The organism is Spongiimicrobium sp. 3-5, assembly GCF_046557915.1.
Lineage (GTDB): Bacteria > Bacteroidota > Bacteroidia > Flavobacteriales > Flavobacteriaceae > JBHEBG01.
Genome location: NZ_JBHEBG010000002.1, coordinates 169,560 through 284,902 on the forward strand (window position 1 = coordinate 169,560; position 115,343 = coordinate 284,902).

The following is a 115,343-nucleotide window of genomic DNA, read 5'->3' on the forward strand; positions in this document are numbered from 1 at the left end:
TGCCCATTCTATAAAATTGAAAAAGCCCGATATCCTTATCGGATATCGAGCTTTGCGCTAAGCGGAGAAAGAGGGATTCGAACCCCCGGAGGTGTGACCCTCAACAGTTTTCAAGACTGCCGCATTCGACCACTCTGCCATTTCTCCTAATGCGGGTGCAAATATAGAAAGCTTTTTCTATTCTATGAAGGGTTTTGAAGATTTTTATTTTAACCATAAACGCTTAATTATTCGTTTTAAGAAGCTATTTTTGTGTGATGGAAGAATGGTACCATTATGTACTTTTGGTGGGAGTAGGTTTTGCCGTAGGGTTCATAAATACCATTGCCGGTGGCGGGTCTTTATTATCCCTTCCGGTACTTATATTTCTTGGACTGCCACCCAGTGTGGCCAATGGTACCAATAGGGTGGCCATTGTAATCCAGACCGCCTTGGCAACTGCTGGTTTTAAAAGTAAGGGCGTATCCACTTTTCCCTTTAATATTTACTTGGGTATTTCTGCCCTGCTGGGTGCCATCCTGGGTGCAACCATTGCCGTAGATATAAAAGGGGAGACCTTTAATAAGATTCTGGCGGTTATTATGATCGTGGTGGTACTCATCATTATCTTTAAACCCAAAATTGATGTTAGGGAACTCCAAGAGCGTTTAACGGGCAAATATCTGTGGATTGGGATCATCGCTTTTTTCTTTTTCGGAATTTACGGCGGGTTTATAAACGCAGGACTCGGGTTTATCATCATTCTATTTCTACATTATGTAAATCATATGACCTTGGTCCGGGTAAATGCCACCAAAGTTGCCGTTGTTTTTATCTATACCTTGGCCGCCTTGGCCGTGTTTGTTTTTAATGATAAGGTAGATTGGAAAGTAGGTCTTATATTGGCCATTGGCAATGGTAGCGGTGCATGGTTCTCCAGTAGGTTTTCCGTAAAAAAAGGAGATGGTTTTATAAAGACGTTTTTGGTGGTTATGGTAGTGGCCATGGCTATTAAGCTTTGGTTCTTTAATTGAAACTATTATAGAAATTATATAAAAAACAAAGGCGGTATACACGATATTTAAATTATAATCTTATTTTCGCCATTTGTAAACATTATCTTACAATATGCCAGGATTTGAACTTTTTGGAGCCAAGGAAAAAGCACAGGTTAACGACGTGCTAAATTCGGGAGTTTTAATGCGTTATGGCTTCAATGGAGTGCGGAAAGGACACTGGAAGGCCAAGACCTTGGAGAAGGCTTTGGAAAAGCGTATGAAGTGTGGGTATGCCCATGTGGTCAGTAGTGGTACTGCGGCCCTTACCGTGGCAATGGCCAGTGCAGGTGTCAGTACCGGAGATGAGGTAATAATGCCAACTTTTACCTTCGTGGCCACTTTTGAAGCAATTTTGGCCCTTGGAGCTGTACCCATTATGGTAGATGTGGATGATACGCTTACGTTAGACCCCACTGCGGTTGCCAAAGCCATAACCAAAAGAACCAAGGTAATAATGCCCGTGCATATGTGCGGTTCCATGGCAGATTTGGACGCCCTTAAAGTGCTTTGTAAAAAACACTCCCTATTATTGATAGAAGATGCTTGCCAAGCTATTGGAGGTAGTTACAACGGTAAACCTTTGGGTAGTTATGGAGATTTGGGATGCTTTTCGTTCGATTATGTGAAGACCATTACCTGTGGCGAAGGCGGAGCCGTTATAACCAATAACCAAGATTATTATGCGCATGCCGAACAGTATTCCGATCATGGACACGATCATATAGGTAAGGATAGGGGAGCAGAGGCACACCCCTTTTTAGGGTATAACTATAGAATTTCCGAGCTTAACGCAGCGGTAGGCGTAGCGCAACTTAAAAGGTTGGATAAATTTCTTGATATTCAGAAGTACAATTATACCGTACTTAGAAAAGCCTTGGAAAAAGTTCCTCAGATAACATTCAGACGGGTTCCAAAAGGTGGCGTAGAGAACTATTCTTTTCTTAGTTTTTACATGCCTACGGAAGATTTGGCCAAAAAGGCCACGGAAGCGCTAGCCAAAGCCGGTGTAGATGGTTGTTTCTATTGGTATGACAACAATTGGCATTATCACAGAAAATGGGAACACCTAAAAGATCTGAAATCCTTGGGTTACTTGCCCAATAAGGTTTACGATCAGTTGCCCAATTATTATAAGTCCGATTTTTCCAAATCTGATCATTGGGTAGGTAGAAATATTTCCTGTCTTATTAAATTGGGGTGGAGCAAGTCCGAAGTGCGCAAACGGGCCGAGACTATGGCCGGCGTGTTGGGAGCAATTGATCAGTAGGCTACGTAATCCACAATTTCCAAACCATATCCCACGATACCTACTCGCCTTGTCTGCAGCGTATTGGTAAGCAACCTTATTTTTGTAATATTGAGGTCGTGCAAGATTTGGGCACCCACGCCAAAATCCTTGGCATCCATGTTTATCTTCGGTGCCTTAAAAACATTATTGGCCTGTAGCTCTTTCAATTCTGCTAGCCGATTCAGCAAGTTCAGTGATTGCGACTGCTGATTGATAAAGATGATGGCACCCTTTTCTTCCTTACTGATGGCATCGAACATGGCTTCCAGTTTTTTATCCGGATTATTGGTTAGTGTCCCTAAAATATCATTGTTTACCAAAGTAGCGTTGATCCTGGTCAAGATAGGTTCACCTGCTTTCCAAGTACCTTTTACAAGGGCGATATGTATTTGGTTATTGGTGGTTTGCTTATAGGCGCGTAACCGAAACTTTCCAAACCGCGTGGTAATGTCAAAAGCTTCTTTTCTCTCGATCAGGCTGTCGTGCTCCATACGATAGGCGACCAAATCTTCTATGGAGATGACTTTTAAGTCAAACTTTTTGGCTACTTCCATAAGTTCTGGTAAGCGTGCCATAGTACCGTCTTCATTCAGTATTTCCACTAAAATTCCAGCAGGTTTTAAACCGGCAAGTCTTGCCAAATCTATAGATGCCTCTGTATGCCCTGTGCGTCTAAGTACTCCTCCGTTTCTGGCCCTCAATGGGAAAATATGTCCCGGGCGCCCCAACTCATGTGGCTTGGTATCCTCATCTACCAAAGCTAGAATGGTCTTGGATCTGTCATGCACCGAAATCCCAGTGGTACATCCATGCCCAATGAGATCCACGGACACGGTAAACTGGGTCTGATGCAATACCGTGTTGTTTTGTACCATCATCTCCAATTGAAGTTCCCTACAGCGATCTTCGGTAAGCGGTGCGCAGATAAGGCCCCTGCCATGTTTCGCCATAAAATTGATCATCTCTGGCGTAACTTTTTCCGCGGCTGCAATAAAATCGCCCTCGTTCTCCCGGTTTTCATCATCGACAACAATAATGACCTTACCATTTTTTACATCTTCAATAGCTTCTTCTATTGTATTCAATTGTATATCTTTTGTCATGCCGATCATCATGTTGTAGCAACTTCCGTTTTCTTTTTGAATAGCCCTTTTATAAAATCCACGATATTTCCAATATTGGTCAATCCACGGTCTGCCGTGGCTCTTTTCGTTAAAAATACGCTCAAAGGTAGCATTATAATGGTAGATAACCATGCCCCTAAAATAGGGTGTATGTTGCCTTCCTTGGCATAGTTGCCGGCAAAGACACCAATGAAATAATAGGTTAAAAACAAAATTATAGCGATAACCATGGGTAATCCCAACCCTCCTTTACGTATTATTGCCCCCAAGGGTGCTCCAACAAAAAACAAGATTACACAAGAAAAGGCCAGTGCAAATTTTTTATGCAAGGACAAAATATGCATATTGTAAATCTTATATCTTTTTTCTAGCTCTTCTTTTTTCCCTTTTATGGAATTTAGAATGTTTTTACTGGAGTTGGTCGCGGAATTTATGATTTGTATTTTTTGATAGTCCTTGTACAATTTTACAATATCGGTTACTTGGCCTTGGGCTTCGTTCTTGTGCTCAGTTATAATGCTGTCATTAACGGGCAGGGCAGCTAAACTATCTTTTTCTTGTGGAGGTACGGAATCTTTCGTAACAGGAAGGAACGCACCCATTCTGTTATTGATATTCTTGGAGAAAGCCTTTACTACCTTTATGTTATCTTTCTTTAGGGAGTCTATATCTTTGGTTAGGCGCGAGATGTTTTTCATCTTATCCGTATTGATATCCCTTTCTTCGTTCATATCCACATCGTTTAATCCGGAGATATCTATGTTCATGGTATAGTTCTCAAAATTGGATTTGGCAAATGGATGCTTTTTTTTGCCCTTATTGGATTTGGACCGCACATCTTCATAATAATGTCCATCATACAAAACCAATTGGATAATATCAGAGTCTTTATTGCTTTTAAGTTCTCCTGTCTTGGCCTTTATAACGGTATTATTAATGTTGGTTGCTGATTTTTTATGGATGATCACACTTTCCAAAAAACGATCGTTTTCGCCGTATTTCTTGTCTACCTTTATATTCATCCCTGTGCCTTCAAAATCGCTAAAAACCCCTTCCGCAATGGCAACCGCCGGTTTTACTTTGGCGATATTTCGTCTAAGGTTATAGATTTTCTGCTCGGATGCCGGAATAACGCTGTTAGCGAAATAAAAAGTGACGCCGCCCAAGAAAACGATAAAATAAATGAGGCTTCGCATGGATCGCTGCAAAGATATTCCCGAGGCCTTCATGGCCGCAAACTCATAATTCTCCGCAAAAGTTCCGAAAGTAAGGATCGATGACAACAACACGGTAAGCGGCAATACTTTCTCCGTAAGATTGGGCATAAGGTAAAAAAGAAACTTACCGATAATAACAATATCGAGCCCTTTGCCTGCTAAATCGTCTATAAAGAGCCAAATCGTTTGAAATATGAAAATGAACATCAATATTACAAACGAACTAACAAAATTAAAGAGGAACCTGTATAGTATATATCGGTCTAGTATTCGCAAATTCTTAGCTTCTTATGATGTAGTACCCGTCATCCTTGTACTTATTCTCATCAAAAGTAAATAAGGTTTTCGACAATGGCTGATCCGTTTTAAAAGAATTAACAGTAATGGTGGTCTTTGTACCGTTTTTACCGGTCTGGATAAGCTTATAGATATGCTTGGTCTCCACGTCTATTCCCAATAAAATTGATTTTATCTCGGAATTGGAATTAATAGGTACTAATTTTATAAACTGTATTTTCCTTCCCTGAACGTTTTGCAGTACGTCCCATTCGTAATTATGGCCCTGTCTGTAAAAGGTAAGCATTTTGGAAGGGGTAATATCATTATCGTCCTCCGTCTGGTTCTCTATGGTAACCTCTTCGTTTTCTGGCACTATGGTATATACTTTACTGCCATCGTACAATTGTTGGGAGCCCAAGTAATTAAATAGGTATTTATCGCCCTGGAGGGTAACATCGCCCCGGGTTTCCTGATTTACATTGGCTTCACTGTTGTGAAGGGCAAATTTAAAATCCACATAAATATTGTCGTAGCTCTTCACTTTGTTATATACTTCATCCAATAAGGTCTTGGCCTTTGTAGAACTTTGGCCCATGGCGGTAAATGAAGTAAACGCAATTGCTATAAGCAGTATTTTTTTCATTTTACTTTTATTTTGTCTCATTACTTAATAATTGATCTAAGGCGAACATGTCCGAAACCAATACCTGACGGGCCTTGCTTCCTTCAAAAGGACCAACGATACCAGCGGCCTCCAATTGGTCTATTATTCTACCGGCACGGTTATACCCCAGTTTTAACTTACGTTGTATCAATGAGGCAGAACCTTGTTGCGCAATTACGATAACTTCGGCGGCATCTCGGAACATGGCATCCCTTTCGGAAATATCATAATCAATACCTGTGCCAGAATCTTCCCCGGCATATTCCGGTAAAAGATGGGCATCTGGATAAGCACGCTGAGACCCTATATATTCTGCAATTTTGGCAACCTCGGGTGTGTCTACAAAAGCACATTGAATTCTCGTTACATCGTTTCCTTGTGTGAACAACATATCGCCCCTTCCTATTAATTGGTCCGCTCCCTGAGCGTCCAAAATAGTCCTGGAATCTATTTTAGAGGTTACCCTAAAGGCAATCCGAGCCGGAAAGTTGGCTTTAATAATGCCCGTTATTACATTTACCGAGGGCCTTTGTGTAGCAATGATCAAATGAATACCAATGGCACGGGCCAATTGTGCCAATCTGGCAATGGGTGTTTCTACTTCCTTGCCAGCCGTCATGATCAGATCGGCAAATTCGTCTATGACCAGCACAATATAAGGCAAGAACATATGACCATCGTTGGGGTTTAACTTACGTGTTTTAAATTTTTCATTGTACTCCTTTATATTCCTCACCATGGCCATTTTTAACAGCTCGTATCTGTTGTCCATTTCTATACACAAGGAATTAAGTGTATTGATCACCTTGGTATTGTCGGTAATAATGGCGTCCTCGGAATCGGGTAATTTGGCCAAATAATGACGCTCTATTTTATTGTAAATAGTAAGCTCTACTTTTTTAGGATCTACCAGAATAAATTTAACTTCCGCCGGATGCTTTTTGTAAAGTAAGGAGGTAAGTACCGCATTTAAACCAACAGATTTTCCCTGTCCGGTGGCACCGGCCATAAGGAGATGGGGCATCTTTGCAAGATCTACCACAAAAGTTTCATTGCTTATGGTCTTTCCGAAAGCTATGGGCAATTGCATTTCCGCTTTTTGAAATTTGCTAGATGCTATTACGGAGCGCATGGATACAATGGTTGCATTTTTGTTGGGTACTTCTATACCAATGGTACCTTTGCCCGGAATAGGGGCAATGATACGTATACCTAATGCGGCAAGGGAAAGGGCAATATCGTCTTCCAGATTCTTTATTTTGGAGATACGCACCCCAGCTTCGGGTACAATCTCATAAAGCGTTACCGTGGGGCCAATGGTAGCTTTGATCTGGGCTATACCGATCTTATAATTTTTTAGGGTATTTACAATTTTGTTCTTGTTTTCCTCTAACTCTTCCTGGTTTATGGTTATGCCCCCTGTAGTACCATGTTGATCTAGAAGTTCTATAGTAGGGAATTTATAATTGCCAAGCTCCAGGGTAGGGTCAAACTCGCCAAAGTCTGCCACAAGTTTATCGGCGGTGTTTTTGCGTTCTTCTTTTTCCTCCTTAATCTTTTCAACCTTCATTTCAATATTCTCCTTTGGCGCTTCGGGTTTGTTAACCGTCTTGAGCTCCAAAGTTTCCTTGGGATCTTTTTCCAAAACAGGAATATCTTCTTTATGGGTGTAGGTATCCAACACTATTGCGGTATCCTTCTCTTGGGACAATGAAGTTTCTGGGGTAGTATTTCCTATGTCTGCAGATTCGTAGGCAAGGGGTCTGTCTTTTTTTGCAAAATACTTAGCGAGACTTTCGGGCGTAAATTTAAACAGTCGGACCAGAATAATGACCAGTCCAAACAACAATAATAGGAACACCCCGATCTTACCGGTATAATCCTGTAAGAAATCGTTCATTTCATAGCCTATCAACCCCCCTAAAAGAGGTCTGCTAGGAGCAAAAAAGCCCAAGGCAATTGCTACCCAAATAACAAACACCAAGCCCCATATCCAGGTGCTTAGGAGGCCCTTTTTTGTTAAGCTTAGAAAGAGATATAGCCCAGAAACACAAAAAAGAAAAGGGAAAATAAGGGAGGCCAATCCAAAACCACGGTACATAAAAAAATGACTTACCGCAGCCCCAAACTTATTGAGCAAATTTTTTGCTTGTTCATTTCTATTTGCAAATTCCGTAAGCGTACTTTGGTCGTCTTGCCAGGTAAAATAAAAGGATATAAAAGAAAAGAACAGGGCCATACTGAAAAGTATGAGGAGACTTCCCAATATTATTTTGTTCTGTTTGGATAACCTAAATGAAAAACCTTTTTTGGTAGCTTTTGGCTTTGCTGTTTTTCGCTTCTTTGCCATTAAATCATCAATTATTTGGGGCTAAAATACAAATTTACTAAGGAAGCAAGCGTTAGGGATAGTTTAAAAAAGTTTTGGCAAATAGATGATCAGCCCAATAATGGAGGCCGCTATAGAGACCAGCATTACTGCGCCTGCCGAAATGTCTTTTATAAACCCAATCTTTTCATCAAACTCTGGCTGTATATAATCCGCAATTTTTTCTATTGCCGTATTTAGGCCTTCTATGCCCAATACCATGGCAATTGCGAAGATTTGTAAGATCCATTCCGTACTCGAAATTTCAAAAAAGAAGCCGGCAGCGGTCATAATCAATGCTATAACGATCTGAACTTTGATACTGCCCTCGGTACGTATAAGCAATAGTGCTCCGCGCAAGGCATAACCAACTCCTCGAATTCTATTTTTGAGAAAGGATTCCTTAGGCATCCATTAACGCTTCTAATGCGGCTTTGTAATTGGGTTCGTCCACAATTTCTGGCACCTGCTCCGCGTAGAGTACGGTACCTTCTTCGTTCAATACGATCACTGCTCTGGAATGCAACGATTGCAGGGGTCCGTCTGTAAATTCTACCTCGTAGGTCCTTCCGAAATTCCCATCCCTAAAATCAGATAGCATTTCAACGTTCGCAATACCTTCGGCACCACAAAAGCGGGCCTGGGCAAAGGGTAGGTCCTTGGAAATGCAGAGTACCTTGGTGTTATCCAATTCTGCAGCCTCCTGATTAAACTGCCGTACCGATTGTGCACAAGTACCGGTGTCAATGCTTGGGAAAATGTTCAATACTACTTTTTGTCCTTTGTAATTGGATAGGGTAGTGCCGGACAAATCTACTTTGGTAAGCGTAAAATCCTTGGCAGTACTCCCTTTTGCTGGTAGTGTGCCCAATGTATGTATGGTATTTCCTTTAAGTGTTACTGTAGCCATTTCAACGGTTTTAAGTTCGCCGTGAAATTATAAAATATCTAGGTGATATGGTAGGAAATGTCCGGAAAAATTGCCTGGGGAAATAGGAAGCAAAAAACGTTATTCCGTAGTTGTAACCAGTTGTTTTATCTTTATTTTGAATCCTGCAAAGATCAAGGTCATAATAGGGCTCAACCAGTTGAAAATGGCAAAAAACATATACTCGCCCACACCCACGCCCAAAACACTACTATGGTAAGCACCGCAGGTATTCCATGGAATCAATACGGAGGTGACGGTACCAGAATCTTCTAAAGTACGGCTTAGATTCTCCGGAGCAAGCCCTCTATCTTTATATGCTTGAGAAAACATTTTTCCTGGAACCACAATGGCCAAATACTGATCCGATGCCGTAACGTTAAGGGCCAAACAACTGCCTACTGTACTTGCAAAAAGGCCAAAAGTGGTCTTGGCCATGCCCAACAACGATTTTGTAATTCTGGCCAAGGCGCCTATACCATCCATTACCCCACCAAATACCATGGCACAAATAATAAGCCAAATGGTGCCTAACATACCTTTCATCCCTTTAGCGGAAAAGAGTTTGGTAAGTGCTTCGTTATCCGTGGCAATAGTGGTTTCCAAAGTTATGGAGTTCAAAACACCTTTGTAGGCAGATTCAAAAGTCAGGGTTTCGTTTCCTGTTATTCCGGCAACAACGCCAGGTTGGAATATCAAGGCAAACACACCTCCCAATAAGGTTCCTATCAATAGGGCAACAAGGGGAGGGGTTTTCTTAACAATCAAAAAAATCACGACCAAAGGCACTAAGAACAGCCATCCGTTGATGTTGAAGGTAGCATCGATATCATTTAAAATAGTAGCAATATCCGCGGTACCCGAGGTATCTTGGGTAAATCCGAGGATAATAAAAACAGTAAAGGTAACCAGTATGGTAGGTATTGTGGTTAGGGTCATGTATTTGATATGACCAAAAAGTTCACCTCCGGCCATGGCAGGTGCCAAATTGGTAGTATCGCTTAAAGGCGATAACTTGTCTCCAAAATAAGCTCCTGAAAGCGCGGCTCCGGCCGTCATGCCCAAAGAAACACCCAACGCATCACCAATCCCGATAAGTGCTATACCCACGGTAGCCGAAGTAGTCCAAGAACTTCCTGTGGCTATAGAAATAATGGCACAGATAACCACACAGGCTGCTAAAAATATGGTAGGGTTAAGGATTTGTAATCCATAGTAGATCATGGCGGGGATAATACCACTAATGAGCCATGTGCCAGCAAGTGCACCCACCATTAGCAGAATTATTAAAGCCCCGGTGGTAGATTTTACATTCTCTGCTACCTCGGCCAGCATTTGTTTGTAAGAAGCCTTGTTTAAAAAACCTACAACTGCGGCCACGGCACCGCCCAAAAGCAAAATAAACTGGTTGGAGCCACTAATGGCGTCCTCTCCAAAAACGTAAACATTGTAGGCAAGCATGCCTACTAGCGCAATAACGGGGATTAGGGCCTCCCAAATGCTAAGTTCCTGATTTTCAACTATATTTTCATTTTGGCGATAGGGTTTGGCTTTCTTACTTTGCATAGTTTGGTAGTTAGTTACCTTGTAATATTACGATTTTGGAAACTGTTCTGCAAGCCTGCCATTTAAATGCTTACCTCTATACTTTTAAGGATTCCTAGTGTTACCATACATTTCTTCATCATTTGATAGGTTCTGTGAATATCGTTGTCCAGCCCTACAGAGAATCGAATAAGTCCATTGGATAACCCCATTTCTTTTTGCTCTTCCAAAGGTATTTCCGAGGAGGTGGAAGTACCGGGAGCACTAAAAAGGGTTTTATAAAACCCAAGGCTCACCGCCAAATACCCAAGGTTTTTTTGTTGCATAAGTTCCATCAGGGCATTTGCATTTTCCAAAGACCCTACATCCACGGTAAGTAGGCCTCCATAACCAAAGGATGTATTCATTTGTTTTTTTATGATGGGGAATCCTGAATGTGACTTTAATCCTGGGTAAACCACACGCAAGCCATCTTTTTCGAAGTTTTCGGCTAGGTAAAGTGCATTTTCACTGTGTTTTTTTATACGGATATGTAGAGTCCTTAGATTTTTTAAGATAGAAGCCGCCCTTAAGCTGTCTAACGTACTACCCAATAACATTCCGGCGCCAGAGTTTACATCTTTTAATGCCAAACAGAAATCTTTAGGGCCGCAGACCACCCCAGCTACACAGTCGCTACTTCCGTTGATGAATTTTGTTAAGCTATGGATAACAATTTCTGCCCCCAATTTGGCAGGTGTAATGGTCAATGGAGAAAAAGTATTGTCTACTACCAAGGGTATATCATACTTCTTGGCTAGCGTTGCGAGCGACTTTATATCTGCAATTTCCAACAAAGGATTGCTAACGGCTTCGCAATAGATCATTTTGGTCTTAGGGGTTATAGCCTTTTCCACTAGGTCTATTTTCGTAGTATCCACAAAGGAGGTATCGATCTTAAACTTTTTCAAAAAGTTTTTTAGGAAGGCGTAGGTCCCTCCATAGATGGTTCTGCTACTTACAATATGATCACCGGTATCGCATAATTGCATTAGCACCGATGTAATGGCTCCCATGCCGCTAGCGTAGACATTGGCACTTTCCGTGCCTTCCAAAGCTGCTAAGGCCTCCCCTAGGTAGAGGTTGGAAGGGGAGGAGTGTCTACTATATAAATAGCATCCCTCCGTATTGCCGTCGAACGTATCGAACATGGTCTTAGCCGACAAAAAAGTATAGGTAGATGAATCCGAAATAGAGGGGTTTACACCTCCAAACTCACCAAAATATTGCAAATTCTGTATGTAATCTGAAGCTTTATAGTCCATGGATATAGTTTTTTGTACCATAAAATTATTTATAAATGGATAAAATAACAATCAAATGTTATAATTATAGAAAATAAATCTATTATAGTATTTAAACATAGAATTATATTCATTAAATTCGTAATGTTCGCTATTTTTAAAGAAAAAAAATCATGATCAATCTTGATGAAACCGATGTTGCCCTTTTAGACTTGCTACAGACCAACAGTAAAAGAACTACAAAAGAATATGCAAATCAGTTGGGGTTGTCCACCACAGCGGTGTATGAGCGAATTAAACGTTTGGAACGTACTGGAGTTGTAACAAGGTATGTAGCTCTAGTAGATCAACAAAAAGTAGACAAGGCTTTTGTGGTGCTCTGTCATATCAAGCTTTTAAAGCATAGCAAAGAATTTGTAATGCAGTTCGAAAGACAGGTAGCCAAACTTAAAGAGGTAGCGGAATGTTATCATATTAGTGGGGATTACGATTATATCCTAAAAATACACGTCGGCGGTATGCAGGCCTATCGCGATTTTATGGTGACCAAACTTACGGCCATAGACCATATTGGTAGTACACAAAGCTCTTTTGTAATCAATGAAGTAAAACATACCACGGCTATTGCCCTATAGCTGCTAAAGTGTTGTTAAACAGTGCTTAATGCTTGTGCAATATACGTACCTTATTGGTAATTGGTAATTGGTAATTGGTAATTGGTTAAAGCAGCGAGGCATGGAAGCAGGGTCTATTTTTAGAACAATTTTAGGGGTTTTATTGGGAGAACTTACACTAATAGTACTTACTACAGTTGCTCAGGAAGTAGTGGTAGATGGTGTACATGTGGCCACATCCTCAGTTTCGGAACTTGCCATAGGGGGTATTGCCACGCTTATAGCAGGTTTAATTTCTGGCTTACTGGCCACTCTTATCGGCGGAAACCATAATAAATGGCCCGTCCTGGTCATTTCACTTTTTATTGTCATAGAAACTACGTACCTCCTTTGGGCCGGATTGGCAGGTAATCCGCTGTGGTTTGCCGTACCTTCCGCTTTGGCTTTGATAGCAAGCGTTTGGGCAGGTTTTTATGGAATTGGAAAGTTAAAGACCACTACTGGCTAACACATTAATCGCCCTAACGTCCGTATTGTCTAACCACAAAACATTCGTACTTTTGTATTTCGAATTTTCGGATATTCAATACGAAACAAGCTAGCATTAACAAAACCATACTATGACTCAATACGATGTAGCCGTTATAGGCTCTGGTCCCGGAGGATACGTGGCAGCAATACGTTGCGCGCAATTAGGAATGAAAACCGCAATCATTGAAAAATATGCAACCTTGGGTGGCACCTGTCTTAATGTAGGTTGTATACCCTCCAAGGCACTTTTGGATTCGTCCCACCACTATGAAGATGCCATCAAACACTTTGAAGAACACGGTATCGAAATTCCGGGTGAGGTAAAGGTTAATCTGAAGCAAATGATTGGCCGTAAGCAGGCTGTGGTAGACCAGACTACGAAGGGGATTCAGTTTTTAATGGACAAAAACAAAATAGATGTTTACGAAGGTATTGGCAGTTTTAAAGATGCCACACATGTCAACATAAAGAAAAATGATGGCAAGACCGAGACCATTGAAGCCAAACATATTATTATAGCTACAGGCTCTAAGCCTTCTACTTTACCCTTTATAAAAATTGATAAGGAACGCATCATTACCTCTACGGAGGCACTGAAATTGACAGAAATCCCAAAACACATGATCGTAATCGGAGGCGGGGTCATAGGTTTGGAATTGGGACAGGTTTATAAGCGTTTGGGTTCTGAGGTTACCGTTATTGAATTTATGGATCGAATAATTCCTGGAATGGATGGTGCGCTTTCCAAGGAATTAATGAAGGCCATGAAAAAGCAAAAGGCAAAGTTTAACCTTTCACATAAAGTTAAATCCGTAGAGCGAAAAGGCAATGAAGTTATCGTTAAGGCAGATAACAAGAAAGGCGAAGAAGTTACCTTTACCGGTGATTACTGTCTTGTTTCTGTAGGACGAAGACCTTATACCGATGGACTGAATGCCAAGGCTGCAGGCGTAAAGATTGATGAAAGGGGCAGGGTTGAAGTCAATGGTCAGTTACAGACCACGGCTGCCAACATCTATGCTATTGGCGATGTGGTACGTGGAGCCATGTTAGCACACAAAGCGGAGGAAGAGGGTAGTATGGTTGCCGAGATATTGGCGGGTCAAAAACCACATATCGATTATAATTTAATCCCGGGCGTAGTCTACACATGGCCCGAAGTTGCTGCCGTAGGAAAAACGGAAGAAGAACTGAAAGAGGCCAAAGTAGAATATAAGGTAGGGCAGTTTCCTATGCGCGCATTGGGACGTGCCCGTGCCAGTATGGATATAGACGGTTTTGTAAAGATACTTGCTGATAAGAAAACCGATGAGGTTCTGGGTGTCCATATGATTGGAGCACGTTGTGCAGACCTCATTACAGAAGGAGTTACCGCCATGGAGTTTAGGGCTTCGGCCGAGGATATTGCAAGGATGAGCCATGCCCATCCTACCTATGCGGAAGCTGTTAAGGAAGCGGCTTTGGCAGCCACGGAAGACCGGGCGCTACATATTTAGGGCAAGGTAAATAGAATTTTAATGTTGATATCACCGCCGAAATTCTTGGAACAAGGAGTTTTGGGGTGTTAAATCTTTGTAATTTATGCAAACAAACGACAAGTCTGGTGTAAAGGAATACCGTGCCCATGAAGATAGGTACCAGTCCATGAAATATAACCGAAGCGGTAAGAGCGGTGTGCTATTGCCAGCATTATCATTGGGGTTATGGCATAATTTTGGATTTGTGGACAGCCTTCAAAATGGTAGGGATATTCTGCGAGGAGCTTTTGATCTTGGTATTACACATTTTGACCTTGCCAATAATTATGGCCCTCCATATGGTTCGGCAGAAGAGAATTTTGGTTTGTTATACAAAAAGGATTTCAAACCTTACCGCGACGAGTTGTTCATAGCTTCTAAGGCAGGATTTGATATGTGGCCCGGACCTTATGGTAATCTGGGCTCTAGAAAGTATCTCATGGCGAGTATAGATCAAAGCCTAAACAGAATGGGCTTGGATTATGTGGATATTTTTTATCATCATAGACCAGACCCCGATACTCCTCTGGAAGAAACAATGATTGCCTTATCCGATATAGTTAGACAGGGAAAGGCACTTTATGTAGGGATCTCCAATTATCAACCCAAAGAAACCGCGGAAGCCGCTGCACTTTTACGCGAGCTTAAAGTTCCGTTTATTTTGCATCAGGCACGTTATTCCATATTTGATAGGTGGGTAGAGGATGGCCTGCTAGAGACCCTCGAAGATGAAGGCCTGGGATGCATCGCCTTTTCTCCATTGGCCCAGGGTATGCTTACCAATAAATATGTAAACGGAATTCCTGACGACTCTAGGGCGGCCAAGGATTTTACGTATTTGGAAAGAGAGCAGGTGGAAAACAATTTGGTCAAAATAAAAAACTTGGCAAAAATAGCCGAGCAACGAGGACAAAAGCTATCGCAGATGGCAATTGCGTGGCTTCTTAACAGACCAGCGGTAGCATCTGTGCTAATTGGTGCAAGCTCAGTAAAACAACTGAAAGAAAACGTTGGTGCTTTAGAACAACTTCATTTTTCGGAAGAGGAGTTAAAACTGATCGACGCAAACTAGCCTTCCTTATGCTTGGGGTTCTTGTAAAAACCCCATCCGCCAAAAGACGGACGGGGGATTCCCTCTCTCATAGCATTCTTACTTAATCAGCTTGGTATTGGGGAACGCCGCTTTGTACCCAAACCAAAAAGCGTTATGAGCAGGAATACGCTTTAGTATTTTACCTTCACTAGATGTGATCTTATCTTCGGATAGGGTCCAGTTTACACCCTGTGTATCTTTTATTTCGGATAACCCATCGTACTCAACAAATTTCTGGCCTTGTGTTTCATAGACCCGGTGCGCCCCGCTGCGGTCTGTTAAAACCACAAAATGTAATCTTCCGATTTGTGCTGTATAAATTGGATTTAACGTTAAGAAACGGCTGGCAATAGCTAAGTTTTCATTGGGAGCCTTAGATGTCCTTATCGCCAATATTTCGTCTTTATTGTTAAGGCTTTTATCAATTTTAGGAATGGTGAACATAAGGTCATCCGTTGCAAAATAGGAGCGGTACGCCACTCCTTCTCCATAATCTCTTAAATGTCCGGTTTGCAAGGAAAGTACTGTTGTTTCTGGATGTCTTTTTTTCCATGCCCCCCAGGTAGTGGTAACAACACTCAAATAGTCTAGGGCAATACCTTTACCTACCAATGGTCCTATAACCGGTTGGCCTTCCAACGTGCTCCATAGGCTCTGTGTTGTCTTGTCGTACATCAGTTTATTGGATCGGTATAAGAACCCGCTGGTGCCTAGTTGATAATTTATACCTTGATGTTCGGTTTTGTATAGGATTACTGTACCACAAAGAGTGCAATACACGCCTGCTACCGGGATATCACCTACGGTATCCACAAACATTTCGTGCCATGCTAAAATACGTTTTGGGTAAGCCCTAGCATCACCGTTTACTTCAATCCCAAAAACGATATTACTGTCTTTTAGATAGGTAGCTTCTTTGGCGGAAATCATCTTTGGCTGCCGCAGGGGAGGTATGCCATCTTGCCGAACTCCACCCCAACGCACTTCATCTAATCGAATGGTACTTTGCGCTTGTCTTCCCAAAAAATAGTTCTTAAACTTGGGATCCAAGCCTTGGTGCAGTTTGGCCTTAAATTTATAATAACTATCAGAGTAGGTAGGGGTTTTGTTCCACAACCACTGAAACCACTTGTCTAGATTGTGCCCAAACCGCTTACCGCTTTTGCGTTCCAACAAACGTATAAGCCGATCGGAAATAGCTCCGTTCTGACTAAAATAGACCGTTTCTATCAGCATAATTTCATAAGCCTCTTGCCAGTGTTTATCTACATATGAAATGGCCGTATTGATAGTTTTCTTGTCCTCTCCATGCGCAAGTTTTAAAAAAAGATCTGTTGCATCATCCTGGTTGGGTATCGAAATATGCTCTGGGTGCCCACCTTTGTGCTCTATATCAGCGACATTCATAAAACCCATAAGCAATATTACGCCTATAAGCAAACTATAAAACCCTATGTATTTGTGGTTTGGCATCATCCTTATTCCTATAAAAGTAATAGTCGATGTAAGCCAGCGAAAATTTGAACTTTAACTATATTTTAGGAATGGATATGGGGTTGAGGTAAGAATCAAAACCGAAATTGTTTTCTTAATTTTTTACGGTCCCAATTAATTTTAATAGAAAGACCCTTAACCTAAACAGGGTGCTTTTCATAAGCTTTAACGTAAATATTTGCCAGGGTTCTATTTGTGACCATATTTGTTTTGCACGATTGGCTATACTCAATTTTATTGCTGCTTTGTTATTTTCGTAAAGCAGGGCAGTAGCGGTACTGGCGAACATAAACGCAATGGCCCCTATAATGGCTACCGTGGGCGTTAATGCATGGTGGAAAAAACGATAAAGTCCCAAACCGGTAAAACTACCATAAAGAATTATGAAGTGCATTACGTAAATGGACAAGGTGCTTTGTCCGATTTTTAAAACAATGGTATTGGTCATAAATTGCCTAAGCAGCATAAAAATGGCAAATACCACAAAAACGTCGCCCAAGCGTATGAAGAGATAATTATTGAAATAGATATCGGCGAATAATTGGATACCGGTATATCTTGTGGTGGCCAGAAAAAAGTCCGAAGAATAAAAAACAAGTGTTGCCCCAATGATAAGCGCAATGGAGATGGCCATGGGGTAAATATGTTTTTGATCCTTGAACCTGGCAAACAAAATAGAAAGAAACCCACCTACGGAAGCATAACCTACCCATGGTACAATAGTAAATACGGAGCCGTTGACCTTGGTAAAATAGTTTGCAAGAAACTGAGGAAGGTAGTGGTATGCAAATTGTTTGTAATACGGTTCAAAAATAAAAAGCGTTAGGGTAAGCCCTAATAGAACCATAGGGAAAACAAGTTTTCGCCTGTTGTATGTTAAAAGATAAATGCCAATAATGGCCAGAATGGAGAGCCCTATACAATGTAGTACATCAACAAGGTAAAAGGAATCGTAAATTTCACCACTTAAAAGACCAAAGAGGTTCATTCTAAGTAGATACCCGATCGCTATTAACTGCAATCCCCTTTTAATACCTTTCTTCACCCTTGGATTATCTAAGCCCTGTTGCGGGCCTTTGATCAATAAATAAGTGAAGATAAAACCCGATACAGTGAAGAAAACAGGTGCAGTTATACCTCTAAAGTATTGCCAAACCGAAAATACAAGATTACTACCATCCCTAAATGCCGTATCTAGCAAGCCATCCACAAAATGTCCTTGCAGCATCATTAGAATAGCCCATGCACGCATGGCATCTATAAAATATAATCTGTTGGTCTTGCTCTTCATCAAAATTAACTAACCTATATACTTGTACAACAGTGTATTTGGATGTTTTCGCTAGCAAAATTAGACAAAATACTCGCAAATAGATCTAAATTGGGGTATTTTCGTTGAAAGAAATCTTATTCGTGTAGTTATGGCAACAATATTGGCATTTGCAGGCAGCAATTCATCCACCTCAGTAAATTTTAAACTGGTAAAACATACTGCTTCATTAATACAAGGGCATAAGGTGCAACTATTGAATTTGGCTAATTTTCCCTTCCCTATGTACAGCGCAGATCATGAGCGCGAAAGTGGTTTTTCCAATTCCTTGGTAGAACTAAAGGACGATATTAACAAAGTGGAAGGCATTGTTCTTTCCGTAAACGAGCACAATGGCGGACCTTCTGCCTATTTTAAAAATCTTACGGATTGGCTCTCCAGGTTGGATATGAAGTTTTTGGAAGGCACTAAAGTATTCTTAATGTCTGCTTCCCCGGGCAGAGGGGGCGGCAAAAACGCTTTGGAGATTGTAGAGAAAGGATTATCCAGATTTGGTGCCGATGTAGTTGCTACCTTTTCATTACCCTCCTTTAACCATAATTTTGATCTTGAAACCGGAATTACTGATAGTGAATTGAAAGAACTTCATGCAGAAGCGATGAATCAGTTTTTGGCAAAAATATAAACATACCTTGCGAAAAAAGGCAACTTTTGAGATCTCGGACAAGGAATTGGTTAAGGATGCCCTATTGCAATGGGCGCAACCGTATTACGATGTAACATGGCTAGACAGCAACGGTCATAAAGACCAATATGGTTCTTTTGATGCGCTGATAGCAGTGGATGCACTAACTGCGATGGTTACAGATGCCGAAAACGCTTTTGAAGATCTGGCGGCCTACCAATTAGAAACCAAGGATTGGATCTTTGGCTATTTGTCCTATGACTTGAAGAATGATGTAGAAAATCTTTCATCTTCCAATTTTGACGGATTGCAACTTCCCGATCTGTACTTTTATCAACCTAAAAAAATCATACGGCTTAAGGGCAACACCTTGGAATTCTTGTACCTCAATTTGGTGGAGGAAGATATACATGGGGATTTCGTCAGCATATCCAAATTTATGACGGTCAAGGACGAAATTACAAGGAACACAAAACAGCCCATTCATATTAAATTGCGCATATTTAAGGACGATTACTTTAGCAGAGTGGATAAAATGCTTAGCCATATACACAGGGGCGATATTTATGAGGCTAATTTTTGTCAGGAGTTCTATGCTACCGACACTACCATAGATCCTTTGGCCACCTACAAGAAGTTAAATCTAATTTCACAAGCGCCCTTTGCCACTTTTCTTAAGATGGGAGATAAATATCTGTTATCTGCCTCTCCCGAGCGGTTTCTCAAAAAAAAGGGTGACTTACTAATTTCCCAACCCATTAAAGGCACAGCTAGGAGATCTGCAGACCTTATTGAGGATGAAAAACTTAAAGAAGACTTAGGAAAAGATACCAAGGAAAGGGCAGAAAATGTTATGATCGTAGATTTGGTACGCAATGATTTGTCCAAAAATGCGGTAAAAGGTTCGGTAACCGTTGAGGAGTTATGTAAAGTGTATTCTTTTAAACAGGTACATCAAATGATATCCACAATTTCGGCAAGAACTACAAAGGCCACTATGCCTGTGGAAATTATTAAACAGTGTTTTCCAATGGGAAGTATGACCGGTGCCCCCAAGGTCTCTGCTATGAAAATTATAGAAGCCTTGGAAGCTACCAAACGTGGCCTTTACAGTGGTGCCGTGGGTTATTTTACACCAGAGGGCGATTTTGATTTTAATGTGGTAATCCGAAGCATTGTGTACAATGCCACCCAAAAATATGTGTCTTTTTCGGTGGGTAGCGCTATTACCGCTTTGGCTTCACCAGAAAAAGAGTATGAGGAATGCCTGTTGAAAGCCAAGGCCATGCGAGAGGTATTGGAAAACTAACATGATGCTATCAAAATAGATCAGATCAATACCTTTAATAATGAAAAATAAAGCATTTAAAATTCAATTTGAGGGTAAACAAATCTTTGGAAAATTTATTCAACCCCAAGTAATAAAAGGGGTGGTACTATTGGTGCACGGTTTCGGTGAACATTCTGGTCGCTATGATAACAACATAGTCCCCATGCTTTTACAATCTTCCCTTGCTGTGGTGAGTTATGACAATATTGGACATGGAAAATCTGATGGCAAAAGAGGGCACTGTCCCAGTTATGAGGCCTTATTGGATATTTTGGACATCCTAATAGTGAAAACCGAAACTATTTTCCCAGATACAACCTTGTTTTTATACGGTCATAGCATGGGCGGAAATCTTGTTCTAAACCATGCCCTGCGTAGAACGGCCAATTATAAAGGGATCGTTGCTACCAGTCCTTACCTTAGGCTAGCCTTTAAACCGCCGCTCTGGAAAATGGTACTGGGTAAAGCCATGCTTAAACTAATGCCTTCCTTTACCTTGCCATCCGGATTGGATCCTACAACGATTTCCAGAATCCCAGAAGAAACCGAAAGCTATAAAACAGATCCGTTGGTACACGATAAAGTAAGCCCTATGTTTTCTTTTCCTATTATGGACGCGGGGGAGTGGGCCATAGCCAATGCGCATAATCTGCAAACAAAGACACTACTATTGCACGGTACCGGAGATAGGTTGATCGATCACCGTGCTACCGTATCGTTCCATAAGAAAGCTAGCACCACAACTTTGCAATTGTTTGAAGGAGGTTATCACGAGCTGCATAACGATCTTTGTAAAGAAGCGATGATGAAAACCGTTGAGAGTTGGTTGCAGCAACAACATTAAGTACCTTTACGCGGTGCTGAAAGATTTTGAAAATCATATTAAAAATACATTTCCCTTCCTGCAAGAAGAAGCATTTTTGTTAGCCTGTAGCGGGGGAGTAGACAGCGTTGTACTTGCCCATCTATGTAGTAGGTTAAATTTAGATTTTAGTATTGCCCATTGTAATTTTAAACTACGGGGCGCAGCAAGTGATGCCGATGGGCAATTTGTGGAAGAGTTATCGAAAGTATTGGGTAAAAAATTTCACACAACTACTTTTGATACAAATAGTTATGTCGATTTAAATAAAGTGTCAGTACAAATGGCAGCTAGGGAATTACGTTATCAGTGGTTTTCCGAATTGATGCAGAAGTACAAGTATTCCAGAGTACTTACTGCCCACCAGGCCGATGATGATCTTGAAACTTTTTTGATTAACCTATCTAGGGGCACCGGTATAGACGGACTCTCTGGAATTCCAGCCTTGACAGATTCTGTAGCGCGACCATTACTGCCTTTTTCACGAAACCAAATTGTACAATATGCCAATAAAGAAGGTTTGGCATGGCAAGAGGATAGTAGCAATACGGACACCAAATACCTGAGAAACAAAATTAGGCACGAGATTGTCCCGAAATTAAAAGAATTACACCCTACCTTCTTGGATAATTTCTTGAATACCAAAGAGTTTTTACAACAGACATCGGAAATTGCCGGAAATGATATAGCGAAGCTAAAAGCGAAAATATTTAAAGAAAACAAAGGTGTCATTAAAATAGCAATCGATTCCGTTTTAACATTAAAACCGCTTAAGGGTTATATTTATGCACTCTTTAAAGATTACGGATTTACCGAATGGGAAGACGTACAAGGTCTTCTTAAAGCTACCAGTGGTAAGGAAGTACGCTCCAAAACACATAGGTTGCTTAAAGATCGTCGGCATTTGTTGCTACAAAAGCTAATGCCTTTGGATGATTCTGAGTTTAAAATTGAGGAACATTTAGATAAGCTAAATTGGCCATTGAAGTTAACGATAAAGCCCGTTCTTAATATTACGAATACGTCCCAAAAGATACTATATGTAGATAAAGAAACGTTAAAGTATCCACTAACGGTAAGAAAATGGCGAAAAGGCGACTATTTTTATCCTTTCGGAATGCAGGGCAGAAAGAAGGTCTCTAAATTTTTTAAAGACCAGAAAATGGATACCATTGCCAAAGAAGAACAGTGGTTTTTGTGTTCTGGGGGCCAAATAGTATGGATCATCGGAAGACGATCTGACCGTCGTTATAGTATTACCGAGAAGACGAAAAGTATTTTAAAATTTACCTTGGAAGAATGAGGAATTTTATTCATTATATACTAGTGGTTTTTGCCATTACCTCTGGGTTTTCCCAAACAGAGGACGATCCGGTAGCTTGGACACATAGTGTAAAACAAGTTTCGGACACGGAATACGACCTCGTTTTTGAAGCGAAGATTCTAGACGAGTGGCACGTGTACTCCCAAAAGACTCCCGTAGGAGGATCCTTGCCCAGCGAATTCACCTTTGCCAATGCCGGCGTGGATTATGAACTTGTTGGCAAAACAAATGAAAGTGAGACAATAACCGAATACAGTGATATTTTTGAAGTCGATGAAGTTTTCTTTAGGGATAAGGCGGTTTTTACCCAAAGGATAAAATTGTTGAAGGCAGACCTATCCCAAGTAGATGTAAACTTGTTCTATCAGGTTTGTAAAGAAGTCTGTATTCCAAAGGATATCGATTTTAGTTTTTCATTGGATGGCGGTGCCATAACCGAAGAAATAAAAACCGTAGATGAGCGTAGCGCCCTGTTAGGCGAGGCTTTAAAACTAAATTTAAAGAACAAGCAAAAATTACATGAGGGAGGAAATGAAGTGGTTAATGGCACTTCAGATTTGTGGATGATATTTGCATTGGGGTTACTGGGTGGGTTGATTGCGCTACTGACACCCTGTGTTTTTCCCATGATTCCCCTTACCGTATCGTTTTTCACCAAACAATCTCAGAATAGGGCCCAAGGGGTAACCAATGCCATACTCTATGGATTTTTTATTGTGCTTATCTATTTCTTACTTAGCTTACCCTTTCATCTGTTCGATTCCGTAGATCCGCAAATACTAAATACCATAGCTACCAATATTTGGTTGAATATCGCTTTCTTCCTGATTTTTGTATTCTTTGCATTTTCCTTTTTTGGTTACTATGAATTAACCTTGCCCAATTCCTGGGCCAATAAAATGGATGTAGCCTCTTCCAAAAGCGGTGGGGTTATAGGCGTCTTTTTTATGGCTGTTACTTTGGCTATAGTATCCTTTTCGTGTACAGGTCCTATCCTAGGGGGGCTTTTGGGGAGTACTACCTTGGCAGAGGGTAGCGTAGCTACTAACCTAACTGCAGGAATGCTTGGTTTTGGGGCTGCACTGGCATTACCTTTTGCACTTTTTGCCCTGTTCCCTGCTTGGCTGAATTCCCTTCCCAAATCTGGCGGGTGGATGACCACGGTAAAAGTGGTTCTTGGCTTTTTGGAGCTTGCCCTTGCCTTTAAATTCTTGTCCAATGCAGATTTGGTAGGTCATTGGGACATCCTAAAACGTGAAGTGTTTTTAGGAATATGGATTGTACTTTTTGTATTGTTGGCACTCTACCTCTTCGGCTTTTTTAGATTTCCGCACGATGGTCCAAAGACCAGACCATCTTATACCCGAATAGGCGTAGGGCTTTTAAGTAGCCTGTTCGCCCTTTATTTGGTATTGGGGAGTTTTAAACTCGTGGATTTAAAACTTTATGGTTTCTTACCACCAGATTTTTATACCATAGCAACACAAGAGAGCGATTGCCCATTGGGTATCGATTGCTTTAAGGATTTTGAAACGGGCCTGGCCCATGCCAAAGCGGTGAATAAACCTATTTTGCTCGATTTTACGGGGTGGGCCTGTGTAAATTGCCGAAAAATGGAAGAAAACGTGTGGAGCGAACCGGATATCTTTCCTTTGCTAAAAGAGGATTATGTACTGATATCCCTATACGTGGACGATAGGAACAAACTTCCCGAAAATGAACGCTTTAATTTTGAGTACAATTCCGGAAGGATTAAGACCATAGAAACCATAGGGCAGAAATGGGGCACGTTTCAGACACTAAATTTTGGAGCGGCGTCACAACCGTATTATGTTTTGCTATCCCCAGATCTTGAAGTGCTTAATTACGCCGTTCAGTATACGGATAAAGACGCCTATAGGGCTTGGCTGTTGAAAGGATTAAAAGGTCATAACGATATTATGCTTCAATCGGCCTTATTGAAAAAATAAAAACCATTGTTTTACTTTTTTTTTAATCTCCAAAATAGAACTATCTTTAGTATCGTTCAACAGAAACCCCCACAATACCCAAAATGAAAAAAATTAAAAAAGTGCTATGGATACTCCTTGCCATATTAGGAGTTTTTGCCTTGATCCTTGGTATTTTCATTCAGACTCTTAAGCCAACATATAGCGGTGAAAAACCGATGCCCAAATTAGCCCAGGAGGTAAAGACATACTACGATACTTTTGGAATTCCCCATATATATGCAAAAAATGAACCCGATGCTTTTAGAACCCTGGGTTATGTGCATGCGCAAGACCGATTATGGCAGATGGAACTGTTACGAAGAATTGCCAAAGGAGAACTTTCCGAAGTTTTTGGCAAGGATATGGTCCGCACAGATCAATTCTTTTTATCCCTGGGAATAGATGAGGCCACAAAAGAAACGGTAGCAGATTTGGACAAGAGCAGTGTAATGGTGCAATTGTCCCAGGCCTATCTGGACGGAATCAATCAATTTATTGCAGAAGGACCCACACCGATAGAATTTTACCTTACCGGAATAGAAAAAAGACCTTTTACCCTGGATGATATTTATAATACTATGGGGTACATGGGTTTTAGTTTTGCAATGGCCTTTAAAACAGATCCCCTGCTTACGGACATTAAAGAGAATTTGGGTAGTGCATATTTAAAGGATTTGGAAATTGATGTTGACCCCAACACTACTTGGATTAAAAATTACAATCAGGAACCCGACACACTAAAGAATACAATTTCCGATTTGGTGGCCAATGCTTTGGACGAACTGCCCGTACCTTTGTTCGTTGGCAGTAATAGCTGGGTATTGGGCCCTGATAAAACTAAAAATGGACAAGTAATACTTGCCAATGATCCACATATCGAATTTGCGCAACCTGCCGTATGGTATGAAGCACATGTAAGTACCCCTAGATATGAAAAATACGGATATCATATTGCCGGGGTGCCCTTTCCTTTATTGGGCCATGATCGTAGCTTGGCATACGGGCTTACCATGTTCGAGAATGATGATATAGACTTCTATTATGAGACCCAGCATCCTATGGATAGCACCAAATATAAAACCGAAAGTGGCTGGGAATCCTATCAGATAGTCACAAAAACGATCAAGGTAAAGGATGGCGACAGCGTAAGTTTTTCCTACAAGAAGACAGATCGAGGGCCGGTTTTAAATGGTATCGCGGATCAAATAACCCAGCAAAGCCCCATTAGTATGTCATGGGTTTACACTAACGCGGAAAATAAACTCATGGAAGCCATATATGGGATGAGTCACGCACAAAACATTGACGAATTTCAACAGGCAATTGCAAATATCCATGCACCCGGACTAAACATTATGTACGGGGATGTAGAAGGTAATATTGCATGGTGGGCTACGGCAAAACTTTATCAAATACCAGATAGCGTACATACCAAATTCATTATACCTATTGATTCAAACACCATAAAGCCTCGCAGGCATCTAGATTTTTCAGAAAACCCCCAAGCCATAAATCCACCTTGGAACTATGTGTACTCTGCAAACAACCAGCCCGATTCTATTGCCGGGATGTTGTACCCCGGGTACTACTTGCCAGAAAATAGGGCAAAGCGTATCGTAGCCTTACTAGCTCCAAAAAATGATTGGGACAAAGAAGGTGTAAGCAATATGATAACAGATAATACCTCTCCCATTAACCCGGGTATTGTTACCAATCTGGCAAAATCAGTAATACTAACAGAGCTTTCGGATACGGAAATTAAGGTATTGGATGATTTAAGTGCATGGCAGGGCGATTACCCTTTGGAAAGTATGGAAGCTGTTATTTTTCATAGATGGATTTACTATTTTCTTAAGAATACCTTTTTGGATGAAATGGGGGAAGATCGTTTTAAGCAGTTTTTAAAGACCCATTTTCACAAACGATTAATAGACCCGTTGTCGGCCAAGGAGAACTCGGTGTGGTGGGACGATATCAATACCGAAGATAAGGTAGAAACACAGCAAGACATTATCCATAAAGCCTTTATACAAGCCCTGGAATCACTGAACAAGGATTTGGGTCCGGATAAGTCGCAATGGACATGGAACAAGGTGCATACGATAGAGCATGGGCACCCTATGGGACAGGTGGAGGCCCTTAGATCTTTTTTCAATGTAGGGCCCTTTCCTATAGGCGGCTCTAGGGAGGTTATCAATAATTTGGCCTTTCCCTATGATGAAAGCGGACAGTATAAAGTAAGTGGAGGTCCGTCTACCCGAAGAATAATAGATTTCTCGGATATAGAGAACGCTATCAGCATTTTACCTACAGGACAATCCGGTAACCCGTTTAGTTCCCATTATGATGATCAGGCAGAAATGTATGTTCAGGGAGAATTTCGAAAAATGATGCTCAACAAAAGGGAAATTCAAGAAAAAGCGAAAGATGTATTGGTTTTTGTACCCAATAAGGAGAGATGATTTACGGACTACATTTCCCATAAAGACGGGTCTGGCAAGTTATTGGTTTTATAAGGCCTGCCGCAACAAATGTTAATTTGGAATTATTTCGTAAAATAGTAAGAAAAGACTACATTATTCCATAACTTTAGTTCCCGATAGTTGAGATTCAATCAAAATAATCACTCCTTTGAATTCGTGGGTTTTATGGTAAATAATAGTTTAGCGGTATGCTTCTTTTTTAGCATCCTTTTTTTTCTTCCGAAGTTCTCCCAAAGTCAGTCAATAAATAATGATAAAGACCATTACCTCTGGTTCGATGAAGCCGTGGGGATGGAAAATACCGGACTGGTAAATGGTGTGGTCTATGATGAAAAATATCGGATGATCAATGAAAAGACCAAGTTTTTTCTAAGTAGGGAGTTTTTGCCCGGTAGCGTAACATATGATGGTCAGACCTATTATGATCTGGAGTTGAAGTTTGATGTGTTTGATGAAGACGTACTTCTTAAACTCCCCAATAGATTGGGAGGCATTACATTAAAATTAATAAAAGATAAAGTTGATGCGTTTGTTATTGACGGACATCGCTTTGTAAAACTTAATGCTAAGGATAGTGAAGAAAAAACACTTTCCGAATTTTACGAAGTAATGAATAACAGTAGCGCCTTTACGTTGTTTAAAAAACATCGTAAGAAGGATTTTAATCGCAAAGACCAACGAAAGATATATTTTGAATTTGTAGATATCAGAGGTGTGTTCGTCCTATTATATAACAACACCTACTACTCCATTTCCAAGAAAAAGGATGTTATTGAGATATTTCCGGAATACAAAAAGGAAATAGACGCTTTTTATGAAAGGGTAAGATCATTACGAAACTCGGATCCCGATAAGTTTACCCTCTCTTTGATGAACCGGATCGATATTCTGATTTCCGGAAAAAATAACCAAGTAACCGAATGAAGAAATTTTTAACCACAGTTTTACTATTGGGCCTTAACCTAATGGTAGCGCAAGAGAACTTACCAAAAATATCCCTTTCTTTCGACAATGCGACCACTTCCGAAGTAATAAGACAAATTGAGGAAATATCGGATTTTCGTTTTTATTTCCAAAAGGATTGGCTGGGAGACCGAAGAATATCTGGTAGTTATGATAATGCCGACATCAACGATGTGTTAGATACCTTATTTAAGGATACGGTCATTAACTTTTATGTTTTAAATGGCAGCCAAATTATTTTAACACGTAATAATGTTATTTACGACAGCCTTCCGGAAGATTTCTTTGGTAAAGAAGAGCAAGTGGTAGAACAAGAGGAGGAAATAAAAATAAACCCCCTCTTTTATAATGAACAGCAAGCCCAGGAGCGCAGAAGGGTAGAAACCTTTAGGATAGGAAAGGAGAATAAGAATAGCAGACAACGAAGGTACACGCTGAGTGGGGTGGTAAAGAATATTAAAACAGGAGAGCCCATTGCTGATCTTGCAGTTGTCGTAATAGGTTCTAGAGCAGGTACTTCAACGGACAATAATGGATTTTATAAAATTGAATTACCAGCAGGATTAAATACTCTTGAAACCAGTGCCTTAGGCATAGAGACTTCGAGATTGCGAGTAATCATTTATAATGACGGGGAGCTTAACCTTAATCTAAACGAAGATTTTGAAGCCCTGGACGAAGTGGTAGTGGAAGGCAATAAAGCACGTAATGTTGAACAGGCCATTACCGGTGTTACTCAAATAGCAGTGGAGGAAATAAAAACCATTCCTTTGGTATTGGGAGAGCGAGATATACTAAAAACGGCAATAACACTTCCCGGAATCTCAAATGCAGGGGAAGGTGCTGCCGGGTATAATGTACGCGGGGGGAGAACGGATCAGAATTTAATTTTATTGGATAATGCGGTAATTTATAATCCGTCTCATTTCTTCGGTATATTTTCTGCATTGAACCCCTTTACTTCAGGTGCCGTAAACATTTATAAAGGAAGTATCCCTTCAGAATTTGGGGGACGACTGTCCTCTGTTTTCGATATTTCTACAAAAGATGCTAATACTGAGAAATTTGGGGGCGAAGCCTCTATAGGGCCGGTAACTAGTAATATTACCTTGGAAACACCAATAATTAAGGGTAAATCTGCACTTCTCGTTGGGGGTAGGGCCACGTATTCCGATTGGATACTTAGATCCTTGGATGATGAGTCCTTAAACAACAGTAAGGCCAGTTTTTATGATGTAGTTGCTAAATACAACCACCAAATAAACGAGAACAATGATATTAGGGCCACGGGTTATTACAGTAGGGACGAGTTCAGTATTACTTCAGACTCTATATTTAATTACAGCAATAGGCTGCTCTCCTTAGAGTGGGACCATAAATTTAACGAAAAAAACACGGCAAGCGCCATTCTGTCAAATAGCGAGTACCGGTTTAATATTGGATTTGACGGGGAATCTGACAACGATTTCGATTTGGGGTACAAGATCAATGAAACGGAATTTAAATTAAAAATGAAGTTTCTCTATAGCAATGAGCATACTATAGATTATGGTATATCTACTAAACTGTACCAGGTAGATCCTGGCAATATAGATCCGGAAGGGCCGGAGTCTATTGTTACACCCCTGGCCATTCCGGAAGAAAGGGGGTTAGAGTCCGCTGCCTTTATTTCGGACAGCTATACGGTTAACGACAAGCTATTGATAGATGCCGGACTCCGTTATTCCGTATATGCCGCTCTCGGTGCATCCTCACAAAGAATCTATGAAGAAGGAGGCCCTTTAAACAGCGGTACTTTTGTGGAAACGCAAGAGTTTGATAAAAACGAGATCATAGAAACTTTCGGTGGCCCGGAGGTAAGAGTATCTGCAAGGTACTTATTAGGTCCCGATTTTTCTGTTAAGGCCAGTTACAACAATACCTTTCAGTACATCCATACGCTGTCTAGCAATACCACGGTTTCCCCTACGGATACTTGGAAACTTTCGGATTTGAATATAGATCCGCAAGAGGCCAATCAGGTTTCACTCGGACTGTACAAGAATTTCAACGGTAATATGTATGAGCTTAGTCTAGAAGGTTATTACAAACGATCCAAGAACATTCTGGATTTTAAAGTAGGAGCCCAATTATTGCTCAATGAGGAAATTGAGACCGAAGTTTTACAGGGCGATGGAAAAGCCTATGGTATAGAATTTTTGATAAAGAAACCCGAAGGCCGCTTAAACGGTTGGCTTGGGTATACCTATTCGCGTTCCTTTGTGAAATTGGATAGCGAGTTTAGTGAAGAACGGGTCAATAGCGGGGACTATTTTCCATCAAACTTTGACAAACCCCACGATGTAAGTCTTGTTGCCAACTATAAGTTTACAAGGCGTTTTAGTGCATCGGCCAATTTTGTATACCAGACCGGCAGACCGGTAACTTTTCCTATAGGCAGTTATACCTTTAATAATGCAGAGTTTGTGTTCTATAGCGATAGAAATCAATTTAGAATACCCGATTACTACCGATTGGACCTTAGTTTTAATATGGAAGGGAATCATAAAATAAAGAAGTTCGCACATAGCTTTTGGAACTTCTCTATCTATAACGTTTTGGGTAGAAACAACCCTTATTCAGTATTTTTTGTAACGGAGAACGGGGAGCTGAAGGCATTTCAAAGTTCTATTTTTTCCATTCCCGTACCAACCATCACGTATAATTTTAAATTTTAGCCTGTAAGGGGTAACTATAGATGACCAGTTTTAAGACAAATAATTTAAGTAAAATCATACTGATTTTGGCAATTGGTTGGGCATGCCAAAATTGTACCGAACCTTTTGAACCAAAAACGGAGACTTTTGAAAGCGCTTTAGTGATAGAGGCTACCATAACCAACGAGTTAAAGGCTCATGAAATTTTGCTCAGTAGAACGTTTCGCTTTGAAGAGGACGGCCCAATTACTGAAAGTGGAGCATCGGTAAGTATCACCGATGATACACAAAATACTTACCTTTTTGAAGAAACTGCCCCGGGAACCTATAGTGCTACCGCACCATTCGCAGCCGAACCCAATAGGGAGTATGTGTTGTCCGTTACCACAAATGATGGTAGAGCTTATACATCTACCCCTACAAGACTTACCGCTACCACTCAGATAGATAACATGTATGCGGAACGCATTACAAACGATAACGGAGTGGAAGGCATGGCCATATTTGTGGATAGCTTCGATCCTTCCGGCAATTCTCAGTATTATCGTTATAAGTACGAGGAAACCTATAGGATAATAGCTCCAAGATGGGGCCCAAGTGATTTGTTTTTGGATACTACAGTTCCTTGCGGGGTAAAGATAGAAAGAAGACAGACCGAGGAACGGACGTGTTATACTACTGATTTGTCCAACAGTATTATAATTACAAGCACCAATTCATTTACAGAAGATAGGGTTACCCGTTTTCCTGTGCGGTTTATAAACAGGAACAATTACATTATGTCCCATAGGTATACCATTCTTGTTAAGCAATTTGTACAATCACCAGAGGCATTTACTTTTTTTGAGACATTACGAGATTTTTCGGGTTCGGAAAGCCTCTTTTCGGAGACGCAACCAGGTTTTTTTGCAGGTAACGTTACTTCCGTTGATAATAGAGATGAAAAGGTCTTGGGGTATTTTGATATTGCCTCGGTAGTTGAGCGGAGGTTATTTTTTAATTATGCGGATTTTTTCCCAGGAGAAGATTTACCCCCGTACATAGACCCATGCAATGATAGCGCCCCTCCTTTGGTTTCTAGGAGTGGAAGCTGCGTACTGAGCGTATTTGTTGCCAACAATCAAATTAGGTACCTAACGAGTAATGACGATGCGGGATTGGGAGAAGGACCACATAAGGTAGTACCAAGGGTATGTGGCGACTGTACGGTGTTAGGAGCGATTGAAGTGCCAGAATTTTGGGTGGAGTAGCAGAAATATTTTTAAAATGATGCATTTAAGAAAAACATATCTGGGTTGTTTCGTTACCATTGTTTTAATGGCCCATAGTTGTGTAGAACCTTTTGATGCAAAAACAGAAACTTTTGAGAGTGCGCTGGTTATAGATGCTACCATTACCAACGAAATGAAACAACAAGAAATTTTTTTGAGTCGCTCTTTTAGAATAGAAGATGATGGTCCCGCTCCAGAGAGCGGTGCAAATGTTAGCGTGGTAGACGATACTCAGAATCAATATACATTCGCCGAAGAATCACCCGGACGATACCTTTCTACATCACCATTTGCAGCGGCACCAGGCAGAAGTTATCAATTGCAGCTAACAACAAATACCGGTAGAACCTATACCTCGGATATGGTACAGCTGACGGCGGTTACACAAATAGACAATCTATATGCCGAGCGTATCGTAAATGATGATGGTGATGAGGGCATGGCCTTGTTTGTGGATAGTTTTGACCCTACCGATAGTTCCAAAAATTATAGGTATGAGTTTGCAGAAACCTATAAAATAATTGCGCCCGATTGGACACCCGATGATTTGATTCCTGGCCCAAATCCCGATTGTAACGTACTTGTCGTTCCCCGGACCACGGATCAGGAAACCTGCTTTACCACAGATGTTTCCCGCGATATCATCCTAACAGATACCAATGACCTTAATGAGGACAGGGTAAGCCGTTTTCTGGTAAGGTTTATAAACCGAAACAACTATATCATTACACATAGGTATAGTATAATGGTTAGGCAACTGGTACAGTCTAACGAGGCTTATACATTTTTTGAAACCTTGCGCGACTTCTCCGGATCGGAGAGTCTTTTTTCGGAGACCCAACCTGGTTTTTTGGCCGGTAATGTCTTTTCTGTGGAGAGTTCTAACGAAAAGGTACTAGGTTATTTTGATGTGGCCTCAGTGACCGAGGAACGTATTTTCTTTAATTATGACGATTTCTTTCCGGGCGAACCACTGCCTCCCTATGCAGATCCATGTGCAAGAAGTTCACCACCGCTTACAAGAGGCAATCCGCCGGTATGCGTGTTAAGGAACCAGGTTGTTGCTAACTTGGTTCGTTATGTAGGTTCTAATTCTGCGCCCGGATCAACAACAGGCCCACACGAAATAGTTCCAAGGGTATGTGGCGATTGTACAGTACTTGGAAAAACAGAAATACCAGAGTTTTGGATAGAATAATATAATTGTATAGTATGAGAAGAATAATAGTTTTAGGAATCATAGGCGTATTAGGATCTATCACCTTGTCCTATGCCCAAACCTCTGTAAAACTAGATCAAGATCTTGCAGGGGTCAATAACATCCCCAAAGAGACTGTTTTTGTGCATCACAATACTACTTTGTTGTTTGCAGGGGAACGACTCTACTATAAAGTATATGGTTTAACCGCAAAAACAAAGCGTTTAAGCAGTCTTAGCAAAATGGGCTATGTAGCCTTAATAGGTGAAAATGGAAACACGGTATTTTCGCATAAAGTGAAATTAGATTCCGGACTTGGTTATGGCGACTTTTTAGTTCCTACGGATATTCCTTCGGGGAATTATAAATTGATAGGCTATACCAATTGGATGAAAAACGAAGGACAGGCCTACTTTTTTCAGGACGATATAGGTATTATCAACCCATATTTGGAAAACCAGTCGGCGATCCTAGCTAAAAAAGATAACACCCTTCCTTCAGCCTTGATGGATTCAACCCCCTCAGTTAAACCCTTAGTTACGCCCGAGGTTATATTACCCAAAAGGAAAACAAACCAGTATTTGTCGCTAAGCACTGACAAAGGAACCTATGCTTCCAGAAGCCTGGTAAGGGTTACCATAGACAAGATTGGAAGCGGGAATGTACATGGCAACTATTCACTTTCGGTAAGAAAGCTAGATCATTTAGAACATGGCGAAAAGCTTACAGCAGAAGGTTTCTCCAAAAAATTAAATCAAAATGGGGCAACACAAGCTGTTGTTGACAAAGAAATTTATCTCCCGGAACTTAGGGGGGAACTCATATCCGGAACAGTACTTCTTAAGGAAAACAATACACCAGCAGCAAATAAGCGAGTGGCTGTAGCTATTCCTGGGGACGACTTTATAGTGCAAGTGGGCAATACTAACAGTCAGGGAAAATTCTTCCTAAATCTAGATAAAACATATTCTGGGGTAGAAGCTATTGTTGAGGTTTTGGGAGAGGATAGGGACCAGTATACGCTTAGTTTGGATACCCATGGTTCTTTTGATCATAACAATTTGTCCTTTAAGGAACTAAGGATAAATGCTGAAATGAAAGAACAAATACTAGAACGGAGTATTTTTAATCAGGTGGAAAATGCTTACATAGAACAAAAAGCCAATACCTTGACACCCTTGGAAGAGTCCATACCTTTTTACAGGAACTTTGTAGAAGTCTATGATTTGGACGATTATACCCGTTTTAAGACCCTTAGGGAAACTATGGTAGAAATAATAGACCATGTGTGGTTTAAAAGAGTTGGTGGCGGAGCATTTATGTTTCAGGTTCGGGGTTACGATCCCTTTATAGATACCGGCATACTGCCCTTAGTGGTTGTAGATGGTTTCTTGGTGCAGGCCCATAACGATTTGGTGAACTACAATTCCAAAAAAGTTGATAAAGTTGCATTGTTACGAGAAAAATTTAGAATAGGCGCCCATACCTTTCAGGGAATGGTGGCCATAGAAACGATCAACGGTGATTATAAACCCGTTTTAAATGGAGAACACATAAAAAAGATCACCTTGTTTAAACCCCAACCTGCCAAGCAGTATTTTTTGCAGCAGTACAGTCAGGCTTCCAATTCCGAAAGCGATCGGATACCTGATTTTAGAAACCAATTGCTATGGATACCCAATCTGACATTCGATACCAACAGTAGTACTTTTGAATTTTTTACTTCGGATAATACAGGAAACTATGAAATAGCCTTGGAAGGATTTACAAAAGACGGAATACCCATATCGATAAGGGAAATAATCCAAGTAGAATAACATAATATATAAATATGGTATTAAATTTATAATATGTATGTAATTATTTTATAAAGACTTATTTTTACCCCCAGTTAGAACAGTTTTATGCTTACAAAGGCTTTTGGTAGTGCTGTTTTTGGGGTAGAAGCCACTACAATAACCATAGAAGTAAACGTTGACAAAGGTATAGGTTACCACTTGGTAGGATTACCCGATAATGCCATAAAAGAAAGCAACTACCGTATAGCGGCGGCACTACAGAACAACGGTTACAAGATTCCCGGAAAGAAAATTACAATAAATATGGCTCCGGCGGATCTGCGCAAAGAAGGCTCTGCGTACGATCTTACGTTGGCCTTGGGCATATTGGCCGCTTCCAGGCAGATTAAATCCCCGGAGATGGATAAGTACATTATTATGGGTGAATTGTCTTTGGATGGCAGTGTACAGCCCATAAAAGGAGCCTTGCCTATAGCCATAAAAGCACAAGAGGAGGGCTATAAAGGTTTTATTTTGCCCCTGGCCAACGTAAGGGAAGCCGCTATAGTTAACAATCTGGAGGTTTTTGGTGTTGAAAACATCAAAGAAGTAATCAATTTTTTTGATAAGGATGTTCCCTTAGCGCGAACCATAATAGATACCCGCGCAGAATTTTATAAAAAGCTTGAATTTCCGGAGTTCGATTTCTCCGATGTAAAGGGTCAGGAAAGTATAAAACGTTGTATGGAAATAGCTGCGGCAGGCGGACACAACATTATTTTAATTGGTCCGCCAGGCGCCGGAAAAACAATGTTGGCAAAAAGGTTGCCTTCCATTTTACCGCCAATGACACTACATGAGGCCTTAGAGACCACTAAAATACACAGTGTGGTGGGCAAGGTTAAGAACATGGGACTTATGAGTCAAAGACCCTTCCGGAGTCCTCATCATACTATTTCCGACGTAGCTTTGGTAGGAGGGGGGGCGTATCCCCAACCAGGGGAGATTTCACTTTCGCATAACGGCGTACTTTTTTTGGACGAGCTGCCCGAGTTTAAACGGGGGGTTTTGGAAGTGATGCGTCAACCGTTGGAAGATAGGGAGGTTACCATATCACGCGCTCGTTTTACAGTTACCTATCCCAGTAGTTTTATGTTGGTGGCCAGTATGAACCCTAGTCCAGGAGGTTATTTTAATGACCCTAACGCCCCGGTAACTTCTTCACCAATGGAAATGCAACGTTATTTGGGTAAAATTTCGGGTCCGCTTTTAGATCGTATCGATATCCACATAGAGGTGACCCCGGTGCCGTTTGAAAAACTGTCCGAGGATAGAAAGGGGGAAAGTAGTTTGGAAATTCGACAGCGGGTAACAGCGGCAAGAGAAGTCCAAACAGAACGTTTTAAAGTACTCGATAACGTACACTACAATGCCCAAATGAATACCAAGCAGATTAGGGAATACTGCAGGTTGGATAATGCTTCCAAAGAATTGCTAAAAGGCGCTATGGAAAGGCTCAATCTGTCGGCAAGAGCCTATGACCGTATTCTAAAAGTAGCCCGTACCATTGCTGATCTTGGCGGTTCCCAAGAGGTGAACGGCGAACATATTGGGGAGGCCATTCAATATCGTAGTTTGGATAGAGAAGGGTGGTTGGGGTAGATCTTATGAGCTGAGGGTTTAACCTTCTGCTGTCTTGGTTAATTATGGATACAAAATTTTGTTATGACAGCCACTTAATATTATAATAAATAAGATTTAAATTCCTTCATTTTTTTGTTATTTTTCTTACATTTACAAAAATTTATTATCAATTAATTATTAAAGAAGACACTTTTCTAAATCAATTTTTAAAAATGAAAAAGAAAGCACTCAGAGGCATTTTATACATGCTGTTAATTACTCTTTTATACGGATGCAACGTGGATGAGGAAAATGTAATTACGGATAATTCTATTGTTGAAATAGAAGGTGAGAGTTTTCGCCTGGTATCTCCTTCTGGTAATAACGCACAGGCTATTAACGCTGCATTGTTATTAGACAATGTTTTGTTAGAAGACACTACATATATAATTAACCAAGCAATAATTGATATCCCTTCCGATAGAAAAATAATGGGAAAATCTAGAAGCATCATAAAGACTGATTTCACAAGTCATAATAACGGCCTAACGTATGCATTTAGGGTTGATGGTAAAAGTAATGTAGAAATTTCCAAAATATCTTTTGAAGTTGGAAATAGACTAATTGTAAATGGAAATCCCCTAAATCAAAGTATCATTGATATTAGAAATTCTAACAATGTAAAAGTGACCAATTGTTCATTTTATGGTCATCAAAACGATGGCGAAGATCGAGGAGCCTGCATTTCCTCTACTAGTTCTGAATACATCGAAATTAGAGAGAATATTGCAGAGGGTCATTGGGCGAGAAATTTTGGTTTTAATATAGGTACTAAACATTTTTGGTGTGAAGACAATATTATCAAAAATAATAACAATGACGTCGCTAATTATGATATAGACTATAAACAAAGAAAAGAGGGAAATATTCCCTTCTTAAAAGGCAATGGAGGATTCGGTATTCATACCAATAATAGTGAACATGGAGTGATAAAGAATAATTACATATTTAATAATGGAAGGGAACCCTTAAATATTAATGGAGGTTCTCGCGATATTGTTATTGCCGGTAACGTTATAAATGGCACTGGTGATGGAGGGATCTTATTAGGAATAGATCCGGAATTTTCCAATCCCATAACAAGAATTACTGTACAGGGAAACTATATTGAAGGATGTCATGCAGCAGGAGTTGTGTTAAATGACGAAATAGATGATACCTCCTTTGTAAATATCTTGAATAATGTGTGTTTAAACAATGGCCTTTTTAACGTTCCTAGTACTGGTCATCTGATATTTGAATCCGGAATATATGTAGCTGGGTCCTATGTTTCAGTTATTGGTAACGTTTTACAAGCCTCTTCAGGTTTTGAACAGTTTCAAAGAAATGGGATTTATATACAGGATTCATATGGTCAAAATGTGTTAAGCGATCCTTTTGTTTTAATATCGGGCAATTCTTATACAAACCAGCAAAATAATATTGGAATTACTCATTCCTCAGGACCAAAAGTAAATTATCAGCTTGATATTCAAGATGGTATTGAGGAAGAATACCCTGCGCTTTTTGATTTAACCACAGTTGGTGGAATTCCTGCATGGGAAAATAATTTGACCGAATGGAGACGAAATACAAACGGCGGTGACGCAGGTGGGAAAGTGAATGCAGGTATAGATGGCAATAACTGTTTATTTTCCAAAAATGGAGGTTATCATGAGCTGAAGTTAATAAACAACAGCCTGTTAACAGGTAAAAATGTAATACTATCTTTTTATGCCAAAAATGTTTCTACTACAAATAGTAGTGGCAGTTTGGTGGTACAGTATAGTTTCATGGGGATATCAAAAGTTATAAATATGTCACTTGATTTGGAAGATGAATGGAAGAAGTATGTTTTTAGAATACCCACTAGGCCTGAGGGTTATGACGTATTGAAATTTGATTTTAGAACCCAAACAGGAGAGATTTATTTTGACAAGATTAAGGTTTCAACGATGGATTTTAATTTTTAAAACGATTATTAAAAAGAACTATCAAAAAAATACGTGGACTTTTCGAAGGAAAACTTACAGCAATTAGCTATTTCTATTGTTAGTGGTTAGCTTATTTTACTTATTACCATGTCATACTTTATATTATGGTTACCGGAAAACTCCTTATGAGTTTTAAGATTCTTTACTTTTTCAATTAAACTTTGCCCCATTCCTAAATGACCTAACTTTTCTCGATTATTGAAATACCTCGCTAATTTGAACAACTGGTTGAATGTTGGTATAGTTGGGGATGTCGCTAACAATTTTTTCTGCATTGGGTCCAAAAGAATTTTGATAGGCCGAAAGCTGGTCAAAGTACAAATATCCAATGGCCAAATACGGAATTGGTTCATCGGGCGTTCGGCCGGCAATTCCCTTATCAATCGTTAATAGCTTTAAGGAGTCCCCCAATAAATTTGCGACCATTGGCATGTGCTTATTGGAATAGTAGTCCATATCAAATGTTTTATCCTCCCCATTCGGATAGAAGATGGCTACCTTAATCATACCCTTTTTTATTTTAGCGTTGTCTGCTGATTTATTTTGCTGACAGCTGAATAAAATTCCGAGGGCAACAAGTAGAAGGCTAATTTTTGTTTTCATATTTGGTTAATTTAAATGGTTTGACATATTAAAGTTTCAATCCGTTAAATTTTGTTTTCGGTACGATGTTTTTGAACGCGGGTCAATAATTGGGGTATAGGTACTGACGGAACTCAATTTATATAAACTAAGATAGTTTATTTGGATTACACAACTGATGATTTGGATTTTATATGTTTTTTGAATGGATTGCGGGGCCATTAATCCAATTTAGTCCAAAGTGTACTGTTTTTACCGATATTGGTAATGGTGGAAAAAAGTTTTTTTGGAGAAAGGCCTACCAGAGTCTTATAATTTTTTATAAAGGTAGATTGGTCATAATAGTTACTATCGTATGCAATATGGGTTAGTTTTGAACGACTATCATATTGATGTAGGGCATTTCTAAATTTCAGTAGCACTTTAAATTTACTTGGTGTTGTAAGAAGATGTCTTTGAAACTTTCTAAGTAATGTTTTTCGGTTTATCTCTAATTTTTGCGCAGCATCATTAACCAAAAAATCTGACTTATCATAAACCATTTTTTTTATTAGTTTTTCAAAATCCCTATCCTTAAACCCAATATATCTGTCTGTAAAATAAGCATCTAATAAAGCGCACTTTTTGTCGATATCAGTTTCATCATAGAGCTTGTTTCCCAATTCGGTGAATGAAGCTCCAAAGTATTGAAATGGGGTAATTACGTCTTTCGAAATTTTGTTTAAGTTACAATCGATAAAATGGTTTAGTCCCAAGGGTTTAAATACAATTCCTATTTTATAGTTTGAACCGATCAAGGTAACCGACCTCGATACATTATGATTAGAGGTATAAAAGCATTTGATGCATTTGGTATTAACAGATTTTATAGTTCTACCTTCATCATTCCATCTAACTTCTGCATTTTTATAAAAATTAATTACGGTATTATAATGGGGATAGTAGATAACGGTATATTCTTTATCATCATTGGTTACATTGTGAAAGTAATAGTAATCAATAACATGGGACAGTAAGGAAGTTTTGGGTTTTATTGAAGTGAATTCTTCGACCATAGCTTACCATAAATTAGGAATGCGTTAAGCTGGTTATAAATATACTAACATTCAATAAGTTTTTGTAAGTCCAGATTTTTTCTAATTACTAGATGTCCGTTTGCTCTTATTAAGGCTATTGAAATAAGGTGTCCCAAAAATACAATTCCATGATGTATGGGTTATCGATATTTGTTAAGATCAAAAAAGGTTAACCCATTATGAAAAAGAAAATCATCTCATTAATTTCCATATCCATTATTAGCTGGGCAACGCAAGCTCAGACACTTCCTATCTTTATAACCGATAGTCTGGATAGCTATATAGATAGGAATCTAGAAGAATGGGGTCTTCCAGGACTTTCTTTGGCCATTATTAAAGATGGTAAAACCGTACACCTCAAAGGGTATGGCGTCAGATCAATTAAGACCAAAGAACCGGTTAATGAAAACACCCGGTTCCAGATTGCTTCAATTACTAAATCTTTTACCGCCACGACATTGGCAATTTTGCAAGAAGAGAAGAAATTGTCTCTGGACGATAAAGTAATTTCATGGTTACCATACTTTCGGTTAAAAGATAGTACTCTTACAAGACAGGTAGATATTGAGGACCTGCTGTCTCACCGTATCGGTTTTGGCAACCATCAAGGAGATCTCGATTTTGGCAGACCTCCGGAGACACGGAAAGAGATTGTTGAGCAAATGTCCAGTCTTGAAACCACCAAAAAGTTTAGAGCCAGCTATGGTTATTCTAATAAGGCATTTGTTGCCGCCGGCGAAATAATAAGCAAGGTTACGGGCAAATCGTGGGAAGAAAGTGTAACGGAAAAAATATTTACACCCTTAAACATGAGCCGTACGGAACCTCACTTCAAAAAAGATCAAACATATCTGAACATTGCCCATCCTCATACGATTTTTCAAGGTGAGCAGGTAATGATGGATTTTGTGCCCATGGATGTAGTAGCGCCAGCCGGAGCCATTGTCTCCAGCGCTAAAGATATGAGTCATTGGTTAAGGGCCCAATTGGCCGATGGAATATTTAATGGAGATGTGGCTATCCCGAGGAGGGCAATTAAAATGACAAGACGAGTCAACAATATTCAAGGATTAATGCAATCCAAAAAAGCTCGTACACATTTCTATGCCTATGGGTTGGGATATTATATAAGGGATGTTGAGGGTTACCTAACTTTTCAACATAATGGTGGCGGGTACGGCTTCTCCACCAATCATGTTATAGTTCCGGAAAAAGAGTTGGCATTCGTAATCTTGACAAACAATGATGTTAGTGAATTTTATATGGATTTGACCAATATGATTTTGGATGCCTTTTTGGAAATACCTTTTACGGATCATTCTGCTAATTCTCTTGAATCGTATAAAGCAGAGCAACTCCAGGAAGCTTACCTCAGAGATTCCATTAATACGATACTTAAAATGGATTTAAAGCCCTCCGTACCTTTGAAAGCATTCGCCGGAACCTATGAAAACAAAGATGTTGGGTATTTGACCGTTGGATATAAAGATGGGAAAATAAAAATGTCCCTGCCCGACTACCTAAATGTACAAGGGAAAATGAACTACCTTGGAAATAATACATTTTTATGCACTTTTACAAATTATGATTATGGTGTTGTTGAAATACCGTTTGATCTTAGTAAGAAAGAGGTAAGAGGTTTTAATCTCATGGTACCCAATTTTGAGGACACTAACTATTATTTTAGAAAAATAAGGTAGGAAACTATCCCTAATCAAGGATTGAAATGTTTGGAAAAAAGTAATGCGTTTTTGGAACCAACTACCAGAATTTAAAATCTGACCGTTAAAAGCAATGCTCTTTATGGGCAGCAGCAAAGATTAACACCAATACCAAGACCTGCTTTGATCGGTTTTGCCTAGCGTTGTTTTAATGCCATTACTTGCTTAACCAACCGCTTCGACGTTCTATGGTTAATCTAGTCACAATTAACTTGGAACAAGGGTTTTTCAATTATTTTATACTTAGCAGACTTTTTACTGCGCTCCATTAAAGCCGAATATGCGTAGATTATTGACATATCTTCATACGATTCTTCAGAATTAATGTGTTCTACGCCTTCAACATAGTATTCAGCATCTATAAACGCATTTTTTTGTTCATTGAACACATGGTGTTCGTTTATGTCTCGGTAGACTTCTTCATCGAGCCGTCCAAATTTGTTATAAGATGGGTTTAGGTAGATCGTATCTTTATTTGATTCCATCTCAATAAATTTTTTAATGAATTCTAGGTCTTCACCAACTTCATCTAAAGGGCTTCGTTCCTTAGCATTATGCTCCTCAAAATAAAGTTTGTCGTTTTTGAATTCTACAAAGAATGGTTGGGCTTCATAATTATCTATTTCAATAAAATTTGCTACGAAATCATTATACCCATCCGGATTTTCGATTGTAGTTATTAAATTATCTATATCGCCATACCGAATAAACATGAATGAAATACTATGAGCAATTGTTTTAAAGGTGTACGCATAAGGAGGAGAAAAACAGTTTGCTCCTATATTAAATACCCGCTGTAAGGTATGTTCTTCTGCTTCTGTTGTTCTGAGTTGGATAAATGTTTCGCTATTTTCAAAACCGTCAAAAAAGATTTTTGTATTGCCGTTTAGGTTCTTATTATGTCTTCCGGATAACTCAAATTTACTTTCTTTAATATTGGGCGTAAACTTAAAAATATTGTCTTCTGTAAATTTCCAGTTTCCAGTTATGATGCCTCCAAAATAAGTAATGGCATAATTGCCATTTTCCAACACAAACAAATGACTTCCCCCTTCTGGCGAAGAAGATCCTAGATTATATAAACCCGTTATATCCGGAACGTTTTGAGCGTTTGCCAAATTTGATATGATAATTGTAATTAGTAAAAGTATGTTCTTTTTCATTGCTAAAACAAAAATATTGGTAAGCCGAAACCTTTTTCGTTTAATGAACTCCAGAATGGGTAAGTTCTTGCATTATCTTTTTCTACAATAATGACTTTGAACCAATTGATTAATATGTACCTCTGAAGAGCGCAGTTCAAAGTCAAGTTTATGGTCGAGTACCACAAAAAGCGGTATGCCTTCCCCGAGCACTATGGGAATTGTGGTGATGATTAAATCATCTATTAGATCTTCCATTAAAAAATTCTGAATGGTTTTTCCACCATCTATATATAAGCCATAATATCCTTTTTGATGGATATGTTCAACTACCTCTTGCATAGTGCCTTTTACCAAATATGCCTTGTTCTGATAATCTTTTGGTATTTCTTTTAGCGAATTACTAAGTACAAATACGGGCATTTTATATGGCCAATCCATGTTGAACCCACATACGGTCTCAAAAGTATTTCGGCCCATTACCATGGCATCAATCTGCGAATTAAACTTGTTGAAACCTAAATCTGATTTATCTGGGTTTGGTATACTATATAGCCAATCAATCCCTCCATTTTTATCTGCAATATATCCGTCCAAGCTCGTCGCAATGAAAACGCTGTTTCTTTTTTTCATGGTTTTAAATTACATAATTGTTTCGCAAACCCCGACAATCATCCAATTAATAATTTCACTTACTATGCCATTACAGTAACCCAAACCTTGAATCTTGGCGTTACCTATTGGATATTCCAAACTCTTTCATGATAAAGCATAAAGACCTTGACTGCGAAATGAAAACTATAATTGTTTTTGACGGTATTTGTCCAATATTTTTCCATCCTTACATCGGTAGTCGGAATTGTTATTTTTACTTTGAGTTTCGAATCTATAAAAGCTGTAAATACTAATCCCGTTAAAAGCACACTCATAATAGCATTGCAAAACGACAGGCCTAAAACCCCTTTGTAGCGGTTAGGGTTCTCCCCAAACCTACTTTGTGTATGGGTTCTTTTATTTGCTTAATCAATTCAAATTTCGGGGCACTTAAGTTTTCTTTCTATCTTAAATGGCTTAAAATCTCAAATAAACTATTCCTTAACTTAGACACAGAAAAGCTATATGAACATTGATCATAATTCAGTTTCTTTTAGCCATTTTAAAAAGTGAGGTAAATCTGAATGTATAAAGAATGGATTTGATATTCGCAATCGGTGCTTTTCAGGCAATTTTTATGGTATTACTTGTAATTACCAAAAAGAACAGAAGTAGGGCAGATATTCCATTAATAGTATACCTAAGCATTACTGCTATACAATTTGGTTTTTATGTTTATTTCAACAACTATACCACCACAAGTAATTTTTTAGCCATATGGGCAACCGGACTACACCTTCTATACGGGCCTTTAATGCATTTCTATATAATCGAATTAATAATAAAGAAGTCTAAAAAAATTATTTGGTTTGCAAAGCACTTGGTTATCTTCTTTATTTGGGGGTTTGTATATAACTTACCAAACTTTTTTGATCTTAACTTCGACATGTACGTTCAAAATGGTTTTTTAAGGTTGTCCGGTACATCCCCGTTATTCATAAGTTTATTTAGCTACAGTGCTATTCTATCCGGAGGCGGATATTCTATTTGGAATCTTGTTATTTTACATAAATATCGCAAAGGCCTAAAAATCAATTATTCCTCTATAGATCAAGTTAATCTGAACTGGGTCAGCAATTGGGCTTACTTGTTTTTATTTTCTTTCCTGGTAATATTCGCTGTAAGTCTAATGCCTGTTAGCCAGTATTTTGTCAAAATAAGTATAGCCGTTTCGGTTACAACAGTTATTACGTACATCGGTTTTTCTGGGTACAAACAAACAAATATTTTTTTTGATGGAATAGGATCAAAACTTAACGAATCTCGTAATTCCGGCACGGGTGAACCAAATTCATTATCAGAAAAAATAAGATATTCAAAATCTGGACCTTCAAATAAGAATAGCTCAGAATTGATTGATATGTTGGAAAACACCATGAATGTTAAGAAACCCTATCTTAATGAAGATTTATCCCTTTACGACCTTGCCGAAGAAATAGGTGTATCGAGGCAAATATTATCGCAACTTATCAACGATAATTACAAAAAGACATTTTATGAATTTATTAATGACTATAGGGTTAAAGAGGCACAGCGAATTATTGAGACTGATATTTCAAACCATTTAAAGATAGCGGCTATAGGTTTTGATGCCGGATTTCGGTCTAGGTCCACTTTCTACAAGTTTTTTAAAAAAAACATTGGGGTCACACCCGTTGAGTATCGTAAAAAAAACGGTGCGTCAAAAGAATAATTATTTTGTCCGTTCGGTTCAGGACGGACAGTTACTTCCTATTCATAATATACATTTACCAAGCTTTCTATTTGAAGGAGGGATGCTAAACACTAGCATTTAGATATACTCTTGGATTAAGTAATTGAAAATGAAATCATCCTAAATATAGCCGATGACTCAAAATTTCTATTTATGAATAAAAAAATCGATTTATTGTACATCATTCTTTTGACTGGTTTATGCTGGTCACTGCTAATTGTTGGTCATGAACTATTAGGACATGGTGGGGCGGTTCTTATTGTTGGAGGCACGCCAATTTCTGTGGATGCCATGTATTTTGATCAGGACATTTCAGGGGTAACGTTTTGGCAAGAAAAATTTGTTAGGGCCAATGGCTCTTTTATCAATATTATTTTTGCCATAATTGCGGCATTTTGGATTTCGAGATTACGAAACAAATCAACTTGGTTGGGTTACTTGTTATGGCTTATAATAATGATGAATTGTTTTCAAGCAGGAAACTACATAGCCTTTGGCAAGTTTATAAGTCCGGGAATGGATTGGGCAATGATTCTCAACGACCTGGAGCCTGCACTTTTGTGGGGAATACTCGAAATGTGTTTGGGGGTATCCCTGATTGTTTTCGGTTTTTATTATGGAAGAAAATATCACTACCATTTTCTAGATTCTAAATCTTCCCATATAAAGCAGCGATTTAAAATTTTTGGTATTCCCGTTCTTACTGCCACGCTTATTTCAGTATCTGCAGCTTTAATTATGCCCACGGACGACCGATTGTTAATGATATGGGGAGGTGTAGGCAATTCTCTGTTTTTTCTAACCGGAATGCTGGTACTAGTATTTATTCCCTCCTCCAAAGAAAAAATAAAAGAGGTTTCCTCTTTCGAAGGAAATCGCCGTTTACTTATTGCATCCGTTATACTAATGGGCTTCTATCTCTTTGTTATGAGTCCGGGGATCACTTTTTAGCATAGAAAAAGGTAAAAAGTTATCGTTTTGCAGGGAAGAAAACGATAGGAGACCCTAAAATGTTAGGGTTAAATGGCGGCCTGAGAGTCAAAGTTTGGTAGGTCTACTTTTTGGTGAAATAGGGCAAGCGACTAAGCGGGACTTCAACTTCAACCGTTCTACCACCTCTAAACACTTTACCGTCATCCGCTTTCCATTTGCCTTTGGGTAAAACTACTTTTCGTGTACGCGCTCCCTTTTTAATCACCGGCGCTACCAAAATATGGTCGCCAAGCATAAACTGGTCCTTAATGCGCTCATATCCGCTATTGGGATAGGCCAAGGCCAAGGGTTTTACAATGGGTTCACCAGTTTTTGAAGCTTCTTCCGCCAAATCTAGAAACAGACTTCCCATTTTAGTATGCAGTAGAGCAGCTTCTAGACATAACTGGTTATTTTCTTTAGACAAGACCCGCCACGGTGCCACAGAGAATTGCATCATGGGCATTAATGCATGCACTTGGGCCGAACGTACTACCAATTCTTCATCTATGGTCATCGAATTTTGAAAAGACTGATATTCACCACCACCAATCATATCAGGACAGGTATAGGCATAGCCCATCATACTTTGGGACATAAGATCTGGAATAAGTTTTTGAAGGTCATCCCAATTATGGTGTTTATCCCTTAACCGTTGTGCCAAAGGTAATCCTGCCATTTTCCAGGAAGCCCGGTATTCATTCAAAGGGAACTGCAATCCTAGTTTTGCAAAGTAAGTGGTATGGTCGTTAGGACTGGCCTCCGACATATAGGACACAATACCGTCGGTATAAAAATCGGAATCGCCCGCATCAAATTTAAAACCATCTACTCCGTATTCATCCATTAAGAAGTTTAACCTTTCTTCAAACCAAGCTTGCGCTCTTGGGTTGCTTAAGTCCAAGCAGGCGCTTGCCCCGTTCCACCACCGTATAATCGCTGCTTTGTTTTTTGTGTTGGCCCATAATACTTCTTGTGTTTTATCGGCATCTAACAGTAACATCCCTTCTTTGGCCAAATGTCTGAAAATTTCAGTATCCGCACTTACAAAAGGACATATCCATAGCATAACCTGGAACCCCATGGCATGGAGTTTTTTTATCATTCCTTTTGGATCCTTAAACCGGCGTGGTGAAAACTCCCAAGTACCGTAACTTTCTTGCCAATTATCATCTATCATCAATACCCCCGGTGGGTACCCTTCATTTATTATTGCTTGAGCATATTTTAAAATATCGTCTTCGTTTTGGTTATACGTCAACTCTATCCAAGTGTTGTATTGTGGTTTTGTAAACAACAGCTGCTCAGGAATTTTACCATTGGGGGGAAAGTACTTGGTAACGGCATAATTATAGGCATCTCGTAAATTATTACCGGCAGTCCCAAATTCAATTTTACCCTTCCGGGAGCTAACCGTTATGGTTCCGTCTTCAAAAGAATACTTTATGGGAGATTCACTCCATACGTATCTTCCCTTACTAGATAATAGCAAAGGCTGTGCTTGGTTTCCCTTGTTATCTCCCCAAAGATCATAACTGGCAACGGTCTCGGAGTCGTAAGGCGTTTTATGACCAATGGCGCTAAGACCTCCCCACCAATATTCCCCTGATAGTATGGTTATCTCAACTTCTTCTTTATTTTGGGGAAAAGCCTTAAAGACTATGGTAAGAATAAATGAAACTAAAAGTATCTTTCTCATGGTTTTTTCTGTTCAGAAGACCAAAGACGAAATTATCAAAAAATCTATGCTACTCTAGTCTACTTTCAAATATATGGTAATCCGGTAGAATAATGAAATTGTTTAATTGCGAATCTATATCTTGTGGTATTGTTTAATTATCCCTAGTTATGAAAAACTTATTGCTAATAATGGTAGTTGTATTTTGTTCGGTGATCCTGAATGGGCAAACTGAAATTATTCCAAAAACGACCTTTACCAAAATGTATTTACCCGTTTGGCTTACCGCCAGTGAGCACTGTTTGGAAGTTGCCAAAACAATGCCGGAAGAATTGTACACCTATAAGCCAACCGCTGTAAGTAAGTCTTTTGGAGAGCAAATGGTCCATATTGGATATACGGTAGAGTTACTTACCAAACGGTACGTGCAGGGTATGGAAGTTACACCAAATGCTCCCGATGCTTCAAAAATGACAAAGGCCGAGATTCTTAAATTACTAGAAAACGGATTTGAATACACTACCAACGTTATTAACACCATTGAACAGGATCAATTGGATGAAACTTGCGTAATGTACCATAGTGGCAATACCGTAAGTAGGGCATTTGCCTTTTTTTATGTCCAAGATCATATGACGAACCATAGGGCCAAGGCAAACTTGTACCTGCGTATGAATAGTATAAAACCACCAGAGTATACCTGGTGATACATAAGGAGGTGCTATCTCCGGAGCGCTAATTTTCCCCCGATCCATGCCATGGGAATATAGGCGCCAACAACATCAATAATGGCAAACCAGGTAGGAGAGGGGAGTAAGAAAATATTTATGATACCTCCGATTAGGAAAAAAACGCCTATGGCCAAAGCAAATTTCATTTTATGGTTTGCCGCAATTATTGCCGCTAAGACAGCTCCTACAAGGGTTCCCAAGGCATGAGCCAAAAAAGGGAATATAAAATGTTTAGGTTCAAACAAATGCATAGATGATTTTAGGCCTTCCATTGTAGTGACATCCGCACCTTCCGGAGGAGGAATAATGGAACCACTTATCATAATGATGCCCATGTTGACAATACTGCCAAGGACCAGCCCTATGAGCACCGCCAAGATATTTTTAAGTGTTCTGTTCATGGTTGGTTTTTATTTTGTTCGATTAAGCCAACCAATTGATATGGTTGATAGACCAAGATAATCAAAGAAACCTATCCTTGCCATAATCTACTTTACAAATGAGTGCTTGCACCTTCCAAGATGCTATTTTACAAACAGAGGCGAGTTTGTTCAAACCTCACCTTTGTTTTTGGTACTTATCAATATCCCGGAAAAGATTAGAATGGCACTGTATAAGTGATTGATGCCCAAGGATTCATTCAAAATGAAAAAAGCCAGAACACCACTAAAAAGAGGTAAAGTATAGTAAACCATCCCCGATTTGGTAGGGCCAATGAGTAAAACGGCCTTGTTCCAAAAAACATAGGCCAGCAAGGAGGCTGCTATCCCAACATATACCAGAGAAAGTATGGTGTTAGTATCGTAATGGACCTCTGGTACAAAGGTGGTTTCCAACAAATAGAACGGCAGCAACATCAACAAACCAAGGGTAAAAGTGGTGAACTGAAATGAATACAAACCCACTTCCTTAGGTTTCTGCTTTAATAAAATACTGTAAACTGCAAAAATAATAGCGGCTACAAGCATCCAAATATCGCCCATAGAGAAACTTAGTTCCAATAAAACAGCTAATGAACCTTTGGTGATAATTAAACTAACCCCTAGAAACACAAGGATTATACCCAATACTTTGGCAAGGGTTATTTTCTCTTTATAATAAAACCTAGAAATTATAATAATGAAAATTGGAAAACTTATTGAAATCAAGGATAGATTTAGCGCGGAGGTAGTTCTACCTGCCATATAGAGTAGTGTGTTGAAAGCGGTAACTCCAAAAAAAGAAGTTACCAACAAGTAACCCATTTTCTTTTTTAAAAATGGCCAATCTCGCATAAATTGTCGTAGCGCAAAGGGGGTCAGTACCAATAGAGCAATCACCCACCTCCAAAAGGCCAAAGAAACCGGAGGTATGGTTTCGGATAAGTCTCGTGCCACAATAAAATTACCAGACCATAGGGCAGTGGCGAGTAGGGCAAACACATATCCTTTAGAATTATTACGGCCGTAATTGGTGTTCAAGTGCTGGTTTGGTTACGGGATGCTGCCCAAAAAGTTATATGATCTAAAGATAGTCTTTTTTACATCCCATACTAGAGGAATACAATGATCCGCAGACTACAGCACTATTCCTTGACGTTTATGAGTACTGCCTCGCAACTTTTTAGATCAGAATTTAAAATCATGTTTTCCAAGGCCTCCCCATCTTTAATCTCTATAGAAACGGTATTGGGTGGAAACCTTCCAAGGTTATGGGCATACAAGAACAGATCGTTGGGCTTGGAGGCATCCAGTTCTAGCTCAAAATGTTCTTTTAGGTAAGTGAGGTGGTATTTAGAGACTATTGCTTCGCCGTTGAGGTAAATGGACACTATATCTCCATCCTTTCGGCCATGGTCCCATAAACTAATTCGTATTTTTTCGCTCTCTACTTCCATTTCTTTGATATATGTAATCTTACGACCATCAAAAACATTTCTTATCACTGGTTTTTTGTCCGCGATAACTGGTTTGGCTGTTTGGGTTCGTGGCATTTTCTTTATGGTAAAGAAAGAAGTGGCGAATTTCGCAACCCTGTACTTGTCTTCTGGGAAAAGTTCAATACCGATCACCCTATAGTTATCACCCGTTGCCAGCGTTCTATGTAATTTCACACCGCTTACAAATTTGTTGTTCTTAAAAATACCAAGCTCTTGCACTACCATATCATCTTTGGATAGATAGAATTTAATGCTTTTGTCTTTCGGTATATTTTTGGTCTTCCAAGCAATTTCTACAGGATCGGAAACATTCCATACGGTACTGCTGTTAGGCAGCGTAATTTTTATGGATGACGGAGCTATGTCCAATAGGTTATCCAGGTCGTTACCGCAAGAATTGGCATGTACGGGGGCAAGCTGAACTATTAGTATACCTATCAAAAAAAGGTATATTTTCTTCGATGTATTGATTTGGATAAAATTAGTGATGGTCTTCATAATGAATCAAAATAATAACACCGAGCTTCTCTAATCTATGCATTACACTGAATATCAGGGGTCTTATTGTATAGTCTACGACCTACTCGGTTATTACAGAAACGAAAAATCAACCCTCATATTGTGATGTGTCACAGAAGCATCAATAGTTGGTTTTAAGGAGGTTACATGCTTTGGCCCACAAAATTGTTTCTTGTAGGTCTAAGGGAAGACTTCTAGGGAAGGGGCAGGGAAGCCCTTTTTTTGTATTTCTTGTAAATGGGCTTAAAGGGGATATAGAAAATATCTACTTGTGGACTTTCTAAGCTTTTACTACTGGAAAAAAATAAGACCTTACCTCTTTTTGCCAAATAGGGCGACAGATCACTGCCAGATGTGTTTAATTCCTCTAGATGCTGGGGTTTGGTCCAAAGACCATTCATTTTAAAGCTTATATAGAGATCTCCGTAGGAAGAGATATTCTGCGATCTTTGTGAGGCTTCAAAGATCAGTAGATCTCCCTTCGGGTTTATTTCGAGGTTCCATTCCCCCATGGGAGAATTAATAATATTTCCCAAATTAACGGGGACGTGGAGTCCTTTTTTGTCTTTTTTAGCAAAGTACAGATCGCCTTGGCCATAACCATTGGATCTAGTGGAGGCAAAATATAGGTTTCCCCATTTATCCGTTCTTGGGCTGTACTCATCTTTATGTGAATTTATACTATCGTTTAGCCTTACTGGCTTTCCCCACTGGCCTTTTTTATCCTTTTGCACCTTCCATATATCGGCGGATACCTCTTGGTCGCCTGCTGGTCTCCTGGAAATGAAGAACAAAGTTTTTCCGTCTTTGGTAAGGAAGGGATCGCTATCGTCATAAGTCCCGGAAAAGGCCGCTAATACCGGGGTTGTCCATTTGGAGTTTTTACGTAATGTATAGAAAATGGCGCTTTTACTATGAGGAGTACCCCATTTATCCATGCTTCTGGCAAAATAGGCCTCTTTCCCCGAGAGTGAAAAGCTAATGCCATATTCCACGGCACCTGTGGAAATTTTCCCATGTTCAAAAATGCTTATGGCCTGAGTATCATTTTTGGCAATTTGTGCAGATATGGCACCAAATTTAAAAAACAATAGCACTAAAACCAGTGTAGCACATTTTTTGTTCACATAGCGCATTACGTACAATATTTATGACAGAAAGTTAAGTACCCTAATATTTCATTGCCTATATCCCGGGGTACCATAGCCTTCGCCCTTTCCTGTTTGGCAATACTGTCTAAGGCTTTCCAGGTACCTGCCCCAACTGAAACAACAACCGGCATAGAAGTCGCCCTGGTCTTCCCACCCTTCATGCGAAAATCGGATTCGGGTTTTACCATCGTTCTCGTCCAGATCAAAGGTGAAAATATGATCTAGCCAACCGTTACTTTCAACACATTGCCAAACTATTTTTTTATTTGGCACCAGTTCTATGATTTTCATTGTTGGGCCTTGGTATTCACCAAAATTAAATTTAATTTCCCCATCAACATCCTCGCTACCCTTAGTTTGGGTCGTCCACCAGTGCGATAGGCCTTCGGTGCCAGCAATGGCCTTATATACTTTTTCTGTGCTTGCCGAAATGTGGAATAAGTGTTTTATTATGTAAGTCATTTTAAAAGGTTTATTGGAATGACGAAACGGCAATTATAATTTGGACAAGATAAGATTTTATTTACCGATTTTTGTTTTGAAAATTGTATAAATGGCTTTCAGCTGATAATCCGCTAATTGGATATGGCTAACCGGTTAAGGTTTTTGCCATTTCCTTGTTTTGCCAACTTCATCAGTGTTTTGTTTTGGCCCATGCATCATACAGTGATTAACGAACCGTACCTCTCTTCTCCAGATAAACCGGCTAAGGACATTCAACGTGCTTATAAGAAGGCAATTTCGGAAATATAGATACTTAAAAAAGTAACATCTCTTCCTTTTGTAGAAATGTAGGAAGACAATGAATGGTATTATGGAAGAAAGGTATTACCCTTGACGGTTTTAGCCAATGGTGTAATACAATAAAAAGACCTAAGAACTGCAAATAGGCCTAAAGCATAAAAATGAGAATATAGAAAGCCCAGATAATGCAAAATCCGCAAAAAGCATATAGAAAGTAGGAAATAGTAGTTCTGTATTTCATAAGATTTGGGTTTTTGTAAATAACCGAAAAAAAGCGCTAAAGAATGTTCCTATTCCCTGTAAGGTCAGAAAAAATCGGTATATGACTTTAAAACCGATGAAATACACGGTACTGCCCTTTACACACCTTATCAATACGTCGATGAAATGCTAGATTCTACAGATGAAAGGTATATTCGTTGTTGAAAACAAGTAGATTGTTTACCCATTTAAAGAAGTAAAAACGGTTGTTATCCCATCACTTTTTTGAGGGCGGCACCAAAAAGTTGCATGTCTTCCATTCTACCAGTACTTATTCTTGCCCAATTGTATAAGGGTGGAAAAGGCCTACCAATCCATACATTTTCTTTACGCATGGCTGCATTTAGCTCCTGAATGGGGCGACCGGTTTTAAAGAAAACAAAGTTGGTATGCGATTTAATATAGGGAAGTCCCATATCATTAAAAGTTTGATATAGATAATTTTTGGCTTCTACATTCTTTAGAATGCTGAATTTGTAAAAATCGTTGTCCCTTAATGCTTCTTTGGCAGCTTCTATAGCCAGTATATTGGAATTGGCCATAACGTTTGCCCTTAATCTTCTTGCAATATCCGGTCTTGCAATGAGATACCCGATACGCATTCCTGCTAGGCCAAAAACCTTGGAAAAAGTTTTTGATACGATTACATTTCTACCCGCTTTTACCAATTGTACCATGGAAGGATAATCTGGTTCGGTGATAAAATCGTAATAAGCTTCGTCACTAAAGACTACGGCCTTATCGTCTATGGCTTTGCAGAAACTTAATAGTTTGTCCTTGTTTAACAAAGTGCCGGTAGGGTTGTTGGGGTTGCATATAAAAATAAGTCGGGTTTTGGAAGTGACCCTTTTGGCCATGGTTTCTAGATCGTGCTCCATTTCATCATTAAGCGGAACGCGGTGCACATAAGCACCCAAATTTTCTGCATATCGTAACATGGCCTGAAAAGTTGGGTCGGCCGCAATCAGCTCTCCGCCTCCAATACCATAGGTGAGTCCGGCAGCTTTAAGACCTTCGGTAGAACCACCTGTAACCACAACGCAATCCTTGGTAACTCCTTCTTTTTCCGCTATCATTTCTACCAAGCCCGTAAGCGCTCTAAACGGGTATCTACAGGCTTCATCAAAGGTGTTGGTAATGGCAGCGCGTACCTTTTTTGAGGGGCCAAAAGGATTTTCGTTAGAATTTAGTTGTGCCACCCTATATGGCTGTATAGCACTGGGAGTAGCTTCCATGGCTACTGCATTGAGTCCGCCAAAAAGCATGAAACCACCAGATAATCCGGCGGTCTTTAACCACTGTCTTCTATCTATATTTTTCATAATCCAAGAATATGAAAGAAGATACAAAGAATATTCGGAATGGCCGATTTAGGCCAAGGGTGCGTACGGCCCCAAATTACTAAAGAACCTTAAATTATCGATACGCGCAGAAGCGAAGGATTAGTTCTTTTCTCCCAATAGTTCAGAGAAAGTATCTCGGAGGATGTAGCTGGCAATTAGGAAAAAACCAAGCAACAGAAGTGGTGTGGCGTATTCCCAATAGAGGATCCTACAGATTATTCCGGCAACGATAGACAGGGAACCTGCTACCATAACACCGTTCCATAATATCTGGTTTAGATCTATATTCTTATTGCCTTCCTTTAGGCCAAAGTAGGCCGTACCCTCCATTACGGTCCATATTAAAAAGGTAATGAAGGTGATGGTCTCAAAAAAGGTCTCATAAGGGAGATGTAATACAGAGAATACTACATTGGCACACCAAAAAACCACCAATATCAGTTTTATATAATCCAAAAAACCCTTTTTATTTTTTTTCCAAAACCGTAGGGTATATAGAATGGCAATTGAGGCCAGCGCAGTAATAATTATGGCATTGGCGTTCGAAGATAACTGTTGAATCTTAAGAAGTATACCAAGTACAAGTACGGCGATACTTATTCTTAACGGAATCTTTAAAATCTTTCTTTCTGTCATCTTCTAAGTGTTAAATTAACATTCGGTATCCAAGAACTAGGTAGTCAATACTTAGATTACCTTAATATTTGCCCTTAAACTCTCCACGATATCTACCACGTTGTTAATGGTCTCCTTTAAATAATGCTTTACAAGAATATGGGGTATGCGTATGGTTGTAAAGCCATTTTTAAAAGATTGCATGGCCTCATCAAGGTCTTTGATGGCTTGTTCGTGGGTTATCATGTTGTATTCCGTATCTATTTCAATATTCAGCTTTACACGCGATATTGCAATATGAACAAACTTTTTACCATCCCACCACTCTAACATAGCGGGTACTCCGGCTTCCTTAAGTCCGTAATAAAGCTGTACGGCCTGTAAGGGCGTTTTATTTTTTCTTATGAGCTTTGTTATAAGTGATTGATGTCTTTTACATAGCTCAACCCCGAAGGTCTCCATGGCTGTCTTATGATCAATATAACTTAACTCTTTGCTGCATTCTAAACAATTCATTAAATAGGTCAATTTTCGATTTGGGACTATTATAACCTCATGTTTTAGGTAATATTATATTATATCGACGTATGACACCCCACTTTTAGATGAACTGCATTTTTTTAGATGAACTGCACAAATAATGTTAAAATGAAAACGCTTTTTTTATAGTTCTAGGACCTCATTTATTCCCAAGCGTTTATATTTACAAAATATGATGGTTAAAACCTTTTTATAATGTTCAAGAAAATTGGTCCAGGGGTATTGGTGGCTGCGGCATTTGTTGGCCCTGGTACTGTTACCGCTTGTACGCTGGCTGGCGTAGCCTTTGGTTATGCACTATTGTGGGCCATGTTATTGTCCATTATCGCCACAGTGGTTTTACAGGAAATGTCCGCTCGGTTAGGTATTATTACTCAAAAAGGATTGGCTACGGTCATAAAAGAGGAACTACGGACACCATGGATAAGAAATACTATTGTAGGTATTATCTTAGGCGCTATTGTGGTTGGCAATGCGGCCTATGAAGCAGGTAACATCGGAGGGGCCACTTTGGGAATGGAAGCCGTGTTTGGACAATCTTACAGTGCCTATTATCCATTGCTTATAGGCGTTATAGCATTTGTCCTTTTGTATCTTGGTAATTACAAGGTATTGGAAAAGGTATTGGTTTCTTTGGTAATTCTGATGAGCTTATCCTTTTTGGTTACAGCTATTGTTACAAGACCAAATATTCTAGAAGTACTTAGAGGCTTACTTATACCAACTATACCTGAGGATGGAATACTGACCATTATTGCCCTGGTAGGCACTACGGTAGTGCCTTACAATCTTTTTTTACACGCCTCTCTGGTCAGCGAGAAATGGAAGTCCAAAGATGATCTGCCCGCGGCCAAGCGCGATACCTTTATAGCTATAATCCTGGGAGGTGCCGTTTCCATGGCAATTGTAATCGCTGCCTCTACCATTCCAAATAAAGACGTTACCAGTGCGTTGGATTTGGCCAAAGGATTAGAGCCTTTATACGGGGATAGCGCTAGGTATTTTATGGGGATTGGTCTTTTTGCAGCGGGCATAACATCTGCAATAACCGCTCCATTGGCGGCTGCATATGTAGCCAATAGTTGTTTTGGGTGGAACGCCGGGTTGAAGGACGCAAAATTTAAAAGCGTATGGATCATTATTCTTGGGTTGGGCGTATTCTTTCTATTTTTTGGGATAAAGCCCATACAGATCATTCAATTTGCGCAGGTTGCCAATGGTATCCTGTTACCAGTTATAGCGATATTTTTGCTTTGGATTACCAACAAGGCATCCGTATTGGGTAAAAATAGGAACAGCACTTTGCAGAACGTCCTTGGGGTAAGCATCATTATACTTACCTTGGTCTTAGGAGCCAAAAGTATCTTAAAAGTATTCGGCCTTTTTTAATGGAACATTATTATATCGATATCAATTGTGATGTGGGGGAGGGCGTAGGTAATGAAAAAGACCTTTTCTCAATTATTTCATCTTGTAATATTGCCTGTGGTGGACATGCAGGTTCGTATAATACGATGACCTCCGTTGCGAGGTTGGCCAAACGGCATAGAATAAAAGTTGGTGCCCATCCCGGATATCCGGATCGCGAAAATTTTGGACGTAAGTCCCTGGCAATGTCGCCTAAAGATTTGATAACCACCATTCAGGATCAAATTGCGGATTTGATGACCATTTTGGATAAGGAAAATATCCCACTACATCATATAAAAGCACATGGTGCGCTTTATAACGATATTGCAAAAGATAAGGTTCTTGCCAAGACTTTTCTAGACGCCATATCCCCTTATAGTGATAATTGTTTTCTTTATGTTCCTTATGGGTCCGAGATTGAACAATTGGCCTTGGAACATGGTCTAAGTATCGTCCGCGAGGCCTTTGCGGATAGAAATTATAATGCAGATTTAAGTTTAGTGGCCCGCACCATGCCAAACGCCTTAATAGAAGATCCCAAAGAGGCTTTTCAGCATTTGGTATTTATGGTTAAAAATAAGGCCATTAAAACAGCAGATGGCGAGGCCATAACCATGTATGCCGAAACCTACTGCATCCATGGGGATACGGCCTCTGCTTTAGAAATATTGACGTATCTTTCGGACGCATTGCCAAAGCAAAATATCTACATTAAAAAGTAAGTATGTACCCTATTACCATAAAACCTTTTGGTCCCCATGCCATTTTATTAGAATGGCCCAACGAGGTTGAAGAGGCCATTTTAGAAGACATTCTCCAATTTGTTGAGCATCTAAAGCGTTATTACCTAAATCCCGAAGATTGGGAGATGGTTACTTCTTATAACTCCCTTACCTTAATTCATAGAAAAGGAGAGACAGATTTTAAAACGCTTAGGGTAGAACTACAAAAATGGTATTCGGAAAAGGGCAATACGGCGTTGGGCCAAAAATTTCTATGGAAACTCCCAGTATGTTATGAGTCTCAGTTTGGAATAGACTTACCGGAGGTGGCCGAGAAATTGGATAAAAGTATCCCAGAAATAATAGCAATGCATACAGAAAATATATATACCGTTTATGGTATCGGTTTTTTACCTGGGTTTATGTATTTGGGCGGACTGCCAAAATCGTTGGAGGTTCCCAGAAAATCTACCCCGCGACTTAAGGTAGCCAAAGGATCGGTTGGCCTGGCAGGTAAGCAAACCGGCATATATCCGCAAGAGTCTCCAGGAGGATGGAATATTATTGGAAATTGTTCCATTCCCATGTTCGATGCCAAAAAGGACAACCCGTGTTTTGTTAGTGTTGGTGATAAGATTCAGTTTCAATCTATTTCAAAGGCAGAATACGACCTTCATAAGATTGAAGGAGAAGTAGGTATTTATAAATTGGAAAAACTGGTTTTAGATGCTTAGATTATTAAAGGCCGGATTTTTTACTACCATACAGGATGATGGAAGATTTGGCTTTCGTCATAAAGGAGTTCCCGTATCTGGTGTAATGGATGCCCTTTCCGCTACGAAAGTTAATATGCTGCTAGAAAACAGACCAGATGCGGCCACCATGGAAATAACAATGACAGGGCCCACCTTGGAATTTGAAGAGGACACCTATATTAGTTTGGGAGGGGCCGAACTTACCGCTACTTTAAACAATGAGCCCATAACCAACTATAAGGTATATAAAGTGGTCAGTGGCGATATTTTGTCTTATGGTAAACTGGAACAGGGTCTTAGAGGTTATTTGGGCATAAAAAATGGCTTTAAAACACCCAAAGTACTTGGAAGCAGATCTTTTTATGCGCCCATAACCGAAGTCAATTGCCTAAAGGACAGAAATGCCATATCTTATGAAGCTTGCGGTAACTTTGAACCCAAATTGGAAGCACTTAAGGTAGATTCCCTTTTATCCCAAACTATTTTGGAAGTTCATAAAGGACCAGAATACGGTATTTTAACAGATCGGCATCTAGAAGCGCTCTTTGCCAAGGAGTTTACCATTGCCAAAGAGAACAATCGTATGGCCTATCAACTAAAGCAGCCAATTTTGGGGCATGATCGTAGTATGCTTACTTCTGCCACCTTACCGGGAACGGTGCAATTGACACCTGCAGGAAAGCTTATCATTCTAATGAAGGATGGGCAAACTACAGGAGGTTATCCAAGAATAGTACAACTTTCGGAAAAATCCGTTGCCGTGCTGGCCCAAAAGAAGTTTGGAGATTTGGTTTCGTTTAAGCTGATATAAACCCTTTCCAAACTTTTAATCCGCTTAAATTACAATATTAAAAAAGGCGTTTGATGTGTTTGGCAAGCCACAAAGGAACACGATAAGGCGCATAGCGCACTGGTATGTCTATCCAAGTACCCTTTTTAACAATGGCTTTGAGATGTGAGAATACTTCAAAAGAATTTTTACCATGATACGCGCCAATGCCACTTTTCCCCACGCCACCAAACGGTAGGTCCTTATTGGCATACTGAATTACGGTATCGTTAATGGCACCACCTCCAAAGCTATATGTTTGGAGTATTTTTTTTCTAAATGTTCTGCTATTTGTAAAGATGTAGGCGGCCAACGGTTTGTCCGTACCCATAATAAAATGGTTGAGGTCATCTTCGGTTTCGTAGGATATTATGGGTAAAATTGGCCCAAAAATCTCTTCCTGCATCAATTGGCTGTTTTTTGTGGGTTCGTCTACCAAAGTAGGTGCCAGAAAGTTGTCTGTGGAGTTATGTGTTCCCCCGAAAAGAATTTTTTCGCCCTTCAGCATACCCAACAGGCGTTTATGGTGTGCCGCATTTACCACCCTAGCCAAATCTGGGGAAAGCTCACTTTCCTTACCGTATGCATTTGTGATGCTTTTTTTTAGGGCTTCTATCAGGGCAGATTTCACCTTTTTATGTACGAGAACGTAATCTGGTGCCACGCAGGTCTGTCCTGCGTTCAAAAATTTACCCCAAGCGATACGTTTTGAGGCCAGTTTAAGATTTGCGGTTTCATCTACTATACAGGGGCTTTTTCCACCTAATTCCAGCGTAACTGGTGTTAAATGCTTCGAAGCCTGTTCATAGATGATCTGGCCCACCCGGGTACTGCCAGTAAAGAAAATGTAATCCCATCGCTGGGCCAAAAGTGCTTGCGAGATTTCAACCCCGCCCTGAATTACATGGGCATGTTGTGGAGGGAAAACCGATGAGATGATCTCGGCAATTATCTTAGAGGTATTGGTGGTGACCTCGGAGGGTTTTAGTACCACGGTATTCCCAGCCGCTATAGCGCCTATGAGCGGAGTTAAGGCCAATTGAAAAGGGTAGTTCCAGGGGGCAATTACCAGCACGGCACCATAAGGTTCCCGATAAATCCAGTCCGATGATGGGAAGTTTATCCAAACAGGGGATACCTTTTCGGGCTTTGCCCAATGCCCCAACTTTCGGATAGTCAGTTTTAGTTCTGCCAGTACAATTTGTGTTTCGGTACCCAATGTCTCAAACCTTGGTTTTTTAAAATCTTTGTAAAGGGCTTCGCAAATAGCATCTTCCTTCGCAATGATTGCTTTGTACAAGGCTAATAGGGTTTTCTTGCGGAAAGCGATCTCCTTTGTTTTATGGGTTGAAAAGAAAAGACGCTGTTCTTGTAGTATCTTGGGGATAGTATCTTGCATCTTCAAATTTAAAGAAATATTCAGGCATTTTTTTGCCAATACGGCTATTTTGACTAATATTACATCATGTTAAAAAATAGCATCATAATCAACGTAGTCTTTATCGTCCCTTCAGAGGGGTGATACGGTCTTTCAATGATTATAAAAGCCTGTATCGATTGTAAATTGATACAGGCTTTTTGTTTTGGGCCATTTTCAAGAGTTTTAAAAGTGACAAAAAGGCTATTGAATATGATATAAAATTGATAGTTATATGGTTGATTTTCAATTTATTAAATTAATTTTTTTAAAACTGAATTTGAACCAGTATACAATGTTAAAATTATGAGGTATACGAAAGATTTATCTTTGAATGATAGAGTATATATAATAAAAACCAAGAATGCCAAGCGAATAGTTTCATGGAATTAAATAAATACAGTAAAAACGTTACCCAAGACCCTACCCAACCCGCGGCGCAGGCCATGTTGCATGCAATAGGATTAACCGACAAAGACTTGGAAAAACCTTTGATTGGCATAGGAAGCACCGGTTATGAAGGGAACCCTTGCAACATGCACCTTAACGATTTGGCCAAGAAGGTCAAGGAAGGTATTCATTCGGCAGACTTGGTAGGTCTTATCTTCAATACCATTGGGGTAAGCGATGGTATATCCATGGGAACCTATGGGATGCGCTATTCACTGCCTTCCAGGGATATTATTGCCGATTCTATGGAAACGGTAGTCCAGGCTATGAATTATGACGGATTGGTGACGGTTGTAGGCTGTGATAAAAATATGCCAGGAGCGCTTATGGCGATGATACGTTTAAACAGACCTTCCGTTTTGGTTTATGGAGGTACCATAGCCTCCGGATGCTTTAAGGACAAGAAGTTAGATGTTGTCTCCGCTTTTGAAGCTTGGGGCGAAAAGGTAGCAGGAACCTTAAGTGAAGCAGATTATAAAGGTGTTATAGAAAACGCTTGCCCCGGAGCCGGTGCTTGTGGCGGAATGTATACGGCAAATACCATGGCATCGGCCATTGAAGCCCTGGGAATGGCAATGCCCTACAATTCTTCCAATCCGGCCACCGGTGAAGAAAAACAACAAGATTGCATTGCTTCGGGGAAGGCGCTACGCCATCTGTTGGAGAACGATATTAAACCCAGTGATATCATTACCAGAAAATCCTTGGAGAATGCCGTACGCCTGCTGACCCTTATGGGAGGGTCTACCAATGCCGTATTGCACTTCTTGGCCATCGCAAAAGCTGCCGAAATTGATTTTAATCTAGACGATTTTCAGGCAATAAGCGATACCACACCCTTTCTAGCGGATCTAAAGCCAAGCGGTAAATTTTTGATGGAAGATGTACATCGTGTAGGTGGTGTTCCGGCGGTAATGAAATTTATGTTGGAGAACGGAATGTTGCATGGCGATTGTTTAACCATAACAGGTAAGACCGTTGCCGAAAACCTTGCCAATGTCCCTAGTTTGCTAAAAGGGCAGCAAGTGGTAAAACCTTTGGACCAACCCATTAAGGAAACAGGACACCTGCGTATTCTTTATGGTAATCTGGCCGAAGACGGGGCCGTGGCAAAAATTACCGGAAAAGAAGGGCTACATTTTTCAGGGCCCGCCAAAGTATATGATGACGAATTTTTGGCAAACGCCGGTATTGGTAAAGGTGAAGTGAAAAAAGGCGATGTAATCGTAATACGATATGAAGGCCCAAAAGGCGGCCCGGGAATGCCAGAAATGCTTAAGCCTACAGCGGCGATTATGGGTGCCGGACTTGGAAAAGACGTAGCCCTGATTACCGACGGACGGTTCTCTGGTGGAACACATGGCTTTGTAGTAGGCCATGTATCGCCCGAAGCACAAGATGGAGGAGCAATAGCCTTGTTAAAAGACGGTGATATAATTACCATCGATGCCGAAAAGAACAGCATCTCCGTTAATTTATCGGCAGAAGAACTAAAAGTTCGAAAGGATAATTGGCAGCAACCACCCTTAAAAGTTAGAAAAGGAAGCTTATACAAATATGCTAAAACGGTTTCTTCGGCCTCCTTGGGCTGTGTTACCGATGAGATATAGTTATGGAAACAATAAAAGAACAAAAAACCGGGAAAAAGAAACAAGCAGCTATAAAAATCAGTGGCGCCGAGGCCATAATTCACTGCTTGCTCGCCGAAGGCGTAGATTTGATATATGGCTACCCAGGCGGAGCTATTATGCCAGTTTACGATGAGTTATACAAGTTTCAGGATAAACTAACCCATATACTTACTCGTCATGAGCAGGGTGCTACCCATGCTGCCCAAGGATATGCCAGGGTAAATGGAAAAGTAGGTGTAGCAATGGCGACCTCTGGTCCGGGAGCCACCAATTTAGTTACCGGTCTTGCCGATGCACAAATAGATTCTACCCCAATGGTCTGTATAACCGGCCAGGTACCCAGACATTTATTGGGCTCGGATGCTTTTCAGGAAACAGATATCATAGGAATATCCACACCAGTTACCAAGTGGAATTATCAGATTACCAAGGCATCGGAGATCCCAGAGATTATAGCCAAAGCTTTTTATATTGCCCGATCGGGTAGGCCCGGACCGGTACTTGTAGATATTACCAAGAACGCTCAATTCGATGAATTCGAATTCACCTATGAACCTTGTATAGGTGTACGGAGCTATAATCCCGTACCCAAAGCTAATATAAAGCGTATCGAGGAAGCCGCGGAAATGATCAATTCGGCCAAAAAACCGTACATCGTTTTTGGACAAGGGGTAATTTTGGGTGAAGCAGAGGCAGAATTGAAGGCCTTGGTTGAAAAAGGTGGTATTCCGGCGGCTTGGACCATACTTGGGCTTTCTGCAATGGACACGGACCATCCCCTCAATGTAGGCATGGTAGGGATGCATGGGAACTACGGTCCTAATGTACTTACCAATGAATGCGATGTATTGATCGCTATAGGAATGCGTTTTGATGATAGGGTTACCGGCAGTTTGGATACCTATGCCAAACAGGCCAAGGTTATCCATTTTGAAATAGACCCTGCGGAGATCAACAAAAATGTAAATGCGGATATAGCCGTATTGGGAAATGCCAAGGAGACTCTGGGGCTACTATTACCTCTTATAAAGAAAAATACACATGACGCTTGGCTAAATGAGTTTAAGGAAAAGTATAAAATAGAATACGAAGCCGTAATCAAAAACGATATACACCCTACAAAAGAAGGGCTTACCATGGGTGAGGTTATAGAGGAAATAAACATAGCCTCTCAGAACAAAGCCGTTATCGTTACCGATGTAGGCCAGCACCAAATGGTAGCCTGTAGGTATGCCAAGTTTAACCAATCTAAGAGTAATATTACCTCCGGGGGTCTTGGTACCATGGGATTTGCGTTACCAGCGGCCATTGGTGCCAAAATGGGCGCTATGGATAGGGAGGTAGTGGCCATTATCGGCGATGGGGGCTATCAGATGACCATACAGGAACTGGGTACAATTTTTCAGAACAAGACCTCAGTGAAAATTGTGGTTTTAAACAATGATCATTTGGGTATGGTACGCCAATGGCAAGAACTGTTTTTTGAAAGTCGATATGCTTCTACGGTAATGTCCAATCCAGATTTTGTAAAGATTGCCGAAGGGTACGATATTAAATCGAAAAGAGTAAAAAAACGGGAAGATTTAAAGACTGCCGTGCAAGAAATGATAGCCTCAAAAGACGCTTATTTCTTGGAAGTGTGTGTTGAGAAAGAGGATAACGTCTTTCCAATGATTCCTTCGGGAGCATCGGTCTCCGATATCCGATTGAAATAAGTAAGGCGAAGAACCGAGATCATGAACGATACACAAATCCTAAATACACCGGCCATCTATGAAGAGATATGTCGTAAATCCAAAGAAATTGGGTTTACCATGCCTTCAGACCGTTATGTGGGCACGCTTTTAAAAACGTTGACAAGTTCTAAACCCGGGGCACGGTTTTTAGAACTGGGCACAGGTATAGGACTATCGCTTGCATGGATGTTAGACGGTATGGATCAGGACTCCAAGTTAATTACTGTAGACAATGATGCGGAGCTTTCCCAAATTGCAAGGGATTATTTTGGAAATGACAAACGGGTCCAGTTCGTTTGTGAAGATGCCTCGGTATGGATTAAGACCTATGAGGATAAAAAATTTGATTTGATATTTGCCGATGCATGGCCGGGAAAGTATAGTGAAATAACAGAAGTGCTCAATTTGCTAAAGGTAGGAGGGTTCTACATTGTTGACGATATGAGGACCCAAGCCAATTGGCCAGAAGGACATCAAAAATATGTAAATGGATTAATTGCTTATTTGGAAAATAGGAAAGATTTTAATATCACCAAAATGAACTGGTCTACAGGATTGGTAATTGCGGTAAAAACAGAGAACAATCAATAGCTAAATGTGCTGAAATATATCCGATTTGTATTTCGGATAACGTTTTGGACATCAATAAAATGGAAATGGAAAATAAATGGTTTACCATATCGGTATATTCCGAAAACAACGTAGGATTACTGAATAGAATATCAGGTATTTTTTTAAAGCGTCACATTAATATAGAGAGTTTAAATGTCTCAAAATCAGAGATAGATAATGTTTCAAAATTTACCATTGTAGTTTTTATTACAGAAGACTGGACGCGCAAAATAGTGGCTCAAATAGAGAAACAGATCGAAGTTATAAAGGCATTCTATCATACCGATGAGGAAACAATTTATCAAGAATCCGCTATTTTCAAAATAGCTTCCAGCCTACTTTTTGATGAGCGTCAAATACAGAATATAATAAAGGACAGTAACTCGCAAATCGTTACCGTTTCCCGAGACTTTTTTGTGCTTGCAAAAACGGGTAGGCGCGGGGAGATCGATGAGATGTACCAACAATTAAAACCTTTCGGTATTATGCAGTTTGTACGATCTGGACGCATAGCCGTATCCAAATCGGAAATGCAGATAACCGCTCTGTTAAAAGAATTTCAAGACAATTAATAATATAACCAACAGCAAAAAGAGTACAAAAAATGGCAAATTACTTTAATACACTATCACTTAGGGAACAATTGAACCAGTTAGGAAAATGTAGGTTTATGGAATCTACGGAATTCTCCGATGGTGTATCCGCTTTAAAAGGAAAAAAAATCGTTATTGTTGGTTGCGGTGCGCAAGGACTTAACCAAGGCCTAAATATGAGAGATTCTGGCTTGGATATTGCTTATGCCCTAAGGGAAGCCGCAATAAAGGAACAACGACAATCCTATAAGAATGCTTCCGAAAATGGTTTTGTTGTGGACACGTATGAAGCATTGATCCCTAGTTCGGATCTTGTTATAAACCTTACTCCAGACAAACAACATACCAATGTGGTAGGGGCAGTAATGCCTTTAATGAAGCAAGGTGCTACATTGTCCTATTCCCATGGGTTCAACATTGTGGAAGAAGGTATGCAGGTACGTAAGGACCTTACCGTAATAATGGTGGCTCCAAAGAGCCCAGGTTCGGAAGTAAGGGAAGAATATAAACGGGGTTTTGGCGTTCCAACATTGATTGCCGTGCATCCAGAAAACGATCCCGAAGGTAAAGGATTGGAACAGGCCAAGGCATATGCAGCGGCCACCGGTGGTCATAAAGCAGGAGTTTTGGAATCTTCCTTTGTTGCTGAGGTAAAGTCAGATTTAATGGGAGAGCAAACCATTCTATGTGGCTTGTTACAAACCGGATCCATCCTTTGTTTTGATAAAATGATAGAAAAGGGCATAGATGCCGGATACGCTTCCAAATTAGTCCAATACGGTTGGGAAACAATAACCGAAGGCCTAAAATATGGTGGTATCACCAATATGATGGACCGCCTATCTAACCCGGCAAAAATTGAGGCCTTTGAACTTTCCGAAGAGCTTAAGGATATTATGAGGCCTTTGTTTCAAAAACATATGGACGATATTATGGTAGGGAATTTTTCCAAGACCATGATGGAAGACTGGGCCAATGATGATAAAAACTTGTTGCAATGGCGCGCAGAAACTGGAGAGACCGCCTTTGAAAAAACCGCAGCAGGCAATGATCATATTTCCGAACAGGCGTATTATGATTTTGGTGTCTTAATGGTAGCCTTGGTAAGGGCTGGTGTTGAGTTGGCTTTTGAAAGTATGACAGAATCCGGCATCATAGCGGAATCTGCCTACTACGAATCGCTGCACGAAACCCCGTTGATTGCCAACACCATTGCCAGAAAAAAACTTTTTGAAATGAACAGGGTGATATCCGATACGGCCGAATACGGTTGCTATTTGTTCGACCATGCCTGTAAGCCACTGTTGAAAGATTTTATGAGTAAGATCGATGTAGATGTAATAGGTAAACATTATGGGGAAGGAAAAGATACCGGTGTGGACAATGTTAAGCTTATTGCCGTAAACAAGGCGCTGAGAGAGCATCCTGTAGAAATTGTGGGTGCTCGGTTACGAGAGTCCATGACAGCTATGAAACCTATCGTATAAAAAAGAAACATATTCTTATGTTCCAGATAACCCAGCCCATATTTATATGGGTTGGGTTTAACAATAAAATCAACTATCATGACAACCACCACCACTGCCATACCAAAGGAATTTCAAATTACGGATACCATAGATCAAAAAACCTATCTGGTAAATGGGGAACTAAGAGAATGGGACGGTAAAACCTCGGAGGTGTATTCTACCATATCCTCTACAGATTCTTATGCCCCTACCTTATTGGGAAGTATACCTACCATGGGGGAAACGGAAGCTCTAGATGCCTTGGATGCGGCACTTAATGCCTACGATAAAGGACAGGGGGCTTGGCCCACCATGCGGGTAAAAGATAGGATAGAATGTATGGAGGCTTTCGTTAAGAAAATGGAAACCAAAAGAGATGAGGTAGTAAAGTTATTGATGTGGGAAATAGGAAAATCCCTGCCCGATTCCGAAAAAGAATTTGATCGTACAATAGAATATATTTACGATACCATTGAAGATTATAAACAGTTAGATCGCAATTCCGCCAAATTTCAAAAAAGTGGCGGGGTTTATGCACATATCCGAAGAGGACCGCTTGGGGTTGTTTTATGTCTTGGACCCTATAATTATCCGCTGAACGAAACCTTTACCCTCCTGATTCCCGCACTAATAATGGGAAATACTACCATATTTAAACCTGCAAAGCATGGGGTACTGCTGATAGCACCTCTTTTAGAGGCATTTCAGAGCAGTTTTCCCAAAGGGGTTGTCAATATATTATTTGGTAGGGGAAGAGCCATTGCAGGCCCTATAATGACCACTGGTAAGGTAGATGTACTTGCGTTGATCGGCAACAGTAATTCTGCCAACGCATTACAAGATCAACACCCAAAAAGCAATAGGTTACGTTTGGTTTTGGGCCTAGAAGCCAAAAACCCTGCTGTTGTGCTCCCGGACGCCAATCTAGATCTTAGCATAGACGAATGTCTGGCAGGTACCTTGTCGTACAACGGTCAACGATGCACGGCACTTAAGGTGGTATATGTGCACGAGGATATCGTGGACGAATTCAATAGACGGTTTGCTGCCAGGGTAGATGAACTTAAATTTGGCAACCCATGGGACAATGGTGTTAAGTTAACACCGTTACCCGAACCGGGGAAACCAGAGTACATCCAAGAACTTATAGATGATGCCCAACAAAAAGGGGCAAAAATATTAAATGCCAAAGGGGGGCAACATTTCGATAATTTTATATGGCCAGCGGTGTTGTATCCGGTTTCCAAAGATATGCGAGTGTACCAAGAAGAACAGTTTGGACCTGTAGTGCCTATAGTGTCTTTTAAGGATATTGAAGAACCTTTGCACGATATGGCAGAATCCAATTATGGGCAACAGGTAAGCCTTTTTGGAAAAGACGTCTATAAACTTGCCCCACTGATAGATACGCTGGCAAATTTAGTATGTAGGGTTAATCTAAACAGTTCTTGTCAACGCGGTCCGGACGTATACCCTTTTACAGGACGTAAGGATTCTGCCGTGGCTACCCTAAGTGTACATGATGCACTTAGATCGTTTTCCATCAGAACCTTCGTTGCTTCCAAGGATAACGATCTTAACAACGAGATTTTGGAAAAACTGTTGGAAACCAAGCTGTCTAACTTTATAAGTACAGATTACATCCTATAACCCAATTTAAGGTAGGTAGATGGTACGGTATGGGTTTTACCCTTGGTTTATAAGTTGCTAGCTAGCCAATCACCTACTTCGCTGGTTTTGTACGATTTACCACCTTCGGCCAGATCTTCGGTAACCACGCCTTCTGCAAGCGATTTGTTAACCACCTTGCGTATGGCCGCTGCTTCGTCCTTTAGACCCTTATCATCGAAGAGCATGGCGGCAGAAAGTACTGTGGCCAATGGGTTGGCTATATCTTTGCCGGCGGCTTGGGGATAAGAACCATGGATAGGTTCGTAAAGCGATGTTTTTTCTCCAAGGGAAGCCGAAGGCATTAAGCCCATGGAACCAGAAATCACCGAAGCCTCATCGGTGAGGATATCACCAAAAAGGTTTTCGGTAATCAAAACGTCGTAGTCGTTAGGCCATTGCACCAAACGCATAGCCACGGCATCTACAAATTCATAGGATACGGTAACTTCCGGATAATCCTTTTCCATGTCCTGTACGGTTTCTCTCCACAAACGCGAAGATTCCAACACGTTGGCCTTATCTACACAGCAGAGATTTTTGGATCGGCTCATGGCCATCTCAAAACCTTTTTTTGCCAAACGTTGTATTTCTGCCCTAGTATAAGTGCAAGTGTCGTAAGCAGTATTGCCATTATCCTCCCTGCCTCGTTTTCCAAAATAGATACCCCCTGTTAATTCCCTAAGGAATACCAGATCCGTACCTTCAATACGTTCTCGTTTTAAGGGCGATTTGTCTATTAAGGACGGAAAGGTAAAGGTTGGCCTTACATTAGCGAACAAGCCTAATTTCTGACGCATTTTTAACAAACCTTGTTCTGGTCGTACCTTGGCCGATGGGTCGTTGTCAAACTTTGGGTGGCCTATTGCTCCAAAAAGTACCGCATCTGCTTTCAAGCAAACCTCATGGGTTTCATCCGGATAGGGTTCACCTACGGCATCTATGGCCGCAGCTCCTGTAAGCGCAGAGTTCCACGTAATATTATGATCAAATTTTGCAGCTACGGCGTTGGCTACTTTTACGGCTTGTTCTATTACTTCCGGACCAATACCGTCTCCGGCCAATAGGGCTATTTCTAATTTCATGTATAAAGGTTGATTAACTATATGATATTAAGCATTTTTTCTGTGGCTTTTATGGCCGATACTGTCTGGTCGGAATCCAAACCGCGGGTGATGAACTCTTTACTGCCATTTTTCCAGGTAATTATGGTTTCGCACAAAGCATCGGAATTACTACCGGGCGGAATTCGAACCGCATAGTCCACCAAACTGGGCAATTCAATTTTTTTAGATTGATAAACCTTTCGCACCGCATTCATAAAAGCATCGAACTGCCCATCGCCCTGTGCATTTTCTTCGTAAGATACCCCGTCAATTTCCACTGCCACGGTGGTAGAAGGCTTCAGGCCCTTTGAATGCGTCAGTACATAGGATTTAACCACTACTTTTACTTCGTAGCCTTCACTTCCTAGAACATCCGAAATGATATACGGTAAATCTTCTTGGGTAACCGTTTCCTTTTTGTCCCCCAGATCAATGATTCGCTGTGTTACTTTACCCAGCTCATCATCGTTAAGGGTGAGTCCCAATTCCTGAAGGTTCTTTTGGATGTTGGCCTTACCAGATGTTTTTCCAAGCGCATATTTACGTTTCCTACCAAATCTTTCCGGTAAGAGATCATTAAAGTATAAGTTTTTCTTACTATCTCCATCTGCATGTATACCAGCAGTTTGTGTAAAAACATTATCTCCAACTATTGGTTTGTTGGCCGGAATGCCGAAACCTGTGAACGCTGAAACCAGTTTGCTGACTTTATTTAGGGAAGATTCCCTTACCGCAATTTCTAGATGGGGCATAAAATCGTTTATAACAGCAACGACGCTCGCCAAGGGGGCATTTCCTGCTCGCTCCCCCATACCGTTAACGGTAAGATGTAAACCATGGCATCCTGCCCGTAATGCCTCCATTACATTGGCTACACTTAAGTCATAATCGTTATGTCCATGAAAATCAAAATGGATATCTGGGTATTTTGAAATAATGCTGCCGATAAATTCGTTGGTCTCGGAATGCGTTAACACCCCTAAAGTATCTGGTAGCATCACTCTTTTGATAGGTTGTGTTACCAGGAAATCGAGATATTGAAACACATAATCTCGAGAATTTCGCATACCGTTGCTCCAATCTTCGAGATACACATTGGTGTAGATACCTTGTTCATTAGCTTGGGCAATACTATCTGCAATGGCTTTAAAATGTTGCTCGGGTGTTTTTTTAAGCTGATAGGTGAGGTGATTTAAAGACCCTTTTGTCAATAAGTTTTGAACCTTGGCCCCAGCTTTCTGCATCCATTTAATAGACACGCCATTGTCTACAAATGTCAACACCTCCACCCGGTCCAAATAACCCATTTCCTTAGCCCATGTAGTGATATTTTGTACTGCCTTTAGTTCGCCTTCGGAAACCCGGGCAGATGCCACCTCTATTCGGTCTACCTGCAATTCCTCCAATAATAGTTTTGCCAAGGTAAGTTTTTCGGATACGGAAAAAGACACCCCAGAGGTTTGCTCCCCATCACGGAGCGTGGTATCCATTATTTCAATTCTTCTCTTGTTCATTTTAAACTTTCAGGCATTTTGAAACTGTAAAAAAGTGTCTCTATAAGGGCGTGTCTTGGGCAAATTGGTCAATGGATTTTTTAATATTCAGTAAATAATCAATATCGTCAAAACCGTTGAGCATATTTCCTTTTTTGTAGTCGTTGATGTCGAAGCCTTCTTGCTCGCCAGTGGAAAGTATGGTAATGGTCTGTTGGGGTAGGTCTACTTGCAGTTCCGTTTTTGAATCTTTTTCAATGGCTTCAAAGATTTTCTCCAAGAAAGGTGCACTTACCTGTACAGGCAGTACGCCTATATTAAGGCAATTACCTCTAAAAATATCCGCAAAAAAACTAGATACTACACATCGAAATCCATAATCATATACAGCCCAAGCCGCATGCTCCCTAGATGATCCGGAGCCAAAATTTTTACCGCCGACCAATATTTTGCCACTATACTTGGCATTGTTCAATGGAAAATCGGTTTTTGGTGTATTGTCCGTATTATAACGCCAATCACGAAATAAATTATCCCCAAATCCTTTGCGTTCCGTTGCTTTAAGAAAGCGCGCAGGAATTATCTGGTCCGTATCCACATTTTCTATTGGTAAGGGTACTGCGCTACTAGTTAGTATATTGAATTTATCGTAAGCCATTTCTTATTACTTTTTGTTTGTAAGTGATTAGTTTGCCAATTCCCTTTCATTTAGAAGTACTCGAGGATCGGTAACACGGCCTGTTACCGCCGCTGCGGCCGCAACGAGAGGGCTTGCCAAAAGGGTACGTGAACCAGGGCCTTGTCTGCCTTCAAAATTTCGGTTGGAAGTGCTTACGGCATATTTCCCAGGAGGAATTTTATCGTCGTTCATTGCTAAACAGGCAGAACATCCGGGTTCTCGGAGTTCAAAACCAGCTTCTGTTAAAACATCCAATAAACCTTCTTCCTTAATGGCTGCTTCTACCTTGTGCGAACCGGGTACTAACCAAGCCGTTACGTGGTCTGCCTTCTTTCTTCCTTTTACGATGTTGGTAAATGCCCTAAAATCTTCAATTCTTCCGTTGGTACAACTTCCAACAAAAACAAAATCGATCTTTTTCCCCAGCATGGCATCACCTTCCTGAAAGTCCATATACTGAAGCGACTTTTTATAGGTAGACACTCCGCCATCCAAAGTTTCGGCATTGGGAATGGCATTGGATATGCCCATACCCATACCTGGGTTTGTTCCGTAGGTGATCATTGGTTCTATAGCAGACCCATCGAAGGTCAATTCTTTATCAAACACGGCACCTTCATCGCTATAAAGGGTTTCCCAATAGGCCATAGCTTTGTCCCATGCGCGGTCCTTGGGAGTAAACTCCCTATTTTTAATATATTCAAAAGTTTTTTCATCCGGGGCTATCATACCACCACGGGCTCCCATTTCTATACTAAGGTTACAAACCGTCATACGTCCTTCCATGGTCATATTCCTAAAGACATCACCCGCGTATTCCACAAAATATCCGGTTGCCCCAGAAGTTGTCAATTGTGATATAATGAACAAGGCAACATCTTTTGGAGTTACGGCCCTACTTAGGTTTCCGTTGATATTTATGCGCATTTTCTTAGGTTTTGGCTGCATAATGCATTGTGAGGCCAATACCATTTCCACCTCCGAAGTACCAATGCCAAAAGCGATAGCACCAAAAGCTCCATGGGTAGAGGTATGCGAATCTCCACAAACTATGGTGGCACCAGGTTGTGTAATGCCATACTCCGGTCCTACAACATGTACTATTCCATTTTTTTCATGGCCAAGCCCCCAATATGAGATACCATACTCCTTGGAGTTTTCCTCCAAGGCTTTTAGCTGAATAGCCGATAGCGGATCTTTTACAGGTAAATGCTGATTTATAGTAGGGGTATTATGGTCTGCGGTCGCAAATGTACGTTCTGGAGACATAACGCGGATACCCCGTTGTTTAAGACCTAGAAATGCCACCGGACTGGTTACTTCATGGATCATATGCCTATCAATGAACAACACATCGGGGCCATTTTCAATACTCTGCACTACATGCGAGTCCCAAACCTTATCAAATAATGTTCTCTTCATCATTTAAAGAATAGAAAAGCTTTTAAAAAGCGGTTAAAATCTGTTCAAATATATTGTATTTCCCCATATTTTGGGCAAGAACAAATTTATTGAAAGCATTTTTTTTTAAGATAATACACGTTGCGGAATTACGATGTTCAACAAGGATATATGGGGATAAGGTTCTAATATTAAGATAGTTTAACATCCCTTAATAAGACTTTAACAGAACGGTAACTTTTTTGGGTTTTGGGTATCCATACCTTTAAATGAACCTAATGAATTAATTAACATCTAAAAACAAACTTATGAAACTAGCTTACACTAAGTATCTATTCTTTTTGTCAGTGGGACTGTTGCTGTTCCCTACAGCGGCAAGTGCCCAATTAAACCTTCCAAGGGGGAGTCAGCAGGCCGAGGTAACTCAGCGTATTGGAATTACCGATGTATCCATCACTTACTCCAGACCTAGTGTCAACGAACGCGAAATTTGGGGAGCATTGGTACCTTATGGAATGAACAATTTGGGGTTTGGTACCGCAAAAGAATCACCCTGGCGTGCCGGAGCTAATGAAAATACTATTATAAAATTCACCGAGGATGTAAAAATAGAAGGACAAGATCTGGCCGCAGGTACCTATGGCCTTCATATGGTGGTCAATGAGGATAATACCGCCAAGATAATTTTTTCTAGCAATAGTGGGGCTTGGGGAAGTTATTTTTACAAACCCGAAGAGGACATTCTGTCCGTAGATGTAACAACGCAAGAAATTCCACATACGGAACAGCTAACGTATATTTTTAATGATGTTGATGCAACTTCTGCCGTAGCCGCCCTAAACTGGGAGAAAAAACAGATTCCTTTTAAAGTTGAAGTAGATGTAACCGACATAGTGCTAGCGGACATCCGTCAAAAACTGCAGACGTCTCCCGGATTTAACAGACAAACTTGGGAGCAGGCGGCTAATTTTGCGTTAAACAACGATGGAGACCTAGACGAGGCCTTAGGCTGGGTCGATGGTGCTATCGCAGGACAGTTTTTTAGCCAAAAGACCTTCAATAACCTTAGCATAAAATCGCAGATTTTAGCCAAGCAAGGTAAAACTGCCGAAGCCGCAGCGCTTATGGATGAAGCTTTACCTTTGGGTACGGTTTTTCAGGTACACGGATACGGCAGACAACTTATTGGTGAGGGAAATGCGGACAAAGCATTGGAAATATTTAAGTGGAACGCCAAGGCGCATAAAAACACTTGGCCGGTAAATTATGGTTTGGCAAGAGGTTATTCTGCAAAGGGCGACAATAAAAATACCCTTAAGTATCTTAATCTGGCTCTTGCAAATGCACCTGTCCAAGCAAGCAAAGATAGGGTGGCAGCCAATATTGCCAAGGCCGAAAAAGGAGAGGCCATAAACTAACAAAACGTAACTTGGTTCCATGCAACGCCCAACTTTGTTGGGCGTTTTTTGTTGCCCATCAGCTAATATAGTTCCAAATGTTTTTGTGCTTAACCAGCTGGGCATAGGTAAATTGAAGCGCCTTATTTTGGGGTGTGGAAAGTAGGGGGTCTTCTTTTAGTATTTGTATAGCATAAAAACGTGCCGTTTTTAGAATGTCGTTGTCTTTTATTACATCGGCAATTTTTAAATTTAGCATACCACTTTGTTGTGTACCCATTAGATCTCCTGGTCCACGAAGACGCAAGTCTACCTCCGCAATCTCAAAACCGTCATTAGTGCGTACCATGGTTTCTAAACGGGTCTTGGCCTCCGAAGAGAGTTTATGGCTAGTCATTAAAATACAATAACTTTGATCGGCCCCGCGGCCTACACGTCCGCGTAATTGATGTAATTGTGAAAGACCAAAACGTTCTGCACTCTCAATGATCATTACGCTGGCATTTGGGATGTTTACACCAACCTCTATAACGGTAGTGGCTACCATAATTTGAGTTTTCCCTTTTAAGAAACGCTCCATTTCATAGTCTTTGTCCTCCGATTTCATTTTGCCATGTACTATGGATATCTGATAATCGGGCAATGGAAAATCCCTCACCATACTTTCATACCCATCCATTAAGTCCTTATAATCCAAAGCTTCCGACTCTTGGATAAGAGGATAAACCACATAAACCTGTCTGCCTTTTTTTATTTCGTCCTTAATAAAAGCAAAAACCTTCAGTCTATTGCCATCATAACGATGCACCGTTTTAACCGTTTTCCTTCCCGGAGGTAATTCGTCTATTACCGAAATATCTAGATCACCATAAAGACTCATTGCCAAAGTTCTTGGAATGGGTGTTGCCGTCATTACCAAAATATGTGGAGGGTTATCGTTCTTATGCCAAAGCTTGGAACGTTGCGCCACCCCAAAACGATGTTGTTCATCAATAACTGCAAACCCCAAATTTTTGAACTTCACCTTGTCTTCTAGAAGGGCATGGGTGCCTATTAAAATATGCAATTCACCATTTTCCAATCGTTCATGGATAATTTTTCGTGCCGATTTTTTTACGGAACCGGTAAGCAAGGAAATTTCTATGCCCAAGGTACCCAAAAGTTGTTTTATTCCATTAAAATGTTGGTTGGCCAAAATTTCGGTAGGGGCCATCAAGCATGCCTGAAAACCGTTATCCAAAGCCAGCAGCATGGCCATCACTGCTACAATTGTCTTTCCAGAACCTACATCGCCTTGTAACAAACGGTTCATTTGGGCATTGCTGCCCAGATCGGCCCTAATTTCTTTAATTACCCTTTTCTGGGCAGCGGTAAGTTCAAAAGGCAAGTGGTCTTTATAAAAGGAATTAAAATGCGCTCCTACCGTATCAAAGGTAAAACCCTTTATTTTTTGTTTGCGCACCATCTTTTTAATGATAAGCTGTAGTTGTACATAAAACAGCTCTTCAAATTTTAACCGAAACTGTGCCTTGGCAAGGAGGTTCTGACTTTTTGGAAAATGAATATTGAGTAAGGCCTCACTTTTGGAAATTAGCTTAAGTTGTTCCATTAGGTAAGGGGAGAGGGTTTCCATAAACCTACCCTTTGTTTCCGTAAAGAGTTGCTGTATTAACTTTCCCATTACCTTATTGGTAATGCCTTTGGCACTTAATTTCTCGGTCGATGGGTATATGGGCTGCATGGACATTCGTATACCACTTTGGTGTTCTGTAAGTAATTCCATATCCGGGTGGGGCATGGAGAATTTACCGCCATACCAATTGGTCTTGCCAAAGACAACATAAGGCGTGTTTAATTTTAGGTTTTCCTTGATCCATTTTTGGCCCCTAAACCATACCAATTCCATCTCTCCGGTTTCATCCACAAACAAAGCCACCAAACGTTTGCCCCGTTGCTGGGCTACTGTCTTAATATGAACTATTTTCCCAACAAGCTGTACATCCGCACCACTTCGTTGTAACTCATTTATTTTGTAATATTTGGTCTTATCGATATACCTATTGGGGAATAGGTTGATAAGGTCTTGATATACCGATATTCCCAGTTCCGATTGTAGGGTGTCTGCCCGGTTGGGACCTACTCCTTTAAGATATGATATGGGTGTCTGAAGAAAATTGGCATTCATACGACTAATTTAGTGGTAAAGCCAAACACCCGCAACAAATTTGTTAGTTGCAAATTAACCAGCGCTAAAGCGATACCTTTTTAATATATTCGTTAAAGCATATAAATGATTTAAATGAAGTATTCCTTGCTTACAATTTTATTACTTACCGGGGCGTTCGTTCTTGCGCAGCACCAACCTATGGTGAATTTTGAAAGGGCAGGGGTAGCACTGTCCATTGATCCCTATACCAAGACGATAACCGGAAAAGTAACCTATACTTTTAATGCCGTGGCACGTGTAGATTCGGTATTTCTGGATGCGCATAACATGGAATTCCATAAAGTAGGTCTTAACGGTAGAAAAGCTTCGTTTACTAACGATGGAAGACATATAATTATTAGAAAGAAGTTTAAAGCAGATCGGTCCTATACATTAACCTTGGACTATAGTAGCAAGCCCAAACAAACAGTTTATTTCATTGGTTGGGAGGATAGCGACCCCAATAATAATCAGATATGGACACAAGGGCAGGGTAAATATACCAGTCATTGGTTACCTAGTTTTGATGATATGAACGAGAAAATTGAGTTTGATGTGAGTATTACGGTAGACAAAAAATATACCGTTATAGCCAACGGCAAACTAATCGCTACAGAGGAAAAAGAAGGGTTAAAAAAATGGTCTTTTGATATGAAAAGTCCTATGAGCAGCTACTTGTTGGCATTTGCTGTAGGAAACTTCAATAAAAAGGAGCAGGTTTCCAAGACCGGTGTACCCTTGGAAATGTACTACGAAATCCCCGATAGCCTGCATGTAGAACCTACCTATAGACATACAAAATTCATATTCGATTTTCTCGAAACTGAAATTGGGGTTCCCTACCCATGGCAAAACTACAAACAGATACCGGTACGCGATTTTCTGTATGCCGGTATGGAAAACACGGGCACCACCATTTTTTCCGATGCATATGTTGTGGATTCCATTGGTTTTTTAGATAAGAACTACGTCAATATTAACGCCCACGAGCTTGCCCACCAATGGTTTGGTAATCTTGTGACGGAGGTTGATGGAAACCATCATTGGTTGCACGAAGGGTTTGCCACGTACTATGCGCTTTTGGCGGAAAAGGAGGTATTTGGGGAAGATTATTTTTATTGGAAACTTTACGGTACCGCAAAACAGTTGGCGGCCTTAACAGAAAAGGGGGGAGGAGAAGCATTGAACAATCCTAAGGCCAGTAGTCTTACCTTTTATGAAAAAGGCGCTTGGGCTTTATTTGCACTTCAACAACGCATTGGTAGTAGTGCCTTTAAGACAGGAATACAGGCCTATTTAAAAGAACACCGGTTTGGTAATGTTAGGATAGACCATTTCTTGGAGGCCATGGAGCAGGCAAGCGGAGAGGATCTTACGGATTTTGAATCGTTTTGGATCAAAGAAAAAGACTTCTCCCTGGAGAGGGCAAAGCAACTTCTGAGCGCAACCTCCCATGATTTGGCCCAATTTTTTGACGTGCAGCGAGAATTGACCACTACAGCCACGGACAATGAAACCATAATAAAAAAGTATTGGGACAGGGATGTCTCGGTTTACTTTAAAAAACAACTTATATTGGATTATTATAAGTCGTTCTCTAACCCTTTTTTACTCGATATTTTTAGTAGCAATACTACAGAACTCAGGCAAGCCATAGCCATAAGCACGGAAAGGGTGCCGTTAGATCTAAAAGCCAAGTTTCGGACCCTTCTTAATGATAAGAGCTATGTTACCATAGAAAATGCATTGTACCGGCTTTGGGTGTACTTTCCGGATGATAGAACACAATACCTCGATGCTACCAAAGGAGTTATTGGGTTTCGAAATAAAAATGTAAGACTACTATGGCTTACATTGGCACTGCTCACCAAAGATTATGATATGGCCGAGAAAGAGAGATATTATGAAGAACTCAGGGGATATACGGGGCAAGAGTACGGTTTTGAGATTAGACAGGGCGCTTTTCAATGGATCAATGAGGTTTTTAAGTTCAATGATCAGAATATAAAGGACCTTATCAATGCATCGGTGCACCACACTTGGCAGTTTAAAAAGTATGCCCGAAATTTATTGGATAAACTCATGGAAGATACTAAGTACAGACAAAAAATAGAAGGACTGATTGGTGAATTGAGCGAAAAGGAACAGGGCTATATAACATCTAAACTAAAGGCGAAATGAGAGCGATGGTAATTTCTGGGGGAGGCAGTAAGGGTGCGTTTGCGGGTGGCGTAGCCCAATATCTTATGCAAGAACAAGGGCATAATTACGATCTTTTTTTAGGAACCTCCACAGGAAGTCTCTTGATTTTTCATTTGGCACTACAAAAAATTCAAAAGATCAAGGAAGTATATACCTCTGTAAACCAGGATAGTATTTTTAGCAACTGCCCCTTCACGGTTCAAGAAAAACATGGGGTAGATAATATAGGAATCAACCACTTTAACGTATTGAAGAATTTTTACAAGGGCAGAAAAACTTTTGGCGAGAGTTATAACCTCTTGGAATTGATCAGAAATACGATCACCCCTGAAGAATTTGAGATACTGAAAAATGGTCCTAAGGACATTGTTGTTACGGTATCCAACCTATCACTAAACCATGTGGAATACAAATCTATAAACGATTGTAGTTACGATGAGTTTTGCGAGTGGGTATGGATTTCCTGCAACTATACCCCTTTTATGAGTTTAGTGAAAAAGAACGGCTGCGAATATGCCGATGGGGGGCTTGGCAATATGGTCCCCATTGAAGAGGCCGTAAAACGCGGAGCCACAACCATAGATGCCATAGTACTGCAGACTGAAGTGACCCACCTGAATAGAATGCCTTCAAAAAATGCTTTTTCCCTACTGACCAATATGTTTAATTTTATGCTAGACAGAATAGAATTCCAAAACATTAGAATAGGGAAATTTGTAGCCAATAACAACGATGCCATTATTAATTTTTACTATACCCCCACCGTACTGACCACCAATTCGCTTATTTTTAACAAAAAGAAAATGACCAAATGGTGGGACAGTGGGTACAACTTCGCCAAACACAAAAACATGGAAACCAGCCAAATAGAACCAGAGCAGAATGAAGGCATTAGTTATTAGCGGCGGAGGCAGCAAAGGTGCCTTTGCAGGAGGCGTGGCCCAGTACCTAATGGATGTTGATAACAGAGACTACGATATATTGGTTGGCACCTCTACCGGAGGGCTGCTAATTCCCCATTTGGCCCTAAATAACGTAGGAAAACTTTACGATATCTATACCAGCGTTAATCAGCGTTCCATTTTTAGTTTAAATCCCTTTGTAGTGCGTAAGAAAGAAAACAGGGAATTCGTCACCATTAATTACCTTACCACTTTGCTTCAATTTTTAAAGCGCAAACGTACTTTTGGCGAAAGCAGGGCCTTGCGCCGAACCATTAAAAAAAACCTGACACTCCAAGAATACCAACAAATTTTGGCGTCGGGAAAAGATGTAGTGGTAACTGTTTCCAACCTTTCCAAAAATAGGGTAGAGTACAAGTCCATAAAGGATTACTCCTATGATGAATTTTGCGACTGGATATGGATATCCTGTAACTATATTCCTTTTATGTCCTTGGTAAAAAAGGATGGTTTTGAATATGGTGATGGCGGATTGGGTTGTGTTTTGCCCATTAGGGAGGCCATAAGAAGAGGTGCTACAGAAATAGATGCCATAATTTTGGAATCCGAAAATATGGAACACAATAAGGTGTTGGGTAAAAATCCATTTTCCTTAATGCTAAGTATCTATGGGTTTGTGCTAGATCAAATTGAGCACCATGATATTTCTGAAGGAAAACTGGCCGCCAAACATAATGGGGTAAAGCTAAATCTTTATTATACCCCTACGCGCTTAACGGAAAATTCTTTGGTATTCAATAAAAAGTTAATGGCGCAATGGTGGTTACAGGGGTTCGACTATGCCGAAGCGAAAGCCGACAGCATTAACGACTGACTACCAAAGTTCCCCGATCTCCTTCTTCACAAAAGATAGGGCGGTTGCCGACGGGGATTGCATGTCCATGGTAGTATTTAAAATATGCTCTCGCAACTTATCGGCAGAATCGGTATCGCTCACCGCTGCTTTTCTAATGACCTGTATTGTAGCATTTTTAGCAGCTTTTATAATGTTCCAACACTCATCGGTCATATAAATTTGCTGAGAAAGGTTATGGTCGAATTCATTTTCAATATTTCGGATCAAAAGATTTTCATAGTCACCTTTATCTGGTGATTTTGGCGCTACACGAACTACTAGGCTGGAAATGGAAATTCGTTCTAAAAAAAGTGCCATTCTTTCGTAGGCCTGTAATCGAATAGGCATCGCATTTTTTTGAGAGTCCTTGTGCAGTAAAAAACGCCTACGCCCTTCCTCGTTATTGGTATGCATTCTAAAAAAGTAAAAAGCTACGGCGCCCGTAACAACTGCGGGCAATAAATATGCGAATAATTGAAAGATTTGATCTCCAGTCATGTTTTTGGTTTTAGTTTGGTGTACGACCGTAGAACGCTTTTATTTTTAAAAAATTATTAAGGGTTAATAGATTCTTCTATCTCCTTAGTTTTTACCGTTCTGCTTCATACTATCCTTTACCAAAGTGTAGAAAGCATCATATTTGGGGTCAATGATAATAAACGTGCTGGTTTCCACAACGCTTTGAGAGGCATATTCACTGCGTCCCAAAACCTTCATTCGCTTGGGATCCAAACTGTTTGCCTGCAAAACTCTAGCCACGGCGGCCGCTTGTAGCGAGCTAAGGTCCCAATTGTCTAGAATCTTTCCATTTTTAAATTCTAGCGCATTACTATTGCCTTCAATGATAATGTTTAATTCTGGGTTGGCATTTAGTGTTTTTGCCACGGCCGATAGTACACTGGTAGCTTCGTCTTTAACGGCATAGTTCTTATCATTATCGCCAAACAGATAATCGTTTGGTAGGGTGATGATTACCGTACCACTTTTTACCGAAGTCTTTGCATTGCCACCCAGTGCATTTTTAAACGTCGCCAGTGTTACCAAAACTATGGAGTCGTTTCTGCTAAGTGCATCGGTAACAACCTTCAATTGGTTTTCTTTTTGTTCCAAACTTTTAAGTGCTTTGGCCACGGTCTCGGAATTTTTACTGGAGACTTCGGCAAAACTGTTCAGGTTTTTTAACAGGGCCGCGTTGGCATCCCTAAGTTCATTTACTTGTTTATTTGCGGCTTCTGCACCGGCCAAACTGGCTTTTTCGCTTTGTTGTGAGGCCGATAGATTGGCTTGGGTGTCCCTAAGTTCGGATTTTAGATCCTCTATTTCCAATAACAGGTCTTTCTTTTTCTGGGCTAGCACGGTAGAACAGCTTAGCACCATAAGGGCCAAGCACATTAAAGTCTTTTTCATTTCTAAAAAGTATTTCTTTTCCTAATTATGATCTTTGCCGCCAAGATACTCACAATTGTGCAAATCTTCCATATTGGTGAAAGGGACTTTTGTTTTTTTGTATCCGTAGCACGATTCCAAATCTCTACTAAAAGCATCGTCATCTACATTTACCTGTATATCGCTCATCGTAAACTGACAGGGATGCTCGTAACCTGCGGCATGTGTTATTTCCACGAATTCTTTTCTAAAAGTCTTAAAATATTGTGCAAGCCGTTCCGACTTTAATGGAATGTCTATACCGCTTTGCAGCCATTTGCTCTGGGTTGCGATACCGGACGGACAACGATTGGTATGGCAAATTTGTGCCTGTATGCAGCCGATGCTCATCATAGCCTCCCGGGCAACGTTAATACAATCTGCCCCCATGGCAAAAGCCATGGCCGCTTTAGCCGGGAATCCCAATTTTCCACTACCAATAAAAACAATTCGATCTGTTAAATTCTTTTTTTCAAAGACTTTATATAGGCTAGAAAACCCATAGACCCATGGTAGGGAAACATGGTCTGCAAAACTGGGCGGTGCTGCACCCGTTCCGCCTTCACCACCGTCAACGGTAATAAAATCTGGGCCTTTTCCCGTCTTTACCATAGTTTCCGCTAATGTTTCCCATTGATCGAGCTTACCAATTGCCCCTTTGATGCCCACGGGTAGCCCCGTCTCTTCAGCAATTTTTTCAATAAGCTCTAACAATTCTTCCGTATTGGAAAATGCTTTGTGGGTTGCAGGAGATAGTACGTCTTTCCCTACTTCAACTCCTCTGATTTCCGCAATTTGGGGTGAAATTTTTGCTCCCGGCAAAACACCGCCCTTACCGGGCTTGGCCCCTTGCGAAAGTTTAATTTCCACCGCTTTTATACACGGATTTTCATCGACCAAAATTTTCAACTTTTCCATGGAAAATCCGCCGTCCTTTGAACGGACACCAAAGTAGCCGGTGCCAAAATGAAAAATTACATCGCCCCCTTGCTTATGATAAGGAGAAAGACCACCTTCCCCCGTATTGTGGTAGGCGCCACATTTGGAGACCCCTATGTTAAGGGCTTCTACCGCAGCAGCGGAAAGCGACCCAAAACTCATGGCCGATACGTTTATTATGGAGGCGGGTCTGTAAGGCTTGCGTCGTTTGTTATATTCTCCAAATACTTTGGCACATGGTAAAAAAGATTTGTCCTCTGTATTTGGATGACCGGCTTTTAAGGGGTAACCCATCATTTGGTTCTTTACAAAAATATGCTGGTGAGCATAGATGTCCCTATCGGTACCAAAACCTTCATAGTTGTTTTCCTTTTTTGCAGAGGCATAGATCCATCCTCGTTCTATGCGGTTAAAAGGAAGTTCTTCTCGGTTATTGGCCACAAAATATTGGCGCATTTCCGGACCTATACTTTCTAGCCAATAACGCAGATGGCCTACCACCGGAAAGTTATGGCTTATGGTATGCGACCTTTGGAAAAAAACATCCCTAAGGAAAACCAGGCCTAGAACCAGCAATATCCATGCCCACCATGGGATATTGGAAATTATATTCAGCAATGCGTCCATAGATTACCTATTGGTTTAAATAATCCAAACTAACTTCCGTCATTGCCTTAACACCTAGCAAAAGACCACTGTCGTCAATTTTAAAATCGGGTGTATGGTGAGGGAAAGCTTCAGTGTTCCCAGGGGTCATTCCACCTAAAAAGAAATAGAATCCTGGCACTTTCTCCTGAAAATAGGAGAAATCCTCCGCTCCTGTAATCGCTTTATGTATTACCACATTCTCGCTTCCGGCAACGCGCTCAAGAGTGGGTACCATTTGTGCGGTAAGTGCAGGATCGTTATAGGTGATTTCCGTACTGCTTTTGATTTCTACCGTGGCATCCCCTCCATAGGCTTTGGCAATGGCAGGAACCATTTCTTTCATCCGCTTACTGATCAGGGCCTGCATATCATAATCCAAGGTACGTATGGTTCCTATCATTTCGGCACTTTCGGGAATAATGTTGAACCGCACCCCACTGGTTATCTTTCCAACGGAAATTACCGCAGCTTCATTGGTAAGTTCAGATTCTCTACTAATAATAGTTTGTATACCATCAATAATTTTGGCGCTGATCAGGATTGGGTCTACGCCCGTCCAAGGCTGGGACCCATGGGTCTGCTTTCCAACTACTTTGATGACAAAGCGTTGCGCCGCGGCCATACTACCACCAGATTTGTATTTAATGGTGCCAATGGGCGTTGCCGAGTTGATATGAAGTCCAAAAATGGCATCTACCTTAGGGTTTTCCAATACCCCTTCCTTTACCATTAGTAGCGCACCACCTTCTTCTCCGGGTGGTGGGCCTTCTTCAGCAGGTTGAAAAATAAACTTTACCGTGCCTTTAATCTTATCCTTGTTCTTGGAAAGTACTTCGGCAGCCCCCATAAGGATAGCTGTGTGCGTATCGTGCCCGCAAGCGTGCATAACGCCCACTTCCTCTCCAAGAAATTGAGAGGTAACATTGGATTTATAATCCAGATCATTACGCTCTGTTACGGGTAGGGCATCTATATCGGCCCTTAAGGCCACAACCTTACCCGGGGAATTTCCTTTTAAGATGCCTACCACACCTGTTTTGGCCACCCCGGTCTGTATTTCAATGCCCAAAGATTTTAAATGAGCGGCTATCTTTTCTGCTGTTTTAAACTCTCTATTGGACAGTTCCGGATTTTGATGGATATCGCGTCGCCATTCGATTACTTTGGCCTCCACGGCATTGTAATGTTCCTCTAAATTTGGGCCCTGGGCCACTGCCAGATGTCCTAGAAATAGTATTCCGAGTAGTACATAGTTTTTCATAGTATGAAATGAATTAGAATTTAATAAGTTTATAATCTTGTCCTTGCAATTGAATTAAAGCGGTCATGGCCGATAAAGCAAGTTGTACCCCAGGAATGAGCTCTTCCTTTGGAAACCCGCGGGCTTGGGCCGATTGCCCACAAAAAATAATTTGGGTATTTGCCTTTAAGAGGGCTTCTATCAATTTTTCATTAGGATTCCCCACACCATATCGCTGCTGATAGGCGCTGTTGGAAATTATATCTTTAGAAGCTGCACTATGCACCACCACAGCCACTTCTAACTGATCTGCAGGAATTCCGTTTTGTGCATGCATATTTAAAAAACGGGCAGCCGTTTCCAAATATGGGTTTAACTTGTCTTTCTCATCCGGGGTATTGGTCACATCAAAAACTACTTTGTACGTCAAAGAAGCGTCCACAGGAAAATCGGGTTGCGGCACCACAAATACTTTCCCGAAATCTTCAATAATAGGGCCGGCACTTTTGGTTTGGGAATAGGTAAAATAGAAAGAAAAAATAAGTAGTAAAGGCGCAATAAGAAATCGCAAAAAAAGCATGTTCAATTATTTAGTCGGCTAAATATATTCAAATTCGGAAGAATTAGCCTTGGCATTGTTCATAATTATTAAATTGATGCCTTTAGCATAAGATGAATTATGGCTAAATTCACCGTTTTATACGGATGTAAACCCTGTATGTTTTGGAGAACTATTTAAATGAACTGAATGATGCCCAGAAAGCGCCTGTACTCCATAAGGAAGGACCCTTAATGGTAATTGCCGGTGCCGGATCGGGAAAGACCAGGGTGCTTACCTATAGAATTGCCTATTTAATGGACCAGGGTGTGGATGCATTTAATATTCTGGCATTGACTTTCACCAATAAGGCCGCCCGTGAAATGAAAAAACGGATAGCGGATATTGTAGGGAGTTCCGAGGCCAAAAACCTCTGGATGGGTACCTTTCATTCGGTTTTTGCGAAATTATTGCGGTTCGATGGTGATAAATTGGGATACCCTAGCAATTTTACCATTTACGATACCCAAGATTCGCAACGCCTAATTGCATCCATTATCAAAGAGATGGGGTTAGACAAGGATATCTATAAATACAAACAGATACAAAATAGGATATCGTCCTACAAAAATAGTCTGATCACAGTTAAGGCCTATTTTAACGACCCGGATTTGGTAGAGGCGGACGCCATGGCAAAGCGACCAAGGACAGGAGAGATTTACCAAAACTATGTAGACCGCTGTTTTAAGGCCGGGGCAATGGATTTTGATGACCTTTTGCTGAGGACCAATGAATTACTGACACGTTTCCCAGAGGTACTTATGAAATACCAGAATAGGTTCCGATATATTTTGGTAGATGAGTATCAGGATACCAACCACTCGCAATACCTAATTGTAAAAGCCCTATCCGATCGCTATCAAAATATCTGTGTTGTTGGGGACGATGCCCAGAGTATCTATTCGTTCCGAGGGGCCAATATTAGCAACATTTTAAATTTTCAACGAGATTACGACAATGTGGCGGTATATAGGTTGGAACAGAATTACCGGTCTACCAAGAATATTGTAAACGCCGCCAATTCCATTATTGCCAAGAACAAAAACCAATTGGAAAAAGTTGTGTGGACCGCAAACGACGAGGGCGCCGCTATAAAAATACATAGAAGTATTACCGATGCCGAGGAAGGAAGGTTTGTTGCCGCTTCTATCTTTGATAACAAGATGCAGCATCAAATGCCCAATGGTATGTTTGCAGTGCTATACAGGACCAATTCGCAGTCAAGGGCCATAGAAGATGCATTAAGAAAGAAAGATATTGCGTATCGGATTTATGGGGGACTCTCTTTTTACCAGCGGAAGGAAATCAAGGATGTACTTTCGTATTTGAGGCTGGTGGTAAACCCAAAGGATGAGGAAGCCCTAAAGCGGATCATCAATTTTCCAACAAGGGGTATAGGACAGACTACGGTGGATAAAATGGTGGTAGCGGCTAACCATTATGGCCGCTCTATCTTTGAGGTCTTGGAAAATCTGGATAAAATCGATTTAAAAATCAATGCCGGCACAAAGAGAAAACTACAAGACTTTGTAACCATGATCAAAAGTTTTCAGATCATGAACGAAGGTACCGATGCCTTTACTTTAGCGGAGCATGTAGCCCGAAAAACCGGAATTTTACTAGAGTTTAAAAAAGACGGTACTCCGGAAGGTATTGGCCGTATGGAAAATATTGAAGAGTTGCTCAACGGGATCAAAGACTTCGTGGAAGGCCAAAAAGAGCTTGCGGATGCCACGGGGAATATCTCCGAGTTTTTAGAAGACGTTGCCCTTGCAACGGACTTGGACAAGGACACCGGTGATGATGATCGTGTGGCCCTAATGACCATACACCTGGCAAAAGGCCTAGAGTTTCCTTATGTTTATATAGTTGGTATGGAAGAAGACCTTTTTCCATCGGCAATGAGTATGAATACACGGAGCGAATTGGAAGAGGAGCGTAGGTTATTCTATGTGGCCCTCACCCGGGCAGAAAAACAGGCCTACCTCACCTATACACAAAACAGGTACCGCTGGGGAAAACTGATCGATGCGGAACCTAGCCGGTTTTTGGAAGAAATAGATGAACAATATGTGGAAGACCTTACTCCGATGCAAAAGAATTATCAGTATAAACCTTTAATAGATACTGATATTTTTGGTGAGGTGGACAAGAGCAGTCTAAGACAGCAAAAACCTACTAACGGTACACCGCCAGCAAGCATTAAACCTAACGACAGACAACTTCGTAAGTTACGGAAACTAAAACCCGAACTGGCCAAACCCATAGGAAACACCAAGGTAATAGATGCCAATTTGGTAGCAGGGGCCTTAGTAAGCCATACGCGTTTTGGAAAGGGTAAAATACTGAAGGTGGAAGGTGTGGGAAATGATAAGAAGGCCGAAATAGAGTTCGAAGGTGGCAATGTGAAAAAGCTGTTGTTACGTTTTGCCAAATTAGAGGTCATTTCTTAAATACTTAGGGGAAAGACCCGCATTTTTTTAAATTTTAAGAGAACATTCCTTAATTTGTTATTAATGGCAGTACTAATAAAATTGTTTGAAGAAAATCCCAATCCACGAGAAATAAAGAAAGTGGTAGATGTCCTTAGAAAAGGAGGGTTGGTGATATACCCTACGGACACCGTATACGGTTTGGGCTGTGATATTACCAAGTCCAAGGCCTTGGAGAAAATTGCAAGGATAAAAGGTGTAAAATTGGAAAAGGCAAATTGGTCTTTTATCTGTGCCGATCTAAGCAACCTCTCCGATTATGTACGCCAAATAGATACCACTACTTTTAAAATACTAAAGCGGGCATTGCCGGGTCCTTATACTTTTATCCTTCCCGGTAACAATAGGCTTCCCCGCGATTTTAAAAAGAAAAAGACCGTTGGTATCCGTGTACCGGATAATGCCATTGCCAAAGCACTTGTAGAAGCGTTGGGCAATCCTATTGTTTCTACTTCCATAAGGGACGAAGATGAGCTGCTAGAGTATACTACGGATCCTGAATTGATTTTAGAAAAATGGAACGATCTGGTAGATGTGGTAATCGATGGAGGATATGGTGGTAATATGGCGTCTACGGTTGTAGATCTATCCGGGGAAGAACCCATAGTGTTAAGGGAAGGAAAGGGTACTACGGATATTTTTTAAGCAAACTAAATGTTTACTTGTTTCCATCAGCTTTAATGGAAAGATCGGGATTATTGGGTACGGGAAAATTATCTAAATTTTTAACGTCTCCAATCACCGCTGCTATTTCGCGTTGTAAATATTGCAAATGTGCTTTGGTTAGCCTATCCGTTATTACAGGAATGGTGCCACTTATTTTTCCTTGTAGATCTATTAACTCGTTAAGGGCAAGGGATCTAACATCGGTATTGGAGGTGTAATCCTCTGAGAGTTTTGCCAATATTCCGGCTACCATGCCATTGGCCTCGCTAGGTTTGTAGAGGGTTATTAAATTGGAAACGTATGCTTTTTGTAGTTTCCTACGATAGGCGTCGGTTTTATAGAAGACCCCTAGATCTCCCCAAACCAGTGCATTTAAATCATCAAAATACTCGTCGGGTCCATATGGGTTAGATTCTTCATAGCGTTCCGCTATAAAGGTCATTCTACTTAACCTACTTCCACCTAAAAGGTTCATAACCACACTTTCCATAGTACGGACCACTCCCTCTTTTGATTGCGGGGATTGAATTTTGTTGAGGATGGCATTGGTCATTAACCACTTTGGACTATTAAAAATATGGTTGTCCAGAAAAACCAGGGCATCTTTTTGTACTTGTTTGGGCACCGGTCTATATACTTCGCCAGGTTCTCCTACGGTCTTAGGTGTTACATAGATACCTCCAATATTCTTTGCCACATGAAAGAGGTAATTATCGTATTGTTTCACCACATCCTTATACAACTGGTCTAAGTTACCGTAGCCATCGCTCTTTTTTTCTTTGGCCCACTCGGTTAAATGGGGAACAATGCGCTGTAAGTTTATAATGCCATAGGCGCTGGCCAGCATTGCATTATCACCAAGGTCTTCTTTCTGCGACCGTGGGTCAAAATTGCGACCTTCACCACCAAACCACAATCTTGGATTTTCCTTTACCTGAGTTACAATCCAATTATCCATGAACTCTTTTTCCTCTTCTAGGCTTAGATTCCCGGGTATGTGAGAATACCCCCATTGAATGGCCCATTCATCATAGTCCCCAATTCTTGGCATAAGATCTTCTGCGGCTACCTTATCTTCAGGTTGCGCTACATAATTAAATCGGGCATAGTCCATAATAGAGCTGGTATGGCCGTTTTGTTTTAACCAAGCGGCGTCACGTAATTTTTCTACCGGGGTAGCATAACTGGCCCCCATATTGTGGCGTAGCCCCAGAGTATGTCCTACTTCATGGGCGCATACAAAGCGTATAAGTTCGCCCATAAGGGCATCATCGAACTTCATTTTTTGAGCTCTTTTGTCTACCGCACTTGCCTGTATCATATACCAATTATGGAGCAGACTCATTAGGTTATGGTACCATCCAATATGACTTTCTAAAATTTCACCACTTCTAGGATCGGTTATGTTAGGGCCGTAAGCGTTTTTGGCTGGGGAGGCAAAATAGCGCAGTACGGAAAACCTGGCGTCTTCCAGGCTCATGTCGGTATTGTTCTCTGGCCACTCCTCTCCTCGAATAGCGTTTTTAAAACCCGCCTTTTCAAAAGCTTTTTGCCAATCGTTTATACCTTGTATTAAAAAAGGTCTCCATTTTTTCGGTGTTGCCGGGTCTATATAGAATACTATGGGTTTTAAAGGTGTTACCAATTCACCATTTTTCCATTTCTCCTCATCTTCCGATCTGGGTTCTAATCGCCATCGATGAATATAAACGTCATTATCAACTTGTTGCTGATCATCCCCATACTTAAGATAAGAACTTGCAAAGTAACCCACACGAGGATCGTGATAACGCTTTTTCATTGGTACTTTTGGAAGTAAAACAAAAGAATTGTTGATCTCCATGGTGACCACCCCCGATAGCACTGCCGCTGGTAAGGCTTTTTTGTCCTTGCCCTGGGAAGATTTGGCTTTGTAGGTCTTAACACTCCTTATTTCAGTGTTCATTGGAAACGACTTTATCCTTTTGATGTACGATTTGTCCTTTTCCAAAGAAGTCAGTTTATAGACTCCTTTTTGAGCATTGTTTAAAGTTAACAGATTGTTCTCACTATTGATGAAATCTGTAACGTCTATAAGGTGCGACCCAGTTTCCAAATTACTTGCCTTAATATCAAATGCCTCTAATATGGGTGTAATGCTCGAATTATTGACCGCTTTGGCAATGGCATCTTCCTCATTGGCGGCGCTTACTTGTGTAGCTATTCTTAAAAATATATTGTTCGATGGCCCCTTTTCCAAAATGATGGTCTTTTCACCGATTTCTTCACCACCATAATTACCTGCACCGGCAGGAGTTTTTATAAATCGGGTTACCACCAGGATTTCCCTATTCAAAATACTATCGTGGATGTCAAAGTAGTATTTATCGGCCACCTGATGAACAGTAAAAAGGCCTTTTTGGGTAACCGCATCATCATTTATAATATTGGCATACGCCTTGGCCTTGGTTTTAACCGAGGTAGTTTTAGCAATATTTTTGTTCGATTTATTGGCCGAGCTCAGCGTAGAACAGGAGTTTGCCACAAGCAAAACAAATAGGAATCCCAAAAATAGTCTCATAATTTTGAAACGAATTATAGATGAAAATCGTATGGGAGGTTTGGCTTTGGGCTTTTACTGCAACCCTATTGGATTACCGTTAAAACTTAGGTGCAATTTAATCAAATTCAATTGTTAATGGAAACAAGGAACATTTCTTTTAACATTTTTTGCACTTTGGGTTGACCCAATTTGGTGCATGAAACTGAATTGATGGTAAAAAAAAGACCACGGTTTAAAACCGTGGTCTCTATATATGTAACCGTGTATTGCTAGTTTATTGCAGGATCTTTCATTCCTTCTTCGATCATGCTATAGAACTGATCGATCTTTGGAAGAACAACGATACGGGTTCTTCTATTTTTGGATTTTTCAGTATCAGAAACCGGAACATACTCCGCTCTACCCGCTGCGGTCATACGCTTGGGATCTACTCCATAATCATTTTGGAGTATACGTACCACAGCCGTTGCACGTTTTGTACTTAGGTCCCAGTTATCCAAAAGAACACCGCTTCTGTAAGGAACATCATCCGTATGCCCTTCTACCATAAATTCGAAATCTGGTTTGTTGTTCACAACCTTGGCCACTTTTCCTAAAACTTCTTTAGCCCTGCTTGTAATGTTGTAACTTCCACTACTGAACAATAATTTGTCCGAGATAGAAACGAATACCACACCTTTTTCAACACTGATTTCTATGTCTTCATCGTCCAAGTTGCCAAGAACACCTTTTAAACTCTGAACCAATGATAGGTTAACGGAGTCTCTTCTGGTGATTGCGTTTTGCAACTTTCTAATGGTAAGGTCTTTTTCTTGAAGGCTTTCCAAAGATTTTTCCAAATTCTCTGCGCCTTTGGTAGTAAGGGTCGTTAAGTTCCCCATGTTGTTAATCAACTCCTGGTTGTTGGCCTTTAAGAAGGCATTTTGGTCCTCCAAAGTTTTCAATCTCGAAGACGCAGTGGCCTTCTCGGACAAACAGTCGTTCAACTTAACCGTAGCAGAATTTAATAAATCCTGCGTTTCTTTCTGCTTTGACTCTAAATCGGCATATTTTTTTTGTGACACACAAGAAGATAACAACAAGGTTACCCCTAAACAGCCTAAGATGATTTTTTTCATAATAATGTAACTAGAATTAATAGTTTGTGATTCGATTTCAAAATTAGATAAAATGCAAGGTTACGATATTGCAAATTAGTTAATCTTTTACTAAAATGTTAAATTTCTTTACTTGATGTACGAAATGGGACCATACTATGGACTTTGTTGCATAGTACTTTAGTATAAAATTAGCTTTTTCCCTTTTCTTGTACATACTTCTAAAATGCCTGTAAAAACTAAGATGCGCTCTTAAAATGGCAATACAATGATTTATTTTGAACTGAAAGATAAAACGTATGGCGGCTACACCATCCAATAAAAGACGAAGCCAGATAATTACAAAAGCTTTTCTTCTGGGTAGGTTCTTGGTTATGGAGTAAAGCGAATTGCGAAAATTGAGATAGGTCTTTTTTGGATCCATATTACTAAGGGTAGAGCCCCCTAGGTGATATACCTCGGAAGTACCCACATAATACACCTTATGTCCTTCATTTTTTGCCCTCCAACATAGATCTACTTCTTCTTGGTGGGCAAAGTAGTCCTCATCAAACCCATTCAAGTGCTTAAAGACATTACTTCGGATAAACATGCATGCACCCGTTGCCCAGAAAATTTCACGGATATCATTATACTGGCCCCTGTCTTTTTCCAAGGCCTGAAAAATACGGCCCCTACAGAAAGGATATCCAAGTTGGTCTATAAATCCACCGGCTGCACCCGCGTATTCAAAATATTCCTTTTGTTTAAGATCTAGGATCTTGGGCTGTATTATGGAAGCTTCCTGGAGTTGGGCAAAAGCTTTTTTAATAGGTACCAACCAGTTTTCCGTTACTTCCACATCTGAATTAAGAAGGCAATAAATATCGGCATCGATATGCTTAAGGCCGTCATTATATCCTTTGGCGAAGCCACCATTGGTAGTATTTTTTATAATCCTTATTGCTGGGTAGTACTTTTCCAAAAAAGTGATGGAACCGTCCGTTGAGGCATTGTCCACTACATAAACATCTTCCTCCGATGAATACTGGGTAACCGATGGGAGGTATTTTTCGAGCAGTGCTGCTCCGTTCCAATTAAGTATGACTATGGCAATTTTCAAAACGGTAGCAAATTAACGGCTAAAATCAGGAATATGCTCCAAAAACTGATATTTTTCTTGCTCATGGTCAATTTTGCAATAAAAATGATCGAAACCATTGGTCACCATAAGGTAATTGGCCTTTAATTGCATATTGTAGTTGGCGATCTGATCAAATGTAGTCTGGGTAATTTTTACTTTAGGCGATTTACATTCCACCAAAATCTCAATGCTACCATCCGTATTATAAACTACAACATCATATCTTTTCCGAAGGTTGTTAACTTTTAATTGTTTCTCTACGTTAATATGTCCCAGTGGATATTTTTTATTAACTACCAGATACCGAACTACATGCTGACGTACCCATTCCTCGGGTTGTAGCACGACAAATTTTTTGCGTATGGCATCAAAAATGTGGATTTTATTTTCGTTATTTTTGAACCGGAAGTCATAAGAAGGAAAGTTAAGTGGCTGCATAGTACAAATTTGATGATTTTTTTTGGATGGATGAAGTAAAACAGATCGTTGCCAATATCCGTGACGGGAATATAAGTCCTGTTTATTTCCTAATGGGCGACGAGCCCTACTATATAGACAAGATATCGGAATTTATAGAAAACAACGTTCTAGCGGAAGAAGAACGTGGTTTCAATCAAATGGTCATGTACGGGAAAGAAGTAAGTGTTGATGATATTGTTAGCAATGCCAAACGCTACCCAATGATGGCCGAAAAACAAGTGGTAGTGGTAAAGGAAGCCCAGCACTTGTCTAGAACTATTGACGCCCTTAGCAGTTATGTGGAGAAACCTTTGGATTCTACCGTGCTGGTGCTGTGCTATAAGTATAACAAACTAGATAAACGAAAACGGCTTTATAAGTCCATCCAAAAACATGGGGTGCTTTTTGAAAGTAAAAAACTCTATGAAAATCAGGTTTCTGAATGGATAAGGAAAGTTTTACATGGGAAAGGGCGTCGTATAGATCCAAAGGCTTGTATGCTGTTGGTAGAGTTTTTGGGTACAGATTTAAGCAAAATCAATAATGAACTGGAAAAATTACAACTTGTAATTCCAAAAGAAACGGGGATTACGGCCGAAGCTATAGAAGAGAACATTGGAATAAGTAAGGATTATAATAATTTTGAACTAAAAAAGGCAATTGGGGAACGAAATATTACAAAAGCGACTAGGATCATCACCTATTTTGCTCAAAACCCCAAAGACAATCCTTTGGTGGTGACCGTAACATTGCTGCACAATTTCTTCACACAATTACTTAACTATCATGGTCTTAGCGACCATTCTCCCAGAAACGTGGCGAGCGTATTGGGTGTTAGCCCATATTTTGTGGGGGAATATAAGATTGCGGCAAAAAATTATCCCATGAAAAAGGTAAGCCAGATTATTTCTCACCTACGCGAGTTAGACCTAAAAGGTAAGGGGGTAGGGGCCACCAATATATCTCATGGAGATCTTCTAAAAGAGCTTTTGGTAAAGATTATCTAAATCTATTTTCTATCCAGGCTAAATTTACCTGGCCCTAACAAGGCTATTGCCACAAAAAAGGTTAAGAAAAGCAGGGCTTTTTCCTTAACATTAAAAGGATCAGCTCCATGCACGGTTAATACGGCTACGGCCATAACTATAGCGGGTGGAATGGCCGCCCACCTGGTCTTATATCCTATGATCAGTAAAATAGGACAAATAAATTCACCTATTACGGCAAGAAAAAGAGTTGGTGCCGCCCCAAAACCCAATGGATCTGCAAATTCAAAATCACCGCTAAGAAGTTTTTGAAACTTTGGGATACCATGGGTAAGTAACATAGCCGAAGATGCAATTCGCAATAAGGCAAGGCCAAGGTCGTTTTTTAGACTATTTTTCATTTATAAAGATTTGAACGCGGGTAAAAATATATATTTTTTCTCTAAAGCTGGTTAATTTTTTAGAGAATAATCAGTTTTTCGACCTCGTTTTTCAAGATACTTTAGTAACCAGCAGCGCACCTTTTTTGGCAATAGTGGCACTATACTAGTGGAAACCTAAAAAGACCAACAATGGTATGGGGTTGTGGAATGGCTGTTAGGTCCTTGCCCTATCTTAAGGCCGGATAATCCATTGGGTTGGCCTCGTGCATTATTTCGTAGACCTTTTCAAAAATATCTTCTGCATTGGGCTTGGAAAAATAGTCCCCGTCTGTGGCGTAGGCCGGTCTATGTGCCTTTGCCGTTAGCGTTTGTGGAGCGCTATCCAGATACTTGTATGCCCCTTGCTTTTCAACAATTTCCTGAATTAGGTAAGCGGAACACCCGCCGGGTGTATCCTCGTCTATTACCAACAATCGATTGGTTTTCTTAACGCTTTTTAATACATCTTGATTAATATCAAAAGGAAGCAGACTTTGCGCATCTATTACTTCCGCATCTATTCCTACTTCTTTGAGCTCTTTTGCCACTTGGGTAACTATCCGTAGTGTAGAGCCATAAGAGAGCAAAGTAATATCCGTACCTTCTTTTATGGTCTCTACCACACCTATGGGGGTGCAAAGTTCTCCCAAGTTGGAGGGTAGGGGTTCTTTTAACCGATACCCGTTGAGGCTTTCTATGACCAACGCAGGTTCATCACTTTTTAGCAAGGTATTATAAAAACCGGCAGCCCGGGTCATATCCCTAGGTACCAAGATATAAATTCCCCTAAGTAAATGGATTAACCCACTCATAGGGGAGCCGGAGTGCCATATGCCTTCTAGGCGATGCCCACGGGTTCTAATGATTAAAGGTGCCTTTTGTTTGCCTACCGTTCTATATAACAATGTTGCCAAATCATCGCTAAGGGTCTGAATGGCATATAACAAATAATCCAGATATTGAATTTCCGCAATAGGGCGTAAACCGCGCAACGCCAATCCTATGCCTTGCCCTACAATGGTAGCTTCGCGTATTCCGGTGTCCGCGACCCGTAGTTTCCCGTATTTCTTCTGAAGGCCTTCAAGTCCTTGGTTTACATCACCTATAGCACCACTATCTTCCCCAAAGACCAGGGCTTCGGGATAGTTGCCAAACAGTTTATCAAAATTATCCCTAAGAATTATTCTTCCATCTACATTTTCCGTGTTGTGGTCATAAACAGGAGCTATTGCCTGTACATTAGTGGCTTTGGTAACCAGTTCACTGTAGAGGTGCGAACTATACAGCGGTTGTGTCTTATCCAAGAAAGTGGATATCCAGTGGGACAAAGCTACTTTTTCTGCTGTGTTTTCGCCTAAAAGATAGCGGAGCGCTTTTCTGGAAAGCGATGCCAGATCTCTTTTAATAGGCTCCTCTATAGCTATTAGATCGTTCTTTATTTTATTGATGAAGACTTTATTTGGACTGGTATTGGCCACGTTTTCCAATAATCCTATCAATGTTTTTTTTGTTTCTTTATGAGGGGCCAGAAATTCTGCCCAAGCCTCTTTTTTAGCGGTTCTTACCTCGCGCTTAATTGTAAGCTCCAATGTTTTTAATTCTTCTTCGGTAGCAATGCCTTTTTCCAAAATCCATTCCCGGAACCGTTTGTTGCAGTCGTTTTCTTTTTCCCACTCCAAACGTTCTTCGCTCTTATACCTTTCGTGCGACCCAGAAGTAGAATGCCCTTGGGGCTGCGTAAGTTCTATTACGTGGATAAGTACGGGTACGTGCTCTTCGCGGGCAATATCGGAGGCATTTTCAAAAGTGTGTATAAGGGCGGTATAATCCCATCCTTTAACTTTTAGAATTTCGTAGCCGGCCTTTTCTTCACTTCGCTGAAAACCTTTTAAAATTTCCGAGATGTTTTCTTTGGTGGTATGATGTTCTGCCGGTACGGATATGCCGTAGTCATCATCCCAAATACTAATTACCATGGGCACTTGTAAAACTCCGGCGGCATTAATGGTCTCAAAAAAGAGACCTTCACTGGTACTTGCGTTGCCTATGGTTCCCCAAGCTACCTCATTACCTTTGTTTGAAAAGTTAGCGCTATCCAAGCCTTCTACATGCCTATAAATCTTTGATGCTTGGGCCAGACCTAACAGTCTGGGCATCTGGGCCGCTGTAGGCGAAATATCAGCGCTGCTGTTCTTTTGTTTGGTTAAGTTTCTCCAACTACCATCTTCGTTAAGACTATGGGTCACGAAATGACCACCCATTTGCCTACCAGCACTCATGGGTTCTTTTTCCATATCGGTAGTAGCGTAAAGACCGTGAAAAAAGTCTTTTGGTTTGAAGAGATCCAAAGCCATCATAAATGTTTGGTCCCTATAGTATCCGCTGCGGAAATCCCCGTTTTGGAAGGAGCGGGCCATGGCCAATTGGGGAAGTTCTTTACCATCCCCAAAAATTCCAAATTTTGCCTTACCTGTAAGCACTTCCCTTCTCCCCAACAAACTACATTCCCTACTGGTGACGGCCGTTCTGTAGTCTTTCAGAATTTGAGTCCTGAAATCTTCAAAGGAAATGTCATCGCTTGTTTGGAGTTTAACCTTCATTTAAAAGTGGTGGATTTTGCACAAAAATATCAAAATAGAATGATTTTTGCAATCAATCGGAGGTATAAAATCCTAACAATTCATTAAAAATAATCCATTTTAATAGAGGATTGTTAAAGATAACACAAATTAAGGTCTAAATATTACGAATATTTCAATATACTAAAACCATTTTCTGGTAAACAGCCGAATCAAGGTTTTGGGGCTTAGGGTTACCACAAACCGGATTTTCTCTTCGTAATTGTTTTGCGAGATTTCCCAACCATTATTGGAATGTACAGGGAAGTAGAGCTCAAAATAATCGGTTACCAAATTTAATCGCACCCCAGAATCATAAACAAAACGCTGCCGCTGCCCTTTGTTTTTCATAAAACCTACATCGCCATAAAGTTCTATCCAGCGCCAGACATTGAAACTGGCATTTGTGGTAAACATCCAGTCGTCGGCGAAAGGGTTTTGCAACTGTGATTTAAACCCACCTTCGGCAATAATGATTTGCTGACTGTAAATTCCCGAATCTTCCGATCTGCCCAAATAATTATAATCAAACAAATAATCCGTAGGACGGTCCAAGGCAAAACTAAAAAAATCGGAGTCGGACTTGTTCCTTAAAAATTTGCCGGCAAAAAATCGTAGATTAAACTGTCTATTGTTATCAAAAAGTTTCCGATACTCCCAATTAAAGGCCAGTTTGGTGAAATTGTTAGAATGTTGGGCATCCACAAACCAAGAGGAAAAGTTTATGATATTGTTGTTAATATTGGTATACCGGGCGTTAAAGACGCTGTAATCGGGATCTGTTTCCAAGTCATCCAAACTTTCATCGATGGTCCTAAAAACATTTACATGCCTAAAGGAAAGGAACTCGCGTTTGTTGGAGATTCTATTTTCGGGTCGCCATCCAAAACTAATGGATGGAGTAATTGTACTGTAGCGCGAATTGGTCTGAAAGTGAAAGGTAGAAGCACGAAGCGCGTAATTAGAAACAAACAGTCCAGTTTTGTTATGATATTTTTGATAGCTAAACTTACCAAAACCTACCAAAGATTTTTCATTGAAGGAGTAGGTTGGGGAGAAATCGAATATGAAAGGGCGCTGCAATAAAGACTTGTTGGTAAACCGGAGACCTGGGGTTACACCATCGTACACATTGAAATTAACTACCGGGACATAAAACACCTGATTGTAATAGGGGTCTTCCGCATCCTTAAAAAACTGGAATTTCAATTTTTTGTTACTGGAGAAAAAACCGTTTAGGGTTTTCCAGTTGTCCCTCTGGTTAAACTCTGGTATTTTTTGATCGTAATTCAATACCAACCTGTCTGCTCCGTCCCTTGATATGGTAAACGATTTCTCGTCCGCCACATCGGAGAACCAATATTTTGATACTACGGAATCCTTTTTTAAGCCAAATAACGATATGGGCACGTTGGTTCCCTGTTTGTTTTTTATGGTAAAGGTTATAGAATCTTCGTACTTTATTATTTTTCGAATTTTAAAATCGATCTGATCACTTGTTGAAACGTATTCATCAAAGAACCATTCCACGTCCTTGTCCGTAGACGCTTCCAAAATGGTCTGAAGATTACTAGGCTTCACAGGTTTTAATTTAAAATCATTGTAAAACGTCTTAATGCTATTGTCCACATTTTCCTTACCTATATAATCTGCCAAATAAGCAAGCCCTAGACCGGCTTTGTAACTGTTTGCTATCTTTTGATTGAATTTAATGAGAGAATCATTACGGGTAGTTAGCGACTGATCTGCATTTCGCCTGGCTGAAATCATATAAAGCAAGGGATATTGCTCATTAAAATCCATTTTTGCCAAATGAAATCCGCGCACTCCCCAAAGATTGGACAGTTTTCCAAGTAGCTTTTGTTTTGGATAGTAAGTATCTACATAACTGATCATTAGGTAGTTGAGCAAAGCATCCTTTACCCATTGTTCTTTTCTTGGGTTTAAGTACATGGTTTCCTTTAGAAAGCTATTTAGGGCTGTCTTAAGAAATTTCATTTCGAACTGAAATTGTTCTTCATAGGGTCTTATAAAGGATGGGAGCTGGTTTATACCGTAAAGCGGGCTTTTATTGTAATCAATAGTGCTCACCAGAAGGTCGCCATGCGGATATTCCCCTAAGTTGTTATGGATAAACTTGGACACTCTTTCGATAGATATTCCTTTTGATATCTCATCGTACCTGGCACTTTCAATATCCGTAATCACGGACAGGTATTTTGTAACGTGCTTTGTAAACTTTTCTATTGGGGTCAATATTACCTCACAACTTTTTTGCTGCTTGGCTCTTAATCTTATTTGTTGTCCTCCCGGAAATTGGGTATTGTTCTGCTTTTTAAAATTGGAGCTTAAAAGGAGCTTTGGTGGGTATATCAAATATATATCCGTATCGGTAGGGTCTGTATAAAGATCCTCTAAATTGGTATTGGAATACAAAAGCCATTCCTTATCGTATACGACCGGGGTTAGATACCAATCTTTGAGATAAAAAGTATTTCCCCTTCCATAGCCATAGGGGGTAAACTTGTTTGGAGGCAGTTTTACGTCATAGGTAATAAACATCTGGGTAGAGGCACCTGGGGCCAACGGTTGTTTCAGGTTAAATTTTATGATATCTTTCCCAGCAGTACGTTCCCAGTAAAGACCCTGATAATTGGCATCTACAACACTAATGATGGTTGTGGAACCTCGTTCCTTATCTTTTGCCAGGTGCAGACTTTTATTAAATTCTTCGCCAAACCGCTTGGCCAATGCCGTGTTCTTATCAGAATAGGCATGTGCCCAATCATTAAAATAGAGTACATTAAGGGTATCTGGGGAGGTATTTACATAGGTGAATTTTTGCCGAACATTTATCACCCTAGTTTCTTCCTTTAAAGTAGCCCTAATCTCATTGGTATGTTGGGCATAGGTTTTTTGTTGGCCAAAAAGAACCAGCATAAAACCAATAAGGGCCACAATACGTTTTGCGCTGTTATGTTTTTGGGGCATTTTCAAATTAAAAGTTAGGACTAAGGATATTTCCTTTGTAAAAGGCGTCGATTATTTCTACAACTTCCGCGCCCGTGTCCACTATTTTTATAAGATCCATATCGGTAGGACTTACATTACCTGCCTTTAGCATCGTGCTTTTTATCCAATCAATAAGTCCTTTCCAAAAATCGGACCCTACCAATATAATCGGAAATTTTCCTATTTTATTGGTTTGTATTAGTGTAATTGCTTCAAAAAGCTCGTCCAATGTTCCAAAACCGCCCGGCATTACAACAAATCCTTGCGAATACTTTACAAACATCACTTTTCTTACAAAGAAGTAATCAAAATCGAGACTTTTATCGTTGTCGATATAGGGGTTGTCATGCTGTTCAAACGGTAGTTCTATGTTAAGGCCTACCGAAGTACCTCCGGCCAAGTGTGCCCCTTTATTACCTGCTTCCATTATTCCTGGCCCACCTCCTGTGATTATACCATATCCAGCTTCGGAAACGCTTTTTGCTATATCCATGGCTAAAGTATAGTACTTATCGTTTTCTTTAGTACGGGCAGAACCAAAGATGGAAACGCAAGGTCCTATGGCGCTCATTTTTTCAAAACCTGTCACAAATTCGCCCATAATCTTAAAAATGGCCCACGAATCGTTGGTCTTAATCTCGTTCCAACCTTTGGGGTGTTGTTCTTTTCTCATTTCTTTACGAATTCAATGTTGAGACCTCCCTGCTATCCATTAAATGTAATTATGGGCCAGGGGTTGCGTCTTTTAAATCAATTAAGTTTTAATTCTCTTTCCAAAAATCTGGCGGTATAACTTTTTTTGTCCTTGGCCACTTGCTCCGGTGTTCCCTCTGCAACTATCATGCCGCCCGCACGTCCGCCTTCGTATCCTATATCGATAATATGATCTACCATTTTAATTACGTCCATATTATGTTCTATAACGAGTACGGTATTTCCTTTGTCCGCCAATTTATTCAAAACTTCCATTAAAACACGGATATCTTCAAAATGTAGTCCTGTTGTTGGCTCGTCCAAGATATAAAAAGTATTGCCGGTATCGCGTTTCGATAGTTCTGTAGCCAGTTTTATTCGTTGGGCTTCACCACCGGATAGAGTAGTGGATTGCTGCCCCAAGGAAATATAACCCAGTCCCACATCTTGTATTGTCTTTAGCTTGCGGTGTATTTTTGGGATTTTTTCAAAAAAATCGACAGCCTCGTTAATGGTCATTTCCAAAACATCCGAAATAGATTGCCCTTTATATCTAATTTCCAAGGTTTCCCTATTGAAACGCTTTCCATTGCATGTTTCGCATTCTACATAAACGTCTGGCAAAAAATTCATTTCAATAACCTTCAATCCGCCTCCTTGGCAGGTTTCGCACCTTCCACCGGTAACATTGAAACTAAACCTACCGGGTTTATAACCGCGTATGGCAGCTTCGGGTGTTTTGGCAAACAAAGAACGAATCTCCCCAAATACGCCAGTATATGTTGCGGGGTTAGACCTTGGGGTTCTCCCTATGGGAGATTGATTGATGTCAATTACCTTGTCTATATGTTCTAGGCCTTTGATGCTTTTATAGGGCATGGGTTTTTTAACACCGTTAAAATAATATGCATTAAGAATAGGGTAAAGGGTCTCGTTTATAAGGGTAGATTTGCCACTTCCCGATACCCCTGTTACGCCTATCATTTTACCCAAAGGAAATTTAACACTTACATTTTTTAAATTGTTTCCCGTGCAGTTGGTGAGGGCAATGCTTTTTCCTGTCCCTTTTCTTCTGGTTTTGGGTACGGATATTTCTTTGACCCCTGTAATATAATCGGCTGTAAGCGTGTGGTGCTTTTTAAGATCCACGGGCTTTCCCTGAGAAATAATCTCTCCTCCATGCCTGCCAGCTTTTGGCCCTATATCTATGACATGATCGGCATGTTCTATCATATCTCTATCGTGTTCAACTACGATAACCGAGTTGCCTATATCCCTAAGGGATTTTAGGGAATGGATTAAGCGCTCATTGTCTCTTTGGTGCAGTCCAATACTAGGTTCGTCCAATATATAAAGTACGCCCACAAGTTGGGAACCTATTTGGGTTGCCAAACGAATGCGCTGCGCTTCGCCGCCAGATAAGGATTTGGAACTTCTGTTCAGGGACAAATAGTCTAACCCCACGTCCAATAGAAAACGGATTCGGGTCTTTATTTCTTTGATGATTTCCTCCGCTATTATTTGCTGACTCCCATCTAGTTTATTATCGAGACCATTGAAAAAGTCTGCCAATTCCGCAATGTCCATGCTAGAAAGTTCAGCGATATTCTTTTCGTCGAATTTAAAATAAAGCGATTCTTTTCTTAATCGGGAACCTCCACAGCTAGGGCAGGTAATTTTATCCATATATTCCTTGGCCCATCTTTTTATGGATGTGGAGTCCGACTGTTCGAACTGACTTTTTATAAAATTGGAAATACCTTCATAATCAATTTTATAGGCCCTGCGTACCCCCAAAGTTTTGGAGTCAACCTCAAACTGTTCTACGCCCCCGTGTAGTATAATGTTCAAAGCATCTGAAGGGATGTTGGCAATAGGGTCGGTAAGCTCAAAATTATACCGTTGGGCAATAGTTTCTATCTGTTTAAAGGCCCAAGACTTTTTGTATTCGCCCAAGGGTGCAATTCCACCGGCCTTAATGGATAGTTTTTGATTAGGCAATATCTTCTTTTCATTAACCTCATGTACATGCCCTAAACCATTACAGTTTTTACACATTCCTTTTGGGGAGTTAAAGGAAAAGGTATTGGGTTCGGGTTTAGGATAGGATATTCCGGTGGTAGGGCACATTAAGTCCCTACTAAAATAACGGGGTTCTTCCTGTCCTTCTTCCAGTACCATTAAAACGTTATCACCTCCATACATTGCCGTGTTTATAGATTCTGCCAAACGCTTGTCTAAATCTTCGGTATCGTTTATAAGCAGACGATCAATAACGGTTTCTATGTCGTGGGTCTTATATCGATCTACCTTCATGCCCTTGGTAATGTCCTTTATTTCTCCATCGACACGTACTTTTACAAAACCTTGTTTGGCAATTTGCTCGAAAAGCTCCCTGTAATGCCCCTTTCTAGATTTAATGATCGGAGCCAGAATATTTACTTTTTTACCGGAATATGCGGATTTAATCAAATCTTTAATCTGCTCGTCACTATAGCTTACCATTTTTTTTCCGGTATTGTAACTATAGGCGTCTGCGGCCCTAGCGAATAACAGTCGTAAAAAGTCGTAAATTTCGGTTATGGTGCCTACCGTGGAGCGAGGTGATTTTGATGTGGTTTTTTGTTCTATTGCAATAACGGGTGAAAGGCCATCGATTTTATCTACATCCGGACGTTCCAATCCCCCTAAAAATTGCCTGGCGTAAGCAGAAAAGGTCTCAATATATCGTCGTTGTCCTTCCGCATAAATAGTGTCGAATGCGAGCGAGGATTTACCACTGCCCGAAAGCCCGGTAATAACTACCAGTTTTTCCCTTGGAATGGTGACATCAATGTTTTTAAGGTTATGGACCCTAGCACCTTTTACTTCAATGTTTTCCTCGTAGTTTATCATTTTTCACGGCAAAACCGCAAAGGTACGATTTTGAGGTCTAAAAACGAAGTAGCCTTAGTCCCGATTTATTAAACCGCGGCTTTTTGATTAAAATAGCCCCATCGTTTTGCAGGAGCCTCCGATTCTTGTAGTTTTCTACTTAAGGCGGACATTATTGGGGTGGTTTTAAAATAGCTGTTCCAAAGATTATCGGAACTATGGTTTAGACTGTCCGTCCCCATATTTTTTAAACTACTTTTTGTGGCCATGTTATGTGGGTGAAGCGATATCATTTCTATTGTGCGTAGGTTATAATAAAGCCCGTACTTTCTTCTAACGTCATAAATAACCCAAGGCTGCCCCTTCATGTTGGATTTAAAGTATTTACTAATCAGTGGTAGAATATTAAAATCCGGACTCAGTGCAACAAATTGGATACCATCGGGTGTGGGGTGAAAACGTATACTTGCTTCGGTTCTGCCTTTTTCGCGACCTACCAATTTGGTGAGGTAATCTATTTTATTGGTATTCTCTTCCCAATTATGCAGTTGGACGGGCTTGTTTGAAAACATGTTTTTTATATAGCGAAAGAGTAGGAGTTCAATCCCTCTGGTCTCACTTAGAAATGAAAAATAAATACTCTTAATGGCCACATTGCTCTTCATACTTATACCATTCCACACTCGTTTTGCTTTATCGATGTCCGTAAAAATTGTTTCGGTATCGGCAAAGAGCCCCCGTTGGGTTTCGGAGTTTTTTTGAATGCCAACAACATTTAAGTTATTGTCGAAGGCCGTAAAAACCGCGGTTAGAAAACCGTTGAAGCTTCCGTCATAGATTAAGTTCTTTGGATCGTTCATAATTAAATAAATAAACTAAGTTGTACTCCATTTTTTCTGTCCCTATCGGTCACTACAAATTCTTTGACAGTGCTTTGGCCTAGTCGTTTTCTGTTAAACTTTCTTTTGATCTTGGGATCAATGGTGTATAAATCCTCCATCCCGGCATGGGCCCAATCGTTTAATTTGCTGTTTAAGTGATCGATTATCATAACATGAATTTGTAATAATTCCAAAATTATGGAAATAATCCCAATTATGGAAATAATCCAAGATTTTTTTTGGAAATACTCCAAATTGACTATATTTGACATCAACAGTATGGATATTTTCCATATTACATCATTTAATATTTAGACAGTATGCAAGATGAAACGGACATAGTTGCAAAGAGATTTACGGAGATACGCAGGGAGTTGGGGCATACCCAGTCCGATTTTGCCAAGTTGTTGGGTATTTCCACTACAACCGCAGATATAGAACGCGGACGTACCAAACTTTCTGGCAAAGTAGTGGCGGAACTGTTGAAACAGTTTAAAATAAACCCGCTTTGGCTCTTTGGCGATAGTAGTCAACAATACGTAAATACCACCAATACCAGTGTAATTCCGAAAGTGGTAACCGTGGATACCTCCGAAAATGAAAATATGGTACTTGTGAATGCCAAGGCCGCTGCCGGTTACCCTCAAAATATACAAGATACAAGTTGGTATCAGCAATTACCCGCTTTTGACTTACCCTTGCCAGAGTTTAGGAATGCCACCTATAGAGGTTTCCAGGTAGAAGGCGACAGTATGTTGCCCAACCTAAAACCAGGGGAGTGGGTCTTGGCAAAAGCTGTGGAAGATATTGATGATATAAGTACCAATAAAATGTATGTGGTTGTGCTACAGGATGCCGTTTTGGTAAAGAAGCTAGAGAAGTCGCCCAATACCGCCAACATAGCATTGATCTCTTTGAACGAAACGTATCCTCCCTATGAGATCGAACGGCATGCTATCCAAGAACTATGGCAGGTAAGTAGCAAAATTACCTTTGGAGTAGATGCAACTACGGAGAAGGGACTGCTTAAACAGTTGCAGGAATCCATGGAAGAATTAAAAAGTCAGTTTAAACAGGTAAAGAACTAGATAGACGGTTCTTTATAGGATTAATGTTAATAACCAACGGCGGTATCATCACCACGTTTGTCTGCCCCACCTTCTAATTTACCATCCGGTAATACCCTGATTGCGTCTACCTTACCCATAATTGGTGTTCGTTTTTCATTAATTATATATCCTTTGGCTACCAGATTGGCCTTAAGGGCATCATCAAAACCATCGGGTTCAAAAGTTATGTGGTCTGGTAGCCACTGATGATGAAATCTTGGGGCATTAACGGCTTCTTGCATGCTCATGTTAAACTCATAAGTGTTTAAAATGGTTTGGGCCACAGCAGTAATAATGGTAGACCCTCCTGGGGTCCCTACCACCATTGAAAGTTGTCCGTCTTTTTCTACAATTGTGGGGGTCATACTACTCAACATCCTTTTTTGTGGAGCTATACTATTGGCTTCAGCACCCACAAGGCCAAACATATTTGGCTCTCCGGGTTTGGCACTAAAATCGTCCATCTCATTATTGAGAAAAAACCCAAGTTCATCGCAGTATAGTTTAGAACCATAGGCTCCGTTTAAGGTAGTGGTAGCGGAAATGGCATTACCCTCTGCATCCACAATGGAGTAGTGGGTCGTTTCCGCACTTTCTACAATTTGGATACTGCCTTCCTTTATTTCGGAGGATTTTGTGGCTTTCTCAAAAGAGAAGCCCGTCATTCTCTCTTCCAAGTAGCCTTTGCTAAGCAAAACATCTAAAGGGATATCTACAAAATCGGGGTCGCCCAAATAATAATTTCGATCTGCATAGGCCCGCCTTGCCGCTTCGGTAAACAGCTGCACGGTCTTGGCCGAATTGTGCCCAAAATCGGAAACGTCATAGGGTTCCATCATTTTAAAGATTTGGTGCATGGTTACACCACCGCTGCTGGGTGGGCTCATGGATACAATTCTTAGGTCCCTATAATCAAAAACGATGGGTTGTCTCCAAACGGCTTGATAACCGGCCAGATCCTCCACCGTTACATAGCCTCCCTTTTCTTGTATGAACGCCGCCAAGGTTTCGGCAGTTTCGCCTTTGTAGAAGCCATCTTTACCTTTTTCAACAATTTTCCTTAAGGTAGTTGCCAGGGCCGGATATTTTATGGTATCGCCAGCTACGAAATCTTTTGCAAATAGCGTACTGTCTCCACTTACACCTACAATAAGCTCTCGGTATTTAGCTAACCGGTCTGCTTGCTTTTTTGTAACCACAACACCTCTTTCTGCCAGTTGTATTACCGGTTCAAATATTTCAGCTATGGACAGGGAACCAAATTTTTCGTGTACTTCAAAGACCCCCGCCACGGCTCCAGGAACACCTACTGAAGTTGCTCCCAACGTACTTTTACCAGGTATTACATTACCCAAAGAATCTAGGTACATATCCTTATGGGCGGCTAAAGGAGCTTTCTCCCTATAGTCTAACCCACCGATATCACCGTTATTTTGCCTATAGACCATAAACCCGCCCCCGCCTAAATTACCGGCAAAGGGATAAGCCACTGCCAAGGCCATTTCGGTGGCCACCATGGCATCGAAGGCATTGCCTCCCTTTTCTAGAATCTCAACACCAATTTTGGATGCTTCCTCTCTTGCCGAGACTACCATAGCCTTTTCGGTTACTAATCCGGTGGGGGCTGCCGGTTGTTTTTTACAATCGACAAATAGTAATAAAAAAGCAAGTACTACGGTAATTTTTCGCATAGAGTAATATATTTTTGTTTGGAAAAGATAATCAATTCATCAAAAAAAGAGGAGAACTCGTCTTCAAACTTATCATAGTGCTCTTCTAGGTCCAATATGGCAAAATTCATTTTGGATTTGTTCTTGGTCCTTCGGTTCATTCCGTTTAACACTCTAGAGATTCCTTCCATTTTAGAATAGTTGTATATCCAATTGTCGGCTATCATATAGGGCATCATACGCTTAATGTTATCCGGCAAAATGGTATAGTTGTCTTCCAGGAGATCATAAAATCGGTCTACAAAATCTAGCAAAGGCACTTCGGAATAGGTACTCCAGTTTTTGGCCAAAAAATGGTCATAAAATATATCAACGATTACACCGCTATAATGGCTATAATTTTTATGGAGCCTTTTGGTGCTTTTTCTAACTGTGGCATGCGCGTCGGTAAAGGTGTCTATTTCCCGATGTAGTAAAATTCCGGTCTGAACTTTCGGGGGCAGGTGTGTGTATTTATTTCCTCGAATACTATCCGCGATGAAATTACCCAGGGTAACTTCATCATCTCCAAAAGATAGATAGATATGCGCCAGAAAGTTCATAGAATCCTTAGTTGTATTATGAGGATCGAATTTACAAATATGCGGTAGAAGATAATGTGTATACGTGTATATTTGCAAAAACTTTTTAGAATAGCGCATGACACTTATCAAATCAATATCAGGTATACGTGGAACAATAGGGGGGCAGCCCGGTGATAACCTAACACCCATTGATGCTGTAAAATTTGCCGCGGCCTATGGCACATGGCTTAAAAACTATATGGCAAAGGAAGATCTTACCGTTGTAATCGGCAGGGATGCGCGACTCTCAGGAGAAATGATACAGAACCTGGTTGTGTCTACCTTAGTTGGTCTTGGTATAGATGTTATAGATTTAGGTCTTTCTACCACCCCCACGGTAGAAATTGCCGTACCCATGGAAAAGGCAGATGGCGGTATTATCCTTACGGCCAGCCATAACCCAAAGCAATGGAATGCCCTAAAGCTACTTAATAATAAGGGAGAGTTTCTAGATGCCTCCCAAGGAGCGGTAATTTTGGAACTTGCCGAAAAAGAATCGTTTAGTTTTTGCGAGGTAGATAATCTGGGTAGTATAACTCGGAACGATTCGTATATAGATATCCATATCCGAGAGGTACTAAATCTTTCCCTGGTAGATGCAGATACTATAAAAGCTGCCCAGTTTAAGGTGGTGGTAGATGGTGTTAACTCTACCGGCGGTATTGCCATCCCCAAATTACTGAAGGCTCTTGGGGTAGAAGTGGTGGAATTATATTGTGATCCTACCGGACATTTTCCTCACAACCCAGAACCTCTTAAGGAACATCTAACGGATATTTGCGACCTGGTAGTAAAGGAAAACGCAGATTTTGGAATCGTGGTAGATCCAGATGTGGATCGTTTGGCATTTATTTCCAATGATGGAGAAATGTTTGGGGAAGAATATACCTTGGTAGCTTGTGCGGATTACGTGTTAGGTAAAACGAAAGGTAACACAGTTTCCAATCTTTCCTCATCCAGGGCTTTACGCGATATTACGCAAAAACATGGAGGGTCTTATGAGGCAGCTGCGGTAGGCGAGGTTAACGTGGTAATAAAAATGAAGGAAAACAATGCCATTATCGGCGGAGAGGGTAATGGCGGTATTATTTATCCCGAAAGTCACTACGGTAGGGATTCCTTGGTAGGTACCGCTCTTTTCTTAATGTTGATGGCGGAGCGTGGAGGAACGGTACGCGAACTTAGGGATAGCTATCCTGCTTATTTTATGAGCAAAAAGAAAATTCAACTTACTCCCGGACTAGATGTAGACGCCATTTTAACCCAAATGGAAGAAAAATATAAGGAAGAGGAAGTAAGCACCGTGGATGGGGTAAAAATAGATTTTCCCGATAACTGGGTGCATCTTAGAAAATCCAATACGGAACCTATCATTAGAATATATACCGAAGCTCCAAGTCAGGCAGAAGCCGATGCCCTGGCAGATAGGATAATCAAAGAAATAAAAGAGGTAGCCGGATTGTAGTTTTTACTGAAATTCTTGGGGCACTTTGTGGCGGTGTTTCCAACGGCGGTGAGACCATAGATAATATTCTGGGGCTTCTTCAATCTGCTTTTCGGTCTCCCTTAGAAAACGATCTGTTATTTCCCGTTCTTCAGTGTTTGCCCCCGATTCGGTAATTGGGATAAATTCAGCATTGTAATACCCTCTTTTTACTTTGGATACTTTGAGGAAAACCACGGCCAGGTCCAATTTTCTTGCCAAGGCTTCCGCCCCTGTGAAGACTGGTACTTTAATCCCCATAAATTTACTCCAATACTGCGCTTTGGATACCATGGGAGATTGGTCGCTTACCATGCCAAAAACTCCTATGACATTGTTTTGCTTGTTTCGCATCACCGTTTTCACGGTATCTTGTTGGGTTATTGGTGTGGTGTTCCAACGGCTACGAATCTTTTTAACCAGGGCCTCAAAGTATTTATTTTCAATCTTTTGATATACGGCATACCCCTTGGAATTTACATAGTTGTTAATGCTTACGTTCCATTCCCAATTGGCGTAGTGGGAACAGACCAACAGCACGCTTTTTGTCTTTTCCAATTCTTGCAATACCTCAATATTACTAATCGTGTATTTTTTTTTAACATCTTCCTTGGAGAGGTCCATGGTCTTTACCATTTCCAAAAACGTATCGATCAGATGGCTATAAAATTTTCGTTTTATAATGTGAAGTTCCTTATCCGTTTTTTCAGGGAAAGCAAGTCGAAGGTTTTCGTCTACCACCTTTTTTCGGTAGCCGGCAACAGAATAGACCCAAAAACAAATAAAATCAGAAAATGAATAGAAAATTCTATGGGGTAATTTGGAGATAATCCACAATAAAGGATACGCCAAAATATATACGATTAGTTGCATTGTTCCTGAGCAGAATTTGCACAAATATAGCTATATTTGGCACCAAACCTTATATCTATGATGGATTTGCATCTGGCTACGATTCTGATAATCGCCGCCAATGTTTTAGTGTCCCTGAAAGGATTTAGCGACGACTTATTTTTTGAGCGATATAAGTTTGGTATTGGAGCCATACAAGCAGGCCAGAAAGAACGTATGGTAACTTCCGGGTTTTTGCATGTTGATATAACACACCTGTTCTTCAACATGTTCACCTTATATTTTTTTGCCGATGTGGTCATCAACTGGTTTGGGCCTTCCAAATTTGTGATCATTTATTTTATAAGTCTGATCGCAGGAAGCCTGTTAGCACTTTTTTTTCATAAGCAAGAACCTTATTATAGCGCGGTAGGTGCAAGTGGTGCGGTCACCGGAATTCTGTATGCTGCCATATTATTGCAACCCAACATGCAACTGGGGTTAATGTTTATACCCATTCCCGTTCCTGCCTATATTTTAGGAATAGGCTATCTGTTATATTCTATCTACGGCATGAAAAGCAGATTGGGCAATATTGGGCATACGGCACACTTTGGTGGTGCTATCGGCGGGTATGCTACCACGCTATTATTTAAACCAGATCTTATCTTTTCGGATACCCTAATGGTAATTTTACTTGCGTTGCCAATCCTTATTCTTTTTGTCCTTGCAAAGGCGGGAAAAATCTAATTTCACTTACAATTTAGATTTTAACTTACTTGTAAAATAAGACTATTCTTACTTATGTGGTAGTTCATCGAAAAACGTCCCACTAAGAAGTACTATTATGTGCTTTTTGCCGTTCCCGCTTAACCAAATCCAAAGAGTACAAAACTAAAACTACTTATAATGAAACGAGTTTCCCAACTGTTTTTGGCTTCCATGGCCTTTCTATTTTCCTGTAGTGATGAAACTACGGTTTTCAAAGATGATCTTCAAGAGGATGTAATATTAGAGAATAGCGAAGCAAAGCTTCAAAGCGCCATTTCATACGATAAATCGGGGGTACTCGATATCTTGGATGAAGAAACACTAGCCAACAAAGGTGCCGGCACCGGTAAGCCTGGTGATGCAGGTGATTATCCCCTAACGTTGGTTGCGCAAGTTACTCCGCCTTCATATCGCGGCAATAACTCTTTAACAGCCTCCCATGTAGATGTAGATGGTGATTACGCCTATGTGGCCTATAACAGTGTAGGAGAAGCCTATTTTGGTGCCATAGATGTAATCAATATAAGTAACCCCAATAGTCCTAGGGTTACCTCAAGACTGTTCTATCTAAATGCGGATATCAATTCCATTAAATACGAAAATGGTTATGTTTATGCAGCCGGTGGCGTAAATGCAGAAACTTCAGTACGTGCAACCTCTAATTCTTTTATAGCCAAAATAGTGGTATCCAATGGTAGGCTAAATACAAGTGCAGGTATTACCTATGGCTTTCAACAAGGGTTTAATGCCAATGATGTACGCGTAGAGGGTTCCAGGGTACTGTCCACAAGTGGAAAAGATGGCTCGTTGACCGTGTACAATAAAAGCGATATGAGCATTGAAAACGAGATTCCTTACGATGATCTAAGATCGTTGGACATAAACAATAATACCATAGCGCTCTTAAATGCCAGTACAGGAATAAGTGTTTTGGATGCCAACTACCAATTGATAAAGGAAATTGCAATCGATTCCGATTTTGGAATTGCCACCAAAAAGACTATAGATTTTAACGGAGATAAAATTATTGTTTCGGAAGGGTCCAAAGGGGCCGGGGTATATAGTTTTTCTTCTGGAAGTTTATTGGAATACATACCTATTTTAATCGACCCGGAAGGAGTAGACGATTCGGATGTGGTAACCAATGCGGTGGCTTCCAACAAAGAAGTAATATTAATGGCCAATGGAGGAGCAGGGCTTTGTTTATCCGAAGATAACGGTAACAATGCGGACTTGGTAGGTATTATAGAACTAGAAGGATCCATTAATTATGTAGAGTCCAAGGACGATTATGTCTTTGCAGCCTCGGGGAAAGAAGGGTTACAGATAATTAAACTGAACAGGCCATCGGAGAGTTTGGCAGCAACCTGCGCAACGCTTGCTGCTTATTCTGGCAGTTCTAACTTAAACGTAAATCAAGGTGATGATCTTGCATATAGGGGATCTAAGAGGTTTAATGATTTTAATGTGAACGGATCTTTACTTCTTTGTGGGTCTTGGACCGTTAGGCAAGCAGCAAACATCAACAGCAATGCACTATTTGAAATGAACGGTACTTTTGTAGTTGGCAGGAACAATAGACGTAGAAACGTTGTTGTAAATGATGGAGGCACTGTTAGAATTGAAGGTAATCTTACCATTTATGGAGACTTAATAGTGAACGACGGTGCTACCCTAGAATTTTTAGGTGAGGATTCGGTCGTAAATATTTTCGGATCGGTAGTGCGCAACGGTGTAACCACGGTTACCGGTAATTTTGATGATGTGCGCGATAAATTTTAAGAACACATAAAAAATAAAAAGCCCGGACATTACTTTCCGGGCTTTTTTTTATTGCAATAATTCCGCAATTTTTTCCTCTAAGGCCGGACCACGAAGATTTTTTGCTATGATGGTACCGTTTTCATCCAAAATGAAGGTTGCCGGTATGGCATTTACACCATACAAACTGGCGATCTCGTCAAAATAATCCACATTGGACACATGGTTCCATACCAGACCGTCATCAATAATTGCCTTTTTCCAATCTTCAGCGCGCTTATCCAAGGAAACACCGAGAATGTTAAGGCCTTTATCGTGATATTTGTTGTAAACTTTAACCACATTCGGGTTTTCTGCGCGACAGGGTTTGCACCAGGCTGCCCAAAAGTCCAAAATCGTCACTTTCCCCAAAACTTCATTCAAAGCCAAGTTTTCACCCGTAGGGGTAGGGGCAGAAAAGTTTGGGGCTTTTGCACCGATAGCGGTACTTTTACTTTTTTCCAATTTTTCCTTAATGTCTTGTCCTACCTGTGTGTCTTTGATCTCCTGCGTTAGGGCATCGAACATTTCCTGGACTTCGTTTTCTGGTAACGATTTGGTAGTAAGTACCTTATCTATGATTAGCGCGGAAATCAACGCATTTGGATTATTTTTTACGTAGTCCAATTCATAATTTTTTGCTTCTTCCTGAAGTTCAAAGTATTCATCGCGCAAGGATGTCATACTGCTGGTGTCCCTGGCAAGACTGGCCGCCCTCATATCTTCGTTTATGGATTGGGCCTTGCTTGAAAGCGCACGTGAATCTTTCAGATAGGTCGCAAATAGATCATTTTGTACTGTTCCTTTTATTTTTGCATAGCCCAGACTGTCTTTTTGAGCGCTTATTTTTATCTCACCGTTTTCTAATACCACAGGAAT

At 40.4% G+C, this 115,343-nt stretch carries 93 protein-coding genes and 1 tRNA gene (1 of these 94 only partly in view); 44 read left to right on the forward strand and 50 right to left on the reverse strand.

What is annotated here, in order from left to right:
• Positions 1–62 precede the first annotated feature (62 nt).
• Positions 63–147: transfer RNA gene (locus ACEQ81_RS08910), tRNA-Ser, on the reverse strand.
• 110 nt (positions 148–257) lie between these two features.
• Here ACEQ81_RS08910 and ACEQ81_RS08915 point away from each other — a divergent pair.
• Entirely contained in the window at positions 258–1,013 is a 756-nt protein-coding gene (locus ACEQ81_RS08915) for a sulfite exporter TauE/SafE family protein (protein WP_411030532.1), read from the forward strand.
• Between the two features lie 94 nt (positions 1,014–1,107).
• Positions 1,108–2,304, forward strand: coding sequence for a DegT/DnrJ/EryC1/StrS family aminotransferase (locus ACEQ81_RS08920; protein WP_411030533.1), 1,197 nt, complete (start codon positions 1,108–1,110; stop codon positions 2,302–2,304).
• On the opposite strand, the gene ribB is transcribed toward ACEQ81_RS08920, so the two are convergent.
• The 8 genes from ribB to ACEQ81_RS08960 form a co-directional block, all read right to left on the reverse strand.
• Complete coding sequence (gene ribB / locus ACEQ81_RS08925; protein WP_411031037.1) at positions 2,298–3,437, reverse strand: 3,4-dihydroxy-2-butanone-4-phosphate synthase; 1,140 nt, start codon at positions 3,435–3,437, stop codon at positions 2,298–2,300. The genes ACEQ81_RS08920 and ribB overlap by 7 nt on opposite strands.
• Entirely contained in the window at positions 3,437–4,873 is a 1,437-nt protein-coding gene (locus ACEQ81_RS08930; RefSeq protein ID WP_411030534.1) for an LptF/LptG family permease, read from the reverse strand. Before ACEQ81_RS08930 ends, ribB begins: the two co-directional genes overlap by 1 nt.
• 73 nt (positions 4,874–4,946) lie before the next feature.
• Positions 4,947–5,588, reverse strand: coding sequence for a LolA family protein (locus ACEQ81_RS08935; RefSeq protein WP_411030535.1), 642 nt, complete (start codon positions 5,586–5,588; stop codon positions 4,947–4,949).
• A 7-nt stretch (positions 5,589–5,595) separates the two neighbouring features.
• On the reverse strand, positions 5,596–7,959 hold the full coding sequence (locus ACEQ81_RS08940) for a DNA translocase FtsK 4TM domain-containing protein (RefSeq protein WP_411030536.1): 2,364 nt from the start codon (positions 7,957–7,959) through the stop codon (positions 5,596–5,598).
• A gap of 63 nt (positions 7,960–8,022) precedes the next feature.
• The gene (locus tag ACEQ81_RS08945) at positions 8,023–8,388 is read right to left on the reverse strand and encodes a diacylglycerol kinase (RefSeq protein ID WP_411030537.1); all 366 of its coding nucleotides are present in this window, start codon (positions 8,386–8,388) and stop codon (positions 8,023–8,025) included.
• A complete protein-coding gene (gene tpx, locus ACEQ81_RS08950; protein ID WP_411030538.1) occupies positions 8,381–8,887 on the reverse strand; it encodes a thiol peroxidase in 507 nt (168 codons plus the stop codon). The genes ACEQ81_RS08945 and tpx overlap by 8 nt, the downstream gene beginning before the upstream one ends.
• A gap of 99 nt (positions 8,888–8,986) precedes the next feature.
• Positions 8,987–10,471 carry a Na+/H+ antiporter NhaC gene (gene nhaC / locus ACEQ81_RS08955; RefSeq protein WP_411030539.1) on the reverse strand — a complete coding sequence of 495 codons (1,485 nt, stop codon included), beginning with the start codon at positions 10,469–10,471 and terminating at the stop codon, positions 8,987–8,989.
• A 62-nt stretch (positions 10,472–10,533) separates the two neighbouring features.
• Positions 10,534–11,754 (reverse strand): aminotransferase class I/II-fold pyridoxal phosphate-dependent enzyme, encoded by a 1,221-nt coding sequence (locus ACEQ81_RS08960; RefSeq protein ID WP_411030540.1) that lies wholly within the window; start codon positions 11,752–11,754, stop codon positions 10,534–10,536.
• A gap of 152 nt (positions 11,755–11,906) precedes the next feature.
• Between ACEQ81_RS08960 and ACEQ81_RS08965 the strand changes: the two genes are divergently transcribed.
• From ACEQ81_RS08965 to mgrA, 4 genes are all read left to right on the forward strand, one after another.
• Entirely contained in the window at positions 11,907–12,368 is a 462-nt protein-coding gene (locus ACEQ81_RS08965; protein ID WP_411030541.1) for an Lrp/AsnC family transcriptional regulator, read from the forward strand.
• Positions 12,369–12,468: 100 nt separating this feature from the next.
• Positions 12,469–12,855, forward strand: a complete 387-nt coding sequence (locus ACEQ81_RS08970) for a hypothetical protein (protein WP_411030542.1) — start codon at positions 12,469–12,471, stop codon at positions 12,853–12,855.
• Between the two features lie 112 nt (positions 12,856–12,967).
• Positions 12,968–14,374 carry a dihydrolipoyl dehydrogenase gene (lpdA, locus tag ACEQ81_RS08975; protein ID WP_411030543.1) on the forward strand — a complete coding sequence of 469 codons (1,407 nt, stop codon included), beginning with the start codon at positions 12,968–12,970 and terminating at the stop codon, positions 14,372–14,374.
• Positions 14,375–14,459: 85 nt separating this feature from the next.
• Entirely contained in the window at positions 14,460–15,467 is a 1,008-nt protein-coding gene (gene mgrA, locus ACEQ81_RS08980; RefSeq protein ID WP_411030544.1) for an L-glyceraldehyde 3-phosphate reductase, read from the forward strand.
• 78 nt (positions 15,468–15,545) lie between these two features.
• On the opposite strand, the gene ACEQ81_RS08985 is transcribed toward mgrA, so the two are convergent.
• The gene (locus ACEQ81_RS08985) at positions 15,546–16,964 is read right to left on the reverse strand and encodes a DUF3179 domain-containing protein (RefSeq protein WP_411030545.1); all 1,419 of its coding nucleotides are present in this window, start codon (positions 16,962–16,964) and stop codon (positions 15,546–15,548) included.
• A gap of 112 nt (positions 16,965–17,076) precedes the next feature.
• Entirely contained in the window at positions 17,077–18,273 is a 1,197-nt protein-coding gene (locus ACEQ81_RS08990) for an acyltransferase family protein (protein ID WP_411030546.1), read from the reverse strand.
• A gap of 130 nt (positions 18,274–18,403) precedes the next feature.
• Here ACEQ81_RS08990 and ACEQ81_RS08995 point away from each other — a divergent pair, with 130 nt between their 5' ends.
• From ACEQ81_RS08995 to ACEQ81_RS09055, 13 genes are all read left to right on the forward strand, one after another.
• Positions 18,404–18,937 carry an NADPH-dependent FMN reductase gene (locus tag ACEQ81_RS08995; RefSeq protein ID WP_411030547.1) on the forward strand — a complete coding sequence of 178 codons (534 nt, stop codon included), beginning with the start codon at positions 18,404–18,406 and terminating at the stop codon, positions 18,935–18,937.
• A 7-nt stretch (positions 18,938–18,944) separates the two neighbouring features.
• Positions 18,945–20,246 (forward strand): anthranilate synthase component I family protein, encoded by a 1,302-nt coding sequence (locus tag ACEQ81_RS09000; RefSeq protein WP_411030548.1) that lies wholly within the window; start codon positions 18,945–18,947, stop codon positions 20,244–20,246.
• Between the two features lie 40 nt (positions 20,247–20,286).
• Positions 20,287–21,111: an alpha/beta hydrolase gene (locus tag ACEQ81_RS09005; protein ID WP_411030549.1), complete on the forward strand. Its 825-nt coding sequence runs from the start codon at positions 20,287–20,289 to the stop codon at positions 21,109–21,111.
• A 13-nt stretch (positions 21,112–21,124) separates the two neighbouring features.
• Complete coding sequence (tilS, locus tag ACEQ81_RS09010; RefSeq protein ID WP_411030550.1) at positions 21,125–22,432, forward strand: tRNA lysidine(34) synthetase TilS; 1,308 nt, start codon at positions 21,125–21,127, stop codon at positions 22,430–22,432.
• Positions 22,429–24,423: a cytochrome c biogenesis protein CcdA gene (locus ACEQ81_RS09015; protein ID WP_411030551.1), complete on the forward strand. Its 1,995-nt coding sequence runs from the start codon at positions 22,429–22,431 to the stop codon at positions 24,421–24,423. Before tilS ends, ACEQ81_RS09015 begins: the two co-directional genes overlap by 4 nt.
• Before the next feature lie 83 nt (positions 24,424–24,506).
• Complete coding sequence (locus ACEQ81_RS09020; RefSeq protein WP_411030552.1) at positions 24,507–26,906, forward strand: penicillin acylase family protein; 2,400 nt, start codon at positions 24,507–24,509, stop codon at positions 26,904–26,906.
• Positions 26,907–27,092: 186 nt separating this feature from the next.
• Positions 27,093–27,851, forward strand: coding sequence for a hypothetical protein (locus ACEQ81_RS09025; RefSeq protein ID WP_411030553.1), 759 nt, complete (start codon positions 27,093–27,095; stop codon positions 27,849–27,851).
• Positions 27,848–30,607, forward strand: coding sequence for a carboxypeptidase-like regulatory domain-containing protein (locus ACEQ81_RS09030; RefSeq protein ID WP_411030554.1), 2,760 nt, complete (start codon positions 27,848–27,850; stop codon positions 30,605–30,607). The genes ACEQ81_RS09025 and ACEQ81_RS09030 overlap by 4 nt, the downstream gene beginning before the upstream one ends.
• 20 nt (positions 30,608–30,627) lie before the next feature.
• Positions 30,628–31,836 (forward strand): DUF4249 domain-containing protein, encoded by a 1,209-nt coding sequence (locus ACEQ81_RS09035; RefSeq protein WP_411030555.1) that lies wholly within the window; start codon positions 30,628–30,630, stop codon positions 31,834–31,836.
• A 16-nt stretch (positions 31,837–31,852) separates the two neighbouring features.
• Positions 31,853–33,055 (forward strand): DUF4249 domain-containing protein, encoded by a 1,203-nt coding sequence (locus tag ACEQ81_RS09040; protein WP_411030556.1) that lies wholly within the window; start codon positions 31,853–31,855, stop codon positions 33,053–33,055.
• A 14-nt stretch (positions 33,056–33,069) separates the two neighbouring features.
• The gene (locus tag ACEQ81_RS09045) at positions 33,070–34,872 is read left to right on the forward strand and encodes a hypothetical protein (protein WP_411030557.1); all 1,803 of its coding nucleotides are present in this window, start codon (positions 33,070–33,072) and stop codon (positions 34,870–34,872) included.
• 87 nt (positions 34,873–34,959) lie between these two features.
• On the forward strand, positions 34,960–36,495 hold the full coding sequence (locus tag ACEQ81_RS09050) for a YifB family Mg chelatase-like AAA ATPase (protein ID WP_411030558.1): 1,536 nt from the start codon (positions 34,960–34,962) through the stop codon (positions 36,493–36,495).
• Positions 36,496–36,689: 194 nt separating this feature from the next.
• Complete coding sequence (locus tag ACEQ81_RS09055) at positions 36,690–38,468, forward strand: hypothetical protein (protein WP_411030559.1); 1,779 nt, start codon at positions 36,690–36,692, stop codon at positions 38,466–38,468.
• Positions 38,469–38,684: 216 nt separating this feature from the next.
• Here the strand turns inward: ACEQ81_RS09055 and ACEQ81_RS09060 are convergent, their stop codons facing one another.
• Together ACEQ81_RS09060 and ACEQ81_RS09065 are read right to left on the reverse strand one after the other, a co-directional pair.
• Positions 38,685–39,092 carry an EthD family reductase gene (locus ACEQ81_RS09060; protein WP_411030560.1) on the reverse strand — a complete coding sequence of 136 codons (408 nt, stop codon included), beginning with the start codon at positions 39,090–39,092 and terminating at the stop codon, positions 38,685–38,687.
• Between the two features lie 200 nt (positions 39,093–39,292).
• The gene (locus ACEQ81_RS09065; protein ID WP_411030561.1) at positions 39,293–40,126 is read right to left on the reverse strand and encodes a helix-turn-helix domain-containing protein; all 834 of its coding nucleotides are present in this window, start codon (positions 40,124–40,126) and stop codon (positions 39,293–39,295) included.
• Positions 40,127–40,326: 200 nt separating this feature from the next.
• On the opposite strand from ACEQ81_RS09065, the gene ACEQ81_RS09070 reads away from it, so the two are divergent.
• The gene (locus ACEQ81_RS09070; protein ID WP_411030562.1) at positions 40,327–41,847 is read left to right on the forward strand and encodes a serine hydrolase; all 1,521 of its coding nucleotides are present in this window, start codon (positions 40,327–40,329) and stop codon (positions 41,845–41,847) included.
• Positions 41,848–42,065: 218 nt separating this feature from the next.
• Here the strand turns inward: ACEQ81_RS09070 and ACEQ81_RS09075 are convergent, their stop codons facing one another.
• Entirely contained in the window at positions 42,066–43,031 is a 966-nt protein-coding gene (locus ACEQ81_RS09075; protein WP_411030563.1) for a hypothetical protein, read from the reverse strand.
• Between the two features lie 72 nt (positions 43,032–43,103).
• Positions 43,104–43,643: a dihydrofolate reductase family protein gene (locus ACEQ81_RS09080; protein ID WP_411030564.1), complete on the reverse strand. Its 540-nt coding sequence runs from the start codon at positions 43,641–43,643 to the stop codon at positions 43,104–43,106.
• A 556-nt stretch (positions 43,644–44,199) separates the two neighbouring features.
• Here ACEQ81_RS09080 and ACEQ81_RS09085 point away from each other — a divergent pair.
• Positions 44,200–45,357 carry a helix-turn-helix domain-containing protein gene (locus ACEQ81_RS09085; protein WP_411030565.1) on the forward strand — a complete coding sequence of 386 codons (1,158 nt, stop codon included), beginning with the start codon at positions 44,200–44,202 and terminating at the stop codon, positions 45,355–45,357.
• A gap of 174 nt (positions 45,358–45,531) precedes the next feature.
• On the forward strand, positions 45,532–46,329 hold the full coding sequence (locus tag ACEQ81_RS09090; protein WP_411030566.1) for a hypothetical protein: 798 nt from the start codon (positions 45,532–45,534) through the stop codon (positions 46,327–46,329).
• Between the two features lie 103 nt (positions 46,330–46,432).
• Here ACEQ81_RS09090 and ACEQ81_RS09095 read toward each other — a convergent pair whose 3' ends face one another.
• Positions 46,433–48,049: a glycoside hydrolase family 31 protein gene (locus ACEQ81_RS09095; protein WP_411030567.1), complete on the reverse strand. Its 1,617-nt coding sequence runs from the start codon at positions 48,047–48,049 to the stop codon at positions 46,433–46,435.
• 149 nt (positions 48,050–48,198) lie between these two features.
• Between ACEQ81_RS09095 and ACEQ81_RS09100 the strand changes: the two genes are divergently transcribed.
• Positions 48,199–48,735: a DinB family protein gene (locus tag ACEQ81_RS09100; RefSeq protein ID WP_411030568.1), complete on the forward strand. Its 537-nt coding sequence runs from the start codon at positions 48,199–48,201 to the stop codon at positions 48,733–48,735.
• 14 nt (positions 48,736–48,749) lie between these two features.
• Here the strand turns inward: ACEQ81_RS09100 and ACEQ81_RS09105 are convergent, their stop codons facing one another.
• From ACEQ81_RS09105 to ACEQ81_RS09140, 8 genes are all read right to left on the reverse strand, one after another.
• Entirely contained in the window at positions 48,750–49,160 is a 411-nt protein-coding gene (locus ACEQ81_RS09105) for a hypothetical protein (RefSeq protein ID WP_411030569.1), read from the reverse strand.
• Between the two features lie 150 nt (positions 49,161–49,310).
• The gene (locus ACEQ81_RS09110; RefSeq protein ID WP_411030570.1) at positions 49,311–50,219 is read right to left on the reverse strand and encodes a DMT family transporter; all 909 of its coding nucleotides are present in this window, start codon (positions 50,217–50,219) and stop codon (positions 49,311–49,313) included.
• Positions 50,220–50,323: 104 nt separating this feature from the next.
• Positions 50,324–51,175, reverse strand: a complete 852-nt coding sequence (locus ACEQ81_RS09115; protein ID WP_411030571.1) for a hypothetical protein — start codon at positions 51,173–51,175, stop codon at positions 50,324–50,326.
• 215 nt (positions 51,176–51,390) lie between these two features.
• Complete coding sequence (locus ACEQ81_RS09120) at positions 51,391–52,332, reverse strand: hypothetical protein (protein WP_411030572.1); 942 nt, start codon at positions 52,330–52,332, stop codon at positions 51,391–51,393.
• Positions 52,333–52,374: 42 nt separating this feature from the next.
• Positions 52,375–52,809, reverse strand: coding sequence for an SRPBCC family protein (locus ACEQ81_RS09125; protein ID WP_411030573.1), 435 nt, complete (start codon positions 52,807–52,809; stop codon positions 52,375–52,377).
• 752 nt (positions 52,810–53,561) lie between these two features.
• On the reverse strand, positions 53,562–54,674 hold the full coding sequence (locus ACEQ81_RS09130) for a pyridoxal phosphate-dependent aminotransferase (protein WP_411030574.1): 1,113 nt from the start codon (positions 54,672–54,674) through the stop codon (positions 53,562–53,564).
• Between the two features lie 120 nt (positions 54,675–54,794).
• Positions 54,795–55,331 carry a hypothetical protein gene (locus ACEQ81_RS09135; RefSeq protein WP_411030575.1) on the reverse strand — a complete coding sequence of 179 codons (537 nt, stop codon included), beginning with the start codon at positions 55,329–55,331 and terminating at the stop codon, positions 54,795–54,797.
• 51 nt (positions 55,332–55,382) lie between these two features.
• Positions 55,383–55,826 carry a hypothetical protein gene (locus tag ACEQ81_RS09140; protein ID WP_411030576.1) on the reverse strand — a complete coding sequence of 148 codons (444 nt, stop codon included), beginning with the start codon at positions 55,824–55,826 and terminating at the stop codon, positions 55,383–55,385.
• Between the two features lie 219 nt (positions 55,827–56,045).
• On the opposite strand from ACEQ81_RS09140, the gene ACEQ81_RS09145 reads away from it, so the two are divergent.
• Genes ACEQ81_RS09145 through ACEQ81_RS09160 form a run of 4 tightly spaced genes read left to right on the forward strand, consistent with a single transcriptional unit; the run spans position 56,046 to position 59,548 of the window.
• Complete coding sequence (locus ACEQ81_RS09145) at positions 56,046–57,239, forward strand: Nramp family divalent metal transporter (protein WP_411030577.1); 1,194 nt, start codon at positions 56,046–56,048, stop codon at positions 57,237–57,239.
• Positions 57,239–57,982, forward strand: coding sequence for a 5-oxoprolinase subunit PxpA (gene pxpA / locus ACEQ81_RS09150; RefSeq protein WP_411030578.1), 744 nt, complete (start codon positions 57,239–57,241; stop codon positions 57,980–57,982). The genes ACEQ81_RS09145 and pxpA overlap by 1 nt, the downstream gene beginning before the upstream one ends.
• A 2-nt stretch (positions 57,983–57,984) precedes the next feature.
• On the forward strand, positions 57,985–58,716 hold the full coding sequence (gene pxpB / locus ACEQ81_RS09155; protein WP_411030579.1) for a 5-oxoprolinase subunit PxpB: 732 nt from the start codon (positions 57,985–57,987) through the stop codon (positions 58,714–58,716).
• Positions 58,709–59,548, forward strand: coding sequence for a biotin-dependent carboxyltransferase family protein (locus ACEQ81_RS09160; RefSeq protein WP_411030580.1), 840 nt, complete (start codon positions 58,709–58,711; stop codon positions 59,546–59,548). Before pxpB ends, ACEQ81_RS09160 begins: the two co-directional genes overlap by 8 nt.
• 37 nt (positions 59,549–59,585) lie before the next feature.
• Here ACEQ81_RS09160 and ACEQ81_RS09165 read toward each other — a convergent pair whose 3' ends face one another.
• Complete coding sequence (locus tag ACEQ81_RS09165; RefSeq protein ID WP_411030581.1) at positions 59,586–60,965, reverse strand: aldehyde dehydrogenase; 1,380 nt, start codon at positions 60,963–60,965, stop codon at positions 59,586–59,588.
• 401 nt (positions 60,966–61,366) lie between these two features.
• On the opposite strand from ACEQ81_RS09165, the gene ilvD reads away from it, so the two are divergent.
• The 6 genes from ilvD to ACEQ81_RS09195 all read left to right on the forward strand — a co-directional run bounded on the left by ilvD (position 61,367) and on the right by ACEQ81_RS09195 (position 69,163).
• Complete coding sequence (gene ilvD / locus ACEQ81_RS09170) at positions 61,367–63,043, forward strand: dihydroxy-acid dehydratase (protein WP_411030582.1); 1,677 nt, start codon at positions 61,367–61,369, stop codon at positions 63,041–63,043.
• Positions 63,044–63,045: 2 nt separating this feature from the next.
• Complete coding sequence (gene ilvB / locus ACEQ81_RS09175; RefSeq protein ID WP_411030583.1) at positions 63,046–64,779, forward strand: biosynthetic-type acetolactate synthase large subunit; 1,734 nt, start codon at positions 63,046–63,048, stop codon at positions 64,777–64,779.
• 21 nt (positions 64,780–64,800) lie between these two features.
• A complete protein-coding gene (locus ACEQ81_RS09180) occupies positions 64,801–65,391 on the forward strand; it encodes an O-methyltransferase (protein ID WP_411030584.1) in 591 nt (196 codons plus the stop codon).
• A 65-nt stretch (positions 65,392–65,456) separates the two neighbouring features.
• The gene (ilvN, locus tag ACEQ81_RS09185; protein ID WP_411030585.1) at positions 65,457–65,984 is read left to right on the forward strand and encodes an acetolactate synthase small subunit; all 528 of its coding nucleotides are present in this window, start codon (positions 65,457–65,459) and stop codon (positions 65,982–65,984) included.
• Between the two features lie 32 nt (positions 65,985–66,016).
• Positions 66,017–67,492, forward strand: a complete 1,476-nt coding sequence (gene ilvC / locus ACEQ81_RS09190; protein ID WP_411030586.1) for a ketol-acid reductoisomerase — start codon at positions 66,017–66,019, stop codon at positions 67,490–67,492.
• Positions 67,493–67,570: 78 nt separating this feature from the next.
• Entirely contained in the window at positions 67,571–69,163 is a 1,593-nt protein-coding gene (locus ACEQ81_RS09195) for an NADP-dependent glyceraldehyde-3-phosphate dehydrogenase (protein ID WP_411030587.1), read from the forward strand.
• Between the two features lie 47 nt (positions 69,164–69,210).
• On the opposite strand, the gene leuB is transcribed toward ACEQ81_RS09195, so the two are convergent.
• The 4 genes from leuB to leuC are packed head-to-tail and all read right to left on the reverse strand — an operon-like array spanning position 69,211 to position 73,881.
• Positions 69,211–70,266, reverse strand: a complete 1,056-nt coding sequence (gene leuB, locus ACEQ81_RS09200) for a 3-isopropylmalate dehydrogenase (protein WP_411030588.1) — start codon at positions 70,264–70,266, stop codon at positions 69,211–69,213.
• A gap of 17 nt (positions 70,267–70,283) precedes the next feature.
• Positions 70,284–71,801, reverse strand: a complete 1,518-nt coding sequence (locus ACEQ81_RS09205; protein WP_411030589.1) for an alpha-isopropylmalate synthase regulatory domain-containing protein — start codon at positions 71,799–71,801, stop codon at positions 70,284–70,286.
• 40 nt (positions 71,802–71,841) lie between these two features.
• Positions 71,842–72,438 (reverse strand): 3-isopropylmalate dehydratase small subunit, encoded by a 597-nt coding sequence (gene leuD, locus ACEQ81_RS09210; RefSeq protein ID WP_411030590.1) that lies wholly within the window; start codon positions 72,436–72,438, stop codon positions 71,842–71,844.
• 27 nt (positions 72,439–72,465) lie between these two features.
• Positions 72,466–73,881: a 3-isopropylmalate dehydratase large subunit gene (gene leuC / locus ACEQ81_RS09215; protein ID WP_411031038.1), complete on the reverse strand. Its 1,416-nt coding sequence runs from the start codon at positions 73,879–73,881 to the stop codon at positions 72,466–72,468.
• 287 nt (positions 73,882–74,168) lie between these two features.
• On the opposite strand from leuC, the gene ACEQ81_RS09220 reads away from it, so the two are divergent.
• The gene (locus ACEQ81_RS09220; RefSeq protein ID WP_411030591.1) at positions 74,169–75,278 is read left to right on the forward strand and encodes a DUF2911 domain-containing protein; all 1,110 of its coding nucleotides are present in this window, start codon (positions 74,169–74,171) and stop codon (positions 75,276–75,278) included.
• 58 nt (positions 75,279–75,336) lie between these two features.
• Here the strand turns inward: ACEQ81_RS09220 and recG are convergent, their stop codons facing one another.
• Entirely contained in the window at positions 75,337–77,442 is a 2,106-nt protein-coding gene (recG, locus tag ACEQ81_RS09225) for an ATP-dependent DNA helicase RecG (protein ID WP_411030592.1), read from the reverse strand.
• 114 nt (positions 77,443–77,556) lie between these two features.
• Between recG and ACEQ81_RS09230 the strand changes: the two genes are divergently transcribed.
• The 3 genes from ACEQ81_RS09230 to ACEQ81_RS09240 are packed head-to-tail and all read left to right on the forward strand — an operon-like array spanning position 77,557 to position 81,441.
• Entirely contained in the window at positions 77,557–79,644 is a 2,088-nt protein-coding gene (locus tag ACEQ81_RS09230) for a M1 family metallopeptidase (RefSeq protein WP_411030593.1), read from the forward strand.
• A complete protein-coding gene (locus ACEQ81_RS09235) occupies positions 79,641–80,567 on the forward strand; it encodes a patatin family protein (protein WP_411030594.1) in 927 nt (308 codons plus the stop codon). Before ACEQ81_RS09230 ends, ACEQ81_RS09235 begins: the two co-directional genes overlap by 4 nt.
• Complete coding sequence (locus tag ACEQ81_RS09240) at positions 80,548–81,441, forward strand: patatin family protein (protein WP_411030595.1); 894 nt, start codon at positions 80,548–80,550, stop codon at positions 81,439–81,441. Before ACEQ81_RS09235 ends, ACEQ81_RS09240 begins: the two co-directional genes overlap by 20 nt.
• On the opposite strand, the gene ACEQ81_RS09245 is transcribed toward ACEQ81_RS09240, so the two are convergent.
• The 5 genes from ACEQ81_RS09245 to ACEQ81_RS09265 form a co-directional block, all read right to left on the reverse strand.
• Positions 81,442–81,960 carry a hypothetical protein gene (locus tag ACEQ81_RS09245; protein WP_411030596.1) on the reverse strand — a complete coding sequence of 173 codons (519 nt, stop codon included), beginning with the start codon at positions 81,958–81,960 and terminating at the stop codon, positions 81,442–81,444.
• 84 nt (positions 81,961–82,044) lie between these two features.
• The gene (locus ACEQ81_RS09250) at positions 82,045–82,869 is read right to left on the reverse strand and encodes an OmpA family protein (RefSeq protein WP_411030597.1); all 825 of its coding nucleotides are present in this window, start codon (positions 82,867–82,869) and stop codon (positions 82,045–82,047) included.
• Between the two features lie 21 nt (positions 82,870–82,890).
• The gene (locus tag ACEQ81_RS09255) at positions 82,891–84,453 is read right to left on the reverse strand and encodes an FMN-binding glutamate synthase family protein (protein WP_411030598.1); all 1,563 of its coding nucleotides are present in this window, start codon (positions 84,451–84,453) and stop codon (positions 82,891–82,893) included.
• Between the two features lie 7 nt (positions 84,454–84,460).
• The gene (locus ACEQ81_RS09260; RefSeq protein WP_411030599.1) at positions 84,461–85,735 is read right to left on the reverse strand and encodes an amidohydrolase; all 1,275 of its coding nucleotides are present in this window, start codon (positions 85,733–85,735) and stop codon (positions 84,461–84,463) included.
• Between the two features lie 13 nt (positions 85,736–85,748).
• Positions 85,749–86,294 (reverse strand): DsrE family protein, encoded by a 546-nt coding sequence (locus ACEQ81_RS09265; protein ID WP_411030600.1) that lies wholly within the window; start codon positions 86,292–86,294, stop codon positions 85,749–85,751.
• A 143-nt stretch (positions 86,295–86,437) separates the two neighbouring features.
• Between ACEQ81_RS09265 and ACEQ81_RS09270 the strand changes: the two genes are divergently transcribed.
• Together ACEQ81_RS09270 and ACEQ81_RS09275 are read left to right on the forward strand one after the other, a co-directional pair.
• Positions 86,438–88,765 (forward strand): ATP-dependent helicase, encoded by a 2,328-nt coding sequence (locus tag ACEQ81_RS09270; protein ID WP_411030601.1) that lies wholly within the window; start codon positions 86,438–86,440, stop codon positions 88,763–88,765.
• Positions 88,766–88,828: 63 nt separating this feature from the next.
• Positions 88,829–89,449 carry an L-threonylcarbamoyladenylate synthase gene (locus tag ACEQ81_RS09275; protein ID WP_411030602.1) on the forward strand — a complete coding sequence of 207 codons (621 nt, stop codon included), beginning with the start codon at positions 88,829–88,831 and terminating at the stop codon, positions 89,447–89,449.
• 13 nt (positions 89,450–89,462) lie between these two features.
• Here ACEQ81_RS09275 and ACEQ81_RS09280 read toward each other — a convergent pair whose 3' ends face one another.
• From ACEQ81_RS09280 to ACEQ81_RS09295, 4 genes are all read right to left on the reverse strand, one after another.
• Positions 89,463–92,030, reverse strand: a complete 2,568-nt coding sequence (locus ACEQ81_RS09280) for a zinc-dependent metalloprotease (protein WP_411030603.1) — start codon at positions 92,028–92,030, stop codon at positions 89,463–89,465.
• 251 nt (positions 92,031–92,281) lie between these two features.
• Positions 92,282–93,130: a flagellar motor protein MotB gene (locus ACEQ81_RS09285; RefSeq protein WP_411030604.1), complete on the reverse strand. Its 849-nt coding sequence runs from the start codon at positions 93,128–93,130 to the stop codon at positions 92,282–92,284.
• A 79-nt stretch (positions 93,131–93,209) separates the two neighbouring features.
• Entirely contained in the window at positions 93,210–94,211 is a 1,002-nt protein-coding gene (locus ACEQ81_RS09290; RefSeq protein ID WP_411030605.1) for a glycosyltransferase family 2 protein, read from the reverse strand.
• A gap of 12 nt (positions 94,212–94,223) precedes the next feature.
• Positions 94,224–94,670, reverse strand: a complete 447-nt coding sequence (locus tag ACEQ81_RS09295; RefSeq protein WP_411030606.1) for a type I restriction enzyme HsdR N-terminal domain-containing protein — start codon at positions 94,668–94,670, stop codon at positions 94,224–94,226.
• A 26-nt stretch (positions 94,671–94,696) separates the two neighbouring features.
• Between ACEQ81_RS09295 and holA the strand changes: the two genes are divergently transcribed.
• Positions 94,697–95,698, forward strand: coding sequence for a DNA polymerase III subunit delta (gene holA / locus ACEQ81_RS09300; protein WP_411030607.1), 1,002 nt, complete (start codon positions 94,697–94,699; stop codon positions 95,696–95,698).
• Between the two features lie 2 nt (positions 95,699–95,700).
• Here holA and ACEQ81_RS09305 read toward each other — a convergent pair whose 3' ends face one another.
• The 7 genes from ACEQ81_RS09305 to ACEQ81_RS09335 form a co-directional block, all read right to left on the reverse strand.
• Entirely contained in the window at positions 95,701–96,078 is a 378-nt protein-coding gene (locus tag ACEQ81_RS09305) for a DoxX family protein (protein ID WP_411030608.1), read from the reverse strand.
• 209 nt (positions 96,079–96,287) lie between these two features.
• Positions 96,288–98,699: a thiamine pyrophosphate-dependent enzyme gene (locus ACEQ81_RS09310; RefSeq protein WP_411030609.1), complete on the reverse strand. Its 2,412-nt coding sequence runs from the start codon at positions 98,697–98,699 to the stop codon at positions 96,288–96,290.
• 162 nt (positions 98,700–98,861) lie between these two features.
• On the reverse strand, positions 98,862–101,708 hold the full coding sequence (locus ACEQ81_RS09315; protein ID WP_411030610.1) for a metalloprotease: 2,847 nt from the start codon (positions 101,706–101,708) through the stop codon (positions 98,862–98,864).
• Positions 101,709–101,715: 7 nt separating this feature from the next.
• Positions 101,716–102,402, reverse strand: a complete 687-nt coding sequence (locus ACEQ81_RS09320; RefSeq protein WP_411030611.1) for a TIGR00730 family Rossman fold protein — start codon at positions 102,400–102,402, stop codon at positions 101,716–101,718.
• A gap of 77 nt (positions 102,403–102,479) precedes the next feature.
• Positions 102,480–105,317: an excinuclease ABC subunit UvrA gene (gene uvrA / locus ACEQ81_RS09325; protein ID WP_411030612.1), complete on the reverse strand. Its 2,838-nt coding sequence runs from the start codon at positions 105,315–105,317 to the stop codon at positions 102,480–102,482.
• A gap of 68 nt (positions 105,318–105,385) precedes the next feature.
• Positions 105,386–106,156, reverse strand: coding sequence for a TIGR03915 family putative DNA repair protein (locus tag ACEQ81_RS09330; protein WP_411030613.1), 771 nt, complete (start codon positions 106,154–106,156; stop codon positions 105,386–105,388).
• A gap of 2 nt (positions 106,157–106,158) precedes the next feature.
• Positions 106,159–106,449 (reverse strand): hypothetical protein, encoded by a 291-nt coding sequence (locus ACEQ81_RS09335; RefSeq protein ID WP_411030614.1) that lies wholly within the window; start codon positions 106,447–106,449, stop codon positions 106,159–106,161.
• 48 nt (positions 106,450–106,497) lie between these two features.
• Between ACEQ81_RS09335 and ACEQ81_RS09340 the strand changes: the two genes are divergently transcribed.
• On the forward strand, positions 106,498–107,265 hold the full coding sequence (locus tag ACEQ81_RS09340; protein ID WP_411030615.1) for an XRE family transcriptional regulator: 768 nt from the start codon (positions 106,498–106,500) through the stop codon (positions 107,263–107,265).
• Positions 107,266–107,291: 26 nt separating this feature from the next.
• Here the strand turns inward: ACEQ81_RS09340 and ggt are convergent, their stop codons facing one another.
• Both ggt and ACEQ81_RS09350 read right to left on the reverse strand, forming a co-directional pair.
• Complete coding sequence (gene ggt, locus ACEQ81_RS09345) at positions 107,292–108,977, reverse strand: gamma-glutamyltransferase (RefSeq protein WP_411030616.1); 1,686 nt, start codon at positions 108,975–108,977, stop codon at positions 107,292–107,294.
• A complete protein-coding gene (locus ACEQ81_RS09350) occupies positions 108,959–109,558 on the reverse strand; it encodes an ACP phosphodiesterase (protein WP_411030617.1) in 600 nt (199 codons plus the stop codon). Before ACEQ81_RS09350 ends, ggt begins: the two co-directional genes overlap by 19 nt.
• A gap of 97 nt (positions 109,559–109,655) precedes the next feature.
• Here ACEQ81_RS09350 and glmM point away from each other — a divergent pair, with 97 nt between their 5' ends.
• Positions 109,656–111,044: a phosphoglucosamine mutase gene (gene glmM, locus ACEQ81_RS09355; protein ID WP_411030618.1), complete on the forward strand. Its 1,389-nt coding sequence runs from the start codon at positions 109,656–109,658 to the stop codon at positions 111,042–111,044.
• A gap of 3 nt (positions 111,045–111,047) precedes the next feature.
• On the opposite strand, the gene ACEQ81_RS09360 is transcribed toward glmM, so the two are convergent.
• Positions 111,048–111,935 carry a lysophospholipid acyltransferase family protein gene (locus tag ACEQ81_RS09360; RefSeq protein ID WP_411030619.1) on the reverse strand — a complete coding sequence of 296 codons (888 nt, stop codon included), beginning with the start codon at positions 111,933–111,935 and terminating at the stop codon, positions 111,048–111,050.
• 60 nt (positions 111,936–111,995) lie between these two features.
• Between ACEQ81_RS09360 and ACEQ81_RS09365 the strand changes: the two genes are divergently transcribed.
• Positions 111,996–112,643, forward strand: a complete 648-nt coding sequence (locus tag ACEQ81_RS09365) for a rhomboid family intramembrane serine protease (protein ID WP_411031039.1) — start codon at positions 111,996–111,998, stop codon at positions 112,641–112,643.
• Positions 112,644–112,802: 159 nt separating this feature from the next.
• The gene (locus ACEQ81_RS09370) at positions 112,803–114,446 is read left to right on the forward strand and encodes a hypothetical protein (protein WP_411030620.1); all 1,644 of its coding nucleotides are present in this window, start codon (positions 112,803–112,805) and stop codon (positions 114,444–114,446) included.
• 48 nt (positions 114,447–114,494) lie between these two features.
• Here the strand turns inward: ACEQ81_RS09370 and ACEQ81_RS09375 are convergent, their stop codons facing one another.
• Positions 114,495–115,343, reverse strand: the 3' portion of a protein-coding gene (locus tag ACEQ81_RS09375) for a redoxin domain-containing protein (protein ID WP_411030621.1). 258 nt of this gene lie beyond the right edge of the window; 849 of the gene's 1,107 nt are visible here — the last part of the coding sequence; its start codon lies off the right edge, out of view — the gene reads right to left on this strand; its stop codon occupies positions 114,495–114,497.

What these genes read in the sequence shown, in the direction of transcription:
- ACEQ81_RS09260 (WP_411030599.1), bottom strand. Translation starts at nt 85,735, where the DNA reads ATGAAAAACTATGTACTACTCGGAATACTATTTCTAGGACATCTGGCA.
- ACEQ81_RS09060 (WP_411030560.1), bottom strand. Translation starts at nt 39,092, where the DNA reads ATGAAAACAAAAATTAGCCTTCTACTTGTTGCCCTCGGAATTTTATTC.
- ACEQ81_RS09070 (WP_411030562.1), top strand. Translation starts at nt 40,327, where the DNA reads ATGAAAAAGAAAATCATCTCATTAATTTCCATATCCATTATTAGCTGG.
- ACEQ81_RS09025 (WP_411030553.1), top strand. Translation starts at nt 27,093, where the DNA reads ATGGTAAATAATAGTTTAGCGGTATGCTTCTTTTTTAGCATCCTTTTT.
- pxpA (WP_411030578.1), top strand. Translation starts at nt 57,239, where the DNA reads ATGGAACATTATTATATCGATATCAATTGTGATGTGGGGGAGGGCGTA.
- ACEQ81_RS09370 (WP_411030620.1), top strand. Translation starts at nt 112,803, where the DNA reads ATGAAACGAGTTTCCCAACTGTTTTTGGCTTCCATGGCCTTTCTATTT.
- ACEQ81_RS09035 (WP_411030555.1), top strand. Translation starts at nt 30,628, where the DNA reads ATGACCAGTTTTAAGACAAATAATTTAAGTAAAATCATACTGATTTTG.
- ACEQ81_RS09080 (WP_411030564.1), bottom strand. Translation starts at nt 43,643, where the DNA reads ATGAAAAAAAGAAACAGCGTTTTCATTGCGACGAGCTTGGACGGATAT.
- tpx (WP_411030538.1), bottom strand. Translation starts at nt 8,887, where the DNA reads ATGGCTACAGTAACACTTAAAGGAAATACCATACATACATTGGGCACA.
- ilvD (WP_411030582.1), top strand. Translation starts at nt 61,367, where the DNA reads ATGGAATTAAATAAATACAGTAAAAACGTTACCCAAGACCCTACCCAA.
- ACEQ81_RS09180 (WP_411030584.1), top strand. Translation starts at nt 64,801, where the DNA reads ATGAACGATACACAAATCCTAAATACACCGGCCATCTATGAAGAGATA.
- ACEQ81_RS09100 (WP_411030568.1), top strand. Translation starts at nt 48,199, where the DNA reads ATGAAAAACTTATTGCTAATAATGGTAGTTGTATTTTGTTCGGTGATC.
- ACEQ81_RS08915 (WP_411030532.1), top strand. Translation starts at nt 258, where the DNA reads ATGGAAGAATGGTACCATTATGTACTTTTGGTGGGAGTAGGTTTTGCC.
- uvrA (WP_411030612.1), bottom strand. Translation starts at nt 105,317, where the DNA reads ATGATAAACTACGAGGAAAACATTGAAGTAAAAGGTGCTAGGGTCCAT.
- ACEQ81_RS09125 (WP_411030573.1), bottom strand. Translation starts at nt 52,809, where the DNA reads ATGACTTACATAATAAAACACTTATTCCACATTTCGGCAAGCACAGAA.
- pxpB (WP_411030579.1), top strand. Translation starts at nt 57,985, where the DNA reads ATGTACCCTATTACCATAAAACCTTTTGGTCCCCATGCCATTTTATTA.
- ACEQ81_RS09105 (WP_411030569.1), bottom strand. Translation starts at nt 49,160, where the DNA reads ATGAACAGAACACTTAAAAATATCTTGGCGGTGCTCATAGGGCTGGTC.
- ACEQ81_RS08990 (WP_411030546.1), bottom strand. Translation starts at nt 18,273, where the DNA reads ATGAAGAGCAAGACCAACAGATTATATTTTATAGATGCCATGCGTGCA.
- ACEQ81_RS09240 (WP_411030595.1), top strand. Translation starts at nt 80,548, where the DNA reads ATGAAGGCATTAGTTATTAGCGGCGGAGGCAGCAAAGGTGCCTTTGCA.
- ACEQ81_RS09075 (WP_411030563.1), bottom strand. Translation starts at nt 43,031, where the DNA reads ATGAAAAAGAACATACTTTTACTAATTACAATTATCATATCAAATTTG.
- ACEQ81_RS09245 (WP_411030596.1), bottom strand. Translation starts at nt 81,960, where the DNA reads ATGACTGGAGATCAAATCTTTCAATTATTCGCATATTTATTGCCCGCA.
- ribB (WP_411031037.1), bottom strand. Translation starts at nt 3,437, where the DNA reads ATGATCGGCATGACAAAAGATATACAATTGAATACAATAGAAGAAGCT.
- ACEQ81_RS09040 (WP_411030556.1), top strand. Translation starts at nt 31,853, where the DNA reads ATGATGCATTTAAGAAAAACATATCTGGGTTGTTTCGTTACCATTGTT.
- leuC (WP_411031038.1), bottom strand. Translation starts at nt 73,881, where the DNA reads ATGAAGAGAACATTATTTGATAAGGTTTGGGACTCGCATGTAGTGCAG.
- ACEQ81_RS09120 (WP_411030572.1), bottom strand. Translation starts at nt 52,332, where the DNA reads ATGCGCTATGTGAACAAAAAATGTGCTACACTGGTTTTAGTGCTATTG.
- ACEQ81_RS09160 (WP_411030580.1), top strand. Translation starts at nt 58,709, where the DNA reads ATGCTTAGATTATTAAAGGCCGGATTTTTTACTACCATACAGGATGAT.
- ACEQ81_RS09305 (WP_411030608.1), bottom strand. Translation starts at nt 96,078, where the DNA reads ATGAAAAATAGTCTAAAAAACGACCTTGGCCTTGCCTTATTGCGAATT.
- ACEQ81_RS09280 (WP_411030603.1), bottom strand. Translation starts at nt 92,030, where the DNA reads ATGAGACTATTTTTGGGATTCCTATTTGTTTTGCTTGTGGCAAACTCC.
- ACEQ81_RS09090 (WP_411030566.1), top strand. Translation starts at nt 45,532, where the DNA reads ATGAATAAAAAAATCGATTTATTGTACATCATTCTTTTGACTGGTTTA.
- ilvC (WP_411030586.1), top strand. Translation starts at nt 66,017, where the DNA reads ATGGCAAATTACTTTAATACACTATCACTTAGGGAACAATTGAACCAG.
- ACEQ81_RS08945 (WP_411030537.1), bottom strand. Translation starts at nt 8,388, where the DNA reads ATGCCTAAGGAATCCTTTCTCAAAAATAGAATTCGAGGAGTTGGTTAT.
- ACEQ81_RS09340 (WP_411030615.1), top strand. Translation starts at nt 106,498, where the DNA reads ATGCAAGATGAAACGGACATAGTTGCAAAGAGATTTACGGAGATACGC.
- ACEQ81_RS09095 (WP_411030567.1), bottom strand. Translation starts at nt 48,049, where the DNA reads ATGAGAAAGATACTTTTAGTTTCATTTATTCTTACCATAGTCTTTAAG.
- ACEQ81_RS09330 (WP_411030613.1), bottom strand. Translation starts at nt 106,156, where the DNA reads ATGAACGATCCAAAGAACTTAATCTATGACGGAAGCTTCAACGGTTTT.
- ACEQ81_RS08965 (WP_411030541.1), top strand. Translation starts at nt 11,907, where the DNA reads ATGATCAATCTTGATGAAACCGATGTTGCCCTTTTAGACTTGCTACAG.
- ACEQ81_RS09145 (WP_411030577.1), top strand. Translation starts at nt 56,046, where the DNA reads ATGTTCAAGAAAATTGGTCCAGGGGTATTGGTGGCTGCGGCATTTGTT.
- leuB (WP_411030588.1), bottom strand. Translation starts at nt 70,266, where the DNA reads ATGAAATTAGAAATAGCCCTATTGGCCGGAGACGGTATTGGTCCGGAA.
- ACEQ81_RS09310 (WP_411030609.1), bottom strand. Translation starts at nt 98,699, where the DNA reads ATGAAGGTTAAACTCCAAACAAGCGATGACATTTCCTTTGAAGATTTC.
- ACEQ81_RS09130 (WP_411030574.1), bottom strand. Translation starts at nt 54,674, where the DNA reads ATGAAAAATATAGATAGAAGACAGTGGTTAAAGACCGCCGGATTATCT.
- ACEQ81_RS08940 (WP_411030536.1), bottom strand. Translation starts at nt 7,959, where the DNA reads ATGGCAAAGAAGCGAAAAACAGCAAAGCCAAAAGCTACCAAAAAAGGT.
- ggt (WP_411030616.1), bottom strand. Translation starts at nt 108,977, where the DNA reads ATGCGAAAAATTACCGTAGTACTTGCTTTTTTATTACTATTTGTCGAT.
- nhaC (WP_411030539.1), bottom strand. Translation starts at nt 10,471, where the DNA reads ATGCAAAGTAAGAAAGCCAAACCCTATCGCCAAAATGAAAATATAGTT.
- ACEQ81_RS09055 (WP_411030559.1), top strand. Translation starts at nt 36,690, where the DNA reads ATGAAAAAGAAAGCACTCAGAGGCATTTTATACATGCTGTTAATTACT.
- ACEQ81_RS09315 (WP_411030610.1), bottom strand. Translation starts at nt 101,708, where the DNA reads ATGCCCCAAAAACATAACAGCGCAAAACGTATTGTGGCCCTTATTGGT.
- ACEQ81_RS08960 (WP_411030540.1), bottom strand. Translation starts at nt 11,754, where the DNA reads ATGGACTATAAAGCTTCAGATTACATACAGAATTTGCAATATTTTGGT.
- ACEQ81_RS09165 (WP_411030581.1), bottom strand. Translation starts at nt 60,965, where the DNA reads ATGCAAGATACTATCCCCAAGATACTACAAGAACAGCGTCTTTTCTTT.
- ACEQ81_RS09030 (WP_411030554.1), top strand. Translation starts at nt 27,848, where the DNA reads ATGAAGAAATTTTTAACCACAGTTTTACTATTGGGCCTTAACCTAATG.
- ACEQ81_RS09365 (WP_411031039.1), top strand. Translation starts at nt 111,996, where the DNA reads ATGGATTTGCATCTGGCTACGATTCTGATAATCGCCGCCAATGTTTTA.
- ACEQ81_RS09045 (WP_411030557.1), top strand. Translation starts at nt 33,070, where the DNA reads ATGAGAAGAATAATAGTTTTAGGAATCATAGGCGTATTAGGATCTATC.
- holA (WP_411030607.1), top strand. Translation starts at nt 94,697, where the DNA reads ATGGATGAAGTAAAACAGATCGTTGCCAATATCCGTGACGGGAATATA.
- ACEQ81_RS09050 (WP_411030558.1), top strand. Translation starts at nt 34,960, where the DNA reads ATGCTTACAAAGGCTTTTGGTAGTGCTGTTTTTGGGGTAGAAGCCACT.
- ACEQ81_RS09195 (WP_411030587.1), top strand. Translation starts at nt 67,571, where the DNA reads ATGACAACCACCACCACTGCCATACCAAAGGAATTTCAAATTACGGAT.
- lpdA (WP_411030543.1), top strand. Translation starts at nt 12,968, where the DNA reads ATGACTCAATACGATGTAGCCGTTATAGGCTCTGGTCCCGGAGGATAC.
- ACEQ81_RS09065 (WP_411030561.1), bottom strand. Translation starts at nt 40,126, where the DNA reads ATGGTCGAAGAATTCACTTCAATAAAACCCAAAACTTCCTTACTGTCC.
- ACEQ81_RS09275 (WP_411030602.1), top strand. Translation starts at nt 88,829, where the DNA reads ATGGCAGTACTAATAAAATTGTTTGAAGAAAATCCCAATCCACGAGAA.
- ACEQ81_RS09250 (WP_411030597.1), bottom strand. Translation starts at nt 82,869, where the DNA reads ATGAAAAAGACTTTAATGTGCTTGGCCCTTATGGTGCTAAGCTGTTCT.
- ACEQ81_RS09135 (WP_411030575.1), bottom strand. Translation starts at nt 55,331, where the DNA reads ATGACAGAAAGAAAGATTTTAAAGATTCCGTTAAGAATAAGTATCGCC.
- ilvB (WP_411030583.1), top strand. Translation starts at nt 63,046, where the DNA reads ATGGAAACAATAAAAGAACAAAAAACCGGGAAAAAGAAACAAGCAGCT.
- recG (WP_411030592.1), bottom strand. Translation starts at nt 77,442, where the DNA reads ATGAATGCCAATTTTCTTCAGACACCCATATCATATCTTAAAGGAGTA.
- ACEQ81_RS09205 (WP_411030589.1), bottom strand. Translation starts at nt 71,801, where the DNA reads ATGAACAAGAGAAGAATTGAAATAATGGATACCACGCTCCGTGATGGG.
- ACEQ81_RS09255 (WP_411030598.1), bottom strand. Translation starts at nt 84,453, where the DNA reads ATGGACGCATTGCTGAATATAATTTCCAATATCCCATGGTGGGCATGG.
- ilvN (WP_411030585.1), top strand. Translation starts at nt 65,457, where the DNA reads ATGGAAAATAAATGGTTTACCATATCGGTATATTCCGAAAACAACGTA.
- leuD (WP_411030590.1), bottom strand. Translation starts at nt 72,438, where the DNA reads ATGGCTTACGATAAATTCAATATACTAACTAGTAGCGCAGTACCCTTA.
- ACEQ81_RS09265 (WP_411030600.1), bottom strand. Translation starts at nt 86,294, where the DNA reads ATGCTTTTTTTGCGATTTCTTATTGCGCCTTTACTACTTATTTTTTCT.
- ACEQ81_RS09295 (WP_411030606.1), bottom strand. Translation starts at nt 94,670, where the DNA reads ATGCAGCCACTTAACTTTCCTTCTTATGACTTCCGGTTCAAAAATAAC.
- ACEQ81_RS09140 (WP_411030576.1), bottom strand. Translation starts at nt 55,826, where the DNA reads ATGAATTGTTTAGAATGCAGCAAAGAGTTAAGTTATATTGATCATAAG.
- ACEQ81_RS09220 (WP_411030591.1), top strand. Translation starts at nt 74,169, where the DNA reads ATGAAACTAGCTTACACTAAGTATCTATTCTTTTTGTCAGTGGGACTG.
- ACEQ81_RS09085 (WP_411030565.1), top strand. Translation starts at nt 44,200, where the DNA reads ATGGATTTGATATTCGCAATCGGTGCTTTTCAGGCAATTTTTATGGTA.
- ACEQ81_RS08935 (WP_411030535.1), bottom strand. Translation starts at nt 5,588, where the DNA reads ATGAAAAAAATACTGCTTATAGCAATTGCGTTTACTTCATTTACCGCC.
- ACEQ81_RS08930 (WP_411030534.1), bottom strand. Translation starts at nt 4,873, where the DNA reads ATGTTCATTTTCATATTTCAAACGATTTGGCTCTTTATAGACGATTTA.
- ACEQ81_RS08985 (WP_411030545.1), bottom strand. Translation starts at nt 16,964, where the DNA reads ATGATGCCAAACCACAAATACATAGGGTTTTATAGTTTGCTTATAGGC.
- ACEQ81_RS09005 (WP_411030549.1), top strand. Translation starts at nt 20,287, where the DNA reads ATGAAAAATAAAGCATTTAAAATTCAATTTGAGGGTAAACAAATCTTT.
- ACEQ81_RS09320 (WP_411030611.1), bottom strand. Translation starts at nt 102,402, where the DNA reads ATGAGAAAAGAACAACACCCCAAAGGTTGGAACGAGATTAAGACCAAC.
- ACEQ81_RS09335 (WP_411030614.1), bottom strand. Translation starts at nt 106,449, where the DNA reads ATGTCAAATATAGTCAATTTGGAGTATTTCCAAAAAAAATCTTGGATT.
- ACEQ81_RS09285 (WP_411030604.1), bottom strand. Translation starts at nt 93,130, where the DNA reads ATGAAAAAAATCATCTTAGGCTGTTTAGGGGTAACCTTGTTGTTATCT.
- ACEQ81_RS09230 (WP_411030593.1), top strand. Translation starts at nt 77,557, where the DNA reads ATGAAGTATTCCTTGCTTACAATTTTATTACTTACCGGGGCGTTCGTT.
- ACEQ81_RS09015 (WP_411030551.1), top strand. Translation starts at nt 22,429, where the DNA reads ATGAGGAATTTTATTCATTATATACTAGTGGTTTTTGCCATTACCTCT.
- glmM (WP_411030618.1), top strand. Translation starts at nt 109,656, where the DNA reads ATGACACTTATCAAATCAATATCAGGTATACGTGGAACAATAGGGGGG.
- ACEQ81_RS09020 (WP_411030552.1), top strand. Translation starts at nt 24,507, where the DNA reads ATGAAAAAAATTAAAAAAGTGCTATGGATACTCCTTGCCATATTAGGA.
- ACEQ81_RS09350 (WP_411030617.1), bottom strand. Translation starts at nt 109,558, where the DNA reads ATGAACTTTCTGGCGCATATCTATCTATCTTTTGGAGATGATGAAGTT.
- ACEQ81_RS08970 (WP_411030542.1), top strand. Translation starts at nt 12,469, where the DNA reads ATGGAAGCAGGGTCTATTTTTAGAACAATTTTAGGGGTTTTATTGGGA.
- ACEQ81_RS09115 (WP_411030571.1), bottom strand. Translation starts at nt 51,175, where the DNA reads ATGAAGACCATCACTAATTTTATCCAAATCAATACATCGAAGAAAATA.
- mgrA (WP_411030544.1), top strand. Translation starts at nt 14,460, where the DNA reads ATGCAAACAAACGACAAGTCTGGTGTAAAGGAATACCGTGCCCATGAA.
- ACEQ81_RS09360 (WP_411030619.1), bottom strand. Translation starts at nt 111,935, where the DNA reads ATGCAACTAATCGTATATATTTTGGCGTATCCTTTATTGTGGATTATC.
- ACEQ81_RS08920 (WP_411030533.1), top strand. Translation starts at nt 1,108, where the DNA reads ATGCCAGGATTTGAACTTTTTGGAGCCAAGGAAAAAGCACAGGTTAAC.
- ACEQ81_RS08995 (WP_411030547.1), top strand. Translation starts at nt 18,404, where the DNA reads ATGGCAACAATATTGGCATTTGCAGGCAGCAATTCATCCACCTCAGTA.
- ACEQ81_RS09235 (WP_411030594.1), top strand. Translation starts at nt 79,641, where the DNA reads ATGAGAGCGATGGTAATTTCTGGGGGAGGCAGTAAGGGTGCGTTTGCG.